Genomic DNA, 115,343 nt, shown 5'->3' on the forward strand with positions numbered 1-115,343 from the left:
AAATTCATCAAAGGAGAAAATGTTCCTGAGGTATTTTCCGGAACTTATATCAAAAACGAATACTACGATGAAGGAACTGCTCCTGAGAAATCATGGGATGTAGAACTTGCGATCCTGTTGAAAACAGAGAACAAGGCCTTCAAAGTAGAAAAATATGTCCACTCGTATCCACACTGCTGGAGAACAGACAAACCGGTATTGTATTATCCTTTGGATTCCTGGTTTGTGAAAATGACAGCTGTAAAAGACAGACTGGTTAATTTAAACAAAGAAATCAACTGGAAGCCAAAAGCTACCGGAGAAGGACGTTTTGCGAACTGGCTGGAAAATGTAAACGACTGGAACCTTTCCCGTTCTAGATATTGGGGAATTCCGTTACCGATCTGGAGAACAGATGATCTGAAAGAAGAAAAAATCATCGGTTCTGTAGAAGAATTATATAATGAGATCGAAAAATCAATTGCAGCAGGACTGATGACTGAAAACCCTTTCAAAGGTTTCATCATCGGGAATATGTCTGAGTCTAACTATGAACTTGTAGATCTTCACAAAAATGTAGTAGACAAAGTGGTATTGGTTTCTGATTCAGGAAAAGCAATGAAACGTGAAAGCGACCTGATTGACGTTTGGTTCGATTCAGGTTCTATGCCTTATGCACAGTTGCATTATCCTTTTGAAAACAAAGAGTTAATCGACAATAATAAAGCATTCCCAGCTGATTTCATCGCAGAAGGTGTTGACCAGACACGTGGATGGTTCTATACGCTTCACGCTATCGGAACTGCGGTATTTGATTCTGTTGCGTATAAAAATGTAATGAGTAATGGTCTTGTTCTGGACAAGAACGGACAGAAGATGTCAAAACGTTTAGGAAATGCAGTAGATCCGTTCGAAACACTTGCTGTGTACGGTCCGGATGCAACCCGTTGGTATATGATCTCCAATGCAAACCCATGGGAAAACCTGAAGTTTGATATTGAAGGAATTGACGAAGTAAGAAGAAAGTTCTTCGGAACACTTTACAATACCTATTCATTCTTTGCTTTATATGCAAATGTAGATGGCTTCAACTATTCAGAAAAAGAAGTGGAAAACCGTCCGGAAATCGACAGATGGATCCTTTCGGAACTTAATCTTCTCATCAAGGAAGTAAAAGCTTTCTATGAAGACTATGAGCCAACAAGAGTAGCAAGAGCAATCAGCAACTTTGTAAATGATAACTTAAGTAACTGGTATGTAAGACTGTGCAGAAGACGTTTCTGGAAAGGAGATTATTCTGATGATAAAATTTCTGCTTACCAGACTTTATACACTTGTCTTGAAACAGTGGCGAAACTTTCTGCTCCAATTGCACCATTCTTTATGGATCAGTTGTATCAGGATCTTAATAAAGTAACAGGTAAAGAAAACTGTGAATCTGTGCACCTTACAGACTTCCCGGTAGCTGATGAAAGCTTAATCGATCAGGATCTGGTTGAAAAAACACATTTGGCACAGAACATTACAAGTATGGTTTTCTCTTTGAGAAAGAAAGAAAATGTAAAAGTTCGTCAGCCATTACAAAAAGTATTGGTTCCTGTATTGGATTCTAAAGCAGAAGAGCAGATTCTTGCTGTAGCAGACCTGATCAAACAGGAAGTAAACGTGAAAGAATTACAGTTAATTAATGCTGAAGAAGCATCTCACTTAATTGTAAAACAGATAAAACCTAACTTCAAAGCTCTTGGTCCTAAATTAGGAAAAGACATGAAAGTGGTAGGTGGCGAGATTGCAAATCTTACTACAGAACAGATTGCCGGTCTTGAAAAAGAAGGAAGAATAGACGTTCAAGGATACGAGATTACTCTTGATGATGTGGAAATCTCTACAAAGGATATCCCTGGATGGACTGTTACTTCTGATGGAAAAACAACTGTGGCATTAGATTTGACGTTAACCGATGAGCTAAAATCTGAAGGTATCGCAAGAGAATTCATCAACAGAATTCAAAACCTGCGAAAAGATAAAGACTTTGATCTGACAGACAGAATTTCAATCACATTAGAAGAAAGTTCTCCTTTCTTGAATGAGATTAAGAAAAATGAGGAATATATTTCTTCCGAAGTCTTGTCAAATAAAATAGAAATTGTATCTTCACTTTCAAATTTTAACGAAATCGAAATAGATGAGGTTAATTTTAAGATAAATGTTGAAAAAAATTAACATGTAGTTATTATATTTCAAATTCCATTTCATAATTTTATTAAAAAAGAGAAAGAATATGTCAGACGAAAGAGTTAGATACAGCGATGCTGATTTACAGGAATTTAAAGCGATCATTAAAGAAAAAATAGAAAAAGCAGAAAAGGATCTTCAGCTTATCAGAGAAAGTTTTATCAATGACCAGAATAATGGTACTGATGATACGTCTCCTACTTTCAAAGCTTTTGAAGAAGGAGCAGAAACGTTAAGCAAAGAACAGAATTCTATTTTGGCAGGAAGACAGGAAAAATTCGTGCGTGACCTTAAAAATGCTTTGATCAGAATCGAAAATAAAACGTATGGTGTTTGCAGAGTAACAGGAAAGCTGATTCCTAAGGAAAGACTTTTAGCTGTTCCTCACGCTACGCTGAGCATCGAAGCGAAAAACATGCAAAAATAACCGAAAGGTTTGAAAAATAATATTGGGTTTATATCGTATTCACGGATACTTTATAAACCTAATTTTTAATGTATACCCATGAGCGAATTATTAATTTTGGGATTGATTGTCTCACTAGTGCTGCTGTTTTTCAACAGAGAATGGATCAAAAGCAGATTCTTTCCTGAACCGCAGAAAAACTATACCATTGATGATCAATTCAATTCTGATAAACGTGAAAGGGAGAAAGAGATCGACAGACTTTTGAGTAAGATGGGCAAAAATGGAGTCAATGATCTGTCTGAGAAAGACAGGAAAAGACTTGATGAACTGTCCAAAATGTAAAAATTAAATATAAGAAATGGAATCTATCATAGTACATCCTAAGAATTCTATGGAGCTGAGCGCACTGAAAAGCGTACTGAAAGAAATGGGCATTAAATTTGAAAAAGCTCATGTTAAGAGCTCTTTCAATGGACAGAAAGTGGTCAAGAAAGCAAGCGATAACAAAAATGTAAAGCCGGCTTCAAAGCCCTCAAAACCTAAAGGACAGTAATGAAAAAGATCTTAGCGATAACATTTTTGGTTTTGTTCATTGACCAGGCTTCAAAAATTTATATCAAAACTCATTTTGAACTGAATGAGAGTATTCCTGTCATCAATGGTTTCTTTAACAAGACTTTTGTTGAAAACCCGGGAATGGCCTATGGATTCCACTTCGGAGGAATTATCGGGAAATATTTTCTGGTCATCCTACGAGTTTTCCTGATCGGAGGGATGATCTACATGTTCAAAAAATGGTTGAAAGAAGGAGCTTCTAATTATCTTTTAGTTCCAATGGCGATCATTTTTGCGGGAGCTATCGGAAATCTTATTGACGGAATGTTCTATGGAATGATCTTCGACAGCGGAACTGTTTATGATGCCAGCACTGACCGATGGATTGGCTATGGCGGAATTTCTAAGCTTGTTCCTTTCGGGCATGGATATTCCACATTTATGAAAGGATGCGTAGTAGACATGCTTCATTTCCCTGTAGTAGACTGGTACGTTCCTGAAAGCTGGCCTTTAATAGGTGGAAAACATATTGAGTTCTTCAAATATATTTTCAATGTTGCCGATTCCGCAATCACGGTAGGAGCTGCATTCTTATTAATATTCAGAAAAAAAGCTTTCCCGAACGGTCTGGAGTTTTAAAAGATATATTTTCGGATGAAAAAAATAATCAAAAATATTTTTAAATTTTTCCTGCTTCTTTTCGTTGCAGGAATTATTTTTATTGCCTGGGCGAATTACAGCATTAAAAGTGACAGCGCACCATTTGTTTCCTACAATATTGCTGATGTACCGGAAGCAAAAGCTGCACTCTTATTGGGAACCGGAAAGCTTTTGAGCAACGGAACCCCAAATGCTTATTTCTACAACAGAATTAAGGCCGCAAGTAATTTATACAAAAGCGGGAAAATACAATACATCATCGTTAGTGGTGATAACAGTACCAAGGATTATAACGAACCTGAAGATATGCAGCTGGCACTGATGCAGGAAGGAATTCCACAGGATAAAATTATTTTAGACCATGCCGGATTCAGGACACTGGATTCTGTAGTGAGGGCAAAAGATATTTTCAGCCAGACAAAACTGGTTATTATCTCTCAGAAATTCCATAATGAGAGAGCGGTTTTCCTTGCAAGGAAAAATGGAATGGAAGCCTTTGGATATAATGCCGCGGATGTGAATAAGTATGCAGGTTTAAAGACCAATTTGAGAGAATATTTTGCGAAAGCTAAAGCCTATTGGGATCTTCTTTTTGGTGTGGAACCTAAATTTGGAGGAGAAAAAATTGTAATTCCTTAATATTTTTCCCACGGATTGCACAGATTTTCACAGATGATGCGTAAAGATATGTAAATTATTAAAGGTTGATATGTTTTGACTAAAGCCAATGGATGGATGTTGAATTTTAAGCTGGCTGGGCTAAAGCCCACCCCTATTGAATTTTAATAACAACATCTTTTATCTTTTATCTTTTATCTTTTATCTTTTATCTTTTATCTTTCGTTATTCCCGACAAACCTCGTAAATTTGCTATTCATTAATTTTTAAATATAAATTTTAAACAAATGTCAAGAATTCTTACCGGCATACAAGCCACCGGAACGCCCCATCTTGGAAATTTATTGGGAGCTATTATTCCTGCTATCGAACTATCCAAGCAGGAAGGAAATGAATCATTTTTATTTATTGCGAATCTTCACACGCTTACACAGATTAAGGATGCGAAGACTTTAAGACAAAATACCTACGAGATTGCTGCGGCTTGGCTTGCTTGTGGATTAGATACTGAAAAAACATATTTCTACAGACAAAGTGATATCGCTGAAACCTGTGAACTTTCTTGGCATTTATCATGTTTTTTCCCTTATCAAAGATTAACATTGGCCCATTCATTTAAGGATAAAGCAGACAGACTTCAGGATGTAAACGCCGGTTTGTTTACTTACCCTATTTTAATGGCTGCAGATATTTTACTGTATGATGCTGAAATTGTACCTGTAGGAAAAGATCAGCTTCAGCATCTGGAATTTGCAAGAGATGTCGCTTCAAGGTTCAATAACCAAATGGGTGAAATTCTTGTTCTTCCACAATCTGAACTTCAGGAAGACACAAAATATGTTCCTGGAACGGACGGTCAGAAAATGTCTAAATCAAGAGGAAATATCATCAATATTTTCTTACCTGAAAAGGAATTGAAAAAACAGGTGATGAGTATTGAATCGGATTCGAAATCTTTAGAAGAGCCTAAGGATCCTGAAACAGATAAAACATTCCAGATTTATCAGCTTATTGCTACGTCAGAACAGACTGAAGAATTAAGAGCAAAATACCTTGCAGGAAACTTCGGATACGGACATGCTAAGAAAGAATTATTGGATCTTATTCTGGTACGTTTTGAGAAAGAAAGAGAAACGTTCGCTTATTACATGAACAATCTTGATGAATTGGAAGCAAAACTTCAGCAAGGAGCTAAAAAAACCAGACCTATTGCACTGGAAACGCTGAAAAGAGTAAGAACAAGCTTAGGATTTTAATGCTGAGTTTTACACATAAGAAAGCCTTTCGTTTGAAAGGCTTTTTCTTTTGATATAAATACTACTAATGAGCATTATTCTTTGTCAGGATAAAGTAATGCATCTGATCTCCATATTCGTAATTAATATCCCAGCCCGGATATTGTTTGATAATAGTCTTAATAATAGACAATCCCAGTCCGGTAGACGTATGATCTGAACCTTGTTTATAAAAGCGGTTAAAGATCCTCGATTGATCTAAAGCCACAGGATTTCCACTGTTTTGAAATGCAATTCTGTTATTTTCAATAATAATGTTCAGCGTTCCTTCTTCGTTGTTATATTTTACTGCATTTTTAAGAAGATTAGACAAAAGAATATCTGCAAGATCCTGATTGAAATCAGCAACAAATTTTCCTTTCTCAATAATACTAACCTCTACTTTTTTGAATGCAATAAAATCTTCATAATTCTGAACAAGCTGGGTGATCATTCCATTAAAATCAACATCTGAAGTTTTATTAAACTGGCTGTTTTCAATCTTGGAAAGCATTAATAAAGATTTGTTTAAACCTACCATTCTTCTTAGGTCATTCTTCACTTCAGTAAGAAAAGTCAGATTCTTTTTATCAAGATCATCATTCTGGATCATCAGATCAATTTTATTAATCACGATAGCCAAAGGAGTTTGAAGTTCATGCGAGGCGTTTTCAATAAACTGTTTCTGCTGATAGAAAACCAGTTCATTACGTTCAATCATTTCATTGATTTCCACATTTAATTCTTCAAACTCGGTGATCTTATAGTTCTGTTTTTCCTGAGAAAAAGGAATTCCAAACTGATATTTTTTAAGTTTATCCAAAATCAGATAGAACGGCCTCATAGCTTTATTAAGCAGATATCCGTTAACAGCTACGATACTTATCACCAAAAGGATATAAAGCACAATTAAGGCCGTTGTAAGGTCGTATATCAGCTCATCTTCTTCTACCGTAGAGGTTCTGATGACAAGCCGCTGATGACCTTTGAACTGATCAATAAAGTCGGCCTCCAAAACCCTGTAGGGCTGGTCTTTGTCATCGTACTCCATATAGTACATCTTGTTGTACAGCCTGCTTTTATTTTGATAGTCTGCAGCTTTGATCGGGTTGATTTTAAATTCATTGAATCCAAATTCATTATTCTTCAAAAGCTGAGGATTAAGATAGACCGCTTTAATAATCTGTATTTTTCTATCTCTCAATCCATCATCTACATTATCATGTACTTCATCCAGGATATAGGCATAAAAAAGACCTGCCCACACTGCTATAATCAGCAGCAGAATCATGATCAGATATTTTATCGTGTAATATTTTAATGAAGTCTTCATCAGATGAATTTATATCCTATTCCGTATACAGCCTGAAAATCAGCTTCTGCATTGAGGGTTTTCAGTTTTTTACGAAGGTTTTTAATCTGGGAATAAATAAAATCCAGACTGTCTGCCTGATCGATATAATCTCCCCAGATTGCTTCGGCAAGTGTTGTTTTCTGTAAGGTTTTTTCCGGATGAATTACAAAATAATACAGAAGATCATATTCTTTTCGGTTAAGAACAAGCTCTTCATCGCCTACTTTCACCGTTCTGTTCTCCGGATCAATGATAATATTTTTGTATCGGATGATATTTTCACCATCCTGATTTTTTCTTCTGATGACAGATTTGATTCTCGCCATCAGTTCTGCAAGGTGGAAAGGTTTTGCAAGATAATCATCTGCTCCTATTTCCAGTCCGGCCACCTTATCGTCCACAGAGTCTTTGGCAGAAAGAATGATCACAGGATCTTTCTTATGCATTTTTTTGATCTCTTTCAGAAGGTCTATTCCGTTTCCGTCAGGCAGCATAATATCGAGCAAAATACAGTCGTATTCGTAAGAAATAATTTTCTCCAGCCCGCCACTGTAATTTTCCGCATATTCTACAATGAAATGCTCTGCTTCCAGAAACTTCTGTACGGTATCTTTCAGTTCGGGTTCATCTTCTACTATTAAAATCTTCATATTTCTGGATCTGTATATTCTGCTACTTCATTAATGTATATCAAATATATGAAATTAAAAGCGGGAAGAATTGAAGCGGGAAGCTGGAAATTATTCAGACTCCATCAATCTTTGAAATTTTCTATCATTTACCTCTTCCAGCCTCCTGCTTCTATCCTTACAATTAATTCGATTTGACATATCGGCCGTCTGCATCAAAAACGAGGCTGATACCATTCATGAGATTGATTTTATAGGCATTATATTTTTTCTCAATAGAATCAATCACGCTACCGGGATGGTGCTTTGTCATAAAAGACACCATACTTTTTCTAATCTTAGCAGAAGAACCCTTTCTTCCGTTGCTGTTTATTAAATTCCAATTGACCATAGTATTAATATTTAGTGTTTGTATTCGGTTAAGTGTTAATCATCGATTCTTTTAAAATTCCCATTCCTGTCAAATTCAAGCTCCAATCCATTGGAAAGTTCTGCTTTATAAGACCATCTTTTCTTTTCAATCTTAATGATGTAAGTATTAGGAAAATTCTTTGTACTGTAATTTCTGATGGATACAGGAATAAAACCGTAAGGAATTTTCTGATGTTTCCCATCCACTTCTTTCCAGTTTCCATTGCTGTCGAACTCCATTTTCATTCCATTGGTCAGATATACTTTATATTCATCTACACCATAGATTTCTCTGTCTTCTATTGCTGAGCTTACCGGTATTCCTTTAAAATGACCAGCCAGAAAGTTTTTAGCTGTTTTCGGTAACTGATTAGCATTGATTGCTCTGTCCTGTGCAGAAACAAAGCCTCCAATCAATAAAAATAAGACCATTAATACTCCCGTGATTTTCTTTACATTTTTCATACTATTACATTTTTCTGTTATTATTATGGAGCAAAGTTCTCAATCAATTTGGGAAAGAATTGGGAAAAATGATTTTGATAGAGAATATTTAATTCAACCACAGATTGACACAGATGATTACAGATGTTTGTATTGATTTCTGCAGTGTTTTGAAAACAGAAAAGCCACTAAGGTGGTCTTAGTGGCTTTTTATCAGATTTTATAGTCTAACATTCTATAAATATTCTTTAATCTGCTGAAGATGGGTAATGGCTTTTAAACCTTCTTTCTGTTTATCTTCTTTATAGACATCAAAGAAGATTGCATCCATTCCGAAATCCGTAGCACCCATGGCATCTGCAATCCAATCGTCTCCAATCAGTATACTTTCTTCTTTTCTGGCTTCAGAAAGTCCTAATGAATATTCAAAAATCCTTGGATTGGGTTTTCTTACTCCTACTGCATCTGCACTGGTAATTGTTTTAAAATATGGTGCAATTCCAGACAGGGTACACTTCCTTTCTGTGACCTCCTGAAAACCATTGGAAATAATGTGTAGTGTATAATTCTTAGCTTTCAGATATTCCAAAACATCTTCAGCGCCTTCTACCAATTCATTATGACTCACAATATTATCAAGGAAGTTTTCTTCAAAATAAAGGGCAAGCTCTTTATTATCTACTCCAAAATGTTTAAATGAATCATAAAAACGGTGCTCTCTCAAGTACTCTTTGCCAATAATTCCGTCTCTGATCTTTTCCCACAATTCTTCGTTGATATCGTGATATACAGAGTGAAACTCTTCAAAGTCAATAGAATACTTCGAAGTAATTTCCTGTTTTTCAAAAAGATCTTTGATGGTAAGATAGGCATTTCTGCGATGATCCCAGAGTGTATTATCCAGGTCAAAAAAAACGTGCTGCATTTTCATACAGCACAAAGTTAATAATTTTAATTTTTTGTAATAGGATAATTTTTGCTCTTGCTCTTCACAATCTCAAGGCTTTTGGAAAAATTCAGCAAAAAATCAATTGTTTGTTTCTTAGGTTTCAAAGTTTTCACTTTTAAAGAATCATTTTTTTTCATAGGCGAAGTATGTTTTCTTTAAAACGTGAATTTTCCGGAAATATTATCTATCTTGTTAATATTATATTATTTTCATCCATGATTTTTCTCAGGTTTATCAGTGCATATCTTACTCTTCCTAAGGTGGTATTAATGCTCATCTCTGTATGATCTGCAATTTCTTTGAAACTCAAACCATCAAAAAACCTCAGTTTGATTACCTCCTGCTGATTTTGTGGTAAAAACTGTAACATTCTCAGAAGATCCTCTTGGATTTGGTTGGTAACCAATTGATCTTCAATGTTTTCAGAAGGCTCTCTGATCAGATCAAAGATAGAATATTCATCTGTTTCAAAAGTAGTTTCCGAAACTTTGATATTCTTCGCTTTTGACCTGAAATGATCGATGATTAAATTGTGAGAAATTCTTTTCGCCCAAAGAATAAATTTGCCTTCTTCGTTATAGCGTCCTTCTTTCAGCATTACAATAATCTTCATGAATGTATCCTGGAAGATATCGTTGGCTAAATCTTCATCATTAATTTTGTAAAAAATGAATGTAAAAAGTTCTCTCTGATGACGGTGAATGAGGGTTGATAATGCGCTCTCATCACCTTTCTGGTAAAGGGAAATTAGTAAACTATCCGATTTTGATTTCATAACTCTTCTCAATATAAATATTTGCAGACAGGCATTCTACCAGATATTTCTTCTGGTCTTTGCTGTATAAACAAAACAGTTCTAGAGTAGAGTCTCTTCTATAGGCGGTAGTACAATTATTATGATGTAAATATAATAATTTTTTAATAACTGTTAACCTATTATTAAATTTTATAGAGAAAAATCTAAAAAAAATCATTTAAACATGTCATGAATAAAGACTGTGGGTATATTTAATGTTAAATTAATATTCAGTCCTTTCATCTCTTTACCGTTCAGTCGGGTATCTCCGATAGGAAAAGCATAGCCTCCCGTAAGATCAAGCATCCCAAATAAGGTAACTCCTATCTTAGGGGCAATGTATTTATTGGTACCTTCCACACCTGCTAAAAAGTAATACGAGTGATAGAAGTCTACATTCTTTTCAAAATTAAGAAGCACGTCAGCCTGCAGTTTTGGCATAATAGCAAATTTAGAACCCACAGATCCCATCATTGCAGATCCTCCCAATCTGTAAATCACATCATCATTTTTAAGAAAAAGTAATTTACCTCCTACTTCACCAAAACTTTGATTCTGATAAGTATACCCTACACTGATCATTTTATGCATGGTATATTGAGCTTTTACTAATGTACTTAGCAAAAACAGGGACAGGGCAGCAACTACAGTTCGAAAATTCATCATCTTTCTATATTATTAAGGTGTAAAATTAAAAAAAACTGCCTTATCCAAAGATAAAGCAGTTCATTTATTATTCTTTAAAAGAAATTAAATTCCAAAAGCGGCTTTAATTTCTTCAACTTTGTCTAGTTTCTCCCAAGTAAAAAACTCAAGTCCTTTCAATGTAAGCTCATTTTTATGTCCTTTATTGAATGTTTTATCAGCTACATAATGCTCTTTACCCATGTGCCCGTAAGAAGCTGTTTCCTGATAAATAGGGTTTCTTAATTTTAAGTTTTGCTCGATAGCATAAGGTCTTAAATCAAAAATAGCAGAAACTTTTTTAGCGATATCCCCATCATGAAGATCCACTTTTGCAGTTCCATAAGTGTTGATGTATAAACCACAAGGTTCAGCTACTCCAATTGCATAAGAAACCTGTACCAAAACTTCATCCGCTACGCCTGCAGCCACTAAGTTTTTAGCAATATGTCTTGTAGCATATGCAGCACTTCTGTCAACTTTAGAAGGATCTTTTCCAGAGAAAGCACCACCACCGTGAGCTCCTTTACCACCGTATGTATCAACGATGATTTTTCTACCTGTAAGACCTGTATCTCCGTGAGGTCCTCCGATTACAAATTTTCCTGTAGGATTGATGTGATATTTAATCTGATCGTTGAATAAAGCTTTGATTTCTTCAGTTTGCTGTGCAACCACTCTTGGAACCAGAATATTTTTGATATCCTCACGGATTTTATTCAACATTTCTTCTTCACTTCCGAAATCATCATGCTGAGTAGAAACTACGATAGAATCTATTCTGATTGGTTTATGATCATCAGAATATTCAATCGTTACCTGGCTTTTTGCATCAGGACGAAGGTAAGTGATTTCCTTATTTTCTCTTCTGATGGCAGAAAGTTCTTTCAGAATCGTGTGAGCAAGATCCAATGCTAGAGGCATATAATTAGCCGTTTCATTGGTAGCATACCCGAACATCATTCCCTGATCTCCAGCTCCCTGTGCATTTGCTTTAGCTTCGAAAGATTCATCATTTACCGCTCTGTCAACTCCCTGGTTGATATCAGGTGACTGCTCATGGATAGCAGAAATAACTCCGCAAGAGTCTCCGTTGAACATATATTCACCTTTCGTATACCCGATTCCATTGATTACTTCTCTGGCAATGGTCTGTACATCAAGGTAAGCATCTGATTTCACTTCTCCTGCCAATACTACCTGTCCGGTAGTTACAAGAGTTTCACATGCTACTTTTGAATCTTTATCATAGGCTAAGAAATGGTCGATTAATGCATCGGAAATTTGATCGGCAATTTTATCCGGATGTCCTTCTGAAACTGATTCAGATGTAAATAAATAAGACATATAATTCTTTTGTTTTTAAAGATTTAAAAAATAGTTTTGAAGAAAATATGAAATATAATTGCCCAGAAAAAAGAATACTGTTTTAGCATTTTTTTATAGAGGTTGCAATCAGGTCAAATTTTTCCTCGTAATAAACGTCAGCAAATTTAAGTACTATTTTCGTAATACTCAAAAATTTTGTTTATTAATTATTATTTTATTTAAATTGATGATTTCTATCACTTTAAAGCATTTCCATTACTGAGGCTTAATGCTTACAAATTCTTTCGGACTTTCGTGGTAATTCAACTTAAGTTCTAAAGAAGTTTTGATAGAATGTGATAATTCATCAATAATTTTTTGCTTAAAGGTTGGTTTATAATAAATAATACTGATTTCTCGATAAGGGAAAGGTTTTTTGAATCTGAAAACATTTTTCTTCTGCTCTTCTGAAAGCTGGCTCAGAGCTAATTCCGGCAGAATACTGATTCCTCCCACTTTATCTACCATATGCACCAAAGTCTGAATATTGGAAGCCAGGAAGTCTAAATTTTTAGGCTTAAGGGTATTTTCTTTCAGGTGACAGATATTTTCAAACTGATTTCTCAGACAGTTTCCTTCTTCAAGCAGCCATACTTTCTCTACATTCAGATCTTCCGGAATGATATAAGAATTCTTTTTGTTAGCTTCTGTATTGGAACTGTAAATCATCAGCTCCTCATTGAATAGGAAATCCTGATAAAACTCATCAGCAGTATCATAAGGTGTAGAGATAATTCCCGCATCCAGTTCTCCTGCTTTTAAAGCTTTAATAATATTATCTGTTGTCATTTCTTTCACATTCATCTGAATCTTCGGATTTTCCTCCAGGAATTTGAAAATCTCTGTTGGCAGAATGAAAGAAGACACTGTAGGAATAATCCCCAGATTGATGGTTCCTCCTAAAATATTATTCAAAAGATTGGCTTTGTTTTTCAGCTCATTGACAGACTCGATAATTACCTTTGCCTGATCAATAATCTGAAGACCTACATCCGTGGTACGAATCGGATGGGTAGTCCTGTCGAACACCTTTACATCCAGTTCATCCTCAAATTTCTGTATCATGGCACTTAACGTAGGTTGGGTAATAAAACACGCCTGAGCGGCTTTACCAAAATGTTTATACTTATCTACAGCGATAAGATACTCCAGTTGCTGAATGTTCATTTGATTAATATTATCTATTACAAAGATATAACGTTTTTGCTATTACCAATTAAAAATTCAAGTAAATTTGATATTCATTACCTTTACACTTGGATTTAGAAAAACAAAAAACATTTATACAAATCATTAATGATATGGATTCTAAAAAATTAACGTTAAGTAGCGGCGCACCTTATTTTGAACATCAGGATTCACAGACGGTAGGACCAAGAGGCCCGGTATTGCTGCAGGACTTTATTCTTCAGGAAAATCTTGCACATTTCGTTAGGGAAAGGATTCCTGAAAGGATTGTGCACGCCAAAGGAAGCGGAGCTTACGGAACTTTCACCGTAACGCATGATATCAGCCAGTACACAAAAGCAAAACTGTTTTCAAAAGTAGGAAACTCATGCAGAATGTTTGCCAGATTTTCTACTGTAGGAGGTGAAAAAGGAAGTGCAGATACGGCAAGAGACCCAAGAGGATTTGCATTAAAATTTTATACTGAAGACGGAAACTGGGATCTTGTAGGAAATAATACTCCCGTATTCTTTATTAAGGATGCAAAAAAATTCCCGGATTTTATTCATACTCAGAAAAGAGTACCAAAAACCAATTTAAAAAGTGCCACCATGATGTGGGATTTCTGGAGTTTAAACCCGGAATCACTTCATCAGGTTCTTATATTGATGTCAGACAGAGGAACTCCACATGGTTACAGACATATGCATGGTTTCGGATCTCATACTTTCTCAATGATTAATGATAAAAACGAAAGAGTATGGGTAAAATTCCATTTTAAAACAAAACAAGGCGTAAAAAACTTCACGGATGAAGAAGCAGTAAAAATGGCCGGAGAAAACCCGGACTTTGCGCAGGAAGATCTTTGCAACGCTATTGAAAATGGAGATTTCCCGAAATGGACCTTATTTATACAGGTAATGACTGAGGAACAGGCAAAAGATTTCAGATGGAATCCGTTTGATGTGACTAAAGTATGGTTCCATGATGATTTCCCATTGATTGAGGTAGGAGAAATGGAGCTGAACGAAGTTCCTGTTAATTATTTCGCCCATGTGGAACAATCTACTTTTTCACCCAGTAACCTGATTAACGGAATTAGCTTCTCTCCGGACAAAATGCTTCAGGGAAGATTATTCTCATATCCTGATGCTCACCGTTACAGAGTAGGGGTAAACTCTCATCAACTGGAAGTGAACAGATGTCCATTTGAAGTCAACAATTATCAAAGAGATGGTTATATGGCAGATTCAAGCCAGTATCAGGACAAACCTAATTATCACCCAAACAGTTTTGATGACATCAAAGCAGATTCATCTTATAAAAACTATGAATATGAGTTAGACAGCGCTCATGTTGCCACCTACAACAGAAATGACAACGACAGTGATCACTATACTCAACCTGGACTTTTGTATTCAAAAGCAATGAATGCAGAAGACAGAGATCATTTGATCAAAAATATTGTAGGCAGTATGAATGGTATTACCGGGCCTAAAAAAGATGAGATTATCAACAGACAACTATGTCACTTTTTCCGTGCTAATATTGAACTTGGCATGAAAGTGGCTTCTCAGCTAAATGTCAATATTGATGCAAATATGATGAATCATTCCAAATAATTATTTGGAAGGATAAATTAAAAAAAAGGAAAAAAAAATAATATTTTTTCCTTTTTTTTGTAAAAAATTCATAATTTGCAAAGGATGATATTTTAAAGTGGAAAAATGAGTTACGAGAACATATTATTAAAAAAAGAAGATAAATTATCTATTATTACCATAAACAGACCTGAGAGTTTAAATGCTTTAAATGCTAAAACAATTCAGGAAATCAGTACCGCAATGGATGAGCTTAACGCTGACACTTCATGTAGAGTAATTATCCTTACAGGAAGTGGAGAAAAATCTTTTGTAGCGGGAGCTGACATCAAGGAATTCAGTGATTTCGGACAGGAAAGAGCTGAAGAACTTGCAAGAAACGGACAAAATACATTGTTCAACAAAATTGAAAATATGTCTAAACCTGTCATTGCAGCCGTAAACGGTTTTGCATTAGGAGGAGGTTTAGAGCTTGCCATGGCATGCCACATCAGATACGCTTCGGAAAACGCCAGATTAGGGCTTCCTGAAGTAACTCTTGGATTAATCCCAGGATACGGAGGAACTCAGAGGCTTCCAAAGCTTGTAGGAAAAGGTATTGCCAATGAAATGATCTTCTCTGCCAAAATGATCCCAGCTCAAAAAGCAAAAGAGATCGGATTGGTTAATGAAGTATACCCTATTGAAGAATTATTAACCAAAACGAAAGAATTAGCAAACACGATTGCCTACAATTCACCAATGGCAATATCGAAGGCTATAAATGCCGTGAATTTATCTGATACGGAGAAAGGTTTTGAAACTGAAATCAAATATTTCGGAGAACTTTTTGAAATGGAAGATAAGAAAGAAGGAGTTACTGCGTTTCTAGAGAAGAGAAAGCCTAACTTCTAAATCTTTCTAAAAGATTTTAATCCAAATTATTTCGAAAAAAAACAATGCTGCGGTATGAATAAGTTTGATAAAGCTTATCTAAAAATGGCTCAGGAATGGGCAAAACTCTCCTACTGTAAGAGAAAACAGGTGGGAGCTCTTATCGTAAAAGATAGGATGATTATTTCAGATGGTTACAACGGGACTCCTTCGGGATTCGAAAACTGCTGTGAAGATGGAGAAGGAAAAACACACTGGTACGTATTGCATGCGGAAGCCAACGCTATATTAAAGCTGGCTGCCTCTACCCAATCTGCAAAAGGAGCAACGTTATATTTAACGCTGTCTCCCTGTAAAGAATGCAGCAAGCTGATTCTGCAGGCTGGGATTACGAGACTGGTGTACATTAATGAGTATTCGGATGACGATGGAATATCGTTCCTGAGAAACCATAACATTGAAATAGAACAAATATCGGACTGTGAACTAAAAAAATAAGCACAAATGACTTGGGATGAAAAGATCAAAGATTTTGAAATATTTCTTCGTTTCGAAAGAAATTTTTCAGAAAACACGCTCGACGCTTACGTTCGGGACATTAAGAAATTAAAAGATTACGCAGAAGAGGATCTGGAAAACGTCGGTCCAGACTCCATCGGTTACGAAAACCTGCAGGAATACATTTTCAATCTTTCCAAACAGAAATTCAGTGAGAGATCACAAGCAAGATGGATATCTTCCATTAAAGCTTTCTTCAAATTTCTGCTTGAGGATGAATATCGTGAAGACAATCCTGCGGCGTTACTTGAAGGCCCTAAACTGGGATTATATCTACCTGATACTTTAAGCCTGCCTGATATCAACAAAATTATAGCTGCTATTGAAGTCAATACAGATCTAGGAAAAAGAAACCACTGCATCATAGAGGTACTATATGGATGCGGACTTCGTGTTTCTGAACTGATCGATCTGAAGATTTCCAATATCAACTTCAAAGAACAGTACATCAAGGTACACGGAAAAGGAAATAAAACCCGTTTTGTTCCTTTAGCCGACTATACCGCTGATTTACTTGAAAGTTATATCAAAGAGGTACGTTCTAAAGGAAAAGTCAATAAGAAATATGAAGATACTCTGTTTTTAAACAGCCGAGGGACATCTATGTCCAGAGTAATCGTATTTCTTATTATCAAAGAACTTACAGATAAAGCAGGGGTTAACAAAAAAATATCTCCACACACATTCAGACATTCATTTGCGACCCATTTATTACAGAATGGAGCAGATTTGCGTTATATTCAGGAAATGTTGGGACATTCCAGTATTACAACAACTGAAATCTATACGCATCTGAAAACAGAAGAATTAAGGGATGTTATTTTGAGTTATCACCCGAGAAATATTAATATTGCTCAATGAAACTATTGAAATATTGCCCAAGCTGTGGCAAGGAGTCCTTACACTGGGATGGTGAAAAAAAATGGAGCTGCCCGGAATGTGGTTTTACTTTGTATAATAATGTGGCAGGTGCTGTAGCGGTTGTCATCAGATGTGGAGACGAAATTTATCTTACCAGAAGAAACAGAGATCCTAAAAAAGGGAAACTCGATCTTGCAGGAGGATTTGTTGATCCTAAAGAAAGTGCAGAGGAAACCTGTAAAAGAGAACTTTTTGAAGAACTTCAGCTTGATATCAATATTTCTAACCTGAAATACCTTACCAGTCTTCCCAACATCTATCAATACAAGGAAGTTGATTACAATACGATCGATCTCTTTTATGAATACAATGTTTCGGAAAAGTTTGAGGTAAATCTTGAGCTCTCTGAAATTTCGGAAGCAGTCTGGATTCCTTTACAGGATCTGGATCTTGAAGATCTTGCTTTTGATTCTCAGAAGAGATTTTTTGAGAGCTTTTTAAAGAAATAATTTTTGTAATATATGCTCCCGTAGATTTTAGAGACCGGACAGATATTTGTTTTAAACAATCTGCTCAGTTTGTAAAATCTGCGGGAGTTTTTTATGGTAGAAATTAATAGGTTTTAGACTTCAGCATTTCTTCAAAATACTGAATCAGCAATGCTCTTTCTGCTTCTGAAAGATTAGCCTCTTTATGGTACACAATATAGCCAGGCATCGGCATTGTCTTGTTCTGAATGGTCTGAATAGATTTAGTAAGCATATTCTCCTTCAGATCCTTATTATAAGTTTGCCAGGCAGAAAAATTAAGATGTTCCCTGCCTTCATTCACATGGCTTTTTACAGACCAGGAAACGGGCGCAATAAAAGCATATTTCGGGTAGACTGTTTCATTGGAATGACAGTCGTAACAAGCATTTTTAAGCAGTGTTCTGATCTTTTCCGGTGATTTCCTTGCATCAACAAAGTTTACCTTCGTATCCACAGGCTGATTGGTTCTATCGATAGGAAAGAACTGAATCAGGGCAAATGCCACCAATGTCCAGAATATTATTTTCTTAGCAATCTTCATCAGCTTACTTTACTGGCGTTAAAACAGCATTTTGAGACTTCAATTCTTTTTTAGCTTCCTGTTTCACTTCAGTAGGAGCAGGTGGTGTTTCCACTGCAGGAGCTGCTACAGCGGGTGTAGCTCCTTTAGGATTATCAAGTGTTTTAGTATCCTTCAGATCCCATTCTTCTCTTGTTTCCCACAGACCTCTAATGATCACTTTTTTATAGAAAATATAAGCATCTTCAGCAAAAACATCATTCGCAAAATCTGCTTCATCCCAATATTTATTCCCGTTATTATCCACCAGAATTCTCACAACATATTCTCCAGGTTTCAGGATATCAAATTTTATTTTATCTCCTTTTATATACCTCTGATAGGCTATTTTGTCTGAAGAATCCAGCAGCTGAATCCAATAATTTGTCGTAGGTGCATTAGAAATGGAGAATTCAACGCTTCCAAACTGGTCTATTTTGTCAACATCAAAATCGAAACGCTTAGACTGAGTATTTTTTGCATAGAATGAGGATACGGTTTCCTTAGGAACAGTAAGCTCATAACTTTTTCCCATCACAAAATCTGACTGTACCTGAATCTGATAAGGATTTGTTTCTGAAATTTTAGCAGTAAACGGTAACGTTGTTAAACTGTCTCCTTTTACTCTCAATGTCCATTTTGAAGGATCTATTTTATCAACGATATAATTGGAAGATATCTTAAAATCTGACTTTGGAGCTAATGATTCACCTCCATTATCACTATTGAGATCCATGACATTCTTTTTATTGTATCTGTAAAATAAAGATACACTGTAGGCACTATCTTTTTTCGGACCTTTATTATGAGTGAATATCAGTTTTTCATTGGCATCCTGTCCTACATTATCTTTTGCCGCATCAAACCAGATTCTTACAGAGTCCGATTTCGGAGTATGGGTTATTTTTACATCTTTCAGCTTCTCATTCAGAGACTGAACTTTTACTTCATCAGGATTTCCTTCAAAAGTCATCAGAACACCTCCTGAGATTTCTTTCATTTCTACATACTTTACAGCCTTTTTGGAAGGATATACTTTTAAGTTTAATCCTGAAATAGATTTCTCAAAATTGATTGGATCTTTCTGGAATCCTACTTTTTCTTTCCCCGGATCATACATAGAATTCCCGTTCTCATCTTCAAAAGCAATAATTTTATATTTTCCGGGAGTCAGATAGTTTAATTCGTAATATCCATCTTCATCTACCTTAGTGATATAGTAAGGCTTTTTCTTGTAATCCATTGTATCCTTTACCTGATACAATCCAACCACAAGTTTATTTTCAGCTGTTGTAGTTCCTGTTTTCTTTTTAGTATCCAGGGCATCTTTTATTTCACCACTGATATAAAGATCATCCAATTTATCTCCTGTAGAAAAAGCAAAATTGAAATACCTTAATATATTGGATTCATTATTATCAACAATTGAGTTACCAAAATTAAAGTTATAAGTAGTATTAGCCTGAAGAGTATCTGACCATTGAATCAGAACAAATTTGTTGGCAATATTGGAAGGAAGAATCCTCGTTATTCCTTTGATAGGAGGTGAAATAATCAGGTTTTTATTGATATCTTTCAACGTCACATATTCATCAAAATCCAGACGGAGCTGGTGAATATCTCTTTTGACATTAATCCTTGTAGTATCAATGTTTGAACTTAAAAACTTTGGTGCCAGAGTATCTTTAGGCCCTCCAACAGGAGATCCTACTCTTGCACATGAATGTACAAGAAAACAGATAACGAATAATAAAAGAAACCTTTTCATGAAAATGTTTAGGCAAAAGTAAACATTATTCTCCAAAAACTTCCTGTCCGGAATTTAAAGTATCTTTATTGTCATGCATCACTGTATGAAGCTTATCCTTCTGCAAAGGGAAATCCTCGAATAATCCGGATAATGCAAGAGCTGTATATACTTTGTTTGAATATTTGTTTCCAATAGCTACAATGGTAACCTTAGATTTTAAAAGATGGGCAAATACTGAGTTGGTACCATGCCACCATCCATTGTGATAAGTAAGCTTTTCACCGTTATCAAATATTTTCATTCTGAATCCTAGGCCATAATTATTCATTCCTGCTTTTTCATTGCTGTAAGGAGTGAATACCATCTGCATCAGTTCAGGCTTCAGGAAATTTTTCGAAAACATGGCTTTTGAGAAATTGTACAAATCTCTTGGCGTAGTGTACACATTTTTATCTCCATAAATCAGATCAAGCCTGTCTAAAGGATACAGCTTATTTCCTCCATAATAAAAAGACTGTGCTGCTGTTGGAATATCTTTTTCCTGAAAGATATAGGTATTATTCATTTTCAACGGTGTGAAAACCATTTCTTTCATCGCCTGAGGAAAAGGAGTTTTGGTCACTTTTTCAATTAATAAAGCCAATAAAGCAAAGTTTGTATTGCAATACATAAATCCTGTATCCGTATCTCTTGCCAGATCAGGTTTATATTTAATGATCATGTTCAATACATCTTCATTCGTAATAAATGGTTTGGAAAGTTCTGCCGGAGCTGGCTGTATCTTGGTAATAAAGTATTCATATTTCGGAAGCCCGCTTCTTTGATCCAATAAAGTCTGAACGGTAACATTCGGATAGGGAAATCCTGGGAAAAACTGAGTAAGGTGATCCGTAAATTTTATTTTGCCTGCCTCTATCAGTTTCATCATGGCCATTGCCGTTAAAGTTTTCGAAACTGAAGCAACGTGCAAAGGTGTATTTTTATCGATTGGCATTTGATTTCCTTCTCTTCCGAAACCTCTGTAATTTTCATACAGGATTTCATCACCTTTGGCAACAAGAATCCCACCGCTAAGGTCTCCTCCTTCCCATATCTTCTTGTAGTACTGATCGATATAACTTACGGTAGTCTGTCTGTTCAGCAGCTGTCCGTCCCCTTTTGTAAAAATATCACCCAGATCTACATTTCCATAGTTGGGCAGATTGGTTGTATTTTCAGCCGAAGCTTCTTTGGCTTCAGACTTTTTTTTACAGGAAAATATCGATAATAAAACAGTTAGGATAAGTACAAAATTACGCGTCTTCATGAGATTCAAAAATGAGCGGCAATTTAATAAAACTCAAAATAAATAATAAATATGAGGTGGATATTATGAATTATTTAACATAAATGAATAGAGAATTAAAAATGTGAAAAGGCAAAATTCGGAAAATGAGGAAGTAAAAAGCAGAGAAAATAAATTCTCTTCCTTAGAATCTAAACCTTATCAAATAGGAGGACCAGCTTGTCCTATTATTCTTCCGCCAAATGTAATAAGACTATATAGATTTAAAATTGCAATATTCAAATCATCCTGGTTACAATAATAATTATCAATGGTTCCATATGCTGAATACTCTGAAATATTAAACCCTTCTTCAATGTCGTTATAATAAATTACCCTTCTACCTATTAATCCTACTACCCAAAAACCTCCTCCTTCTTGTCCATATTCTTCTTCATACCATTTTTCAGGGTAAATTTTGATTAAATCCCAGAAGTTTAAAAGATTTCCATTTAAATCTTTTTCTGTCGAGTAAATCTTTTCAAAAATTTCTTCAATGGATATTGGTGTCCAGATCATGATTATATAAAAGTTATTATTCCGAAATTAATAAAAAAAGACGAATTCACTTTTTGTAAATTCGTCTTTTTATCTTTTTTATATTGCCTAGCTTAACAATGCGAAGCTACTATTTTATCTACAATAAACTGCGCCAGTTTTTCTTTGCTCTGATGCGTCCAGCCTGCAATATGGGGTGTGACAATCGCTTTTTCTGATTCCAGAAGGTATTTTAAATCTTCATTTTCGGATTCAATGTTCTCGAAAGAAGACTTTTCATATTCCAAAACATCCAGACAAGTCCCTTTTACCTTTCCTGATTTCAACCCTTCTACTAAACTTTTAGTTTCAACATTCTTTCCTCTTGCTGTATTCACGAAATAGAAATCATTTTTCATTTCCTGAATGAATGTTTGGTCAATAAGATAATGCGTTTCTGACGTCAGAGGAATGTGCAAACTTACAACCTCTGCAGATTGCTTCAATTCTTCTAAAGAAACCTGAGCTGCATATTCATCAGAAAGCCCCGGAAGTATATCATGAAAAATGACTTTACATCCAAATCCTGAAAGTCTTTTCGCAGTAGCTTTTCCCATATTTCCATATCCGATAAGCCCTACAGTTTTTCCTAATAGTTCATCTCCTCTGTTTTCTTCACGCTTCCAGATCCCGTTTTTCACTTCCTGAGAAGCAATAAAAAGTCTGTTCATGATCACCAATAGCATTCCCACTACATGCTCCGCCACAGAATCTCTGTTTCCTTCCGGAGAATTGATCAGCTGAATTCCCAGTTTTTCGGCAACAGGAATATCAATATTTTCCATTCCGGCTCCTACTCTTGCGATGAACTTCAGATTCTTCCCTCTTTCCAGAAAGTTTTTATCTAGTGGAATACGGCTTCTGATAATAATTCCGTCGTAGTTCTCAATTTTATCACAAACCTCATCATAAGACGATGTAAAATCCTCTTCCAAAATAAAATTCTGAGCCAAAAGCTGTTCAGTAATAAGAGGATGATTTTTATCTAAAAGAAGTATTTTCATAGTTTAAACACAAATGACACTAATTTATTTCACAAATAACACAAATCACAAGGTACCGTTAATAACTCTTTTTACTCCGTTTTTAAACTGGATGGTATTGAAGTTGATCAACATCCCAAGCTTGCAATTACTTAGACGAAGGTAAGTAAGTATTTGTGCTAAATGAATATCCTGTAATGATTCTACAGATTTTATTTCCAGCACAATTTTTTTTTCAATCAAAAAGTCAAGTCTATAGCCAACATCCATTTTAACCTCATCATATATTAATGGCATCGGTTTTTGTCTTTCTACAAGAATATCATGTTTATTCAATTCATAAAACAAGCATTCTTCATAAGCACTTTCCAAAAGTCCTGGCCCTAATGCTTTATGAACTATATACCCTGCTTCATAAACAATTTTTGATATATCATTTTCTGAAATATCCATTTTGATTATTTTTTTCATCTGACTGAGCACAAACCATTTGTGAAAACTTGTGCCAACCATTTGTGTTTTTGGTGTTTTATTTCTTGTCTTTCTTAGACTCCTGTGGTTCCTGGAATAGTTTTTTAAGCTCTACAGATTCCAGAGGTTTCATTCTTCCGGAAAGAATTAATGAAAGTTCTTTTCTACGGAATGCTGCTGCAAATCTTTCTTTTTCTTCCTCTGTTTCAGGAATCATTTCCGGAATAGGAATAGGACGGTTAAATTCATCCACCGCAACGAAGGTATAAATCCCTGCATTCGTATGAATTTTCTTCTGATTGATTGGATCATCCAACCATACATCTACATACACTTCCATAGAAGTAGAGAATGCTCTGGAAACTTTAGATTCCAATACCACTACTCCTCCTTCCGGAATCGGATGGTTGAAAGATACGTGGTTTACAGAAGCTGTTACTACTCTTCTTTCACAGTGTCTTGCTGCAGAAATAGACGCACAACGGTCCATTTTTGCCAGAAGTTCACCACCGAAAAGGTTTCTTAAAGAGTTGGTTTCGTTCGGAAGAACGATATTGGTCATAATGGTCAGAGATTCTGACGCTTTTTTTATTTTTGCCATCTAGTCTTAGTGTTGTTTGGGACAGCCGGAGCAGGTTTCATTCCTTTTCCGACAGGTTTTACTAATGAGTCTTTTTTCAAAGAATCTGAAACAGGTGTTTCCGGGGTATGTACCATTACTTTTACCGTATCTTTTACGATTCTATGGGTAGAGGTTTGTACAGAAACATTATTGAACGATTTTTTTCCAAAAAGAAGTTCCTGCTGGGTAAACGCCAGGTATAAAATTCCAAGAACCGGAATAACCAGAAGGAAAATCCAAAGAATTGTTTTTTTGAATTTAAAATCCTTTTCGCGATTCACTGTGGCATTTACTTTTTCCCCGTTATTGATATCTGAGAATCTGATTTCTTCCAATCCGTAAAAGTCCGGACGTCCGGATTCTATTCTTTTTCCCTTGAAATGAGTGTGCCCTTCTTCAATGAAGACTGTTCCAAGGTTTTGAATTTCAAGAACCTGTTCGGCCTGAAGTTTTTTCTTCCAAAAATCAGTCTGAATTTTAAGATCACTTTTGGAAGCTTCCAGAGACATCTGTTTTTGTTCTGCAATAAAAGCAGCAAGATCTTCAGTCTGTACTTCGTAATCTATTGTAAATTCAATCTGACTGGCCGGAGGCAGAATGCTTCCGTTTTCAGAATTAATAATTGCCTTAGAATTTTTCAGTGAAAACACCCCAAAGCCTGGAACTGTGGCAGTTCCAAATTGTTTTAAGTATTCTAAAATATATGCTGAAATATTCATTTGGCAGCAAATTTATAACTTTTTCGGGACTTTTTGTAATATTTAATGGATATAAAAAAGACTGCCGGAGCAGCCTTTTAATTATTCTGTATTAAAACAGGAATACCATTATTCAAATCCTTTTTTAAAAGCTTTACTATTATGGTTTTAAGAGAAAAAAGCTAAAAAATAAAAGAACAGATTTGTGATTCCATAGATCTATTTCTTAAACTTTTTTCCTGATTACTGAATCTTCCAGCTTACTCCAAACATAAAGTTCGTTCCTGCCTGTGAAAAATAATACGGTTGGCCTTCATATACAGATCCGTTGTTCACATATTTCTTGTTGAACAGATTATTCACCAATAGCTTTAATGCAATTTCATTATTAGCAATTTTAAACTGATACTGAGCATTGAAATCTGTCAGGAAATAATCTTTAAGCTGAAGATTTTCATCTTCAGTATTGTCCAGATATTGTTTTCCAACATACTGATTCATTAAAGCAAACTGGAAATTCTTTGTAGGATTGAATTTCAGGCTTACATTGGCAATTACATTCGGAGAGAATGAAATCTGGGTATTTCCAAGGCTCTTAGGCACATCTCCATTTTGAATATTGAAATCCTGATTTCTGTTCTGACTTAACGTTACGTTTCCTGAAACCTCCCATTGCTTGGATAATTTGGCTAAACCACCAACTTCGACACCTCTTCTGTAGCTCTTCCCTGAGTTTGTTCTGATAAATGCTCCTACGTTATTCAGTTCTCCATTCAACACCAGCTGGTTCACATAATACATATAGTAAACATTGGCTGTAAAAGACACAATCCCGAACTGTTTTTCAAAACCTGCTTCAATGTCGTGAAGTTTTTCTGCTTTCACATCATTGTTGGCCATCAGATCATCTCTGTTGGGTTCACGGTGAGCATGAGCGTATGAAAGGAATATTTTACCTCCGTCAATCCTGTAATTCACTCCGGCTTTAGGATTAAAGAACAGCCAGTTTTTACTTAAATCTGCTCCTTCACCATCACCAGCCATCAGGATCTTCGTATTATAATTAATTTTTCTAAGCTGTAAATCACCAAAGAATTCAAAATTATCCACTCTTAATAAAGCTTTTGCAAAACCAGACACTTCATTTTTTACAGAGCGGTTTCTGTAATATTCACTTTCATCAATCTGAGGAAAAAATACTCCCGTCACATTTCCATAATGCCTTCCATAATACTGATTCACAACGGCACCAAAGTTCAGATCCAGGTTTTCAAACTTCCCGTACAAGGTAGAAACCATTCCGTAGAAATCATTATTCAGCCATTTTTTTCTGATAAAATCTGAATATTTTATCGTTTGCCCACCTTCAATGATATTAGGCAGATTGTACCTTGAGAAAAGATTTCCCTGTTTATAGTTTTCGTAATACCCTTTTCCTTTTGTATAGTGGAATGTGGTTTCCAGATTCCAGCGATCACTGAATTTCTGTTCCCAAAGCAACTGATAATGGTTCTGTCTGTAATTATCCGTTTCATTATCATAGAAACTTACAATATTTTCCCAATTGGCATCGTAGATCGCTCCTGAAATATTGAATTTAGGATCAGTTTCCCAGGTTTTACGGTCAATACCATTCCATGCCTGATACGTTTTCTCTTTTCCACCAAAAGCCATTAAACGCAATTTCGTATTCCCTTCTTCAAATAAAGCAGTGAAATTATAAGAATGTAAATTGGATGAAGCTCTGTCAATATATCCGTCAGAATGAATATGGGTATATCTTCCCATCACGGAAAGACGGTTTTTCCAGAACTTTCCGGAGCCTATTTCTGCTGAATATTTATAGGTATTAAATGATCCGTAGCTATCATCTGTTTTAAAATAAAACTTCTCTTCCGGATCTTTAGATAGTACATTAATACTTGCTCCGAAGGCAGACACTCCATTATTGGAAGTTCCTACTCCTCTCTGAATGACAATCTGTGATGCAGAACTAGTTAAATCCGGAACGTTCACAAAAAATGTTCCCTGGCTTTCAGAATCGTTGTATGGAACACCATTCATCATGACATTGATAGCACTTCCTGAAACTCCACGGATTCTGAAGCCGGTATATCCTACTCCATTTCCGGCATCAGAAGTAGAAATAATGGAGGTTTGATTTTTCAAAAGAATAGGAAGATCCTGTCCCAGATTCTTACTGTCCAGATCTTTCTGTACATTGATAATTTCCTTTGCAACCGGCAGCCTTTTGGTAAAGTTGACTGCCTCAATTTCCCTGACCTTTAGGGAATCTTTATTCTGAGCCTGGATAAAAGCTACAGAGCCTACACTAAGCCCTAAAAAAAATAATCCTTTCATTCTATAAATCTTTAACATTTAATGAATAAAAGGGGTGATTATGAGATAATTGACAAATAGTAAATGATACGTGATGTTTATCGATCATTTATCGCTAATCATCCATCAATTATTTAAATGGTTCCCTAAACAGCATTACCTGTTCCAGGTTCATTGGGTATAATCTCAGCCTGTTAAAGCACCCCTTTATTTCAGCCGCAAAATTACAAAAAATATATGAATTGGAATTCGGGTTGCGAGATGCGGGATAGCGGGTTACGAAGTGCGGGATTCGGGGTGTTAGATTGCGGGTTACGCAAAGGAAAAAATACTACGAAAAATAGGAGTTATCAAATAAATCATTCATCATTTATAATTCTCTAGTAAGTTTTGTTGTTGTCGTCGATATAGTAGTAATTCGAGCCATCTTTTGTCACTTCAAACATCTTACCCAGTTTCCAGCTGAAGTTTCGCTTAATATTGGAATATTCAAACGGAATGATAATCTTATTATTAACATCGATGATTCCAAATTTATCATTATTGGAAGCAACAATCATCGGATTAGCCACATCATCCCCTTCAAGAATGAACAGATACTGGTATTGAGGATAGATCTGATATTGTCTGTAATCAGCTGCGTTCACAAATTTTGATTTTTCAATGATTCCGTAGAAACCATTGAGGATATAAGCCTGAAATAGCTGTTGTTTATATTCTTCGAATTTACATTTTCCAAAATCAGCTTCTTTGAACTGATATACTCTCTTACCAGACTGATCGACACGGTAAGAAATCATATTTTTCTCAACCGTAGCATAGTCTTTTGTTCCAAATTTTCTCACTTTTTCGTTAGGTGAATTCAGAAGGTTACAGTCTTCGTAAAAAAATACAGCAATATGATATTCCGGCTGAATAATAAATTTCCCGTTTTGATTGACATACCCGAACTGATCTCCCTTTTTCTTAGGAATCAAAACAGGAAGATCTTTGTTGATCACGACCAGATCAGCATTAGGTTTATGGGCTGCTTCCGCTTTTTTAACCGTGCTTTTTGTGCCTTTCTTCACAGGAATTTTCTTCACAGATTTTGTCTGTGAGAAAACGAAAATCGAAATAAAAACACATAAAACATTCAGGATATTTTTCATATTCTCCATTTGTTTACAAAAATACGACCAAAAATAGATATTATAAAATTCATATTTATAAAGAATCTAAATAATTTCACTCTCATAAAATAGTAAAATTTCGTAATTTTGGGAACATTTTGAATTGTTTGATAATTTTAAAAAACTTTTGAAAAAGTGTAGATTATGCTGACTTTATTCGGTTAATGTTGCATCAAAATGCGAGAACTCAAAATGTCATTAATTGTATTTATACACACCGGTAAAGAAAAAGCAGGCCTACCTTTAATTTTGAAAGACCTTCTATTATGAGTATTTATAAGGATTACATCAAAGAGATTGAAGAAAGAAAAACCCAAGGGCTTCATCCAAAGCCAATTGATGGGGCTGAATTACTAAGCGAAATCATTACACAAATTAAAGATTCAGGTAATGCTGACCGATCAGATTCTCTTAAATTTTTCATTTATAACACACTACCCGGAACAACAAGTGCAGCGGGAGTGAAAGCAAAATTTTTAAAAGAAATTATTCTAGGTGAATCCGTAGTAGAAGAAATTTCCCCTGCATATGCCTTTGAATTGTTATCTCACATGAAAGGTGGACCTTCTATTGAAGTATTGCTGGATCTTGCTCTAGGTAACGATCCTGCTACTGCTAAAGAAGCGGCTAACGTTCTTAAAACTCAGGTTTTCCTTTATGAAGCAGATACTAACCGTCTGAAGGAAGCATTCAACAGCGGAAACGAAATTGCAAAAGAAATTCTTGAAAGCTACGCAAAAGCTGAATTCTTCACTAAACTTCCTGAAGTTGCAGAAGAAATCAAAGTAGTAACATTTATCGCTGGTGAAGGAGATATCTCTACAGATTTACTTTCTCCGGGTAACCAGGCTCACTCAAGATCAGACCGTGAACTTCACGGTAAATGTATGATCACTCCTGAAGCTCAGGAAGAAATCAAAGCTTTACAGGCACAACATCCTGATGCAAGCGTGATGCTTATTGCTGAAAAAGGAACAATGGGTGTAGGTTCATCAAGAATGTCCGGAGTAAACAACGTTGCTCTTTGGACAGGAAAACAGGCTAGCCCTTATGTACCATTCGTAAACATTGCTCCTATTGTAGGAGGAACCAACGGTATTTCTCCGATCTTCCTTACCACAGTAGACGTTACCGGAGGTATTGGTATCGACCTTAAAAACTGGGTGAAGAAAGTAGACGAAAACGGAAACCCTGTTCGTAACGAAAATGGAGACATCGTTCTTGAAGAGGCCTATTCAGTAGCAACAGGAACTGTTTTAACAATCAATACAAAAGAAAAGAAATTATATAACGGAGATCAGGAATTGATCGACCTTACCAAATCTTTCACTCCTCAAAAGATGGAATTCATCAAAGCAGGAGGATCTTATGCTATCGTATTCGGTAAGAAGTTACAGACATTTGCCGCTCAGCTTTTAGGAGTTGAAGCTCCGGTTGTTTTTGCTCCATCAAAAGAAATTTCTCACGAAGGACAAGGACTTACAGCGGTAGAAAAGATTTTCAACAGAAATGCTGTGGGAACTACTCCAGGAAAAGTATTACACGCAGGCTCTGACGTTCGTGTACAGGTAAATATCGTTGGATCTCAGGATACGACAGGTCTTATGACTTCTCAGGAGCTTGAATCTATGGCAGCAACTGTGATTTCTCCAATTGTTGACGGTGCTTACCAGTCAGGATGTCACACTGCTTCCGTTTGGGATAAAAAAGCTCAGGCTAACATTCCGAAACTGATGAAGTTCATGAACGAGTTCGGTTTGATTACAGCCCGTGACCCGAAAGGTGAATACCACGCAATGACTGACGTTATCCATAAAGTTCTTAACGACATCACTGTAGACGAATGGGCCATCATCATTGGTGGTGACTCTCACACAAGAATGTCTAAAGGGGTAGCTTTCGGTGCTGACTCAGGAACTGTTGCTCTTGCATTAGCTACTGGTGAAGCTTCTATGCCAATTCCGGAATCTGTGAAAGTAACCTTCAAAGGAAACATGAAAGAACACATGGATTTCCGTGATGTGGTTCATGCAACGCAGGCTCAGATGCTGAAGCAGTTTGGAGGAGAAAACGTATTCCAGGGTAGAATCATTGAGGTTCACATCGGAACGCTTCCTGCTGACCAGGCATTTACATTTACAGACTGGACTGCTGAGATGAAGGCAAAAGCTTCTATCAACATTTCTGAAGATAATACTCTGATCGAATCACTGGAAATTGCAAAAGGCAGAATCCAGATCATGATCGACAAGGGTATGGATAACCACAATAAAGTTCTTCAAGGATTAATTGATAAAGCAAACAAGAGAATTGAAGAGATCAGATCAGGAGAAAAACCTGCTTTAACTCCGGATTCAAATGCTAAATATTACGCTGAAGTAGTTGTAGATCTTGACGTAATTGTTGAACCAATGATTGCTGACCCGGATGTAAACAACGATGATGTATCCAAAAGATATACTCACGATACCATTAGAGATCTTTCTTACTATGGAGGTGAGAAAAAAGTAGATCTTGGTTTCGTAGGATCTTGTATGGTTCACAAAGGAGACCTTAAGATCGTTTCTCAAATGCTTAGAAACATTGAAAAGCAACAAGGTAAGGTAGAATTCAGTGCTCCTCTTGTAGTAGCAGCCCCTACTTACAACATCATTGATGAGTTAAAAGCGGAAGGTGACTGGGAATTATTAGAAAAATATTCAGCTTTTGAATTTGATGATAACGCTCCAAAAGGAGAAGCCCGTGTGGAGTACAAAAACGTAATGTACCTTGAGCGTCCTGGATGTAACCTTTGTATGGGTAACCAGGAAAAAGCTGCTAAAGGAGATACTGTTTTAGCTACATCTACCCGTCTTTTCCAGGGAAGAGTAGTGGAAGATTCTGAACGTAAAAAAGGAGAATCTCTATTGGCTTCAACTCCGGTTGTTGTTCTTTCTGCAATTATCGGAAGAATCCCTAGCATTGATGAGTATAAAGCTGCTGTTGAGGGAATTGACCTTACTACTTTTGTTCCTTCTATTAAAGAATTAACAAGTACAAGCGCTCACTAAGAGATTATAAATACGTCGAAAGACCTATTAAAAACTATAGAAATGGAAGATTTTGGTCCTTTTAGGATTTAAAATCTTCCATTTTTTTGTTTAGAACGTTTCTATTTTAATATAGTTACGTTTTTTTTTCGATAAAATCAGGAAAATAAATTCTAATTTTTCTTAAATTGAAAGTTATAAAATCTATTGATTTTAAAGCCTAAAACAACCTATTTATGGATTATAGGAACGTTTTTTGATGTACAAAAGAGTAATTTTTCTTTTTCATCCAATAGAAAAAGAAGCTTTAACGGAAAAAAGAACAAAACTAAAATACGATATGACTTTTGATATTGATATGATCAAAAAGGTGTACGAGCGTTACCCGGAAAGAATTGCTGCGGCAAGACAAATCGTGGGAAAACCTCTTACCCTTTCAGAAAAAATTCTTTACACCCACCTTTGGGAAGGAAATGCTACACAATCATATGAACGAGGAAACTCTTATGTAGACTTCGCACCAGACAGAGTAGCAATGCAGGATGCCACAGCACAGATGGCTCTTTTACAATTCATGCAGGCAGGAAAAGCTAAAGTAGCGGTTCCTTCTACTGCTCATGCGGATCACCTGATCCAGGCGAAAGTAGGTGCAGACAAAGATTTACAGGAAGGTATCAACAAAAATTCCGAGGTATTCAACTTCCTGAGTTCTGTATGTGATAAATACGGAATCGGGTTCTGGAAACCGGGAGCAGGTATCATTCACCAGGTTGTATTGGAAAATTATGCCTTCCCTGGAGGAATGATGATCGGTACCGATTCTCACACAGTAAACGCAGGAGGATTAGGAATGGTAGCAATCGGTGTAGGTGGTGCTGATGCGGTAGACGTAATGGCAGGAATGGCCTGGGAGCTTAAAATGCCTAAACTTATCGGGGTAAAATTAACCGGTAAAATGAATGGATGGACCTCTGCAAAAGATGTGATCTTAAAAGTAGCAGGAATCCTTACTGTAAAAGGAGGTACAGGATGTATCGTAGAATATTTCGGTGAAGGTGCTGAATCTCTTTCCGCAACCGGTAAAGGGACTATCTGTAACATGGGTGCTGAAATCGGAGCTACAACTTCTACTTTCGGATATGATGATTCAATGAGAAGATATCTTTCCGCTACAGGAAGACAGGATGTAGTAAATGCTGCTGATACAATTGCAGAACACTTAACAGGTGATGCTGAGGTATATGCTAACCCTGAACAATATTTTGATCAATTAATAGAAATCAACCTTTCTGAGCTGACTCCTCACTTAAACGGACCTTTCACTCCAGATTTAGCGACTCCAGTTGCTGAATTCAGAGCTAAAGCTGAAGCTAACGGATGGCCTTTAGAAGTTGAATGGGCGCTTATCGGTTCTTGTACCAACTCTTCTTATGAAGATTTATCAAGAGCTGCTTCCATTGTAGAGGATGCGGTATCAAAAGGGGTAAAACCTAAAGCAATCCTTGGAATCAACCCTGGTTCTGAGCAAGTGAAGTTCACAGCAGAAAGAGATGGTTTCTTAGATTCTTTCAGAAAATTTGAAAATGCAAGAATCTTTACCAATGCTTGTGGACCATGTATCGGGCAATGGGACAGAGAAGGTGCGGAAAAAGGAGAGAAAAACTCTATCATCCACTCTTTCAACCGAAATTTCGCGAAAAGAGCAGATGGTAACCCGAATACCCACGCATTTGTAGCTTCTCCAGAAATGGTAGCTGCTGTAGCAATCTCTGGTAGACTGGACTTCAACCCAATTACGGATACTTTAACTAACGAATCAGGTGAACAGGTAAAACTTAACGAGCCTAAAGGTTTCGAACTTCCTGCAAAAGGATTTGCGGTAGACGATAACGGATACCAGGCCCCTTCAGAAGATGGTTCCAGTGTTGTTGTCAACGTAAGCCCTACTTCAGACAGACTTCAGTTATTAGAAGAATTCCCGGCTTGGGATGGTAAAAATATTGAAGGTGCTAAAGTATTGATCAAAGCTTTCGGAAAATGTACTACCGACCACATTTCAATGGCTGGACCATGGTTGAAATACAGAGGTCACTTAGACAATATTTCAAACAACATGTTGATTGGAGCTGTAAATGCTTACAACATGGAAACCAATAAAGTTAAAAACGAATTAACCGGTGAATACGGTGAAGTTCCGGCTGTACAAAGAGCTTACAAAGCAGCAGGCGTTCCAACCATCGTTGTAGGAGACCAGAACTATGGTGAAGGTTCTTCAAGAGAGCACGCTGCAATGGAGCCTAGACACCTTGGTGTAAAAGCGGTATTGGTAAAATCATTCGCGAGAATCCACGAAACGAACCTTAAAAAACAAGGGATGTTGGGAATCACTTTCGCTAATGAAGCTGACTATGATAAAATCCTGGAAGATGACACAGTTAACTTCTTAGATCTTGATCAGTTTGCTCCGGGAAAACAATTGACTTTAGAATTCGTTCATGCTGACGGAACTAAAGATATCATTATGGCCAACCATACTTACAACGATCAGCAAATTGATTGGTTTAAGGCTGGTTCAGCGCTAAACCTGATCAAACAACAGGAAAAATAAGATGAATTGTTAGATTAATTAATAGAAAGGCGGCTTCAATTGAAGTCGTCTTTTTTATTATCACACCAAAAATCACTGCTAATCAATTCAATAGGAGCGGACTTTAGTCCGCATTAAAATTATAAAATACATCTGGCTTTAGCCAAAACTTACAATTTTACTTTAATCTATCCAGAAGACCTGCTCTATAACTTTCTCCAATAGGAATTTCGTACCCGGGAAAGTTCACTTTTTTAGCACCAATACTTTTAATTTTATCCAAATTGACAATAAAGAACTTATGAATACGTACAAACCTCTCAGAAAGCTGAATTTCCATTGATTTAAGTGTATCCAGAACAATAAATTCCTCATTTTCCGTCCGGATATTGACATAGTCTTTGATACTTTCAACGTACAAAATCTCATTAAAATCAATACGATGTCTTTGCCCTGAGGATTTCACAAAGAAATATGTATTTTCCCCCTGAGGAAAAGAAAACCGTTAAGACTTTATGCTATTTGTCAACTACTGCACAATCTTCCCTCGAGAGACGGCTCCGCTTCCATCAAAGGCAGAGCAAGTTTTGATGCGGGTGTAAAAATGAGTTTTGCGGAAAAAGCCCTTCAGGTCAATCTTTCTGTAAGCGATATTTTCAGACAGTCCGGATTGAAGGCTGATATGTATTTTACCGATAATACACAATCTTTCGACAACTATTGGGATGCCAGAAGAATGACCCTCAGCATCACCTATAATTTTGGAAATCAGAAAGTAAAATCGAATAAAAGAGCTATCAATTTTGAAGAAAAAGATCGAGCACAATAACTGCAAAAAACTAAACTCAGGGAATTTTTCCTGAGAGACCATCAACATATATAAAAAAACAGAGCGTATAACTCTGTTTTTTTATTTAAGTAACTAATATTTAGAACCTGAATTCAATTCTTGCAAACAAGAATCTTCCTCCTATACCGTACTGGGACACCTGTCTGGAATACACAAATTGATTATCAGCGGTTAATGAGCTTATATTGGGACTCTTAGAAGGCAGAATATTCAGAATGTTATTGCTCCCGATGGTTGCTGAAATATTTTTATTAAAATCATATCCTACAGATAAATCTGTTATCAAACGGTTATTAAGGACGAAATGCTCTGTACTTCCCGTTACTCCATCAAAATTAGCATCTAAAACATCTGCATCTGTCACTTTACCAAAGAATGAATTACGCAGCAGGAAAGTAAAACCGGAAACTCTTAACGTATTGGATAAGGTAGCTTTTACACGCGGTACAGCTTCTTCAAAATATACTCTATTAGGCTCTGAGAAATAATTATCGATCTGACTTACCAATTTAGGTGATACATGGATATCTCCAATTCTTTTGGTCTGATTAAGGTTAAGTCCAAAATTATTTTCCAAAGAAACTCCTGATGAGATTTTTGAGTTCTGAGAAATGGTAATATCCAACCCTTTTGTCTGAGAGTCCACCGCATTGGCAAAAAAGTTGGCAGCGCTAGCTCTTGCCAGATCAAACGCATCCTGAAGAACTGCCTGATCCGAACCTGGAGTAAAATTACCATCAGGACGGAAAAACAGATCTGTCAGCACTACTCTATCCTTAATCTTTATTAAATAAGCATCTGCTGTGAAAGTCAGGCTTAATGCCGGAATCTTCCATGTAATTCCTGTACTGTAGGATTGTGAGGTTTCCTGTTTCAATTTTGGAATACCCAATGCCTGTGCTGCTTCAGAATTATTTCTAAAAGTACCAACCTGTGTAGTTTTTCCCTGCTGAATCAGTGTAGAAGTTGAACTATAATAAATTTGGGCTAAAGAAGGAGCTCTAAATCCTGTAGAAACAGCACCTCTCCAGTTCAGATTAGAAGCCAGCTTTACATTGGTTGCCAGTTTATAATTGAATGTAGATCCGAAGTCTGAATAATTCTCATATCGTAATGCCCCTTCCAGCAGCCAGCCGTCGGTAACTTCCAGCTCTGCATCAGCATAAGCAGCAATACTGTTTCTATTTCCTGAAACGGCATTTTCCGGACTAAAGCCTGGAAAAACCTGTGCTCCGGCTGGCCTTATAGATCCGAAGAAGTCGGTTACTTTTTCATTTTCAGGAGTTTTAGCAGTTACTAAACGCCCATAGATATCGTAAGAAGCGTAAGAATTTTCTTTTCCTGCATTCACTTTATAATTTTCGTGTCGGTATTCAGCTCCGAATGCAACATTTAATCCTTTCAGCACATCATACTTTTTGGAGAAATCAAGGTTGACAGTATTTTGTGAAAACTCAGATCCTCCGGCATCAAAAGTTCTTGGAGATCCGTCTGTAAGCGATGTATTAAATGTATTTACAACCCCAAAACCAAAGGTATTTTTCCCAAATGTATTACTGAAATCCACATTCCAGCCATTCCATTTTCCTTTAATTCCGGCAGCAAGAGAATAATCATTTACAGTTGCTTCAATCTGAGGGAGATATCCATTGGGAGTCACTGCATTGATATTTCTTTCAGTATTCGGCAGCCTGTAAAATCCTCCGGCATTTCCAAGACGGTAACTATAACCACCAAATGAGTAGAATTTCCAATCATCATTCACAGGAATTTCAGAGTTGAAAAATAGCTGCCCGGCTTGTAATTTAGACTGTCCGGCTCTCAAACTGAAATCTTTTCTCTCTAATCCTCTGTAATTAAGCTCCTGGGATGTAAAATCTTTACCTAATAATTTTTGAAGATCGGAAATGCTGTTGGCTCCTGAAATTTGAGATTGAAAATCAGTTCCGAAATAATTTACCTTGACTGCATATTGTTTAATGGTACTAATAATCTGTTGAGTGTTTGACGTATTCGTAATATTTTTATACAAACCATCGATATTAATACCATCCTGCAATGCTCTGTAATTAATTGCATTATAAGCATTGAAAATATCACCTTCTCTTACTCCGGCTCTGGAATAGGGATCACGATATTGTGTAGAACCTGTAATATTAATAAATCCTGTTTTTCCTATTTTAGCTCCATAATTGAGATCTACGGAAATAGTCTGTCCATCTACTCCACCGGAGAAATTATTGGCAACGGAGGAAGCGTATCCACCTAAAAATACCTGTCCCGAAAGTCCCAGCCTTTTTTTCAACCCAAGGTTAACGACTCCTGCAATGGCATCAGAACCATATTGAGCGGAAGCACCGTCTCTTAAAACCTCAATTTTTTCTAAAGCAAATGCCGGAATAGCATTTAGATCAGTTCCTACAGATCCTCTTCCCGGTGTAAGGGTAACATTAATCAATGAAGACTGATATCTTCTTTTTCCATTGAGTAAAACCAAAACCTGATCCGGGCCCAACCCTCTTAAAAGAGCAGGATCTACAAAATCAGTTCCATCATTAACGGTGTGTGAGGTGGATGAAAACGAAGGGACAATATAATTTAAAGCCTGACTGATATTGTTAGTGGGGCTTTGTTTTAAAATTTTTGATATGTTAATAATATCTACCGGAACAGGCGTATCTGTCAGTGATCTTCCTGAGCCTCTTGAACCAAGGATGACTACATCATCTATTTTTTTTGATTGTAAAGTATCCGTCTGGGCGTAGTAAAATGTAGAAATAAGCGCAATAGAAGGAACAAATATTTTTGTTTTGAAATTATGCATGTTGTTTGTTGTTACTTTTTGTTATTAAAAAATTGTTTTTGAGCAATACAAGTCCTGTAACCCTAAAATGTAAGGTTACCATTGATGTTCGGAATGTTTGTATTATTTTTTAGAAATAGAAAATGCTAGCAGCAACAACACATGCGCATATAGAAATGGCATGAAAACATATCAGAATAATGAAGACTCACTTCATGATCTGAAGAATAAAAAATTACTGATGGAATGTGATTTCCCTTGTCTTTAAACATTGATTTTAACTTTAAAACAAAAATTCAAGATGGGGATAATGATAGAATGATAAACATTTTTTCCGGAAGATCCGGCTTATCGATTGCAGCACCTTGCTTGTTTTTGCAGGTTGCTATCCCATCTAGAGATTCTTGATAATTACCTGGCAAAGATATAATTATTTCATAAATAAAAAAAAAATTCAGCCTAAATTTTCGATTTTCAACATTTTACCGTAACAAATTCTGTTTTTCAGCGTCTAACCGGATATCATTAAAACATTATGAAAAAAACGATTTTCGCTTTATCACTGGTAAGTTCTGTTTTTGTTTTCTCACAAGAAAAGAATACTACGGGTGCTAAAGAAAAACAAATAGAAGGTGTAGTCATCACCAAAACTAAAAAAGCCGTTGAGCAAAAGGCAGACCGTACCATTTTTGACTTTTCTGAACAACCTCAGCTGAATAACGGAAACGTTCTGGAAGGAATTAAAAAACTTCCTGGACTTGTTTCTACCGATATCGCGGGGATGATGTATCAGGGGAAAATGCTGGAAGTGTATCTTAACGGAAGACCCCTGAATATTACGTCCAATGAATTGAACTCTTTCCTTGAAGGAATGCCTGCCAATTCTGTAGAAAGAATTGAAGTAATTACCCAGCCCGGTGCTGAGTTTCCGGCTACTTCCGGAGGTGCCATCATGAACATCATCACTAATAAAAATGCCAACAAATATTTAACTGCTACGTATTCAGGAAATTATTCTTTCACGAATTATGATAAATACAGAAACAGGACAACCAATTCTGTTAATTTAAATGCAAGGAATAAATATTTCGGATGGCAGCTGAACGTAGGTCAAAACTACCGTGAAAGTATGCTGAATGGTCAACAAGATGAACTTTTGAGCAGCCATACCGATAGATATGCACGTGGATATTTTGCAAAATCCGGATTGACTTTTGATTTGGGGCAGGACAGATTATTATTAAACTACGATATTTATCACAATAATAATGACAACTATACTTTAAGTAATGGTCATGGTGATTTGCCTTTCCAGAATAATCCAAAAGATTTAAGGGAAGCTTTTTATACATCTTCAGATGTTGCCCATACCAATAGTCTCAGACAGGAAGCAGTTGTAACCTATCAGAAACGTTTTGCAGATAAATCTCAAAAATTAGACTTCCAGTTTGGCTATACAAGATCAGACAGTAAATTTTCTCAAGACAATTTCTTTCAGGATGGTACATTTGCAGCCGCTCCAAACCTACCAATCAACAGTCCTACCAATGGTTTAAAAGATATTCTGAACAATAAATCTGTAATGAATATTGCCAACTTCAAAGTAGATTATGCCCAACCTATCAAACTTCTTGATGGTGGAAAGGTAAGTTTTGGAGGATTATATGAAAGACAGGATTATGATACAGAAAGTTTTGGACTGACTAACTTAGAGTATCAAAGACAAACCGCTTCTACCTATTTGGAGTTTCAGGCTAAACTGAAAAAGTTTGACTTCACATTGGGTTCCCGTGCTGAAAACTATGATATTTCCGGGGTAACAAGATATTTTGATAAAGATGCGAAACTGGTGGAGGCTAATTTGATTCCTTTCAATAAGTTTAAATTTTTCCCGAATGCAAGCGTACAATATAATATGATGAACCAGGTTAATATTGCGGCAAATTACAACAGAAAAATCAGCTTACCGAGTATTTCTGCTTTGAACCCAAATAACGTAACTTTCTCCGGGCCAAGTACCGAAGTAAATGGTAATCCTAACCTACAGCCTACTATTTTTGATAATTATGAATTGAAAATTTCAGCTTTTGATTATGCATTTATCGGATATAGTGTAAGTTCGGCAAGCAACCAGGTGGCACAGATCATCCGAAAGGACGGAAGAAAGCTTTACAACGAGCAGGTGAATATTTCGAATATGAAAATTCACAATTTCAATGTGGGATTACCGATTCCTTTTATGATTTTCAGTAAGCCATTTAGTGAAATCATGAAATTTAATTTCAATCCTGATAAAATTAATTTCATGTACTTATATGCAGGATATCAGAAACATGAAATCGATAACCTGAATAATAAAGGCTTCTGGATTTTCAATATCATGACCCAGGTTATTTTACCTAAGGATATCAAACTGACAGCTAACTATAGCTATCTGACTCCAAAGGCGGGATATTTCTACTTTACAGCAGAGAAACCATTCAACAACTCTCTTGATATTACGTTGACGAAAAAGTTTATGAACAACCGCCTGACACTTTCTGTTTTTGCGAATGATATTTTCAACGGACAGATGATGCAGGTACGTTCTAATCCACCATCAGGAACGCCGGTGTTGATCAGCAGCAAATATGACACGAGAAATTTCGGATTTTCTATCAATTATAAAATTCCGACAAGAAATAAACTGGCAAAAGAGGATCCGAATATCCTAAACCAGACTAAAAAAGAAGATAACGGAGGAGTAATGCAACAGGCACAATAATTCTTCTTGACAATAAAATAAAAATAGGCGTAAAATGATTTGCGCCTATTTTTTATTTGTTGGTAAGTTTTGGCTGAAGCCAGTGGATGGTTTTATAAAAGTAAAACGGGCTTCCTTCGTCTACGCTCAGGATCAGAGCCTGTTCCTATTGATATTGAATTCGTGTTATTCGTGAAAATATGGGTGACATTTGTGTTTACATTTACATCAAAAATCAATCGTTTGAAATCTCCAATTCAGCGTATCTGCCAATGTCAGTTGATTAACAATAACCGGAAGATCTGTGATAATTTTTAATGCCTGAAGAGCCATCATGCTGCCTATGATTCCGGGAAGAGCTCCCAATACGCCAAGACTGTCACAATCCGGTACATCCTCATCGAAAGGTGGTTCAGGGAATAGATCTCTTAAGTTTTTGCTTCCGTTACGATTAAATACTGCAACCTGTCCTGAAAACCCTAAAATACTCCCGTAAACTAAAGTTTTATTCAGTTTTACACAGGTATCGTTCACCAGATATCTTGTGGAAAAGTTGTCTGAACCGTCAACAATAACATCGTAGTGGGAAATGATTTCTTCGGCATTGTTTTCATTGAGTCTTTCCTCAATTCCTGTCAATTTAACCTGATGATTGAGTTCTTCTACAAATATTTCAGCACTTTTCACTTTGGATAGTCCTACTCTGTTTTCAGTATGAATGATCTGCCGGTTCAGATTATGAATTTCTACATGATCAAAATCGATAACACCTAAAGTTCCTATTCCTGCTGCAGTCAGATATTGAATAACCGGACTTCCCAAACCTCCTGCCCCAATGACAAGAACTTTGGAAGACCTTATTTTCTTTTGTCCTTCCAATCCTATTTCTTCAATAAATATCTGCCGGCTGTACCGTGAAAAATGATCTTCTTTTTTCATATTTTATGATAATTAACCATTAAGATTCTTTTAAGTTTGTAAGGAAAGTTAAGTTGAGCTTCGCTTCAAAAAAGATAATGTCTTAAAAATCTTCAATTTTTCTTAAATAACCTTCACTTCTTCAAAATCCTTAATGGTTTAAAAATTTAAACTCCACTATATACAGAATCCCAGTCTTTCATTACAGGATCATAACCTGCTTTTTTGATCATGATTTTAATCTCTTCCATAGTTCGCTCGTCACTGGTTTCAAATTGTTCCAGAGATTCCTTATCCACCGCATATCCTCCGGGGTTTGTTTTTGAACCTGCACTCATGGCAGTTGCTCCCAGAGAGACAATATTATTTCTGAACACTTCATTTTCTCTTGTAGAAATGGAGATTTCAAGGTCTTCATTCCAGATTCTGTAGGCACAGATCAATTGAAGAAGGTCCTTGTCTTCCATAATAAAATTAGGTTCGATGATTCCTTCAGCAGGTCTGAGTCTTGGAAAGGAAACGGAAAATTTACTTTTCCAGTACTGCTTCTGAAGATAATCGATGTGTAATGCATTGAAAAAACTATCCACCCTCCAATCTTCAAGTCCAAGGAGAACTCCGAGTCCAATTTTATGAATGCCTGCTCTTCCTATCCTGTCGGGAGTTTCGAGACGGAAATGGAAATTAGATTTTTTACCCTTCGGGTGATATTCTCTGTATACATCCTGATGATAAGTTTCCTGATACACCAAAACAGAATGTACCCCTTCTTCATGAAGCAGTTTGTATTCTTCTTCCATCAATGGCTGAACTTCAATGGAAATATTGGAAAAATGAGGTTTTAGCTTACGCACAGCATTCTGAAAATAAGGCACACCTACTATTTTATTGGCTTCTCCACTTACCAGCAAGACATGATTCACTCCCATAGATTTCAGTACTGAGGCTTCAATCATCAGCTCCATATCAGAAAGGGTTTTCCTTTTCAGATTATTATCAAGACTGAATCCGCAATAAGTGCAGATATTCTGACATTCATTGCTGAGATACAGCGGTGCATACAGCTGAATGGTTTTTCCAAACCGTTTTTGAGTGAGCATTTGCGTCATTCCTGCCATCAGCTCCAGTTCCTGAGAAGCGGCTGGCGACAAGAGATTCAAAAAATCGTCAAGAGTTTTATTCTTTTTCTGAAGACTGTATCTTACATCGGCCAGACTTACTTTTTCAAGCTTATTCTTTACCTCATCCCACTGGTAGTTTTCAAAAACATCTTTAAAGCTTTTCATGAGTCTGACTTATTCAAATAAAAACGAAGTGAGTGGGCTTGAAGCTTCAGCATGGTTGGCAATAGCACCTAGCCCTGATTCAAAGGCTCTTCTTCCGGCAATCACCCCTTCTTTAAAAGCCAAAGCCATTTTCAGTGGATTTCCGGCAACAGCAATGGCAGTATTCACCAAAACGGCATCTGCTCCCATTTCCATTGCTTTTGCAGCATCTGACGGTGCACCGATTCCTGCATCTACCACTACAGGAACATTACTCTGGCTGATGATTATTTCCAGGAAATCCTGTGTTCTTAATCCTTTATTCGTTCCGATAGGTGCTCCCAAAGGCATTACTACAGCTGTTCCTGCATCTTCAAGACGTTTACATAAAACAGGATCGGCATGAATGTAAGGCATTACAATAAATCCTAATTTTGCCAATTCTTCAGTGGCATATAATGTTTCAATAGGATCCGGCAGTAAATATTTAGGATCCGGATGAATTTCGAGCTTTACCCAGTTTGTTTCCAATGCTTCTCTGGCTAATTGTGCAGCCAATACAGCTTCTTTGGCAGTTCGTGCTCCGGAAGTATTAGGCAGAAGATGAACATTGGTTTCCCTTAATGAATCAAGCAGATTATCTTCATGAGACCGGGCATCAATTCTTTTCAAAGCCATGGTCACCATGTTTGTTTCGGATGCGATGACAGATTGTACCATATCACTCATGCTTCCGAATTTTCCTGTTCCTAGGAACAATCTTGATTCAAAAGTTCTTCCTGCTATTTCTAATTTCTGATTGTTCATATCATTACTTTTTTTAGTTCGTTAATAATTGTCGGCTGTCTGGTAATAAGTCCGGATACAGCAACACCATAAATCCCGATCTCCTGTAACGGTAAAATATCTTCAAGCGTAACACTTCCTATGGCAAATATTCTAGGAATATCTATTGATTTCTCTTTTAATCCATCAATGATAGACTGATAGCCATCAAACCCAAGAATCGGGCTTAATTTTTCTTTGGTTATAGTAAATCTTAATGGTCCTAGACCGATATAATCACAAGATTCTTTGATTCTCTGAATAACATCTGAAAAGGTATTAGCAGTTCCACCAATCATCTTATTTTCACCTAAGATCAGTCTTGCTTCTTCAATAGCACTGTCGTTTAATCCTAAATGAACGCCATCTGCATCTATTTCTTTAGCTATTTGTACATGGTCATTGATGATACAAACCGCCTGATATTCTGAACAAAGTTGTTTTGAAATTTCACAGAGTTGGATCAATTCGTTTTCAGGAGCATTTTTCCATCGAACCTGTACCCATTTGATGCCGTTATCCAGTGCTTTCCGGATGTAAAGTTCCTGCTCTTGTCGGGTATTTCCCTGTGATATGTATTGTAATTTTTCCATGTTTTCTATGAATGCGTTCCCAGTAAAGAGGGATTGCTTTTTAAAAATTTTTCGATGTATCGTTTTCCAGTTCGGCAGGCATTTTCCATATTTTCTCCTTTTGCAAGCTCTGCCGTAATTGCTGAGGATAAAACACAGCCGGAACCGTGTTTGGGAAAATAGGTTGTACTACCTTCGACCGGAGCTAAAAGCGTTTCTTTTTCACTTTCAACTAAAACATCCGTTCCCAGATGATCTTTCCGATGTCCTCCTTTAATCAGTAAAGAGCATTGATTCGTATCCGGCAAAAGATGATTTTCTTTTAAAACACTGTATTCGTTATAATTAGGAGTTATTAAACTAAGTTTATCAACCATACTTTTTAATTGATGAAGTGTTTCAAGGTCAAAAAAACTGAATTCGGAAGTGCTTTTAAGAACGGGATCCCATACGATTTTCACTTCAGGATTTCCTTTTTGAACTGTTTCCACAATATTACCCAGAAATTCGGCATCCTTCACTATCCCGATTTTCACGGCTGAAACGGGATAACTTTCCATCATCACCTGAATGGCTTCAGTTACTTCGTTTATAGGACGCCATTCTAAACTCAGACATTTTGAAGCAGTTTGCAATGTTAATGCTGTACATACTCCAAGTCCCATTACTTTTGATTTTTCAAAGGTTTTACTATCTGATAATAAGCCTGCTCCGCCACTGGGATCGAAGCCTGCAATGCTTATAACATAAGGACGTTTCTGCATTTTTTGAATACTTTTAAAGGTTCTTCACTTTCCCAGATCGCACCCAGTAGTGCTGCTCCATCTGCTTCTGATTCGAAAACTTCATGAATATTATTCTGGTCAATTCCACCAAGAGCAATCAATTTTACATCCGGATTGTTCCGCTGTGCCATTTCGTGCTTAATAGTAGAATTCAGTCCATAGCCTTTTTTGGATATACTGGGAAAGAACGGGCTTATGAAAGCATATTCCCATTCTTTTTCCAAAGTATTGTATGTCTTAATATCATGTACCGATGTTGAAATGGTATTTTCTTTTGCAAAAGATTTATATACTTCTTCTTTCCTGTCAACTTCCCTGAAATGAAACCTTGAAATATTAAATTCTTTCCCAAGATCGTAATGCGTATGCAAAACCAGCTGTGTATAGAAAGTTTCATCAATCTGAGTGATGAATTCAATCATTTCATTCCGGCTGATCCACGGTTTACGGATATGAAGCAAATCAAGTCCTTCCTGAAACATCTGATGAATAGTATCTGTTTCATTCGGGACAATCAATTCAGGAGTGATGACAATGATCATATATAGATTTCTTTTCCTTTTTCAATAAACTCCTGTGATTTATCCAGCATTCCCTGTTCTGCAGATTCACGAATTTCCTGAGTAATTTTCATAGAACAGAATTTCGGACCGCACATAGAACAGAAATGAGCAATTTTTGCTCCTTCTGCCGGAAGTGTTTCATCGTGATAAGCTCTTGCTGTCTCTGGGTCTAATGAAAGATTGAACTGGTCTTCCCATCTGAATTCAAATCTTGCCTTACTTAATGCATTGTCTCTATATTGTGCTCCCGGATGCCCTTTTGCCAAATCTGCTGCGTGAGCTGCCAGTTTATAAGTAATTACCCCAACTTTTACATCATCTTTATTTGGAAGTCCTAAGTGTTCCTTTGGTGTTACATAGCAAAGCATCGCACAACCAAACCATCCGATCATTGCTGCACCGATTCCGGAAGTAATGTGATCATAACCTGGTGCAATATCTGTAGTTAAAGGACCTAAAGTATAGAATGGAGCTTCATGGCATTCTTCCAGTTGCTTTTCCATGTTTTCTTTGATCATATGCATCGGAACGTGCCCTGGCCCTTCAATCATCACTTGTACATTGTGCTTCCAGGCAATTTTGGTCAGTTCACCTAAAGTTTCCAGTTCTGCAAACTGAGCGGCATCATTGGCATCTGCAATAGATCCCGGACGAAGACCATCTCCCAGAGAGAAAGCAACGTCGTATTTCTTCATGATCTCACAAATCTCCTCAAAATGAGTATACAGGAAACTTTCTTTATGATGGAACAAACACCATTTTGCCATGATGGATCCTCCTCTGGAAACAATTCCAGTGACTCTTTTCGCTGTTAAATGAATGTATCTTAGTAAAACTCCTGCGTGAATAGTGAAATAGGAAACACCTTGTTCAGCCTGTTCAATCAGCGTATCTCTGAAAATTTCCCATGTAAGATCTTCAGGAACTCCTTTTACTTTTTCCAATGCCTGATAGATGGGAACAGTACCAATAGGAACCGGGCTGTTTCTGATGATCCATTCTCTTGTTTCATGAATATTTTTCCCGGTAGAAAGATCCATAATGGTATCGCCTCCCCATCGGCAAGCCCATACTGCTTTTTCTACTTCTTCTTCAATACTGGATGAAACAGCACTGTTTCCGATATTGGCATTGATTTTCACAAGGAAATTTCTTCCGATGATCATCGGCTCACTTTCCGGGTGGTTGATATTATTAGGGATGATAGCTCTTCCCGCTGCAATTTCGTCTCTTACAAATTCCGGAGTGATCTTGCTTTTTGGAGTATTAGCACCAAAACTATGTCCCGGATGTTGAAAAGCCATTTCTTTAGACACAGAATCAAGCTGTTCTATTCTTTGGTTTTCCCGGATCGCCACATATTCCATTTCCGGAGTAATGATTCCCTGCTTGGCATAGTAAAGCTGTGTAACTTCTTTTCCTTCCTGTGCAACTTTAGGTTTATGATCGTAAGAAAACCTCAATTCATCCAAACGTTGATCTGCCAGACGGGCTTTTCCGTATTCAGAAGTAATTCCGTCCAGAATATTCACATCATTTCTGTCCAGAATCCATTGTTCTCTGATTCTTGGAAGCCCTTTCTGAATGTCAATAACTGCATTTTCATCGGTATAAGGTCCTGAAGTATCGTAGATCGTTACCGGAGCATTATGTTCAAAGCCACCATTGCTAAGTTTGGTTGGGCTAAGCTGTATTTCACGCATTGCTACATTGATCAGATGTAATGTTCCTTCAACATAGATTTTCTTTGAGTTCGGAAATGGCGAACATGTAATGGAGTGAGCCATAAGTATTGGTATTAAATATGAGAATTAACCGCCCTGAGTGGCAGTAATGATTAAAACTGAATCGTTGTTGTTAAGGATGGTTTCCGCCCAGATTGACAGGGGAATAATGCGATTGTTAAGAGCTACAGCAATACCTTTCTTTTTTCCAGGTAACTCAATAGCCAGTAATGCTTCCAGATTTTCAGGAAGTACATCAAATGTTTTTCGGGTGTGGTTGATTATAAGTTCCATTCCTAATATTTTTAATATACTTTAGGAATGGCCATTATTGTACAATAGAATGTACAGCAAAAGTCATCTACTTTTCCCTACGCTGGTATGATCCAGATCAGGTTCAAAGGGTAAAGTCTCAGTCTGTTGGTACAGACACCCCTAAAGTTTGCAACGAAGTTAGACATTTTTTTAGAATGAGCAAAATCTTAAATGACATGAAAGAAAAAAGACCATCTCAATTTTGAGACAGTCTTCATTTTTATTCTAAATAGTTCTTTAGTAAAAAAGCTTCAGGCTTCCATCAGAATTATATTGATTAGTCCAATTTGATTGGCTCAGAAAAAATTCGGAGCTATAAGGCTGATACTCTTTTGAAATTCTTCTTTGAGGATTATTTTTTGATAATGAAAAGTAGAAATAATCTTCAAAAATACCCAAATTCTTAAATGGATTTTGTGCAGAATCAAAGTTATCAAATGTAATTTCATTCGTAATGTAAGCATCAATATTATTATGCTTTTCGGTTTTAACTGCCTTTTCTAAATTTCCTGAGCTATTATAAACAAACTTTTCTACGTAGGTCAAAATATAATCTTGCGGGTCAGTTGGATCGTATGGAACATTAGGATATTGAGTTAAAATCTCAATTAACTTTCCTGAAGCATCATAAGTATAGGTCAAATACTTATCCATATATGAATTATTAACCTGTGGAATAACTACTTTAATAACTCTACCTAGATTATCAAATTCAAATTTTCTTTCCTTCAACTGAACATTGAAACCAGGATCAGAGCTGTAATCTTTCATAGTTGCGGTATTTCCTGTATAGGTTACTGCTGTATAAACAGATTTTGAATAAGCATAAGGAAACCCGGTACTTCCGGAAAGTTCCAACTTTCCTCCTATTTTTTTACTAACTCTTCCCTGAGCATCATATTCGAAAATATAATTTTGCTCCAATCCATTAAAGACAGGTGACAAAACAGGATAATTCCACGATATTTTACTTGTATTTTCAGTAATCGTCTGTTGTGAATTATCAAGTGGCAATTCATCATTGTCTGAACAAGATGCCATAGCCAGCAATGTGGCTAATAATAGTGATTTGAATTTCATGGTATAGTTTTATGATATGTTATTCTTCACAAGCTCTCCAGATCGCATCATTCTGCGGAACAGGAGCTATGATTTCAATATTTTCTTTGGTTACCGGATGAATAAATTCCAGTTTTCTTGCATGAAGATTGATTCCTCCATCAGGGTTGGAACGTGATGCTCCATATTTCAGATCTCCTTTAATCGGAATTCCTGTTTTTGAGAGTTGTGCTCTGATCTGATGGTGCCTCCCGGTCTCAAGATCAATTTCAAGAAGGAGATAATTATCCAAGGTTTTTATCACCTGATAGGTAAGAATGGCTTCTTTTGCTCCTTCTGTAGCTTTGGGAAAAACGATGGCTTTATTATTCTTTTCGTTTTTCTTCAGATAATGGACCAGTCTCTGACTTTGTGGGATCATTTCTTTTCCTACAACCGCCCAGTATGTTTTTTTCACTTCACGGTTTTTCACCATCTGGGTAAGACGGGAAAGTGCTTTGGAAGTTTTTGCATAGATCACCAGCCCTGATGTAGGACGGTCTATACGATGAACCAAGCCGAGAAAAACATTTCCCGGCTTAGCATCTCTTATTTTTATAAAGTTCTTGATGGATTCTAATAGTGATTCATCTCCGGTTTTGTCACCCTGTACAAGCTGACCCACCTTTTTATTAATCACCAGAAGATGGTTGTCTTCATATATAATCTGCTCCTTCATACTTCTTCCGTCTATCTTCTTCTATTGGATAAAGACAGGATAATTCCTGCCAGAAGGCCTACCGTTTTAACAGCTGAAAGTTTTGACCCTTCCGGAATAAATGCTCCGAATACACAGATCGCAGCAGCAGCATACATTGCATACACAAAGTTTTTATTCGTAAGCAATGGAGCCTGAATAAAGAAGCTCGCTCCTATCAGAACATAAAAAACTTTTCTAGAAAGTAAATGATTGATTTCCGGAGAGAACAGATTAAACCATCCTACAGCAAGACAGATCAATGCAGCGATAGATAATATTCCCTGGATAGATTGTTGATTTTGCATAGATTAATAGCTTTCGTTTTCGTTAGGAAACTCTACACTTTTCACATCTTTTACGTATTGAGCAACAGCTCCTGTAATTTCTGTGTAAAGGTCAAGGTATCTTCTTAAGAATTTCGGACTGAAACCTTTGTTCATACCTACCATATCATGATACACCAAAACCTGTCCGTCACAATCTGCTCCGGCCCCGATTCCGATGGTAGGAATAGAAATACTTTCCGTTACTTTCTTTGCTAAATCTGCCGGAATTTTTTCCAATACAATAGAGAAACAGCCTAGTTCTTCCAGAAGTTGTGCATCCGCAATTAATTTTTCGGCTTCAGCTTCTTCTTTTGCTCTTACTTTATACGTTCCGAATTTATAGATAGACTGTGGTGTTAAACCCAAATGTCCCATTACCGGAATTCCGGCATTGATGATCTTTTTGATAGACTTGGAAATTTCTTTTCCACCTTCAATTTTCACAGCATGTGCTCCACCTTCCTTCATCATTCTTACCGCAGACTCCAATGCTTTTTCAGGATTACTCTGATAAGTTCCGAAAGGTAAATCTGCTACCACTAAAGCTCTGTCGGTTCCTCTTACCACACTTTGAGCATGATAGATCATTTGATCCAGCGTAATAGGCAATGTAGTTTCAAAACCAGCCATCACATTCGCTGCAGAGTCTCCAATCAAAATAGCATCTACTCCGCCTGCATCTACCATTTTTGCTGTGGTAAAATCATAAGCTGTAAGCATAGTTATTTTCTCCTTGTCGAATTTCATTTTACGCAAGGTTTCAGTTGTAACTTTTTTAATTTCAGAGTGAACAGACATAATTTATCTATTTTTAAAAGTTAAAAAGTCGGCCTTTAGCCGACTTAAGTTTTTGTATGATTTATAAAACTACGTGACCGAGTTTCATGAGTTTGTCGTGATTTAAAATCTTGATATTTCTTCCGTCTACTTCAATCAGACTATCCTGTTTGAATTCCGAGATCAGACGGATGGCACTTTCTGTAGCGGTACCGATAATATTGGCAATTTCTTCTCTCGTTAATGAGATCTTGATAAAGCCTTCAGGATCTACTCCCAGTTTCTGTTCCAGCAGCAAAAGAATTTCTGCCAGTCTTTCTCTTACCGTTTTCTGGGCAAGGAAAGTAATGGTGTTGGAAGATTCTCCTAATTCGTATGAGATTTTCTGAAGCATTACGAAAGACAGCTGCGGATCTACCTCCAAAAGATACATGAAAATATCTGCGGGTAAGAACACACATTCAATATCTGTCATTGCTTCTGCTTTGGCCTGGAAATTTTCCCCGCAAAGCAAAGAACGATAGCCGATGATATCTCCTTCTTTGATAAATCTTAAAATTTGATCTTTACCGAACGCTCCTGATTTTGAAAGTTTGGCAGCCCCTTTTTCCAGAACGAATACTCCTTTTGGAGTCTCACCATCCTCGAAAATGGTATCATGTTTCTGAAAACTCAGTTTCTTTTTGCCATTAATGTATTTTTCAAAATCTGCGCTAGAAAGTCTTTCTTTAAATGATTTATCATTAAAAACTCTGGCGAACCTCTCTTCAATTGCTATCTGTTGTTCCTGCGGCATTTTATATGATATTTATCACAAAAATAGAACTTTTTAACGCGATAAACAAAAAAATTTGTTATAATTTTGTAGTTCAATATTTTATGGGGTGAGCGAGAACTGTTTTCATTGTGGTCAAGGGATAGAAAAAGAGAGAATTTTATTTGACGAAAAGACTTTCTGTTGTAATGGATGTAAGTCTGTTTACGAGATTCTAAATTTAAATCATTTAGGCAATTTCTATGAGCTTAATAAAGGAGCCGGAATTCGTCCTAATGATGAAAATTCTTCTCAATTTGATTACTTAGATACACCGGAAATCTTTGAGAAAGTTACTGATTTCTCGGAAGGAAGCACCAGTCTTGTTACTTTCAAAATCCCTGTCATTCACTGTTCTTCCTGTATCTGGCTATTGGAAAGCCTTCATACATTAAATAAACACATTAAATATTCGCAGGTTAACTTCACAAGAAAGACCTTACAGATCTCCTTCAACCATAACGATCTGAAATTAAGCGAACTCGCCAAATTCTTAACCAATCTAGGATATAAACCGGTCATCAGCCTCGAAACCGCTGATAAAAATGAAGATCACCTTGACAAATCTTTACTGGTGAAATTTGCCATCGCTGCATTTGCTTTTGGAAACGGAATGTTCCTTGCCTTTCCTGAATATATTGGAGGGGAAGATTATTGGATGGAACATTACAGAGGTTTATTCAGAACTCTGATTTTCCTTCTGGCAACACCCGTTGTATTTTATTCAGCTTCAGACTATTATAAATCTGCATGGTACGGTTTAAAAAATAAGATTGTCAATATTGATGTTCCGATTGTCTTAGGAATTTTTGTCCTATACGGAAGAAGCATCTACGAAGTGGTAACAGATTATGGCCCAGGATATTTCGACACTCTTTGTGGACTTTTATTCTTTATGCTTCTCGGAAAAATTTTCCAGAAAAGAACGTACAGCGCTCTATCCTATGACAGAGATTACAAATCCTTCTACCCGATTGCTGTAACCAAGGTAGATTTCGAAGGAAAACAAGATAACATTTTACTGTCTGAAATAAAAGTGGGGGATAGAATTCTGGTTAGAAACCAGGAAATCATTCCGGTAGATGCTATTCTGATCAACGGAGAAGGAAACATAGACAACAGTTTCATTACCGGAGAAAGTGAAAACATCAGCAAACAGCCTGGTGATAAGATTTTTGCAGGAGGCAAGCAGATAGGATCGTCTCTGGAACTTGAAGTTATTAAAGATGTAGATCAAAGTTATCTTACGCAACTTTGGAATAAAGAAGCTTTCAAGAAACATGAGACCGGACTTGACACGTTAACAAACAATATCAGTAAATATTTCACATTCATCATTTTAGGCATTGCTCTTGTTGCCGGAACTTATTGGGCATTTATTGATCTTGAAAAAATGTTCCAGGTTATTTCAGCCATTCTGATCATTGCATGTCCTTGTGCACTTGCGTTATCCGCACCGTTCACTTTCGGTCATATTATGAGGATTTTAGGTCGAAATAAGTTCTATGTAAAGGATACTTTAACGATTGAAAAAATCGCTAAGCTAGATACGATTGTTTTTGATAAAACAGGGACCATTACCCACAGAAAAAAATCAAATATCAAATACAAAGGTTCTGAGATCAATGAATTTGACTCTCTGAATATTAAGACTTTATTAAAAAATTCCAACCACCCGCTTTCAAAATCATTGTACGAATTCATTGAAGTGAACGATGAGTATTTTCCTGTAGAGAAATTTGTTGAAATTTCAGGAAAAGGATATGAGGCCAGTGTAAGAGGAAATCTGTATAAAATTGGTTCTGCACGCTACAATAACCAGGAGCCTAAAAACCTTGAAACAGCAGTTCACATCAGCAAAAACGGAGAATACTTAGGAAAATTCATCTTTAAGAATGAATACCGTCCGAAGCTGAAAGAGCTTTTTACAAAACTTACCCACTACAAAATATTTATCCTGAGTGGAGACAATTCCTCAGAAGAAAATCAGCTTAAAGAGCTTATCCCTAATTACAAAGGAATGGCATTCAATCAAAGCCCGGAAGACAAGTTAAACTATATCAAATCCCTTCAGGATCAACATTTAAAAGTCGCAATGCTTGGAGACGGTCTTAATGATGCAGGTGCTTTAAAACAAAGCAATGTAGGAATTGCTATTGCTGACGATACTAATAGTTTTACCCCATCTTCTGATGTGATTATGAATGGAGATAAAGTAGTTACTCTGGACAATTACCTGAACGTTTGTAAGGGTTCTATTACCATTGTGAAAATGACATTTATAATCAGTTTTCTGTACAATATTGTTGGTTTAAGTTACGCTGTTACAGGGCATATGCATCCGCTCTTCGCTGCAATCATCATGCCAATCAGTTCGATTACGGTAGTTACCTTTACTACACTTTCAACCTGGATTTTAGGTCGTAAACATTTCAAAAAACAGGCGTAAAAGCCCTTATTTAGACTGATTTTAAATTAGCTGAAATCGGCATTTCGTGATGAATGTCATTATTTTTCACTAAATTTGAACCCCGAAAATAGGTTAATTTTGTTGTCCAATGGATATTCTATATTTAATGATCCTCTGCAGTGTTTCTTTAGCTGCGATTTTCTTGGTCGTATTTATAGTGTATGCCCGAAAAGGACAGTTTGAAGATGATGAATCTCCTGCTGTTAGAATTCTTTTCGATGACGAAAAAGTCAAAGAAAATGATGAAACTGGCGACAAAAATAAAGACGAGAAAGAAATAGGAGAAAATAATAAAAATTGAGAAAAATAGTGAATAGTTGATATGGAAACACAGAAGTTTAGTTATGACAATAGTATTGTCCGTGCGTTCCTTTATGCGACCTTAGTTTTCGGTCTCATTGGATTTACGTTCGGGCTTACGGCGGCATTAATGCTTTTCTACCCGGAATTACCTGAATTCTTTTTCGGGACGGATGACACAACCATTAAAAGTTTGGCATCTGGTAATATTGAAGGGTTAATAAACACTCATGGTGCATTTGGTTTTGGTAGAATCAGAATGTTGCACACCAATACCGTAATCTTTGCATTCGTTTGTAACATCGTTTACACGGGTATTTATTACTCATTACAGAGATTATTAAAAACAAGAATGTACAGTGACACATTGTCTTGGTTACATTTCTGGACTTGGCAGTTTATGATCGTTGCTACGTTCGTTACCTTCTTTATGGGGATCAATACCTCTAAGGAATATGCTGAACACGAGTGGCCGATCGACATATTGATCGCATTCTCATGGATCATTTTTGGTATCAATATGTTCCTGACTATTTCAAAGAGAAGAGTGAGACACCTTTATGTAGCAATTTGGTTCTACATTGGTACCTGGATTGCAGTAGCAATGCTTCACATCTTCAACAACCTTGAAGTACCTTTATCTTTCACAGGCTGGAAATCTTATTCAGCATACGCAGGGGTAAAAGATGCTATTGTACAGTGGTGGTATGGACACAATGCGGTTGCATTCGTATTGACAACTCCGGTTCTAGGTTTAATGTATTACTTCCTTCCGAAGGCTGCAGACAGACCGGTATTCTCTTATAAGCTGTCTATTATTCACTTCTGGTCATTAATTTTCGTATATATCTGGGCTGGTCCTCACCACCTTCAGTATACAGCTCTTCCAGCTTGGGCTCAGGCGGTAGGAACAGGGTTCTCTATCATGCTTATTGCACCATCTTGGGGAGGTATGTTAAATGGTCTTCTTACGCTGAGAGGAGCTTGGGATAAAGTAAGAGAAAATCCTATCCTTAAGTTCTTCGTAGTAGCTGTTACCTGTTATGGTATGGCAACATTTGAAGGACCGCTTTTAGCAACTAAAAACATCAACAAAATTGGTCACTTTACAGACTGGGTTATCGGTCACGTACACTTAGGAGCTCTTGGATGGAATGGTTTCATGGCATTCGGGGTTATCTATTATTTGGTACCAATCATGTGGAGAACAAAACTTTGGTCTGTAAAATTAGCTAACTGGCATTTCTGGTTAGGTACTTTAGGAATTATTTTCTATGCAGTTCCAATGTATATTTCAGGATTTACACAAGGATTAATGTGGAAGCAATTCAATCCGGATGGAACATTATTATGGAAAAACTGGTTGGATACGGTAACGGCAATTATTCCTTACTTCAAAATGAGATTCGTAGGAGGTTTATTCTATATCTCAGGATCTATCCTAATGATTGTAAACGTAATCGCTACAGTAAGAAAAGGATCATTCCAGAAAGAAGTTCCTGCTGAAGCTCCAGCGTTGGCAAACATCAGTAAAAACAGAAAAGAAGGAGAAGGTACTCACCTTTGGCTGGAAAGAACTCCGGTATTATTAGGTATTTTATCTTTCTTTACAATATCTATCGGTAGTTCAATTGAAATTATCCCTACACTATCTCTTAAGAAAAGTGTCCCTACAATTTCTGCAGTGAAGCCTTATTCACCACTAGAGCTTGAAGGTAGAGATATCTATATCCGTGAAGGATGTAACGCTTGTCACTCTCAGATGATCAGACCGTTCAGAGATGAGATTACAAGATTCAACGGTAAAAACGGACAGTACTCCAAAGCTGGAGAATTCGTATACGACAGACCATTCCTATGGGGTTCTAAGAGAACAGGACCGGATTTACATAGAGAAGGTGGTAAAAACCCAAGTTCTTGGCACTACAAACACATGTATAACCCAAGATCAACTTCTGCAGGTTCTATCATGCCTCGTTACCCTTGGTTAATTGCTACTGACTTAGACAGAACTAAGATGGTAGACAAGATGAAGCTGATGAAGAATGTATTCGATGTACCTTATACCAAGGCTGAAATCGATTCTGCAGACACATGGGCAAACAACCAATCGGCAAAAATTGTGAAAGATATCTTCTCTGAAGCAAATGACCTTAAGCAGGCTTATGCGAAGAGACCTCAGGGAGAATTAGAGAAAAAAGAAATTGTAGCTCTTATTTCTTATCTTCAGAGATTAGGAACTGATATCAAAACAACTGAAATCAAAACAGCAAGTAATAACTAAAAACATTAAAAGGTTCATACTATGATTCCTCAGAATTTTAAAGATATATTATCCAATACAGAAAATGCTGGTTTCTACCAGACGCTGGCTCTGATTTTCTTTATGCTGTTCTTCATCGCTTTGGTAATCTATGTTTTTAGCAGACCTAAAAAATATTACAAAGAAGAAGAAGAGGCTCCTCTTGGGGATGATGAAGATGACGATTTTAATTTAAAAAATTAAACTATTTTTTATGAAACAAAGAACACCTGTTGTTATAAACATCTTAATAATAATCGGACTTTTAATAGTTTTTTATTATTTATTTGTACAGAGCTACGCGTTCCTTTCTTCACCTTACTTCTGGGGAACTGTTGTGATCGCTGGTATCCTTGCTTACATTCATGGAGCAATCGGAGACCTTATCGAGAACAACAAATTCAAGAAATTATCTCCTGAAGAAAAGGCAGCTTATTTAGCTGAAAAGAAAGTTCCTTATTTCAAAAGATTGTACCAAAGTGCATTCAAAAAGCAATCAGCTTCTGAAGAAAAGGATATCCTTATCGACCACGGTTTCGACGGAATCATGGAGTTGGATAACCAATTACCGAAATGGTGGGTAGGTTTATTCTATTTTGGGACCGCTTTTTGTATTGTATATATTGCAGCATACTCTTTCACAGACTTCGCTCACCCGTTAAGCGAATATGAAAAAGAATATAAAGAACAGTTAGCAAGTATTGAAGAATACCAAAAAACTCAGCCTCCTGTAACGATTGAAACAGCTAAATATTCAGCTGATAACATTGCAGAAGGTAAAGAATTATTCAAAACAAACTGTGCATCTTGTCACAAAGAAGACGGTAGTGGAGGTATCGGACCAAACCTTACCGATAACTACTGGATCAACCAGCCTGAGAAAACGTTATTCAAAAACGTATTCCATATGGACTGGAATGGTTCTCCTACTAACCCTGCCATGAGAGCATTCGGTAAAAACGGAGAAGTTTCAGGTGCAGAGATTGAGAAGATTGCAGCGTATGTATATCACATCAACCAGGAACAACCACCAGTGACTCAGGCTCAGGGAGGAGCAGCTCCTCAAGGAACTGAAGCACATTGGGAAAAAGAATAATTTAAAAAATTAGAAACATATGAAAAAAACATAATTTGTTATTAGATTAAAATAGTAACGAATTATGTTTTTTCTTTTTTAAAACCTATTACATATGTCAGACATAGAAGAAATAGAAGTACGCGGCGGACAGGGACAGGTTCTGGACCCTGAGACTTACAGAGATTCTATAGGGACAATGGAGCAATCCGGAAAGAGAAGATGGGTATTTCCAAGAAAACCAAAAGGGAAATATACCAACTACAGAAACATTGTAAGTTACCTTTTATTAATTATTTACTTTGCATTACCATTCATCAAAATCAATGGCAACCCATTGTTGATGTTTAATGTAATAGACAGGGAGTTTTTCATCTTTGGACAGCCTTTCTATCCACAGGACTTCTTTATCCTTACCTTAGGTGCTATCGCCTCTTTAATCTTTATAATTGTTTTTACGATTGCATTCGGAAGAATTTTCTGCGGGTGGATTTGCCCTCAGACAATTTTTATGGAATCGATCTTCCGTAAAATAGAATACCTGATTGAAGGTGACCGAAACAAGCAAATGAAGCTGGACAGACAGGAGTGGAACAGTGAGAAGATCTGGAAGAGAAGTTTAAAATGGACTGTTTACATCATTATTTCATTAGTAATCACTCATTTCATGTTCATGTATATCGTAGGATATGAAGAAGTATTTAAAATTGTTGGCGAAGGACCATTTGCACATCCTACCAATTTTATTGTGATGATTCTCCTTACCGCTGCATTTTACTTTGTATTTGCATGGTTCAGAGAACAGGTTTGTACATTGGTTTGTCCGTATGGCAGACTTCAGGGAGTATTGATTGATAAAGATACGATTAACGTATTTTATGATTTCAAAAGAGGAGAAAACAGATCAAAATGGAGAAAAGGTGAAGACAGAAAAGCTGCTGGCAAGGGAGATTGTATCGACTGTCATCAATGTGTGGTAGTATGCCCAACAGGAATTGATATCAGAGACGGACAACAGCTTGAATGTATCAACTGTACCGCATGTATTGATGCCTGTGATGAAGTGATGGAAAAAGTAGGTCTTCCAAAAGGATTGATCCGCTATGCTTCTGAAAACGAAATTGAAAAAGAAACTCAATTCAAGTTTACAGGAAGAATGAAAGGTTTCTCAGTATTCCTGTTCCTTCTTGTAGGATTCCTGGGATATCTTCTTTACAGCCGTGGTGAAATGGAGGCTAAATTCATCAAACCGGCAGGTAGCACATTCTTTGTAAGAGACGGTAAAATTACCAATACTTATAACTATACCTTCCTTAATAAAACGAACGAGAAAAAAATCGTTACCATCAAAGTAATAGATCCGGCACATGGTGAAATTACTTACAGTGCATCAAGTAAAATTCAGGTAGACAGAGATAAAATTTCCAAAGGAACGATCAATATCAGCTTCCCGGAAAATGATATGAAACTCTCTAAACAGAATATTACCATTGGTGTTTACGATATGAAAGGTAAATTGGTAGACTCGTACCAGACCTATTTTGAAGGACCATTTAAACTGCAATTTTAATTAGAAAAAAATGAAGAACTTTAGTTGGGGACATGGTGTTGTAATTGCACTATTAGCATTCATAGTTTTTATATTATCCATGATGTTTCTTTTCCCGAACGGGCAGAAGAACTCTGAAATGGTAACCGATAATTATTACGAAGAAGAGTTGAAGTACCAGGATGTGATTGATGCTAAGAAAAAAGCAGATGATCTTCAGGAAAAACCTGTATACAGCCAGGATACTCAAGGAATAAAAATTACTTTTCCAAAAGAATATAATAACTCAAATACTACGGTAAAATTTGTTTTAAACAGAACCGACGACCAGAATTTAGACATTAAAAAATCTGTACAGCTTGATACCAGCCAATCTTTCACAATTCCTGCACAGGTATTGAAAGTGGGAAACTACACATTAAGATTAAGTTGGACAAAAGATAAAACAGACTACCGAATGGATTATGATGTGATATGGAAATAGGACTTATTGTATCGGCTATTGCTTTAGGCTTTGCTTCCGGTTTTCACTGTATCGGAATGTGCGGACCTATTGCTTTATCGATGGGATTAACCAAAAAACAGGCAGCCAATTTCTATCTTCAAAACCTTACTTATCAATTCGGAAGAATTTTCACCTACTCCTTATTGGGTGCACTTCTCGGAATTATCGGACAAGGATTTGAAATGGCCGGCTTTCAGAAATACCTCACTATTACAGCAGGAGTTCTTCTGATCATTATGGCTGTATTTTCATTTGGGGGAAAAGATTTTGCTTCAAAAATTCCTTTCTTATCCAAGTTTCTGTATAGCGTAAAAATGAATTTGGGAAAATTACTTCAGAAAGCAGATTACCGTTCAAGATTTACAACAGGTCTATTAAATGGCTTTCTACCGTGTGGAATGGTGTATATGGCACTTACCGCCAGCCTCGCAGGAGGAGGAATATGGCAGGGAGCTTTATATATGGCTTTATTTGGTCTTGGAACCCTTCCGTTCATGTTTGCCATAGTTCTGGCTGGAAATCTCATGAATCAGGCTTTCAGGGTAAAAGTTTTAAAAGCTGTTCCGGTAATCATGATTATTTTAGGAGGATTATTTATTCTGAGAGGTCTTGAGCTGGGAATACCGTATGTTTCTCCTAAGGCAGAAGCCATGACAATTATTAAAGATCCGAACGGAGCCGTTAACTGCCATTAATTTGTATTTAAATCTACCATGAAGAAAACCATCTTCTTATTTCTGATAAGTCTTTTTATACTGCAATCCTGCAGTATCACTTCTGAAATTGTCTATCATAAAGATGCTGCCTCCTCTTCTATCACAGATATCGATACAAGGGAGTTTATGACTGAGATGATGGCTATGACACCAGATTCCTTAAAGCAGAAAGAATTTGGAGAAATGGACAGACTTCCGACTACCTGGACAAGTATGTATGATCTTTCTAAAAAAGAAGGAAAATTAAAAACTGAAAATCCGGACTCCATCAGAATCATGAAAAAGGTTTTCATGAAATCCACAAAAGAAGACAACAAACTGGCAGGATTTTCTTTTAAAATGGAACATTTTACTCCAGAAGATTATTTGGTTTTGAAAAGTTTTACAAAGACTGAAAAAATCCCTTTAGATCAAAATATATACAATAGCTGGGATGGAAAAACTCTCACTATTGATACAGAAAATTTTAATCTAAAAAGTATTGAAGAGGCTGTCAAAACCAAAAGTTCAAAGGAAGAAGCTGAGAAAGTAGCCGGTATGATGATAATGTTTTTTAAAAAGATCGGTACAACCTTAAAATTTGAAAATAAAATAAAATCCATCTCAGGTAAACATGATTGGGTAAAACAGATTGACGACCATTCTATAAGAATAGATTATGATCTGAAAGCCATTTATGACCAGGATACAAAACTCAAAAACGCAGATAAAAAGATTATCATCGTTACGGAATAAAAGTAAAACCCACCGATATTCGGTGGGTTTTTATTATGGACTAAATTAACTTAATTTAGTTAATCATATCAAATCTTGCATATTCTGCAACCTTCTTAGGAAGCTTAATTCCTTCTGCTGTCTGATTGTTCTCCAGCAAAGCAGCCATAATTCTTGGTAATGCCATTGCTGATCCGTTTAAGGTGTGAACCAACTGAGATTTACCATCTCCTTTGTAACGGCATTTCAATCTGTTAGCCTGGAAGGTTTCAAAGTTAGACACAGAACTTACTTCTAACCACATTTCCTGAGCAGCACTCCATACCTCGAAATCATATGTCATTGCGGATGCAAAACCTGTATCACCTCCACAAAGTCTTAATACTCTGAACGGAAGTTCAAGATCGGTAAGGATTTCTTTGATGTGCTCTACCATTTCTTCCAAAACAGCATAAGAATTTTCAGGTTTTTCAATTCTTACGATTTCTACTTTTTCAAACTGATGAAGACGGTTCAATCCTCTTACATGAGCTCCGTAGCTTCCTGCTTCTCTTCTGTAACACTGAGAGAATGCTGTATTTTTGATTGGAAGATCTTTTTCCTCAAGCAATACATCACGGTAAAGGTTCGTTACAGGAACTTCTGCAGTAGGAATAAGATATAATCTATCTTCGTTGATATAATACATCTGTCCTTCTTTATCTGGCAGCTGCCCGGTACCAAAACCTGAAGCTTCATTCACAACGTGAGGAGGATTCACTTCTGTATATCCTTTTTCTACGTTTTTATCTAAGAAATACTGAACCAAAGCTCTCTGCAATCTTGCTCCTTTTCCTAAATAAACCGGGAAACCTGCTCCGGCAATTTTTACCCCTAATTCAAAATCAATCAGGTTGTATTTTTTTGCCAGTTCCCAGTGAGGAATAGCCCCTTCACCAAGACCTTCTACCGGATGAGACTGGAAAATGATTTCGTTATCATCCGCAGAAGCACCACTCTTTACCAATTCATTTGGAATGTTGGGAAGCTGATACAGAATATTCAGTAAGTCATTTTCTTTAACTTCTAGCTGGGATTTCAATTCTGAGCTCGACTCTTTGTATTGTGCTGTTTTAGATTTTGCTGATTCCGCTTCTTCTTTTTTCCCTTCTTTCATCAAAAGTCCGATTTCTTTCGAAATTTTGTTGATTTCGGAAAGTTGGGAATCTAGTTCAAACTGGATTCTTTTTCTTTCTTCGTCGGCAGCGATAGCCTCGTCTACCAACTCAAGATTTTTGAATTGTCTTTTCTTAAGACCTTCTAAAACGCGTTCTTTATTGTCGCGCAAAAAATTGACTTGTAACATTTTATTTAGATGTTAAATATTAGATGTTTAGCTCATAATAAGCTAACAATTGTACAAATTTAAAAATTATTTTGTGATCGTAACGGTATTTATTGAAGTAGGTGCATCAGCATCTTTTGAAAATACTTCATTTCCGTCATACAATACCTTTGAAACCTGAAATGCAGTAGGTGTATTACGATATTGAACTTCTAATGTCCCGGTAACATTATCATTAACATTGGTACTTTTTGTAAAGGTAATCAACATTTTGGAATGGTAAGAAGTTCCTGTACCTGGTTGATCCGGGCTGATAGAATCCAGTCTTCTTCTTTTTGCTCCTGCAAGATATTCCATATAGTATAATGACTCGGGTGATGTTTTTAACGAAATACTTACCGGAGCAATATCTTTCGTTCCAAAAATATCATTTACGGAATATCCCGTATAAGATCCTGCAAGTTTACTGTTCAGTAAATCCTGACCAGCACTGTTTTTCATATAGATATTAAGCACCTGATCTATTCTCTGCAAAGAATCATCATCATTTTTACAACTGATGAGTGCAAAAACCGCTACAAAAATGCCCCAAAAATATTTCATCATAAATACAAAGGTAAAATATTAATCTTTAGACTGCTTCTTTATTTTTCAAAATATTTCTGATACCACAGCTCAAAGGTAACCAGCTGCCATATTTTCACCCAATCATACTCATAATCCTGATGATTCCACCACTCATCAATCACTGCAGTATTGAAGAAATTTCTCTTTTTCAAACGTTCAAGATTTTCAGTAATAAAGTCTCTTACTCTTTGTTCATTTTTAATGAAATAATTAACAGGAAATGAAAATCCTTTCTTGGGCATATTCAAAACTTCCTGAGGAAGATATTTTTCAGCTGTTTTACGTAATAAGGGTTTATTCTGAACTCCATTAAATCTAATATTCTGCGGAAGTGCTGAAACATATTCTATCAGGCTGTTACTCAGATAAGGATAACGAAATTCCACGCTATACTTCATCGCACTCAGATCATCCCGGAAAACGTGATGGGAAGAGAGGGAATATTTAATATCATATTCAAAATACCCACTATAATTTTTTTCTTCTGAAAGATGATAATTTGAAAGGTCAGAATTAATTTTACTATAAATATCTGGGTTTATAAGACTTTTAACTTCCAACGGTCTCATACTGATCTGGCTTTGTCTGAAAAAATCAAACATATGATCCTGGGAAAAGTAGTTTTTAACTCGCTGTGAAAATTTATCCTTTGTAAAAATAAGAGGATTTACAAAATTGAAATTCCTCATCAGAAGCCATTTATTCAGCTTCAGCGTATGGGAATAGCCGGCAAAAAGTTCGTCAGCTCCATTTCCGCTTACTACAACTTTAAAGTTTTTATCATGGGCGTATTTTGCTGCATTGATTAAGACTTCAAAGCTGCTGTAAGGTTCTTCAAAATGCTGGATATTTTCTGTAAGATGTTCCAGTGCTTCTTCATCACTCACCTCTTTTATCTCATGCAAAACATCAAAATGCCTGGCGGCTATAGAGGCATTTGTAACTTCTTCTTCCGAAAACGGATAAGAGATTGTGTATGTATTAACACCAGCATTAAAAGATTTTGATTTCGAAGCAATTAACGTTGAATCTATTCCTCCACTCATCATAATAGCAACAGGAACATCGGCAAATAATTGCTCTGAAATACTTTGAGAAAGAAGTTCATCTATTTTTTTTACCGCTTCTTCTTCGGAAATATTTTTTCCAGACGGAGAAGGCAGCTTCCAGAATTTTTTTTTGGTGATTTTCTGATCTTTTAAATCAATAGTCATAAAAGAAGCAGGTTCTAGGGAAAAAATATGCTGAAAACAGGTTTGCGGTGCCAATGTTGTCTGAAAAAGAAAATTAGTATAGACTCCATTCCAGTTGATTTCTGGTTTTACCAATTCATTTTTCAGTAATGCTTTTATTTCTGAAGCCCAAACCAACCCTTCTTCATTTTGATGATAAAAAAGAGGCTTCATTCCTACTCTGTCTCTTGCCAGTATAAGCTTTTGGGAGATAAGATCCACGATACAAATCGCAAACATCCCATCCAGCTTTGCAAAGGTTGCATTTCCCCATTGCTGATACGCCTTGAGAATAACTTCTGTATCCGAGGTACTGTGGAAAGAGTACCCTAAAGATTCAAGTTCTTTCCTTAATTTTTTAAAATTATAAATCTCTCCATTAAACGTGATAATGATCTGCTCATCTTCTGAAAGCATTGGCTGGTGCCCTTTTTCAGACAAATCAATAATAGATAATCTACGGAAACCCAAAGCAATATCTGAATTCCTATCCTTTAAAACCGGAAAATCTTCTTTAATTTTTTGTGTGGAATCATTCCCTGAAAAAGAAATTCCCTCGCCGGCATTGTATAGCCAGAATCCTTCGTCATCCGGACCGCGATGTCTGATCGCCTGATTCATTTCCAGAATATTTGTAGAGGAAATACTTTTATGGAATGAATAATAACCGCTGATTCCGCACATAGTAAAGAATTAATAGATTTGTAAAAATAGGAAAATGACTTTGTTTTCTGTATGTGTCCGAAACAATTATTTCTTTAAAAATTTTTGCCTAAAAACCTGTATTTCTTCTTTTGTAACCATATAATCTTTCAAAATAAATGGAGTAGAAGCATAAAATTTTCTGAACAACAGGAAAGCTGAAACAAAATAGGATGATGTAGTGGCAATACAGGCTCCTAAAATTCCCCATCTTGGTATGGCAATAAAAGAAAGTATAACAGTAACCACCAGTCCTACAATAGATTTTATATTGAGAATTTTCAGCTCTCTCATTCCTGAAAAGTAATGCCCCACCATATCACTTACGGCTATGGCAAAAATTCCCGGTGATAAAAGGAGCATGATTTCTTTGGTGTCTCCGAACTCTTTTCCAAAGATCATCTCATAAACCTGAGCGGGTATAATAATGATTCCCAACACAAAACCTATCATCAGAAAAAAAGTCAACTTTAAAGATTCTTTAGTTTTTCCTATGGATTCTTCCCTACTTTTACTGTTAACCACATCTGAATATAAAATAACAGCAATACTGCGGGTAATAGTCCATATAGCTTCCGAGAAAGTAACCCCGATAGAGAATATTCCTACACTGGCAATGCCTTCAAAATATTCTAAGAAATAAAACGAAAGCCTGTAATTCAAAAACTGAACAAAAGCGCTTAGCTGAGTTTTCCAGCCATATTCAAACATATTTCTGCCCACCTCCTTACAAAATGATATTTCGGAAATATTGCATTTTTTGATAATCTGAAAAAAGCTGGTAAGGAAAAGAAGTGCCAGACATCCAATCTGGGCAAGAAAATACACTGAAACATCTTTCTTTCCGAACAGATACACCAATATTCCTATAAAGATAATATGAACCAACTGCTGTAAAACAGTGTAAACATTAAACTTCTTAATATTCTGTGTTCCAATAAACAAGCTGATATTGGTAGATAAAAGAGAAGAAAAAACAGATATTCCGATCAGATACACCAGATATTCGCTCTGAATAGAAGCTATACTGAATAAAAAGGGGATTAAAAGCCCTGTCAGGAGAGACCACAGATAGGCATATAACAAAACCTTTTCTATTTTAAATCTCGAGGCGAAATAAGAAGCACTGCTTCCGGAAAAGATACTACTGAAAAAACTTACTGCTGCTGCATTAGCCACCACAATGGAAATAGTTCCCTTACCCTCACTTCCCCACATATTCGTAGAATAGATCACCAGTCCGAAACTCAGGATCAGAATAAGGAAGCGTGAGACAAATGTTTTAATGATAGTAAGCTGCATGGTGATTATTTATCAATAGATTTTTTTACAAAATCAACGAAGGAATCTTTTATGAGTCCCCAATTATATTTTTCTTTAAATTCTTTTCGTGCATTGAGAGCATACAAATGGTACACCTCCGGATTCCTGATATAACTGATAATAATATCCGATATTGCTTCAGCATTATGAGGCTCTACCAGACTTCCAAATGAAAGTTTCTTCATATGCTTCCGGATGCCCTTCAGATTTGAATAAATCACAGGTTTTCCTGCTCCCATAAAGTAAAACAGTTTTATCGGCAGAGAATGGTTGTTTTCAAAGTTAATTTCCCTGAGATCAAAACATAGATCCGCATCAGCAAATGCTTCTGTAAATGTTTCAAAACTCGTTGGTTTTCTGATCTCAATATCTTCAAAAGAATAGGTCTTCAATAATGATGAAAAGTAGAGCTCATCGCTTTCCTGTACCGTTGAACCAATAATCAGAATCCTGATATGGAGTGCAGGCATTTTCTGACGAAGCCTATCTATTGCCTTGAAGAAATTTTCAATTCCCTTATCTTTAGAAATCTGACCTGTGTAACAGAGTGTAATAGCTTTCGGATCAAGCTGTTTTATACTTTCTTTGATGTAAAGAGAATCCGGATAATAAGGAACAATGATCTGTTTTTTAAATCCAAAAAAATAAGATAAAGGAAACTTTTTAGTGGTCTCACCAAAAATGAAATGGGTACTTAAAAATCCAGCATACAGCTGAATAAGAGAAAACTTTATGGCCTGAAAAATGGTAGCCGGAAACCTGTACTTTTGAAGCATTGACATGGAAGGATACCATTCTGTAACGTCATAGATACAACTTATCTTATGCTCTTTTACAAATTTCTTTACGGCTACAACAGCCAATGGTTCAGAGCAAATGATACATTCGGGGTGAAAAGCATTACAAACTTTTCTGAGAGTTTCCATTTTCGTTTCTATGCTTTCTTCAAGAACGGCAAAAGATTCTATTTCAATCCCATCAATACAACCTTTATACTCTGCATATAAACTGCATATTTTCACTTCATACCCATTATCTCTAAGAGCTTTCGCCTGATGATAAAAAATGCGGTCATCATTATAGCTGTGGGAAGTCGTTAAAAAAAGTACTTTAGGCATTAGTCACTGCTCGAATCTATACAAATATACATTAAAACAAAAAAGTGGAAATATATTTTCCACTTTATGATTATTCTTTTGTATCAGCTTAACAGCAATTATTTTATAGAAGCCGCCCAACTTTTCTCCAAAGGAAGAAGGAAGTGGCTTAAAAAGTCAAGATAAGTATTTTTAGAGAAGTCAAAAACCTGGATATCTTCTGCAAACTCTCCATTTCTCAACTTCGTTTTAAAATCAATTAATTTTAAAGTTTTTACTTCCCCGTTCTCAACAAAGCTTGCTTTCATTCTATCAAAAAGACCTAATTGATATTCTTCATCAATTTCTCTCATCACCTTTCCTAAAGCATCAATGCTGCATCCTGAAGCCATTTCTTTTTCTTCGTCTACACACACTATGATAAACTGATTCTTTTCAATTTTAAATGAAGAAGAAAGAGGTTTTCCATGAGCAGCCCATGTTGCAAGGAAATCAAATAGTTTCTCGGTAATGGCTTTTGCTTCTTTTGTTTCGAAAGGTCTTGAAGCCGGATATATAATGACTCTGTAGTCGTTGGTTTCTACAATATTAGATTCTTCGATTTTCATAATGTAAATATTTATTTTTCAAGGATTTATCAAGTAAAATAAATTCTGATCACTGACCAGAACATTAATTTAACAATGATTGAATATCCTTATCATCTTAAATACAAAATTACGCAATTTTCTCGAGTTTAAGATCATTGTATTTTTTGCTCAGTACATAGAGCATAATAATGAAAAGCGGAAAAATGAAGGGAAAGAAAAACCTTAATGCAGCCGACTGCGGAAAGAAGAAGAATTTGATATAAAGATTCACCACTAAAAGAACGGAAATCATTCTTACCCATACATCTTTGGAACGCCAGAAAATTACTCCAATCATAATAGCTACCGATAAAGTTACCTTTTTGAAATAAATAATCTTGATGTAAATGATACTCAGATAGTCCATTAAACTAACGTCTATCGGATGTGTGGAAATAATAGGTCTTCTATCAATAAAAGTGTCATAAAAGAGATCTTTCCATCCCGGATAATGATAAAACTTAATGATGGCCAGATACATAACCAGAAGAACTGTTCCCTGTACAATAAAAGAAACATCAATTTTCTTTTCCTGAAAATAATGGAAAAAGAAAACAGCAACAATATAAGTCAGGGTGAATGTAATATAATCCGGCCGTATAAAGGTAATTCCAAACAGAAGTACAAACATGGCCCATTTGTTCCATTTTTTAATTAAGCCAATCATAAAAATCAGCATAAACTGAAAGATAAACATATCCGGCGTAGAGACCCTTGACATGTAAGTCATTGGCGGTAAAAGCATTGCTGCAATGGTTAATACGATAGCAAGCCAGTATTTTTTCGGGAACAGGAGTTTTAGAATATAAAATAATAATATTCCTGAAAAAAAGTAAGAAATAAGACTTGTAAACAGTATAGCCATTGGCGATGACAGTCCAAGCTTATAAAAGAGAGTAATCACAAGAATATACCCTACTTTGATCTGAAAATAGGGTAATTGTTCTGTAAAAGATTGTGTATTTTTTACGAAATACTGCCTTGGAATATCCCACTGCTTTATTCCTATAATGTCTGTATAATGTTCTGCAGGAGCTTCTTTTTTTATTTCCTCATACGTAAGGATTCGAACTTTATCCGGAGAATCCGGAAATTCCGAAGTATACATACATCCCAGATACCCCGGCATGTCCCAATCATATACTCTGTTTTGATAATTCCAGAATGTAAGAAGAGCAAGTATCGAAATGATAAACAAAAAGGAGAGTCTCCATTTCAGCTTCATAAACCTGTATAAGATGTCAATTATAAGTCTTCTGCTTCAGCAAGAAGTTCAACGATATCTTTTACGGCAACTTCTGTATTTTTATTAAAGTGTTTTACCCCATCCGTCATCATGGTATTACAGAAAGGGCATCCTGTAGCAATTACCTTAGGTTCAAAGGATAAAGCTTCTTCAGTTCTTTCAATATTGATGTCTTTCTTTCCTTTTTCAGGTTCTTTAAACATCTGTGCACCACCTGCACCACAGCAAAGACCATTGGTTTTGCAACGTTTCATTTCTACAAGTTCAGCATCCAGCTTCTCAAGAAGCATTCTTGGTGCTTCATATTCGTCATTGGCACGTCCCAGATAACATGGATCATGAAAAGTAATTTTTTTCCCTCTGAATGCACCTCCTTCAATCTTCAGTCTTCCTTCTTCCATTAAGGTTTTAAGGAACTGTGTATGGTGTACTACATCAAAGTGCCCGCCAAGGCTTGGATATTCATTTTTAAGCGTATTAAAACAATGTGGACAAGCCGTTACGATTTTCTTTACTTCGTAAGCATTCAATACTTCAATATTGGTAAGAGCCATCATCTGGAATACAAATTCGTTTCCTGCTCTTTTCGCAGGATCTCCTGTACAGCTTTCTTCCTGTCCCAGAACTGCAAATTCTACCCCTATTTTATTTAATATCTTGCAAAATGCTTTTGTAATTTTTTTAGCACGGTCATCAAAACTTCCCGCACATCCAACCCAGAATAAAACTTCCGGAGCTTTTCCTTCGGCAGCATACTCTGCCATTGTTTTTATAGTGAAATCCATTTCTTTTTCAATTTGAAAATGTGAGAATTTGGAAATTTGAAAGTGATGTAGGCTGTAATCAATTTCAAATTTTCAAATTGATTAATTATCTAGTTTTCCGATGCCCAGTTCAGACGGTCAGCCTGATTATACTGCCAAGGGGCTGCATTGTTTTCCACATTCGTCATCATCAGGTTCAGTTCCTGTGGAGCAGCAGACTGTTCCATCACCAGGAATCTTCTCATTTCAAAGATAATGGAAAGCGGGTCAAGCAATACCGGACATGCGTCTGTACATGCATTACATGTGGTACAAGCCCAAAGTTCTTCTTTCGTGATATAATCGTTCAACAATTTTTTACCGTCATCAACAAATTTTCCGTTTTGATCAATATTTCTTCCTACTTCTTCCAATCTGTCTCTGGTTTTCATCAGGATTAATCTCGGAGAAAGTTTTTTACCGGTAATATTAGCAGGACAAACAGAAGTACAACGCCCGCATTCTGTACATGAATAAGCATTCAGCAATTGTACCTGATTCAGATCGAAGATATCTTCAGCACCGAATTTAGAAGGGACATCAGCTTCTGCACCTTCAGCCGGAGCAGCATATGGATCTGCATTAGGATCCATCATTAATTTGATCTCCTTTGTTACAGACTCAAGGTTATTGAACTTTCCTTTTTTATCAAGATTTGCATACCATGTACTTGGAAATGCAAGGATAATATGTAAATGTTTTGAGTAATAAAGATAGTTCATAAAGAAAAGAATACCTACAAAGTGGAACCACCACGCAGCTTTCTCTGTGAACATCAAAAATCCGCTATCAAAGCTGAAGATTTCTAAGAACGGAACAAATGTCATCTCACTGATGGGGAAGCTTCCATGCTCTGGTAAAACTCCTCTTGACTGTAAAACAAAATCTGAAGCATTCATCATAAAGAAAGCCATCATTAAGGCAAACTCAATAATCAAAATCCAGTTGGCATCATTTTTTGGCCAACCGAAAAGTTCTTTCATCGTCAATCTCTTCACTCCGTAAAAATTTCTACGAATAAAGAAAATGACAACCCCAACCACTACAAGAAGTGCTAAAACTTCTAATGTTGCTGTGAAGAAATTATAAAATGTATGCCCAAAAATGCTTGATAAAAAACGGTGTGTACCAAATATTCCATCAACAACAATTTCTATTAATTCAATATTAATAATCACGAAACCTACATATACAAAAAGGTGTAAAACTCCTGCAACAGGACGTGCTGTCATTTTACTCTGTCCCATGGCCACACGAGCCATCGTTTCCCAGCGTTCTCCTTTTCTGTCGTTTCTATTGATTTCGTGACCTAACCTGATATTTCTATAGATCTTCTGGAGGCTTTTGGCAAACAGCCCAAATCCCGCCACTAATAAAATCAGGAAAATAATGTTATCGATGTACTGCATAAGGCGTATTAGTCTTTGTTATTTTTACCGAAAACCGAGAAGTTAATATATCTCTTCGGATTCGCTTTCATATCTTCAATCAATGAATTCAAATTGGAAGATGCTGAATTCAGGTTGTTGTAAAGCTGTTCATCCTTCATCAGTTTACCTAAACTTCCTTCTCCTTTATCTATACCACCGATCACCTGATTTAATTTTCCTACTGTAGCATCCAAATTGGCAATCGTAGCATTCAATTGTTTAGTATCAATACTCTGGGCCAGATTTCCATATTTATCCAGGGTAACTTTTCCACTCTGCATCGTAAGACTTGCATCGTCCAGCACCTTTTGCAACTTTGGATCATTATGTCCTACCAGTGTATTTACACTTCCTGCTGTAGTCTGTAATGCTCCCACTGTTTTATTAAGGTTAGCTAGTAAAGCTTTTATTTCGGCTCTGTTCTGAGCATCAAAAACCTGATTTGCATTGGTCATTAGAGAGTCTACTCTATGTAAAACCACCTGTAGCTGATCTTTTACCGGACCAACCTGAGAAGAAAGGCTTCCCAACGTTCCCAGTTTGAAAGCTCCTTTTAAGGTATCTCCGTCTTTTGCAGTCGGTCCTCCATACATAAGGTTTACTCTCATTTCTTTACCAGACATTAATCCTGGTTCAAAAATCTCCAATGTTGAATTTTTTGAAAATTCGAATTTGTTGTCGACTGTAATTTTTACGACAAAATTTATTTTTCCATCTTTTGAGGTGATAGGAATAATCTTGTCTACCTGTCCTACCTTCAAACCATTAATAGAAACCGCTGAAGATTGCGCCAGGCCTTCTACATTGTCATATTTCGCGTAAAATATATTGTCGGTAGTAAAAAGGCTTTTCCCTTTCATAAACTGAAACAACACCACAAAGCCTACGATAGCTAGAAGTGCAATCACACCAGCTTTTAATTCTTTACTGAACTTCACTTGCTAATTTTTTTCTAATAAGCAAATATAATACATTTTAAATAAATCTTTTCCTTTATTGTTCTGCGTTAAATACAAAAAAAGCGACAAAAAAAATTGTCGCTTTTTATATCATTGAAATGATTTTCTTATTGTTGCTGATTTCCCAGCTTGTTCCAGATCTCGATTCTGTAATCTTCGATATCTGCGTTATCCTGAAGACTCTTCATCCAAGCCTGTCCGAACATTCCAGCACTTCTCTGAGTAAGAGATTCTGTAAACTGCTTAAGATCTCCGGGCTGTTTGTTTACAGTTTCTGATTTTTTGATCAAAACATAAACTCCTGTTCCACCTTCAACCGGGTTAGAAAGCTTACCTTTTGCAACACCGAATGCTGCACCGGCAACTTTAGGTTCCATAGCACCTGCTACTGAAGGATTCAATAGGTTCACCTGAGCAGATTGTTTTGGAGCGGCAAACAATTTAGCAACCTGATCTAAGCTGGAAGCTTTTGCTGCTGCAATTTTATCAGAGATTTGTTTTGCTGCCAATTTATTTTTAACGATAACTTCAATCTGATCTCTCACTGATTCAGGATCCGCAAGACCTGCTTCCTGTTTTCCGTTCAGATATACTACAATCTTATCACCCGTACCGTCTACAGTAAATAATTCAGTATCTCCTTTTTCTCTTTTCTTATCAAAAGCCCAAGTAAGGATTTCCCCATCTTTTTCAGTACCTAAGCCCTGAAGCTGACCTTCAAATCTTTTCGCTGCTTTTGGATTAGAGAACTGATAGTTTCCTTTTTTAGCAATGTTCACAAAATCGTTGAAAGATTTTCCTTGAACCTGCTGAATGAATTTTCTTGAGTTTTTGTCTGTTTCAGCCTCAGTAGCATCTGAAGGTTTGATAGCTTTCACAAGGTTAGCCACTTTATACCCCATTGATCCTGATTTCTTATCTTCAATATTGATGATATGATAACCGAACTGTGTTTCTACTACTCCTGTAGCTCCTTTAGGATTGCTTGCAAGATAAGCAAGGAATTCTGGAACGAAAGGTGTCTCTGGTGTCGTCCAACCAAGACTACCTCCCTGAGCTGCAGAATTTGGATCGCTTGAAAGCTTAAGGAATTCTGTAAATTTAGCAGGAGTTGCTTTTACAATTGCACCAATTGAGTCTGCCAATTTCTTAGCCTGCTCTTTAGTTCTTGTTACCCCTTCACCTGCAGGGCTTCCTTTGAATGCAATTAGGATATGTCTAGACAAAGTAGAATCTGAAGGTCTTTTACCTACCAATTTAGAGACTACATATACATCTTGTTCTTTATAAGGACCAAAAGTCTGACCTACTGCTGCTGCAGTAATCTGATCTTTGATTGTTGGAGGCAATTGAGCAGGATTCAAATACTGAGGGTTGAATGGTGCATCAGAATTTGCCGCTACAAACATAGAATCGTTTTTAGTATTCTGGAAGTTTTCAGTTCCTCCGCTTGCATCTGTACCTCCTGAATATAATTTTGTAATTTCTTTCAAGGCTGCTGCATCATCTGCTGCACTTGGTTTAGATGGGAAAAATACAATACCGATATTTCTGCTTGGCTCAGCTTTGAACATTACAGGGTGCTTCTTGATGTAATCAGCAAGATCCTGTGTTGTCACATTGATCTTTGTTTTTTGAAGATAAGCCGCATAATCTACTTTTACAAAGTCGATATCTGCAAGCTGATCTCTCTGCTTCATCAATTCTTCAGCTTCTTTCTTACCTGTAGTAATACCTGCAGAAAGATTAGTAAACACCTGTCTTGCCATTAGTCTGTACTCGATTGTCTTTCTTGTTTTCAACCATTGAGTATATCCTTGAGGATTGGTGTTTTGTAATGTTTCAATTTCTTTTTTAAGCTCTTGAGTTTTAAAGTTACCTTTCTCATCAAAGAACTGTTGATTCTGAGCAAACATCTGATCGTACTGGATTTGATTCCAGAAATAATCATCAGTCATTTCAAAGCCCAATTTCTCAAACTGTTGTTTGATAAGTTTAGATTGTACAAGTAACTGCCAAGCCTGCTCTTCAAGACCGTTTTTTGGACGACCTTGCTGTTCAGCCTGCTGCTGCAACACGAAAAGCTGATCATTAAACTCTTCGCGGGTGATTTTCTCACCGTTTACTTTTCCTAAAACATCAGGATTCTTACCAAAAACCTTGTCGATACTATCTGGGTTCACCAGGAACGCCAAAAGCGCTAAGGCTATTACTCCCATTAAAAGCCAAGGCTTACTCCTAATCTGTCCTAAAATTGCCATTTTATAAATTATAGTTTTTTATCAGTTTGCGAAAATACACATTTTTAAGAAATTACAGAAACAGAACTGCTTAATTTTGATTTTTAATGCAAAGATTATCTAAAAAAGGAAATTTTGACCGTATTTTTAAGTAAAAAACAAATGGCATAAGTATTGTGCATTTTTAAAACATTATAATATGCCGCACGTTTTCAGAGTATATTATATAAAAATCCCTTTAACGATAAAAAACGAAAATGACAATTTGTCATTCGATTGACTATGACAGAATTTGAAGATATTAGTTTAGAAGAAATGATCAGTGACGGATTTGATATCGTAACTGAAGAAATCAATCTTTCCGACTTCGCAGAGACTGATAAAAATTCCGAACAGAAAATATTCCCTATACTTCCCGTAAGAAATATGGTTATGTTCCCTAATGTGGTAATTCCTATTACTGCAGGGAGAAAAACCTCTATCCAGCTTCTTGAAGAGGCACAGAAGAACGGAGATTTTATTGGAATTGTAAGCCAGAAAAATTCGGATCTGGAACAACCTTCCGAAAAAGATATTTATTCTACCGGTACCCTGGCAAAAATCATTAAGATTATTAAGCTGCCTGAAGGTAATATTACTGCTATCACTAAAGGTTTCCACAGATTTAAGATTAAAAAAATCATAGATAATAAACCTTACTTCAAAGCAGAAATATCAAAATTAAAAGACAGCCGGCCTAAAGATCAGGAAGAGTATGAAGCATTATTGGAGAACATCAAAGATCTCGCTTTAAAGATCATTGAACTTGATCCCAATATTCCTAATGCTGCAAATTTCGCGATCAAAAATATTAACAATAATGATGATCTTCTGAATTTCATCTGCACGAATGCTAATTTCTCTTCCATTGCAAAACAAAAACTTCTTGAAGAGAAAAACCTGATGATCAGAGCCAATCAGTGCTATGAGATGATGCATGAAGATTTCAGAAAACTGGAACTGAGAAATCAGATTCATCAGAAAACCTCAAAAGATCTTGATAAGCAGCAGAGAGAATACTTCCTGAATCAACAAATCAGAACAATCCAGGAAGAACTGGGCGGCGGACCTGAAAGTGATGTGGAAGATCTTATTGCTAAGGCTAAAACAAAAAAATGGAGTCAGGAGGTAGAAGACCATTTCCAGAAAGAAATCAGCAGACTTCAGCGTCAGAATCCTAATTCTCCGGACTATAACGTACAGAGAAACTACCTGGATTTCTTTACAGATCTACCTTGGGAAACTTATACAAAAGATATTTTTGATATTGCAAAAGCTGAAAAAGTACTTGACAAAGCACACTTCGGACTGGAAGATATTAAAAAGAGAATTCTGGAGCACATGGCTGTTTTAAAATTAAAAAACAACATGAAGTCTCCTATTCTATTATTGGTAGGACCTCCAGGCGTGGGTAAAACCTCTTTAGGAAAATCTATTGCTGATGCCTTAGGAAGAAAATATGTAAGATTATCATTGGGAGGACTTCATGACGAGAGTGAAATCCGCGGACATAGAAAAACGTATATCGGTGCCATGGCTGGAAGAATTTTACAGTCGATCAAAAAATCAGGCACTTCAAATCCGGTAATTGTTCTGGATGAGATTGATAAAATCGGACAAGGTCTTCATGGAGACCCAAGCTCAGCACTCTTAGAAGTTCTTGATCCTGAACAAAATAAGTCTTTTTATGATAATTTCCTGGAGATGGGCTATGACCTTTCAAAAGTAATGTTCATTGCTACAGCCAATTCACTTTCAACCATACAGACACCTCTTTTAGACAGAACCGAAATCATTCAGATTGCCGGTTATACTTTGGAGGAAAAAATCGAGATTGCCAAAAGACATTTGATCAAAAAGCAACAGGAAGAAAATGGGCTGGATGCCAAATCATTCAAACTTGGGAATGCAGAACTTAAGCATATTGTAGAAGCACATACTTCAGAAAGTGGTGTAAGAACTCTGGAGAAAAGAATTGCAGCCATTGGAAGATGGGTAGCCCTACAGACTGCTTTGGTAAAAGAATATGATCCAAAAATTTCAGTGGAAAAAATAGATGAGATTCTTGGAGTTCCAAGACCTAAAAGCTTATCTGAAATCACTGGAGTTCCAGGTGTAGTAACCGGTCTTGCATGGACAAGTGTAGGAGGCGATATCCTTTATATTGAAAGTATTTTAAGCAATGGTAAAGGGGCATTAACGATGACGGGAAACCTGGGAACGGTAATGAAAGAATCTGCTACTATTGCACTGGAATACATAAAAGCGAAACATGATGAGCTGGGAATACCACAAGAAGACCTGGATAAGAAAAACATTCACGTACACGTTCCTGAAGGAGCAACACCTAAAGATGGACCTTCTGCTGGTATTGCGATGCTGACATCAATGGTTTCTTCATTTAAAAACAAGAAGGTAAAGCCTCACCTGGCAATGACAGGTGAAATTACATTAAGAGGGAAAGTACTACCTGTAGGGGGAATCAAAGAAAAGCTTCTTGCTGCAACAAGAGCAGGAATCAAAGATGTTATTCTTTGTGAGGCTAACAGAAAAGATGTGGAGGAAATCAAAAAAGATTATCTGAAAAATCTGAGAGTACATTACGTTAACAGAATGGAAGAAGTCATTGACATCGCCATTGAAGAATAAAACAACTTATAACATATTAACTTCTCAATAAAGAAACACGTTCTGATATTCAGGGCGTGTTTCTGTTTTAGATAAAAAAATCACAATCAACCTGGCTGGGTGGAATAAAATTTGATACAATCCAAGAAAATCCTGAAGGATTGAATAAAAAGTTTTTCAATTCAGAAGGGTTTTCTTATTTTTATTCCACACTGCATATTTTTAGATTATGAATTTCCTTAGACTTCCTTTCCTTGTCAAGCTTACCCTCGTGGTAGTTTCCATCATTGGACTTGGCTACCTTCTGGCATTAGGACAGAGTATTTTAGCTCCGTTTTTCCTGGCATTCCTTATGGCGATGCTGTTTTTGCCTGCAGCTACTTTTATGGAAAGAAAGCTAAGATTTCCAAGATCTATGTCTACCATGACTTCAGTATTTATTATGCTGATGATTTTAAGCGGTATTATTTATTTCTTTACCAATCAGCTGTCTGATTTCAGTAAGGATCTTCCGCACCTCAAGGAACAGTTTACCACTGTTTTTAATAGCCTCCAGCATTGGGTTTCCAAAACATTCAATGTGAAAGTGGATGAACAGGTGGATTACATTAACCAAGGATTAACTAAACTTCTGTCTTCTTCGGGAGTCATTTTAGGATTTACATTTGGGATTTTTTCAACAGGCTTCGGCTTCATTATATTTTTCACCCTGTTTTTTATCTTTATTTTAAATTACAGAAGACTTTTAAATAATTTTATCGTTACTGTTTTCAACGAAAGACATAAAGCCAGTGTACAGGAAGCTGTAAATGAGATTCGAATCATGACCAAGAAATATATCTTCGGACTCTTTCTTCAGGTAATTATCGTATCTGTTCTTACTTCCACTCTCCTTACGATTCTGGGAGTGAAATATGCGATTCTTTTAGGAGTTTTAACAGGATTACTAAACGTTATTCCGTATCTGGGAATCTTTATCTCACTTTTAATTTCCTGTTTTATAGCATTTGCCACTTCTACTCCTTCAACATGTATTTATGTTGCTTTAGGATATATTGCGATTCATGCTGTAGATGGTAATATTGTCCTTCCATTTGTTGTGGGTTCTAAAGTAAAGATCAATGCTTTATTTTCTTTTATCGGAATTCTTTTAGGGGAACATCTTTGGGGAATTGCAGGAATGTTCCTGTGTATTCCGGCCATTGCAATTATAAAAATCATCTGTGAAAGAGTAGATGATCTCAAACCTTGGGGAAGATTGCTCGGAGAAGAGCCCAAACCTCATAAGAAGAAAAAAAGCTACAAAATTTCCAAGAATATCACTTTGAAGGAAATGGACTAGAGTATGAGTAATAAGTAATAGGCAAAGGGTAATAATTGGCCTAATCCTAACTTTGAATGCTTACATATTAAACTTTAAATAAAAAAGACTGCCTTTTTCAAGACAGTCTTTTTTTATTGTTATGACACAGCACACCAAGGACTCATTCCATTTGGACAGGTATCTGTGCACAGAATATAAGTTTGGCTATCCGGACAGTATCCTTTATCCGGTTCCGGAGTTCCTCCTCCACCTCCAATACAAGGATGACCTGCAGGAATTTTACATGGACAATCTATTGGTCCTATATCACATTTCTCAATTCCTCCCTGGATTTCTCTCAAATTTGTACGGTTTAATTTTTTAAGATTTTTCAACATAATATTATTAGTTTAGTTTGAATCTCAAATATAAACAATGAAATTATTCAAAACTCAACATTAACCTATCATTAACATTAATTATATATTTTTCACAAAAACACAGTCAACGAATCCCATTTTTATTTTACATTTGATATAAAATCATCAATCATGAAAATAGTAAAATTTATCTTATGCTTACTTTTCGGGCTTATGTTTATTAATGCCGGGCTAAACAAGTTTTTTAACTATATGCCCATGGAAAAACCTACTCCTGAACAAATGAAACTTTTCGCTGCTTTTGGAGAAATCAGCTGGCTGATGCCTTTAGTGGGGATTGTAGAGGTCATTGGCGGGTTATTATTTATTTTCCCAAAAACAAGAGCGTTGGGTGCAATTGTTATTTTACCTGTCATGGTAGGAATTGTTACCCATGTTTTCACAATGGATAAATCTCCTATGGGAATGGGTATCGCCGGGGTGATGTTCCTGATCAACCTTTGGATGATTATTGACAACAAGGAAAAATATAAACACTTAGTTTCATAAGGTAGCAGGTAATAGATTGCAGGTAATAGGTTGCAGCGCCAGTAAACTTCAGATGAAGTCTATTGTTGCTTTTCACTACCTGTAACCTATTATCTGCTACCTGCTACCTACTTTCTACACAAAAGCACTGAAACCTGTAATCGATCGTCCCACGATGAGCGAGTTGATTTCTTTTGTTCCTTCGTAAGAATAAATGGCTTCTGCATCGGCAACAAATCTTGCAACATCATACTCGAGCAGAATTCCGTTCCCGCCCATCACTTCCCTTGCTCTGGAAACAATGTCTCTTGTTCTGAGGGTACAGAAAACTTTAGCTAAAGAAGCGTGTTCATCTTTTAAAATTCCTTCATCCTGCATTTCAGACAGTCTGAAAACCATCGTCTGCATAGCGGTAAGATTAGACAACATTTCAACCAGATGTCCCTGAATCATTTGGAATGAGGCAATGGGTCTTCCAAACTGTTCTCTTTTTCGGGTATAATCCAAAGCACTTTCATATGCTCCGCGTGCACAACCTGTGGCCATCCATGCTACTCCAGCTCTTGTCATTCTCAGTACTTTTCCTGTATCTTTAAAGGAATTGGCATTCTGTAAACGGTTTTCTTCGGTTACAAGACAGTCTTTTAACGTAATCAATCCGTTCTGAACAATCCTTAAAGCCATTTTTCCCTTGATCTTTTCTACAGAATATCCCGGATTATCTTTTTCTACAATAAATCCTTTCACCTCTCCGCTATCCAGATCCCTTGCCCAGATAATAATCAGATCAGCGAAAGTAGCATTCCCGATCCATTTTTTCTGACCATTAAGAACCCAGCCTTCCGGTGTCTTTTTACAGGTTACGGTAAGCCCTCCCGCTGCTCCGGATCCAACTTCCGGCTCTGTAAGTCCAAAGGCTCCTATTTTTTCAAATTTCTGCATCTGCGGAAGCCATTTCTGCTTTTGCTCTTCAGAACCACAGATATAAATAGAACCCATTGCCAACCCTGATTGTACCCCGAAAAAAGTGGCAATAGAAGCATCTACTCTTGCCATTTCCATAGCAATGACACCTTCCATCAGGAAAGGCATTCCCGGACAGCCATACCCTTCATAAGTAACGCCACAAATATTGAGTTTCTGGAATTTCGGGATCAATTCAAAAGGAAATTCATCTCTGAGCCAGTAGTGATTCACCAGAGGTTTTACTTCCTTTTCCATGAAAGCCCTTACTTTAAGCTGAATTTCACGCTGTTCCGGAGTAAGCGTATGGTAGATATCATAAAAATCTCCGTCAATGGGTGGAAGTTCTTTCTTTTTCTTTTCGGGATCAAGCATTTTCATAAGCCCGGAAAGCTGCTTATCATCCAGTTTTGAGAAATTCTGCATCAGTTTTGGCAGATCTACCTTTTGAGAAATGGTGCTCAACTGATCGAAATCTATGGATCTAAATAATTCTATTGCGTTTCTGATTTTGGAAAAAGTATTTGACATAGTGATAGATTGTAGTTTTGGTTTGTAAAAGATAAGCAAAAATTGCTCCGAAAGCAATGACTGAGGTTCAAGTATGTTTTACAAAACACTCAAATTCAACTTATTAAAACCGAAAATTCCGTTTACAAACTTTTTACTTTTGATTTTCAAGCGTTACAAAAGATCCTGCCTGAACTTTGACTCAAGGAAAACATTAAAAATCAACGCTATGAAAACTACTTACATTAAACTATCTCTATCCGCTGTTCTTTTATTAGGAATTTATTCATGTAAAAAAGGTGAAGTTTCTGAAACAGAGCTTAATGCTTATGCTACTACAGATTCAGCTGCTGCAGTTGTTTCAGACAGTATTTCATCTGTAGCCAATATGAAAGTAAAAGACAAGCAATTTATCAAGACTGCAGATGTCAATATGGAGGTAAAAGATGTGTATAATACAACTATTGCCATTGAAAAATCAGTACAAGAGCTTGGAGGATTTGTCACCAACAGTAATCTTCAAAGTAACGTTATTTCTGAAAACACTTACAATACGTCCAATGAAGAGGCTATGCTGGTCAAAAAATACCAGACGGAGAATAGAATGCAGGTACGTATTCCTACGGAAAAGCTTGGTGAACTATTAACAGCTATCAATACAAACAAATTATTTCTGAATTCGAGATCGATCAATGCAGAAGATGTAACAGCCAACATCAAGTATTCTGAACTGGAAGGAAAAAGAAATCAAAAAACTTCTGAGAACATCAGTAAGTTGAAAACAAATAAAGATAAAGTAACCCTTGATGACGAAAATATGTCTGAAGGAAATCTTCAAAAGCTCTCCAGCATGAATATGACAGATGATCTGAAATACAGCACGATTGACATTTACATCAAAGAACCTCAATTGCGCATTGCAGAAATTGCTGTCACCAACACTACAAGTATTGATAATAAGTATAAATACAATTTCATCTATGACGCAAAAGACGGATTTGTGTACGGATTCTACCTGATTCAGAGAATTATCGTTGCTCTTATCAATGTATGGCCTCTTGTATTAATTGCTGCTGCAATCCTCTATTTTTTAAGAAGAAGAAAAATTTCAAAACCTGAGTATTCAAAAAACCAGGAATAAAAAATCATCCTAACCAATTGGTTATCATCATAATTTTAGATTTTACAGCCTCCTGTTTTCAGGAGGTTTTTACTTTTTTTGAAAAAAAACTGTAACGATTGTAATGCCTGCTTTACCTACTGTTTAAAAGAACAGAAAATCAAAAAAAATTAATACTATGGAAAACTTAATAAAACTTGGAGTTGCAGTGTTACTATCACTGAATTCAATTACAGCAAATGCCCAAAATAAAAGTGATGAAAAAGAAAACAGCCTGCTTTGGGAAGTATCCGGAAACGGACTGGCCAGGCCTTCTTACATTACCGGAACTTTTCATATCTTATGCAGTAAAGATTTTGAAATAAAACCGAAAGTTTGGAATGCACTCAACAAGTCAGAAAGCTTTGTAATGGAAATCAATTATACAGATCAAAGTGAAATGGCTTCAATCCAAAAAATGATGGCTGCTGATAAAAAGATATCTGAACAGCTAACAGCCAGTGAAGCCAAAGATTTAGATAAAACATTAGCCAATTATGGAACCTCGCTGAAAAACATTGATTCCCATAGCTCAACAGCACTATATTCCCTCGTTGCCACAAAAGCAATCCCTTGCCCTCAGAATGAAGTGAAAATGTATGAAATAGAACTGCTGAAAACGGCCTTGCAGAATAAAAAAAGTGTAAGCGGTCTGGAGAAAGTTGACGATCAGACCAATGCAATAAGCCAGGCATATGATCTGAAAGAAACAATTTCACAATTAAAATTAGGTGATGAATATGCAGTTGCAGCCAAACAAATGACAGAAGCATTTAAAAATGAAAACCTTAAAGAGTTGGATTTGCTAATCAAAAATCCAAAATTCATGAACAATAAACAGGAAAAGCTCGTTCTTACCGACAGGAATAAAAAATGGGTAGAAAAAATGCCGGAAATGATGAAAAATCAGAGCTCTTTCTTTGCCGTAGGAAGTGGACACCTTTGGGGAGAAAACGGACTCATCAATCTCCTGAGAGCAAAAGGTTACACTGTAAAACCTGTATCGAGTTTATAACACTAACCCAACCATGAAACTATTGTGAGTAATCCAACTGAAACTGCTTTTTTAAAGCTCGTCAACCAGCACAAGGGCATTTTATACAAAGCCTCACGGATCTATGCAGATTCTGTAGAGGACCGGGAAGACCTGCAGCAGGAGATTCTCATCCAGCTTTGGAAATCTTATCAGAATTTCAAAGGAAACAGTGAGTTCTCCACCTGGATGTATCGGGTTGCAATCAATACTGCCATTACCTATTTAAAAAAGGAAAAGCAGAGATCTAATAACCATACGGATGCTCCTTCTCATTTTGAAGTGCAGCAGGAGGATTACAACCCTGCAAAGGACAGGCAGCTGGAAATTTTCTACAGTGCCGTCCAGGAGCTGAACTCTCTGGAAAAAGCCGTCATATTTTATTTCATGGAAGGAATGTCACACAAAGAAATAGGAAACAATTTAGGTCTCAGTGAAGGCAATGCTCGTGTGAAACTCAACAGAACAAAAGAAAAAATACAGCAAATCATAAAAAAATCAGGTTATGAATTTTGATCAATTAAAAGAACAGTGGAATAAAGAAGACAGTGATGTCCATATCCCTGATACAATACAGCAATTAAAGGAAAGCAAACATCCTATAGAAAAGATTCAGAAAAATATGAAGAAAGAATTTCCTATGCAGATTATTGCTATTATTCTCATGGCTTTTTTTCCACTTCAGTTTAAATTTCCATCTTCACAATACATTATTTATTATGTATCCTATATCGTGATGGTCGTTATATCTTCGTATTATCTGTTTGGGTTTTATAAATTCTACAAACAGACAGAACTTTATACAGGAAATACCAAAAACAGCCTTTGGAAAATATACCATGAGCTTCGCCTGAATATGGAACGATACCAGTCTTTCGGATTTTTATTACTTCCTCATTTACTTATAACTATTGGACTGGTTATCTACAATACGATGAAAGAGCAAGGAAAGTCTTTACCAGAGCTTTCTGCTTCTCACCAACAGGGATTAATCATTGCGGTACTGATAGGAACATTAGGGTTTATAACCAGCATTGTTCTATGGACAAAATACATCTATGGAGGCAGCGCAAAACAATTGGAAAACATTCTCAATGAAATGGATGAATAATATCCTGAAAACTATCGCAAAAACACATTTTATACAACCTCAGACCTATTCTGAGGTTGTGTTTTTTTTAAAAAATCGTTATTTATCCTCTTCAAATTTATCAGAGGTTTTATTTTTCCGTAAATTTGCAAATCAGAAATAAATCATTATGGATTATGACCTATTCTCATCCGATACATGATCTTCTGAGCGATAAAAATTCTGTAATATGCTATCAAAAATAAATCCAACACAAACTAGCAGCTGGAAAGCACTTGATGAACACTTCGGTGGAAATGACTTTGATCTTAGAACTCTTTTCCAGTATAACCCGAACCGTTTTAATGAGTTTTCTCTACAAAAGGACAACTATCTTTTTGATTATTCTAAAAACCTGATTGATTCAAGAACAAAGGATCTTTTATTGCAATTGGCTGAAGAAAGCCAGTTAAAAGATGCTATTTCCAGAATGTTCTCGGGAGATAAAATCAATGAAACAGAAGGAAGAGCAGTGCTGCACACGGCATTAAGAGATTTCTCAGACCGTGAAATTATTGTGGACGGAGAAAATATCAAACCACAAATCAAAAGAGTTCTTGAGCACATGAAATCTTTTTCTGAAAAAATTATTTCAGGAGAGCATAAAGGTTTCAGCGGAAAAGAGATTACAGACGTAGTCAATATCGGAATCGGAGGATCAGACTTAGGTCCTGTAATGGTTTGTTCAGCTTTAAAGCATTTTAAAACAAGATTAAACGCCCACTTTGTTTCCAACGTGGACGGAAATCATATTGCAGAAGTAGTTAAAGATTTAAATCCTGAAACCACTTTATTCATCATTGCTTCCAAGACTTTTACGACTCAGGAAACAATGACGAATGCAAATTCAGCAAAAGACTGGTTCCTGAAAGCTGGAAAACAGGAAGATGTAGCAAAACATTTCGTTGCTTTATCTACTAATATTGAAGAAGTTAAGAAGTTCGGAATCGCAGAAGAAAATATTTTTGAGTTCTGGGACTGGGTAGGTGGAAGATATTCTCTTTGGAGTGCTATCGGACTAAGTATTGTACTTTCTGTAGGATATGAAAACTTTGAGCAGCTTTTAAGAGGTGCTTTTGATACAGACCAACACTTCCAGACTGCAGACTTTTCTGAAAATGTTCCTGTATTAATGGGACTTTTGGGAATCTGGTATCGTAATTTCTATGCAGCAACTACTTATGCTATCTTACCTTATTCTCAATATCTGGACAGATTTGCAGCGTATCTTCAGCAGGGAGATATGGAAAGTAACGGAAAATGTGTAGACAGAAACGGTGAATTCGTAGAATATGAAACCGGACCTATCATCTGGGGAGAGCCGGGCACAAATGGTCAGCACGCATTTTATCAGCTAATCCATCAGGGAACAGAATTAATTCCGGCAGACTTTATTGCGTATGCAAAAAGCCCAAACAAAGTTTCGGATCATCAGGATAAATTATTAGCGAACTTTTTCGCTCAGACTGAAGCACTTGCCTTCGGAAAACTGGAAGAAGAAGTAGAAGAAGAATTGAGAAATGCAGGCAAATCTGATGAAGAAATAGACAGACTGATCAATTTCAAAGTCTTCCATGGAAATACTCCAACTAACTCAATACTATTCAACGAATTAACCCCTTTTTCACTAGGTCAGCTGATTGCTCTGTATGAACACAAAATTTTTGTTCAGGGTGTAATCTGGAATATTTTCAGCTTTGACCAGTTTGGAGTGGAATTAGGAAAAGTATTAGCCAATAAAATCCTTCCTGAGCTTGAGAACAATGAAGCAATAAGTTCTCATGATAGTTCTACCAACGGATTGATCAATTACTATAAGGAAAACAAATAGTAAATAAAAAGAAAGTAAAAGTAAATCTATAAAGTAAAAAAGTAAAAATGGCAGAAATTCTTGACGGACTTAAAGTATCCAAGGAAATTAAAGCAGAGATCAAGGTTGAAGTAGAAAAGATTCTCGCAAGCAAAAGAAGAGCTCCACACTTGGTGGCTATTCTTGTAGGAAATAATGGAGCTAGCAAGGCCTATGTAAACTCTAAAGTGAAAGACTGTGAGGAAGTAGGATTTCAATCCAGCTTAATCAAATTTCCAAGTACAGTTTCTGAATCTGAATTATTGGAAAAAATTGACGAGCTTAATAAATCTAAAGCAGTAGACGGATTTATCGTTCAGCTGCCTTTACCAGATCAGATTGACCAGGAAAAAATCATCAATGCTATTGACCCAAGAAAAGATGTGGATGGTTTCCACCCTGAAAACTTCGGAAAAATGGCTCTTGAAATGGATACTTTCTTACCGGCAACTCCTTTCGGAATTTTAACATTATTGGAAAGATATAATATTGAAACGAAAGGAAAAGACTGTGTAATTATCGGAAGAAGTAAAATTGTAGGAAGACCAATGAGTATTTTGATGGGAAGAAAAGATTTCCCTGGAAATTCCACTGTTACCCTTACACACTCATATACGAAAGACATCGAAGAGTATACAAGAAAAGCAGACATCGTTATTACTGCTTTGGGAGATCCACATTTCTTAAAAGGAGATATGATTAAAGAAGGAGCTGTAATCGTGGACGTAGGTATTACAAGAGTAGACAATGATTCTCCAAAAGGATATTACCTTGCAGGTGATGTAGATTTTGATAGTTGTGCTGCAAAAGCAAGCTGGATCACTCCGGTACCTGGAGGAGTAGGCCCAATGACAAGAGCGATGTTGATGAAAAACACCATCATTGCTTATAAAACTTCGGTCTATAACGACTAATTTTAAAATGAATAAAGAAGAAGATATTTTATTAAAAGAAGGTAAAATGCTCCCTGTGATGGAGCATTTTTACACTTTACAGGGAGAAGGTGCACACACCGGAAAAGCCGCATACTTTATCAGGCTGGGAGGCTGTGATGTAGGGTGTCACTGGTGTGATGTAAAAGAAAGCTGGGATCCGGAACTTCATCCCCTGATGAATGCAGAGGAAATTGCAGAAACTGCTGCTAAACACTGTAAAACAATAGTGTTGACTGGCGGTGAACCTTTAATGTGGAATTTAGATATTCTGACATCCAAACTAAAAGAACTAGGGTGTACTGTACATATCGAAACTTCCGGAGCTTATCCTATGAGCGGTCAACTGGACTGGATTACCCTTTCACCAAAGAAAACAGGGCTTCCTAAAGAAGAGATTTATCAAAAGGCCAATGAGCTTAAAGTCATTATTTTCAACCAGCATGATTTTACATTTGCTCAGGAACAGGCTGCAAAAGTTTCTGAAAACTGTAAGCTTTATCTTCAGAGTGAATGGAGCAAAAGAGATGATATGTATCCTAAGATTACAGATTTCATTCTGGAAAACCCTGAATGGCAGGCTTCTGTTCAGACGCACAAATATCTGAATATCCCGTAAAAAAGTGTAAATTAGCCGGGCTTATTCGCTATAATACCGATAGATGCAGAGAATTCGATACTCTAGATACCTGAAATCAATCATTATGTTGCTTGACCTCATGGTTATTGCATCTATCTTCATATTCTTTTTTATAAGCAGAAACGAAAGTTTAAAATACAATAAAGAAACCTGGTATCAGAATAGTTTTTCTCTGGTTCTGTTGTTTTTGTTCTGGGTACTATTAAGTGGTAGGACAAAAATATACAATATTCCGAGGAATCTTACTTATACCCTGTTCCTTGAACGCCTCTTAATCCATTTCCTCTTTTTTATACTGGGAGTACTGCTTATAGGAAAGGTAAGTAATAATGTATTTTTCAATTCGGATATTTACTGGCTTTCACTTTATCTCTTTATTGCCATTTTCCTGGCGAAATCATTAGTCTATTTCGCGATCAAGTACTTGCGATCTCTTGGAGCTAACTACAGAAATGTAATGTTTTTGGGAGACAGCCACTCTACAGAGATTCTTAAGAATATCTTTACAGAACGTAAAGATTATGGATACAGAATATTTGAATACGAGTATTCTGAGGTTAACATCAATGAACTGGTTTCTTTCTGGAAAAAGAACGGAATTCATACCTTGTTTTTATCTATGGAAAATTCTTATGATGAAACCATGGAAAATGAAATTTTCAGATTGGCTGAGGATAATAAGATTCATATTTCATTGATTCCAAGCATTACACAAAGTGATTTTTTCCTTTATGATCTTGGATATATACAAACCCAGCCGGTACTTAATCAGGCCAGATATCCGTTAGATTATTATTCTAATTTCCTGATGAAAAGGACATTAGATATTTTCTTTTCTGCTATTATATTGGTTTTCATTTGCTCATGGGTATTTCCAATTATTGCAATTTTAATCAAAACAACTTCTAAAGGTCCAGTATTTTTTATTCAGAAGAGATACGGTTTTCATGAGGAGGTTTTTAATTGTATTAAATTCAGAACAATGGTTGTCAATGATGAATCTACAACCAAAACCACCTCTGTAAATGATTCCAGAATTACCAGAGTGGGTAAATTTTTAAGGAAAACCAGTCTTGATGAACTTCCCCAATTCATTAATGTATTGAGAGGAGAAATGTCTGTAGTAGGTCCGCGCCCACATATGTTGGCTGTTGACAATTATTACAAACCCAAAATCGGAAGATATAGTCTGAGAAGTATGGTTAATCCGGGTATTACCGGATTAGCACAAGTAAATGGACTGCGTGGTGACTTCGGAGATGTAGAAGTAGAAATGAAAAAAAGAGTTCTGGCAGATGCATTCTATGTAAGAAACTGGAGTTTCGTACTCGATGTGGTTATTATTTTAAAAACCGTTTTATTGGTGATTGGAGGAGATAAAAACGCAAAATAAAGAGCGGAATAACATAAATATTGAAATAATTTTAACACAAAACCAAGCTTCGGTCTTATTCTTGACTGTAGTCCAATTAAATAAAAAAGTCTAATTTAGCAGTATGTTAAAAAAGTTTTTCACAGCGATAGGGGAATACATTATCCTCTTGGGAAAGTCCCTGCAGAAACCTCAGAAAATGAGAGTGTTCTGGAAGCTGTTCATGAGAGAAATTAATGATTTGGGAGTAAATTCTTTCGGGCTTGTCATCTTCACATCCATCTTCGTGGGAGCTGTAGTTGCTATTCAGATGTTCAATAACTTTGATGCTTCTTCCTTTCCTATTCCGCCATCATTTGTAGGATATGCTACAAAAGCGGTATTGGTATTGGAATTCGCACCTACCATTATCAGCCTTATTCTGGCGGGTAAGGTAGGATCATATATTGCTTCCAGTATCGGAACAATGAGGGTTTCAGAACAGATTGATGCCTTGGATATTATGGGAGTAAACTCACCCAATTTCCTGATATTTCCTAAAATCATTGCCTGTATGCTGTTTAATCCTCTCCTTATTGCCATCAGTATTGTATTTGGTATTGGTGGAGGTTATATTGCCGGGATTCTAACAGGAAACTGGACAGAGAACGATTATATTGTTGGTATTCAAATGTATATGCCAAATTTATTCATTTACTATGCATTTACCAAAACAATCGTTTTTGCTTTTATCATTGCAACAGTACCTTCTTATTTCGGATACAATGTAAAAGGAGGATCTTTGGAAGTAGGTAGAGCCAGTACACAGGCCGTAGTATGGACAATGGTGTTCATTATTATCTCTGAATTAATTTTAACCCAATTAATATTAAGCTGATGATTGAGGTAAAAGATCTTAAGAAAAGTTTTGATGATGTTGAAGTGCTTAAGGGAATTTCAACTTCATTTGATAAAGGAAAAGTAAACTTAATCATTGGGCAGAGTGGTTCCGGAAAAACCGTTTTTCTAAAAAGTTTATTGAATGTTTATATGCCTTCATCAGGAGAAATTCTGTTTGACGGAAAAGATATCAATACCATGACCAGAGATGAAAAACAGCATCTCCGTTCAGAAATCGGAACCGTTTTCCAGGGAAGTGCCTTATTTGACTCTCTAACAGTGGAAGAAAATATCATGTTCCCTCTTGACATGTTTACCAATCTTACCTACAGAGAAAAAAAGAAAAGAGTTTTTGAAGTAATAGGAAGAGTACATCTTGATAAAGCAGAAAAAAAATATCCTTCCGAAATTTCAGGAGGTATGCAGAAAAGGGTGGCTATTGCAAGAGCTATTGTCAACAATCCTAAGTATCTGTTTTGTGATGAGCCCAATTCCGGGCTGGATCCCTATACCTCCAAGATTATTGATGATCTTCTTTACGAAATCACAAAAGAATATAATACTACCACCATCATCAATACCCATGATATGAACTCTGTAATGACGATTGGCGAGAAAATTGTATACCTAAGATTGGGAATTAAAGAATGGGAAGGTAACAAAGACATTCTGATCACTGCAGGCAATAAAAATCTGATTGACTTCGTTTATTCTTCAGAACTGTTTAAAGAGCTGAGAGAATATTTACTTGAGAATAATAAAACGATTGAAACGACAAATACAAAAATAGACGATAATGAAAAAGGTACTTAGTATAGCGTTATTAGGGTTTTCAATGTGGGCTTCTGCACAGATTTCACTGGCAGGTAAAGCCAACTTAATTTTTCCAACAGGCTCACCTTCATGGTCCAATATTAAAGGAACAGTGAATGATGCTATTGCAGGAACAGGTAAAAATAATGTAGGTTTCAATGTTGGACTTTCATTAAAAGTGGGGCTTCCTACTTCATTGTTTGTAATGCCGGAAATTTATTATACTCATTTTAAAAATGAGTTTACCACAGAGAACACTACTTTTGACGTAAAAAGCAACCGTATTGATGTTCCGGTTCTTTTAGGATATAATCTTTTAGGGAATATGCTTGGAGTTTTTGTAGGACCTGTAGGAAGTTTTAACTTAAACAAAGACAATACTTACAACGATTTCAAAGAAAATGCTAAAAATGACTTTACCGTAGGATATCAGTTTGGTGCACAGCTTGAAATTAAAAAGCTTATTGTAAATGCAAGATATGAAGGTGCTTTCAGCAAAGACGAAAGAAACTTCATCAACAAAGTTTCTGGTTCAGAAATCAGATATGATAACAGACCTAACTTGTTTATGGTAGGTTTAGGATATAAATTCTAATGAATTATCGAAAATAACAACTTTAAACCCTCAAATTTAAATTTGAGGGTTTTTATTTTGATTTTCAAGCTCAGCCTGACGTTTTGCAATTTCTGCAGCCTGTTTTTCAAGATCTTCTTTGTCTTTTTGTAACTGCTTGAATTCTTTTTTCTTCTGTTCCGCTTTTATAGCGCTTCCTTTACTTACATATCCTACCATTCCTCCAATGATAAGCCCGATCCCGATTCCTGCCATAATTCCCATAATGTGAGAAATTTTTATTTGTTCTACGGCAAAATCGGTTGTTAAATAGAAAAGTAATGCAGAAACAGCCAAAAGTATAAGTCCGGTAATTGATAAACTCTTCATAATATTGTGTTTAGGTGATTACATAAAAAAGCCTTACCAAATTTACTAAAAATTTAATAAGGCAATATTCAAGATTAAAATTCTAATTATATTTTTCCTCCCGCAGCCTTATAGTATTCCAAAGCTTTTGGAAGATCTTTGTTGATATCTGAAATTCTTGTTTCCGGATTCGGGTGGGTAGATAAGAACTCAGGTTGTCTTGCTCCTGTAGATGCGGCTTCCATTCTGTTCCAGAAAGGGATGGCTGCTCTTGGATCATATCCTGCCATAGACATCAGGTAAAGTCCCATTTCATCTGCCTCAGATTCCTGACCTCTTCCGTATTTCAATAAAGCAACCTGTGAACCGATAGGGTAAACCTTCTGGAAAACACTTGCCCATTGTGAATTTGAGATTGTTCCTCCCAGGATTGCCCCTCCATACTGAGCTACCATTGCCTGAGAAATTCTTTCGTTTCCGTGGCCTGCCAATGCATGGGAAACTTCATGTCCCATTACTACTGCAAGTCCGTTATCGTCTTTTGTTACCGGTAATATTCCGGTATAGACAGCTACTTTTCCACCAGGCATACACCAGGCGTTCAGCTCATTGCTCTGCAAAAGATTAAATTCCCAGCTGTAACTTGCAAGATCTGCTGATCTTCCAATACTCTGATAATATCTTTCTGCTGCATTTTTAATTCTGTTTCCTACATTTACCACTCTCTTTGCATCTGCTGTACCGGTAATCACTTTACCTTTAGACAATGTCGTTCTATATTCCTGGGAAGACATTGTTAAAATTTCCGAATTGTTGGCCAGCTGTAAAGAAGACCTCCCCGTAATCGGGTTTGTAGTACAGGCAACAGCCGATAGAGCAATAGCCCCCATTCCAAATAGATGTGTAACTTTCATAGTTTGAGTGTTAATAATTCAACCTTAACAATTTTTATTCCAAAATATTTCAGAAAGAATATATTTGCATACATTTTGCTGTTTAAATTTAATAATTATATCATTATGAAAAAGTATATTTCTTTACTGATGATTTTTGGATTCCTGTTCTTATTTCAGAGCTGTGCTTCACAAGGTTCATTAGATCCGAAAACAGTGGACACTTTGGTGAATGCTCAGGAGTTTACGTTCTATGCACAAAGAGCCAATCCTACGAATTATGATGTTATCAATGTCATGAATTCAATGCCTAATACCACTGCAACAAGAATGTTGAATCTGAATGGAGAGTATACCATTGATGTCAGTAAAAATACACTGGATGTAGTGTTGCCTTATTTTGGAAGGATGTTCAATCCAACTTTTGGAAGTGCCAGTGATAACAGCTACCGATTTACTTCAAAAGATTTTACGGTAACTAAAACTCAGAATAAAAAAGGAACCTGGACTTTAAAGTTCAAACCTAAAGATGTAAGAAACGTAGACGAAGTTAATATTGAAGTATTTAAAAACGGTAAAGCTTTTGTTTCTATGAGAAGTAGTGACAGACAGCCTATTACTTATGATGGATACATTTCTAAAACTGAGGTAAAACAGGAAAAAGAGAAACTTTAATCCCTGTTTTCGTTCGATAAAAATTTTTCAACAAATAATTTTGCTTCAGTACTTGGATTGGAAACCATGGCTGAAGCATTTTTTTTGTGCATATGATAAGCTTCTTCTACAGTATTGCTCTTTTTCATCAGGGACAGAATATATTCCTGAACCCAATATTCAAATCGTTTTTCAGCCTGCTGAACACGAATTTCTTCAAACCGGCCGCTTTTCTTTTTCAGATCAATAAATTCGAATATTGCATCATAAACTTCCTGTAATCCTTGATTATGAAGCGCAGAACCTAGTAAAACAGGAATCTTCCATCCTTTTTCTTTAGGTGGAATAAAGTCTAGAGCTCTTTTTAATTCAAGCCTTGTATTTTTCGCTTTCTGAAGATTGTCCTGGTCTACTTTATTGATGAAAATAAGGTCTACCATTTCCATGATACCTCTTTTTATGCCCTGAAGCTCGTCTCCTCCCCCAATGATTTTAAGGAATAAAAAAACATCAGTAATATCAGCCACCAGAACTTCTGATTGCCCTACTCCTACGGTTTCTATTAAAATATAGTCATAGCCTGCAGCTTCGCAGATCATCATGGTTTCAAAAGTTGTATTGGCTACTCCTCCCAGAAATCCTGAGCTGGGAGAAGGACGAATGAATGCATTTTCTTCTTTAGCCAGTTCCTCCATTCTGGTTTTATCCCCCAAAATACTTCCTTTGTTGATAGCCGAGCTTGGGTCAATAGCCAAAACGGCAACTTTTTTCCCCTGAGCAATAACCAGGCGGCCAAAGTTTTCTATAAAAGTGGACTTACCTGCTCCGGGAACACCCGTTACTCCTACCCTTACAGAGTTTCCGGTAAGAGGCATAATTTTCTTCAACAATTCTTCTGCCTGTACTCTGTGCTCTGCTTTCTTACTTTCAACCAATGTAATAGCTTTCGCAATCAGGCGTTTGTTTCCTGACTGTATTCCCTCTATTAGTTCTTCTGTAGAAAATTTCATTAATTCAAAATTAATAATTAAAATGGGAATGGTCAATACCCGGATCATAATGATCACACAAAAGAAACAAATTGTCTTTATTTCAAATTATCAATTTTTCATGAATTTAGTTTTTATTTCTTCTAAATTAAAACTAGAACAGCCTGTATCAACGGCTTAAGGAATTTATTACATTTGTTATATATCAAAAGAAGGAACATGAAAAAACTCATCGTTGCGGCTTCGTTTACTGCTATTTTGCTGGTTTCCTGTACGCCGAAAGCTGCTACATCCACTGCTACTGCAGGAACTTCAACATCTACTGCAGAACAGATTGCTCAGGGAAAAACTATTTTTGAAAACTCTTGCGGAAGATGTCACAAATTACCAGATCCTGCTTCACACAATCCTGTACAATGGGTGGGAATTATGAATTCTATGGCTCCAAAAGCAAAACTGACGGATGAGCAGCATCAATGGGTTTATGATTATATTGTTTCTGTAAAGAAGTAATCATCAAATAAAAATAGGATATGAAAAAATTCATTTTAACGGGTATTGCAGCATCAGCATTTCTGGTATCCTGCGGGCCTAAAAGTGTGGCCGTTACAGGGCCAAAGTATACCTCATCTGAGCAGTTGGCACAAGGAAAAACCATTTTTGAAAATTCCTGTGCAAAATGCCATAAGCTTCCAGAGCCAACCAAGCATGACAACCAGGGATGGATCAATACCTTAAGCAGAATGGCTCCAAAGGCCAAACTTACTGATGACCAGCATCAAATGGTGTATGATTATCTGATCTCTGTCAATAAAAAATAAGCTTTCTAATGAAAGCTTATTTTTTTAATTCAAATACGGTCAAACAGATTATTCTGCCTTTTTTACGGTTCTTGTCCTGGTTACTTTTCCTTTAACCAGTTTCTCTCTGTCTTCAATAATTTCGAGTGCTGCACGATTGTAAGCAAATTTTTTAGCTTCTTTAAGCGTTGTCAAAGCTTGTTTGTATTCAAATTTTCTTTCCTGTAAAAGAGACAAACAGTTCAGAATTTCAGATTTATCAATTCCTTTTAGTTTCAGAGAGAACTCAATTAATTTTTCTGCTTCTTTGTAATCTTCATTACTCAATAGACATTCAATATAATATCTGGGAGTATTGATATTTCCGATATTACTCTGCATGGCTTCATCAAAGTATTTCTTGGCTGTTTCATAATCCTTCAATTCTTCTGAATATACTCTTCCCATGAGACAAAGACTGTCCGCATCTTCCGGTTCGTAAGATAAAGCATAATTCAGCGCATCCATACATTCAGAAAGATTGAATGGAAAGTAGTCTAATGCTTCAAAATAATATTTACTTTTAGTTAAGGTCATTTCTGTAATTTTTTAATTCATTTTTCAAGGCATTCCTTTGTTTTTTGAATGTCTTGTCTTCGTAATTCTTTTTAAAATCTGTCCCTGAGAATGTACGAACCGGATTTCCGCGTTCTACCTGCATCTGCATAGACCAGGTTGCTTTCAGTTTTCTTTCCAGTTGTTGGATATAAACCGCCATTACCTTTTCTTTGAGCCTGATAATGGATAGTTTTTTATTTTCCAGCTGTGAACGGGAATCCTGTACAAAAACAGTTTCGTTGGTAAGAATATGAGTGGCACGTACAGCAGTATTCACCTTGTTTACGTTTTGCCCTCCACTTCCCTGACTTCTCGCAGTCTGAAACCGGATGTCTTTTTCATGAAAGTCAATCATTTTGACATTTTCCAATTCGAAGATTCCGATAAACCAATTACTTCTTTTATGGAGCTTCCTGAATGTACTTTTTCCTATCCAGCAAACGCTTCCAAGCCAGCTTTTTAAAAACAAACTTAGATCTTTTCCTTTCAAAAGCAGAGTTACTGATTTTAGTGTCAGGTTCTCATCTCCATTTTCCCGATGAATAATTTCGTATTCTATTGTATTGTGTTTTGCCTCTTCAAGAAAGGTCTTCAGAACCTTGGCTACTACCCACTGGCATTCTAAAGGACCTCTTCCCGAAGTGATCTGTATTAATTTTTCCATTTTTTATGTTGGCATTTTGCTTAATAGAGGGTTTCCTACCGGATTTATTCCCTTTTGTAATAGTTCTTTTGCGGCCATCACTGCCCAGCATTTGTCACTGGAGTGAATATTTTTGTAAAAAGAAAGTAAAATATCAGGCCTCACAACGGTAAATCCATTGGTTTCCAATATCTCTAGATCATCTCTTTCAAAGAAGTCTATGGTAATTCTGTAGAATTTGTCATTTTCAAGCTTAACCGATTTTTCGTACCTGCGAAAGTTTTCTTCACTCGGCAGATGGTCATATCGGGTCCAGACTTTCTGGAATCCTTCCTGCTGAAGAATGATCACAACTTGTGCTACATTTTCTTTTTTTACAAAAACATCAATATCCTTATGATCATGAGCGTGTTTGTATTCTGTATGCCCTCTTTCAGACATAAAATGCCATGCCCAACCTCCTGATATAATGATTTTATCTTTTAATTTATCTAAAATTTCGAGCCCGAACCGGATTCTGAATTCAGGCCAGACTTCACCGTATCTTTTTATGTTATGTGGTGCTCCCATTTCTTTGTTTTTAAATATTTCCTGATTAAACCTTACAGGTTTTTGAAACCTGTAAGGTTATAAAATATTAGGCTAATTACTTATCCATTCTCACAATTCTCGGCTGGAATGTTCCCAGGATATCTACCAATTCACTCTGTGCATTCATCACTTCATTGATGTCTTTGTAGGCCATTGGTGCTTCTTCCGCATTCCCGCCCATTAATGTGACATTTTTTAGTTTCAGCTCTTTTTTGATATCATGCTGAGTGAAAAGACTTCTGCATTCTCCTCTTGAGTATGCTCTTCCGGCGCCATGAGATGCAGAATTCAGGGATTCCGGGTTTCCTTTTCCACGAACGATAAATCCTTTCGCTGTCATGGATCCGGGTATCATCCCCAATTCATTCTCATTGGCAGGTGTAGCGCCTTTTCGGTGAACAATCACTTCTTTTCCGTTATGAATTTCTTTCCACGCAAAATTGTGATGGTTTTCAATTCTCGCTTTTACTCTTCCACCGACTGCTTTTACAAGCCTTCTGTGAATATCATCGTGGCAGGCTGAAGCATAATCTCCGGCAAGGTTCATTGCAGTCCAGTATTCCAGTCCCAGATGAGTACTAAGGTCCAGCCATGCGAAGTTTTGGGCTTCTTTTGGTAACGGACACTGATCTGTCGCCATTCTTGAATAATATTGTGCGATTTCCGCTCCCAGACCTCTCGAGCCACTGTGAGAAAGTACTCCCAGATATTTTCCTTTTGGGAGGCCAATTTGTTTGTCCTCTTCAGTGATTTCCACTTCCCCGAATTCTACAAAGTGATTTCCTCCACCTGAGGATCCCATCTGTTTGATGGCTTTTCCCTTTAATCTTCTTAAGATCGGGATCATATCGAATGTATCTCTGTCAAAAATCTCATGATCTATGTGAGATTTATGAGTCTCATACATCCCGAATTTTGTATGTTCAGCAAGCGCTTTTTCATATTTATCTCTTGCCCCTTCAAGATATGAAACGGGTGTATCCAAAATACTAAGGCTCATTCTGCAGCCAATATCCATTCCTACTCCGTAAGGGATTACTGCATTTTCCACTGCCAGAACACCTCCTATGGGAAGTCCGTACCCGCTGTGGGCATCCGGCATTAATGCTCCCTGAGTAGAAACAGGCAGTTTCAAAGCTGTGTATAACTGATTTTTTGCCTCTTCTGAAATATTGTTTCCAAAAATCTGAAAGGAAGCACGCTGGGAATTCAGCATTCTTTTTTCGGTTTTTTTGGATGAAAGCAGGGTTTCTGCAATCTGTCCGAAAGTCAGATCTTTTTCAAATTCTTCCGGATTCAGCAGGATTTCCTTTAAAAGAGCTTTTACATGATGAATATTCTTCGTTGCAAAATTTCTTTTCATGACTTCCAATGCTACGTTTACGCTTTGGTTATTTGGATAGCCCAGTTTTAATATATCTTTTCCTTTTAGTTTTAAATTTCCCATTGTTTTTGTTTTAAATAACAGTTGGACTCATAAGTCCTCTAAGCTTTCTGCAATCTCTGTTGCAGACATTGTACAGGTAACATATTTCCTGCTTTTGATAAGTTTTCTTTGATACCTTTCTTTCCATGGATTCGACTTACATAGAATTGTCTTATTCATAATCCCTATTACCTTATACTGACCCAAATAGAAATCCAGCGCTGCATATTCTTTTTCCAGCTCCAAATCCAGGGGTTTGTAATGGGTAATCATATTGGGTTTTATCCTTAGAGCAAATCTCCATGGTTCAGTAAATTGGTAGTAGGTTCCGAATATCTTACGGACAGGGCAATAATCTTCTTTCTTTTCAAAGTATTGTCTTTCTCTGTCGGTAAGTTCCAATTTTGGATAATTCCAGGAAAAAGAAGTAATATACCTGAGCTTCTGTTCTCTTTCTACATATATCTTTCTTCCGAACTTTCTTTTCTTTTTTAGAAATTTTCGGTTGTCAGAATACATATAGGTATTTATCTTCTTTAAAATTCCTTCGAAAAAATCTCCATCTTTGGATTCTTTTACATCATTTCTTACAACAAAGAATCTTACAAATCCTTTTTGATAAGGTTTATCCAATGGTATCAACGGAAGATTTTTTCTTATTTTCCAGAGTGCTCTACTACGTTTGTATTTTGTTCTTATCTGCTTTTCTACATCTTTTCTAATTGTTCTTTTTCTGCTTCTCACGCTTCTCAGGCGGGAAAACAGGAGGTTATCATTTTCCATTGTGAACAGAAGTCTGATGTGAGATACCGGAAACTCAATTGTTTTTTATCTCACACAACTTTTAATCAACTAAAATACTAGTTGAATGGATTAATAATAGACTCAATAGTTCTGAGGAATGTACCTCATCCTATTTTGCCTTTAATGACACTTAAAAAATTTCGGGGAAACCTGGGAGTTTGAAATATTGCGCAATAAAAAACCCGAAATCTCTACGACTTCGGGTTTTGATATTTCATTGTACTGTTATTCTAAGAATGTACCAAACCGCGAAGCCTTACCACCATAAGTGGCAATCCAACTGTAGAATTCTGATTAGTTCTGAACATTGCTTCGTTGTTTTTTATTGGTTAAACTTGATTTTCAGGTGCAAATATATACATTTTTCTGAAAATCAAAATATTTTTTTTCACTTAAGGTGAATAATACTGAGAAAAATGGCATCAATAACTTTTGTCATTCTCTTTGTATCGAGAGTTTCCAGCGTATCCGTGGGTTCGTGATAATTTTTATTTCTGAAGAAAGAAGTATCGGTGATCATGAGGGCAGGGATTTCGAAATTCCAATAGTTCAAGTGGTCTGAATAGTCTATTCCGGCAACGAATTTGGGAGCAGAAAACGTCTCTGTTTTGATCTGCTTTGAGCCTTTAAAATTTTTAATGAAGTTTTTTACAAATGGGCCTGCTCCAGTCATCTTTTTAGCCAACATAATAAAATTTCCTTGATCACCATATATCCAGGAAAGAATACCTATAGGAAAACTCTGAGAACCCTTTTCGTCTCGGAAATAACCTATCATTTCTACGCTTGCCATTCCATAGACATCAATTTTGTTGTCTTTTAAATATTTTGCATGAATATAGCTTCCCATATTTTCGGTTCTGAAATAAGGCGGCTCTTCCAGCGTGTAAGCAACCAAATCTACTCTGTACTTCAGCTTCTGTCCTTTCAACATTCTTGCGAGCTCCAAAAGGGCAGTAACTCCGGTGGCATTATCGTCTGCTCCCTGCTGATCTCCACAAACGTCGTAATGTGCTCCAATAATGATCCGTTTGGCATTTTCCGGACCAAAAGAAGTAATTACATTTTTATACACTTTACCGTCAACTTTATATTCCTGAAAAGTGGTATTGTCAACATAAGTAGCAAAGGTCTGATGAATATAATCTGCCACTGCATTTAGCTGATCAATATTTTTATGATTTCTAAACTGTGGAGTTTGGGTAAGTGCCATCAAATGTTTTTTAACAAGACTGGCATCCGCAATTACTGTGGAACTGGGTACTGATCTGTTTTTCTTTATTGAACCTAGCAAAAAAACTCCTGTAATAACAAATAAGCCTACGAAAAGAAACAGTTTTTTCCTCGTAGGCTTTATATTTTTAAAATTCACGGGTATATTTTTAACCTCTGTCCTGAAATTAAAACTTTTCTATTTATTTTTCTAAAAATCTTTCCAGAATTTCTACTGCGCATTTCGGAAGGTTGGTTCCAGGTCCGAAAATAAAGTCAGCACCGTTGGCATAAAGGAATTCATAATCCTGTTGCGGAATCACTCCTCCTACGACGATGGTAATATCGTCTGCTCCCAGTTTGGACAGTTCTTCCACCACCTGCGGAACTAATGTTTTGTGCCCTGCTGCCAATGAAGAAACACCTAAAATGTGAATATCATTTTCTACGGCTTGTTTAGCGACTTCTTCCGGTGTCTGGAATAGTGGTGCTACATCCACATCAAATCCCATATCGGCAAATGCTGTTGCTACTACTTTCGCACCTCTGTCGTGCCCATCCTGGCCCATTTTAGCGACCATTAGCCTTGGGCGGCGCCCTTCTTCTTCTTCAAATTTCTGAGTCAGATTAAGGGCTTTTTCAAAGTATTCGTTTTTACCGGCATTCATAGCGTATACTCCAGAGATTGTTTTAATATTTGCTTTATATCTTCCAAAGGTTTCTTCCATAGCATCACTCATTTCGCCAAGGGTTACTCTTCTTCTTGCAGCTTCGATACATAGAGCCAGAAGATTTCCTTTTCCCGTTTGAGCACTTTCGCGGATTTCATTCAGGATCTGTTCAACTCCTGCTGTATTTCTTTCCGCTTTGATCGTATTCAGTCTCTCTATCTGCTTTCTGCGAACTTCGGTATTATCAATGTCTAAGATTTCTATTTGATCCTGTTTTAATGAGGATTTGAATGAATTGACCCCGATAATGAATTCTTCTCCACTATCGATCTTAGCCTGTTTTTTTGCTGCGGCTTCTTCAATTCTCATTTTTGGAATTCCGGCTTCGATCGCTTTGGTCATTCCACCTTCCTGCTCTACCTCATCAATATACCTCATTGCTTCCTCAATCATTTGCTGAGTAAGGCTTTCTACAAGGTTACTTCCTCCCATCGGATCTACCACATCACATATTCCGCTTTCCTGCTGAAGGATGATCTGTGTATTTCTTGCAATTTTTGCTGAATAATCTGTAGGAAGGGCAATGGCTTCATCCAGTGCGTTTGTATGGAGAGACTGCGTTCCTCCTAATGCTGAAGACAGCGCTTCTATTGCTGTTCTTGTGATATTATTGAAAGGTTCCTGCTCAGTTAAAGACCATCCTGAAGTTTGTGAATGGGTTCTTAAAGCCAGAGATTTTGGATTCTGAGGATTAAACTGTTTTAAAAGGGTTGCCCAGATATATCTTGCTGCACGCATTTTTGCAATTTCCATGAAATGATTCATTCCGATTGCCCAGAAGAAGGATAACCTTGGGGCGAAATCGTCTACGTTCATTCCTGCTTTTATTCCTGTTCTTACGTATTCAAGACCATCTGCCAGTGTGTAAGCCATTTCAAGTACAGGCGTTGCACCAGCTTCCTGCATATGGTATCCGGAAATGGAAATGGAATTGAATTTGGGAATATTTTGCGAAGTGTATTCAAAAATATCTGCGATAATCTTCATGGAAGGTGCTGGCGGATAGATATACGTATTTCTTACCATGAATTCTTTCAAAATATCATTCTGAATAGTTCCGGAAAGTAACTCCTGCTTTACTCCCTGTTCTTCTGCCGCTACGATGTAGAAAGACAAAATAGGAAGTACAGCTCCGTTCATTGTCATGGAAACTGAAATCTGATCTAATGGAATTTCATTGAAAAGGATTTTCATGTCTTCCACAGAGTCTATGGCAACTCCTGCTTTTCCTACATCGCCCACCACTCTTGAGTGGTCAGAATCATATCCTCTGTGCGTTGCAAGGTCAAATGCTACTGAAAGTCCTTTCTGACCTGCAGCAAGGTTTCTTCTGTAGAAAGCATTGGATTCTTCAGCGGTAGAAAATCCTGCGTACTGACGGATCGTCCATGGTTTCTGAACATACATGGTAGAGTACGGCCCTCTCAGATAGGGAGCAATTCCTGGAGAAGTCTGCGTTAATGATTCATCTTTTACATCTTTTTTTTCATAGGATGATTTGAGTTCAAGGCCGTCTTTTTCAAAATTGTAAATCTCTCTTTCCTGAGATGATACACTAAAATCCGGTTTTTTCACAGAAATTGTCTTTCGCATTCCAATTATTTTTGTCCCCGTAAAGTTAATTTTTTTGAGCGAAACATGAAACTTCTGTTAACGTTCTGTTTTTCTAAGTTTTAGTAAAAGAAAAAGGCCGGGCAAATGTCCGACCTTTCTTATTGGTATAAATTTAAATTATTTCTTTATTCCCATCTCAAATAAAGCAAATGATATAAGATCTGCATTTTCACTGATCACCTGATCTGTTGATCTTCCTGCTCCGTGACCTGCATTCTTCTCAATTCTTAAAAGAATAGGATTTTTGCATGCTTGTTTTTCCTGAAGCTCTGCTCCAAATTTGAATGAATGTGCCGGAACCACTCTGTCATCATGATCACTGGTAATGATCATTGTGGATGGATAGCAAGTTCCTGCTTTTACATTATGTACAGGAGAATAGGATTTCAGATATTCGAACATTTCTTTGCTGTCCTCGGCAGTCCCATAGTCGTAAGACCATCCTGCTCCGGCAGTAAATTTATTATACCTCAACATATCCAAAACTCCAACTCCAGGGAAGGCTACTCTCGCAAGATCCGGCCTCATGGTCATTGTTGCTCCTACTAATAATCCGCCATTTGATCTTCCTGACAGTGCCATGTATTCTTTTGAAGTATAGCCTTTACTTTGAAGGTATTCTCCGGCAGCGATAAAGTCTTCAAAAACATTTTTCTTTTGCTGTTTTGTTCCTGCATCATGCCATTTCTTACCATATTCTCCTCCTCCACGGATGTTTGGAACAGCGTAAATACCACCATTTTCCATCCAGATCGCATTGACTACAGAGAATGACGGCTGAAGGCTGATGTTGAAGCCTCCATAAGAGTAAAGAATAGTAGGATTTTTACCGTCCAGCTTTGTTCCTTTCTTATAGTTGATCATCATAGGAACTTTTGTCCCGTCTTTTGAAGTATAGAAAACCTGTTCCGAAACATAATCATCCGGATTAAACTTCACTTTAGGTTTTTGATAGACTTCAGATTTTCCAGAATCTACATTAAATTTATATGTAGTGCCCGGTGTAATATAGTTGCTGAAAGAGAAGTAAACATCTTTTTCTTTTTCTTTTCCTCCGAATCCAGAGATATTTCCTTTCCCCGGAAGAGTAATTTCTCTAACCAGTTTTCCGGTTTTATCAAACTGTTTTACCTGATCTATGGCATCAATCATATAGGTTGCAAAGAAATATCCTCCACCGGAAGAAATTCCCAATACGTTTTCAGTTTGTGGAATCACGTCTTTCCATGTTGCAGGATCCGGATTAGCAATGGTAGTTTTTACAAGACGCATATTCGGAGCATCTTTATCTGTAAAAATGAACAGATCATCACCTTGTGTATCTACGATGCTGGCATTGATATCAAATCCGCTCATAATTTGCACAAAGTCTCCTCCTTTTTTAAGGTCTTTTATATACAATTCATTACCATTGGTAGCATTAGCAGCAGAAATAATAAGGTATCTCTGATCTTCAGAAACTCCGGCACTAAGATATCTCCTTGGGGTTTTATCTCCTCCGAAAATCAATTTATCCTGAGATTGTTTTGTTCCCAGTTTGTGAAAATATACTTTGTGCTTATCCGTCATTCCGGAAAGTACTGTTCCTTCTTTTGGTTTGTCGTAGCTTGAATAATAAAATCCTTCATCTCCCTGCCATGAAATTCCGCTGAATTTTACATCCAGTAAAGTTTCATCAATCTGTTTTTTGGTAACAGCATCAATGATGATGATCTTGTTCCAGTCGCTTCCTCCTTCAGAAATAGAGTAAGCTGCAAGGTTTCCTTTTTTATTGAATGAAAGATTGGAAAGAGAAGTCGTTCCTTTTTCTGAAAATTTATTAGGATCTAAAAATACTTCTGTAGCATTGGTCTTATTGTTGGTTCTGTACAAAACAGATTGTGCCTGCAGACCATCATTTTTATAATAATAGGTATAATCTCCTTCTTTGAAAGGTGCTGAAATTTTCTCATAATTCCAGATATCTTTCAGCTGGCTTTTGATTTTATCCCTGAACGGAATTTTTGAAAGATAATTCTGGCTGTAAGCTACTTCTTCATCTACCCATTTTTTTGTAGGTTCAGAATCGTTTTCCAGATCTCTGAAAGGATCAGAAACAGCGTTTCCGAAATAGGTATCTGTCTGGCTTCCTTTTAATGCTTTAGGATAAATCATTTTCTGAGAGTAAAAAGATGCTGAAAATAATACTCCAGCGGTTAACAATATAGGTTTAAAATTCATACTGATCGGTTTTTCTCAAAAATACGCAAAGTATGTGAAATAAAAAAAGTCCCGTTATATTGGGACTTTTTTATTCTGTATGATTGTATTTTCCGCCTATTCATTGGCTCCGAAGCTTTCAAAATAGAAGTCGGTAAGGTTGGAAACAATTTCATCAGGGCTTCCATTCCAATAGTATATTTTATCTCCTTCTTTAAGTTCGTATAAACTAAAGTTTTGATCTGTTGTTACAATCTTATTGGCATTTTTAAAATCCTGAACTGCCTGAATTAAATATTTTTTAAGGTCTTCCGTTTTTATTTTGTTCAGATCTCCTTTTGGTCCGGAAGTCAGTTTTGATGGAACAAGAAAACTTACAGAATAACTTATTTCAGCAATTTTTTGTCCTTCCACATGCTCATTCGGCACTACTTTTACGTCTTTAACGGTAAGTTTTCCCGTTTTAAAGTTTCCAAACATAGCTTTGAAATAATCTTCAGCTTCTTTTTTGCATGCTGCTGCGGTAGCTTTAGGAAAAGCGGCAAGAAAATTCTCTACACTGCCATTGATCATTTCCTGTGACGTTTCCTTAAAATCCACCTGATAAGCAGTCTGTCCGTCTACTGTAGGTTTTAAATAATCATTGAGTTTATTCAATGCTGCGTCATCATTATTCACAAAAGTACCAAAGAAGAGTTCAAAAGCTTCTTTAGGTTTCTTTACTTCTGTTTGTGCCATCAGTTGCTGCCCCATTATGGTAAGCAACAGCAGGAAAATAATTTTGTAGTTTTTCATAGTTGATATTTTGTTTTGTTATTGGGAAAAACAAAGCCCCTGAACAGTCAGAGGCTTTGTTTTTATTTATTTTAATTTTAATAATTCTCTTCTTCCCCTTTCATCTTCTCTGCATTTTCTGCCATGATTACAGCGTCAATCATTTCAGAAATATCACCATTCATATAAGCATCAAGGTTGTACATAGACTTATTGATTCTGTGGTCTGTAACTCTACCTTGTGGATAGTTGTATGTTTTAATTTTTGCAGAACGGTCTCCTGTAGATACCATAGATTTACGTTGTGCAGCGATATCTCCCTGTACTTTCTGTAATTCAATATCGTATAGTTTTGTTCTTAGCATTTCCATTGCCAGCTCACGGTTAGCAAGCTGAGAACGAGCCTGTTGACAAACTACAACAAGTCCTGAAGGTTTGTGGGTAAGCTGAACTTTAGTTTCAACCTTGTTTACGTTCTGACCACCTGCACCTCCTGAACGGGAAGTCTGCATTTCAATATCTGCAGGATTCAGTTCGAAATCAACTTCTTCAGCTTCCGGAAGAACAGCAATTGTAATGGCAGATGTGTGTACTCTTCCCTGAGATTCTGTTTCAGGTACACGTTGTACACGGTGAACTCCGGATTCGAACTTCATGATTCCGTAAACACCTTCTCCTTCCACTTTCATGATCAATTCTTTGTATCCTTTTGCAGCTTCGTTAGAATCTGTCACTTCATGTCTCCATCCTTTTGTTTTGAAATACATGGTATACATTCTGTACACATCTTCCACAAAGATAGCAGCCTCATCACCACCTGTACCTGCACGTAATTCCACGATAACGTTTTTGTCATCTGCAGGATCTTTAGGGATCAGTAATACTTTCAGTTCTTCTTCAAGACCAGGAATTTTAGCCTGAGCTTCCAGTTTTTCTTCTTTAGCCAGATCTACCAGGTCTCTGTCTGAACCATCTGCAATGATTTCTTCAGATTCTGCAATACTATCCAAAGCGCCTTTGTACTGATCGTAAACTCTTACAATTTTTCCCAAATCACTATATTCTTTGTTCAAAGAAGAATATCTTTTTTGGTCTGAAATGACATCAGGCTGTATAATAAGGTCTGCAACCTCATTATATCTTTGTTTTATAGCTTCTAATTTTGGAATTAATGATTTAGACATTGTAGAAATTTTGTGGGTGCAAAGATAAGGATTATTAATTCAAAATTAAAATTCCGAATCATCATAAATTTTTGAGCATTAGGGATAAAGGATGCAAAACCACAAAAAGACAGATTTACCATTCTGTATATTCCCCTTTCTGCATCATTAAGATTTAGTCTGAGCTCCTTTAGAAAGCCTTCTGTCTATCACATATAAAATAATTCCTACGGCGATAATTCCCAATCCTATCAAGCTTTCTTTAGGATTATGAATGAATGTAAAATAGAGAATATAAAAGCTGAACAGTAAAAAAACTGCCGGAAAAATGTGGAACGCATTCGACTTAAAGATTTTCCTGTCTTTTTTCTTAAGGAAGAATACGGTAGAAATAGCCAGACTTGCAAAAAGCTGCAAAATAAAGGCTGTATAGACAAAAATTTCTTTAAAACTTCCTGTCAAAATAATAACAGCTGCAATGACAGCATGAGCGAAAATAGCTCTTACCGGAATTCCTTTTTCATTACCCACAGATAATGGCTTCCAAATATGTGTATGTTTTGCAAAAGCCTGCGTTAATCTTGATCCTACCCACAGATAACCACTAATTGTTGCAATAAGCTGCAGGGCGATAAAAACATTAACGATTTTTCCAAAAGCCGGTCCCAGCATATTTACTGCAGCTTCTCCCATTACATCTTCTTTTCCTGCCAACTGACTTACAGGAGCGTGTTTCAGCATAATATAATTTACCAGAATATAGCTTACCGTCACGAAAACGGTTCCGATGATGAGTGATTTGGGAAGGTTTTTCTGAACATCTTTTATTTCTCCTGCGATATAGGAAGCTGAATTCCAGCCTGTGTAGGAATAAGTTACAAATACCAGAGAGGTAGCAAATGCAGGAAGCATGATCTCATTCTGCCAGCTGTCACTGAAATTGAGACTGTTGCCTATCTGTGGTGAATCTGAAATTCCTACCCCAAGAATAACCAGTACAATAATAAAGGCTATCTTAATGAATGTAAAAAAGTTATGAAATCTGCTGGATGTTTTCAGGCTGAACGATAATGCAATCGCCACCAGGAAAATAGCTGCAATCGCAAAGCCATTTCCAAAAGAATAATCAAATACAGAAAGGTATTTTGACATGGCCAATGCAGCCAGCGCAACCGGAGAAGAAAATCCAATAATGAGTGAAATCCAGCTTATCAAGTATCCAAATATCGGATGATAGGTTTCTGTGAGATAAATAAAATCTCCTCCGTTTCCTTTAAAATGTGACCCCAATTCTGCATAACAGAAAGCCCCGAACAAAGCGAGAACCCCTCCTATACTCCATAGCAGGAAAATACTGTAGGTATTGGTAATATCGGATAACTGAAATCCCAGGGTTGTAAAAATCCCTGTTCCGATCATATTGGAAACTACGATGGCTGCTGCTGTTTTCCAGCCAATCTGATGTGAGGTAGTACTCATTTACTGATTAAAAATTAAAATTAAGCCTTCCGAAGAAATAATTCCCCAGTGTTCCCATCTGAACCGGTGCATATTTGAATACTCCATAATATGAATTTCTATAAATCTGGCGATCCGGGAAGACATCAAATACATTGTTGGCTCCTATTGTAAAGTTGATACTTTTTGTAATATCATATCCAACACTGATGTCGGTAACGACCTTTGGTGAGAACTCCTGCACGTCTCCAAACGGATAGCCATCTCTTATTACTTTACCAAAATAGGTATTTCTTACGAGAAAATTGAACTTCCCGATTCCATAATTTAATCCTAATGAAGCTTTTGTTTTGGGAGAAAGAGTTTCAATGATGTTGATCTGATCCGGACCAAAAAACTGGTTCTGCGGAGTTCCTAAATTTTCCGGAAAGTGGAAATCTGTAATTTTGGTTTCCGTATAGTTTCCGGCAAGATTGATATTTAATTTTCCATTGCCAAGAATCCAGTCATAGGTTACTACAACATCAACTCCTTTTGTTTCGGTATCAATAGCATTCGCAAAAAATCTTCCGCTTTCTACCTTAAACTGATCTAATCTTTCATCAGTAATATTGCTGGTGATCACAATTCTGTCTTTTACTTTAATCCAGTATCCATCTATGGTGATTGTCAAATTGTTTAAAGGCCTTAAAGTAAATCCTGCACTTGCATTAACAGAGGTTTCCTGTTTTAGTTTATCAAATCCAAGAATTTCAGCGGCTTTGCTATCATTGCTAAAGATTCCCTTTGTAACAATCTTCTCGCCTGAAGTAGAAATATCAGCATAAGAGTTATTAAAATACTGCTGTTGCAATGATGGTGCTCTGAATCCTGTTCCCACTGCTGCTCTTACCGCATAATTCTTTACAAATTCATATCGTACAGCAAGTTTTCCATTCAGTGTATTTCCGAAGTCTGAATAATTTTCAAATCTTGCTGCTGCATCAATATTCAATTTTTTATCTAAATCATAGGAAACATCTGCATACACTGCGGTGGAATGTCTGTCTTTCTTCAATGCATTATTTGGAGAAAACCCGATAAAGGATTGAGATCCTCCCGCACCAAGCACTGTTGATCCTTCAGTGGCTACGTTTCCATTGATGTCATATTGGGTATAGGAAGCTTCATCACCTGCCTTGATCTGGTATTGTTCAAATCTGAATTCTCCTCCAAATGCGATATTGAAACGGTTTATATTTTTGGAAATATCAAGATTAATGGTATTTTGAAGAAAGCTATGCGCTCCGGCATAAAAACGGGTTGGAGATTTTGCTCCCAAAGAAGCGTTATTCGTATTGTTTACATTATAATTGAAGGTATTGCTTCCAAAGGTATTACTAAGATCAAAAAACCAGTCATTGACATTATATTTTGCTCCTACAGCATAAGAAACATCGTATACCTGGGAGGCCAGAGTTGCCTGAAATCCGTTCGGGTAAATGGACGAAACTACATTAGATTTTTCGCTCGGAAGTCTTCTGAAACCAAAGCCATTTCCTTCTTTGATGCTGAAACCGCCAAAAGAATACAGTTTAAAGTTATCGTTAAAAGGATATTCTGAATTGAAAAACAGCTGTCCCTGTCTGATCTGGGCATCTCCGATCTGAAAATTAAAATCGTCACGTGTTAATCCTCTTTTTGCAATTTCTGCATCATCTGCGGCTCTGGCAGCTTTTATGGCTTCTGCGTCCCCAGCAAATTCATAGGCAAAATTATCTCCGAAAATATCCAGGTCATGATTTTGCGTTCTTGTGGTTTTTCCTCTGCGACTTAGCTGTAATGAAAGATTAATATAGCCTTCTTTCTTTCCTAATGAGGCTCCATAATTAACTCCTGCCTGGTAAGTATCACCATCATTTCTTCCGGTTAACCCATAGGTAAGACTTGCTGAAGCTCCGGTATTTTTCTTAAGAATTATATTGATAACTCCTGCAATGGCATCAGAACCATATTGTGCAGCAGCTCCATCTCTTAATACTTCTATTCTATCAATTGCAATTACGGGAATGGTACTCAAATCTGTTCCTACAGAGCCATTTCCTACCGTATTCTGATAATTGACTAATGATGTGGAATGTCTTCTTTTTCCGTTAAGCAAAACCAGAACCTGATCGGGTCCCATACCTCTCAAAGTAACAGGGTCAATATGTTCTGTCCCATCAGAAGCAGACTGCCTCACTGCATTGAACGATGGAATCACGTAGTTCAGGAGATCCTGAGCCGTCATTTGCGGAGTGCTTCTCTGGATTTTATCGATATTAATTACATCTACAGGAACCGGCGTCTCCAGTTTTGTTCTTTTGACGTTACGGTTTCCAACGATGATAATATCTTCGATCTGTTTTCCTTTTTCCTCACTTTCCTGAGCAGCGACCAGAATTGCTCCAAGCAATAATACAGCTGTGCTTAATTTTTTCATTTTGTTCTTGCCAATTAATAATACGAATCTGACGGATCTTTCCGCAGATACACAAGACTTCAAGAAATGGAATTCATATAGAGTATTGACTTCACTTATCTCCCCCAAAGGGTTGGAATTAGCACCTTTACACTTCTGGAAACGTGTAGGTTGCTAAGGTTTCACCGGGCCAAATCCCTCCACCTTTCTTGATAAATCTACTGCAAAAGTAGACTATTTTTTTAAATGTACAAAAAAGCAGATCTGCTGTACTGCAAATCTGCCTTTCATTATTTTATAGAAATTGTTTAAAGTTTTATTTTTGAAACATTAAGATGATATTAAGGTGATAAGAGTATTAAGATCAGCTCCGCTTTGAGCTTAAAAATCAGAATGATTCATCTTAACAATACTTTATTTCTTAAATAGCTCTTAATGGCTCAATATATTAAAAATCAACAACTTCATAAGTTATTTTATTTAATCATCATCTTTTGAATGGCTATTCCTGTATCTGATTTCAACTGTAACAGATAAGTTCCCGCCGGATAATTAACCTTCATATTATAATTTCCATTCTCTTTATCCAGTTTGAATGAATCCAATTTTTTACCCGTCATATCAAAAATCAGGATCTCTCCGTTTTTTGCTTTACTGAAAACGAGTTGAGCGATTCCGTTTCGAACCGGATTATCTGCAATCTGAAGGGATAATTTGTTGGCTGCATTGGTATCTTCGGTTGATAAAGCACCAGCATAATTTCCAAAGATCCTGAATTCTCCCGGTTGTAAAGTGATCGGAGTTGTTGTAGAAGCCACATTCGAAATACTATCATCCATCAGATTCTGCCATTGACCTGTGTAAGGGAAATAAGGGACGACATTCTGTGCTGAAGTCGTGTAATTGGCTAATACAACCACATTCTTTATTCCTGTTGTAATAGCTGCATCATATACATAAATTCTTGTGATCAGGCCGGTAGGATCGTTCGTAAGGTTATTGGATTCTATACTGTAGGTTTTAGATTTAAAAACCTGATGGATATTTCTGATGTTGATGATTTTAGCCCAAGTATCATATACTGCTTTTCTGTTCGCATTGGTATCATATCCTAATGTAAATGCAACAGGTTTCTCATCAGTTCTGCATCCATTGTCTATAGTACCATTCGCACATCTGTTGATACTGAATTCATATCCTAGTTCTCCAAATTGCCAGATCATTTTCGGACCAGGAATGGTAAAGAAGGTTGCCCCGAAAGTTTTCATTCTTTCAAGAGCGGTATTCAGATCTTTCACATTATAACTTCCGTTGATTGCTCCATATGCAAGGTTTTTAAACATCAGTCTTTCTTCGTCATGGCTTTCTCCATAGCCTACAGCACTCATATTGGTGAAGCCGTGAAGACTGTGATTCATACGGTCGTAGTTGCTGTTTTCCTGATACCCCATTGTATTCTGATTGTAAGGGTCTGTCTGTTTATTCCAAAGCATAACCCCTTTACCTTCTGCAATTCTGTAGTTGGCCCATTGCTGTTCTTCGGCATCGGTTCCAAGATGTTCGAAGATCATGTAAGAATTCGGATCAATAGCCCATTGTCTGTCGGCATAGTGTTTCATGATATCTACTCTGTCTTGCTGATAGGAATTGGTGCAGGCTTCGTCATTTTCAGAACAGTTTTGAGTAAATCCTTTGGTTAAATCCCAACGGAAACCGTCTATGCGATATTCTGTCAACCATTGTTGAAGGCATCTTTCAACGTAATATTGCGTTGAAGGACTTGTATGGTTAAAATCGTTGAATACATTGTATGAATGTTTCGGAACCTGGTTGAAGTAAGGGTTGTCTGGAGCAACATTTCCATAGCTGTCACCATCCGGATCTATATTCCACAGCCTTACCAAAGGAGAACGTCCTGTAGCATGATTAAACGCTACATCCAGAATGACTGCAATTCCGTTCTGGTGGCATAGATCTACAAATTCTTTGAATTTTTCCGGAGTTCCATAAGCTTTGTCTAATGCATAATGGAAAGAAGTATTATATCCCCATGAAAGATTTCCATCAAACTCCATGATGGGAAGCAATTCTATAGCATTGATTTTTAAGTTTTTCAAATAAGAAATTTTGTCGATCAGTGACTGCCAGTTTTTTTCCTGTGTAAAATCTCTCAATAGTAATTCATAGACCACCAGATCTTGTTTTGCGGGTCTTTGAAAATTGGCAACCTGCCAGTTATAAGCCGTTTGACCTGTTTTGAATGTTGAAACTTCAAACTCTTGTCCTGCTGGAAATGCTGGTAAATTCGGATAAGTGGAAGCTGAAATCCACAGGTCATCATAAGAAGATAAAATTTGTGGAGAATATGGATCTGCTACTTTTCTCAAATCATTGGTTCTGTATTGGAAAGTATTCAGCTGCTGAGGAGTAATTCCGTTGAGTTCAATCCAGTAGAGATCAGGATTTGTGGTATCTTTTTTCATTAAATAGGAGTCATTCACTGCCCAGTTATTGAAACTTCCGATAACATGCACAAAACTTTTCCCCGGAGCATATAGTGCCAATCCTACTTTGGTTGGATCTGTCGGGTGATAATTGATTCCCTGTCTGATCCAGTTTGGTATTGCTTCAGAAACTACATTTCTCGGAACCTGTAAGATAAATGTTGCTGTTTTAGAATTGGTTCCCTGAGTCGCTACAAGCTCCATGCTGGTATCTTGAGTAACTGTATAACTGTAGGAATAAGACTGTGAAGGAGTGGTTGTTGAATTGACAACAATTCCGTTTGCTTTTAACTGAAATGTTGCATTGGAATTGGTTGTAGCCGTAATAGTAATGGAATTCCCTACCGGAACCGAAGTGAGGCTGTTCGCTAACGGATTGGTAAGATTTAAACTTAATGTGCCTACATTTACAAAAATATCGGGAGAAGTCTGATGGGAACCTGTTTTATCTTTTAACAAAAATCCGAACCTTCCGATTCCTGTTCTTCCGAAGAATGTTGTTGGAGTAAAAGTAATTGAATAGCTGTCTGTTGCAGCATTATAAACCAACTTATTCAAATCATTGGAATTATTCCAGCTGCCATTGGTAGGACAATCCTGGCTGTTCTGATAATTAGTGTCAAACGACCAGGTCCACATATAAATGGCATTATTGGAAACTCCCCATGCAGATTCGTCTATCTGATCGCCGGGAACCGTAAGCGTAATAGCATCTGTTTCATTGAATGGATTGGGAGAAATCGTATAATTAATCTGCCCAAAAACGTGCATTGTAATCAGCAGAAAAACAACGGAATAAAATTTTCTCATGTCTTATTTTTTATCGAATATAGTGTTATTTTTTATTCATAACCTTTATTTTGAGCCAGTTTTTGCTAAATATTTCCATTTTTCGGGAAAAACAAAAAAAAGACTCATGAAATTTCATGAGCCTTCCAATAAAAGTAATTGTAATGAACTAATTCCTTTTGGCAAAAAATCTTTGGTATTGAATTTCGCTTAATTTTTTATAATCTTTTTAGAAATGGATTGTCCATTCTTTAATTTTAATTCTACAATATACAATCCTGAAGGAAGTTCAGTCATGTTGATCTGATTATCCGAGAACTGTACATTCATTCTTTGTCCTACTGCGTTCACAACATTTACTTTTTCAATTCCTGAATCAGCTTTAACCATAAGAATTCCTTTTGTAGGGTTAGGATACACTCCAATTACCGATTGATTCAGTTTGGTTTCTGAAGTACTCAAAGAAGAGGTAGGCTTGATGCATCTTACTGAAGCTCCCTGCCCTCTCATAGCACCAGCAGATGGATTGGCAATTGTGGATCCGATATACAGATATTTGCCTCCTAAACTTGATGTATCAGAGCTCCAGAAATACCCTCTTTGCCCTACAAAAGTAAAGTTCCCATCACTGGAGCTTCTATAACCTCCTGCAGGTAATTTAAGATGACTGTTATAAGCAGCTGTAGGGTTAGAAATACTTTCTGCTCCTATTAAAGTTGTCCAGTCTGCCTGAGAAGGCATTTTCCAGTCTGCACCTATTGCTTTACAAGGATCTATACCTACAGAAGCATTTACATCTGCAAGTGATGTCCCATTCCATGTATCTCCACTTGCAAAATTTGCCCACCATGCCGGAGATCCTGCAACATAACCTCCCACGGTGGTACTTGTTCCCTCCGGAGTGTTAGGGGATGGTGCCTGTACGATCTGAGAATTTCTAAGCTGATGTCCGTCATCCCATCTTCCCCATTGGAAAAGATCTCCATATGAATTGGCATCTGCCACTGATGAAGCCACCTGCGTACTTCCAAGGTTTTGCTGAAGCCAGATTTTTCCGTCTGCTCCTCTTACCGTAGTATAAGCAACCTGCTGCCCGCGATACATAAAACTTACACAACCAATATCACCTACATTTGCTCCAGGATCTGTATTGCTGCATGTTTGCGGATTAAGGTTCAGAGAAATTCTTTTCACCTTTGTTGTATTGTCGGAATAAGCCAGCACCAAATAATTCTGTGCCTTATCTATCGCTAAATCATTGTATTTTGCTTCTCCATCTGAAACAAAATCTCCTCCAAATGGAACCCAGTTTTGCGAATCATCTAATTTATAAACCGTATTTCTCAGGAAATTATCATTTTCAAAACGGCTGGCTACTACATAAGGTTTTCCGGATTCTGTTACGGCTAACGCAACATGTTGTACCCTTCCCTCTGAGAAATTGGCATTTCCAACCTGCACCCAGGAGTTTCCGTCAAATTTCTTGACATTCACTTTTTTTCCTCCGCCAGAGTTGGATACATACGCTACATAGATTCTATTCGCTCCATCTAAAGCAATATCAGCATTGTACTGTTCCCCTGACGAAGAAGCATCAGCTGCTGCTCCTCCTACCAAACTCCAGTTTTGTGCTGA

106 protein-coding genes and 4 riboswitches (2 of these 110 running past the window's edge) are annotated in these 115,343 nt (G+C 36.6%); of the genes, 42 read left to right on the forward strand and 64 right to left on the reverse strand.

What is annotated here, in order from left to right; genetic code table 11:
- From ileS to trpS, 7 genes are all read left to right on the forward strand, one after another.
- Positions 1 to 2,202, forward strand: the 3' portion of a protein-coding gene (gene ileS, locus BUE84_RS21590; protein ID WP_079243451.1) for an isoleucine--tRNA ligase. The gene continues 1,194 nt to the left of window position 1, outside the view; only the last 2,202 of its 3,396 coding nucleotides appear in the window; its start codon lies off the left edge, out of view; the stop codon is at positions 2,200 to 2,202.
- 58 nt (positions 2,203 to 2,260) lie between these two features.
- Entirely contained in the window at positions 2,261 to 2,641 is a 381-nt protein-coding gene (locus BUE84_RS21595) for a TraR/DksA family transcriptional regulator (RefSeq protein ID WP_002983772.1), read from the forward strand.
- A gap of 78 nt (positions 2,642 to 2,719) precedes the next feature.
- Entirely contained in the window at positions 2,720 to 2,965 is a 246-nt protein-coding gene (locus BUE84_RS21600; protein WP_079243452.1) for a DUF6576 domain-containing protein, read from the forward strand.
- A 16-nt stretch (positions 2,966 to 2,981) separates the two neighbouring features.
- On the forward strand, positions 2,982 to 3,176 hold the full coding sequence (locus tag BUE84_RS21605) for a DUF2683 family protein (RefSeq protein WP_062675973.1): 195 nt from the start codon (positions 2,982 to 2,984) through the stop codon (positions 3,174 to 3,176).
- Positions 3,176 to 3,817 (forward strand): lipoprotein signal peptidase, encoded by a 642-nt coding sequence (locus BUE84_RS21610; RefSeq protein ID WP_079243453.1) that lies wholly within the window; start codon positions 3,176 to 3,178, stop codon positions 3,815 to 3,817. The genes BUE84_RS21605 and BUE84_RS21610 overlap by 1 nt, the downstream gene beginning before the upstream one ends.
- 15 nt (positions 3,818 to 3,832) lie before the next feature.
- The gene (locus BUE84_RS21615) at positions 3,833 to 4,477 is read left to right on the forward strand and encodes a vancomycin high temperature exclusion protein (RefSeq protein WP_079243455.1); all 645 of its coding nucleotides are present in this window, start codon (positions 3,833 to 3,835) and stop codon (positions 4,475 to 4,477) included.
- Between the two features lie 266 nt (positions 4,478 to 4,743).
- Positions 4,744 to 5,712, forward strand: a complete 969-nt coding sequence (gene trpS / locus BUE84_RS21620; protein ID WP_079243456.1) for a tryptophan--tRNA ligase — start codon at positions 4,744 to 4,746, stop codon at positions 5,710 to 5,712.
- Between the two features lie 64 nt (positions 5,713 to 5,776).
- Here the strand turns inward: trpS and BUE84_RS21625 are convergent, their stop codons facing one another.
- The 9 genes from BUE84_RS21625 to BUE84_RS21665 all read right to left on the reverse strand — a co-directional run bounded on the left by BUE84_RS21625 (position 5,777) and on the right by BUE84_RS21665 (position 13,532).
- Positions 5,777 to 7,063 carry a sensor histidine kinase gene (locus BUE84_RS21625; RefSeq protein ID WP_079243457.1) on the reverse strand — a complete coding sequence of 429 codons (1,287 nt, stop codon included), beginning with the start codon at positions 7,061 to 7,063 and terminating at the stop codon, positions 5,777 to 5,779.
- On the reverse strand, positions 7,063 to 7,734 hold the full coding sequence (locus BUE84_RS21630) for a response regulator transcription factor (RefSeq protein ID WP_079243458.1): 672 nt from the start codon (positions 7,732 to 7,734) through the stop codon (positions 7,063 to 7,065). Before BUE84_RS21630 ends, BUE84_RS21625 begins: the two co-directional genes overlap by 1 nt.
- A gap of 163 nt (positions 7,735 to 7,897) precedes the next feature.
- Positions 7,898 to 8,104 (reverse strand): PepSY-like domain-containing protein, encoded by a 207-nt coding sequence (locus BUE84_RS21635; protein WP_079243459.1) that lies wholly within the window; start codon positions 8,102 to 8,104, stop codon positions 7,898 to 7,900.
- Positions 8,105 to 8,139: 35 nt separating this feature from the next.
- Complete coding sequence (locus BUE84_RS21640; RefSeq protein ID WP_079243460.1) at positions 8,140 to 8,589, reverse strand: PepSY-like domain-containing protein; 450 nt, start codon at positions 8,587 to 8,589, stop codon at positions 8,140 to 8,142.
- Positions 8,590 to 8,803: 214 nt separating this feature from the next.
- Positions 8,804 to 9,499 carry a YjjG family noncanonical pyrimidine nucleotidase gene (locus tag BUE84_RS21645; protein ID WP_034692509.1) on the reverse strand — a complete coding sequence of 232 codons (696 nt, stop codon included), beginning with the start codon at positions 9,497 to 9,499 and terminating at the stop codon, positions 8,804 to 8,806.
- Between the two features lie 202 nt (positions 9,500 to 9,701).
- Positions 9,702 to 10,292 (reverse strand): RNA polymerase sigma factor, encoded by a 591-nt coding sequence (locus tag BUE84_RS21650; protein WP_034692511.1) that lies wholly within the window; start codon positions 10,290 to 10,292, stop codon positions 9,702 to 9,704.
- A gap of 195 nt (positions 10,293 to 10,487) precedes the next feature.
- Positions 10,488 to 10,979: a hypothetical protein gene (locus BUE84_RS21655; protein ID WP_079243461.1), complete on the reverse strand. Its 492-nt coding sequence runs from the start codon at positions 10,977 to 10,979 to the stop codon at positions 10,488 to 10,490.
- 84 nt (positions 10,980 to 11,063) lie between these two features.
- A complete protein-coding gene (gene metK, locus BUE84_RS21660; protein WP_034692515.1) occupies positions 11,064 to 12,344 on the reverse strand; it encodes a methionine adenosyltransferase in 1,281 nt (426 codons plus the stop codon).
- A 237-nt stretch (positions 12,345 to 12,581) separates the two neighbouring features.
- Positions 12,582 to 13,532, reverse strand: coding sequence for a LysR substrate-binding domain-containing protein (locus BUE84_RS21665; RefSeq protein WP_034692517.1), 951 nt, complete (start codon positions 13,530 to 13,532; stop codon positions 12,582 to 12,584).
- A 134-nt stretch (positions 13,533 to 13,666) separates the two neighbouring features.
- On the opposite strand from BUE84_RS21665, the gene BUE84_RS21670 reads away from it, so the two are divergent.
- The 5 genes from BUE84_RS21670 to BUE84_RS21690 all read left to right on the forward strand — a co-directional run bounded on the left by BUE84_RS21670 (position 13,667) and on the right by BUE84_RS21690 (position 17,934).
- Positions 13,667 to 15,154: a catalase gene (locus BUE84_RS21670; protein WP_079244005.1), complete on the forward strand. Its 1,488-nt coding sequence runs from the start codon at positions 13,667 to 13,669 to the stop codon at positions 15,152 to 15,154.
- Between the two features lie 105 nt (positions 15,155 to 15,259).
- Positions 15,260 to 16,027 (forward strand): enoyl-CoA hydratase/isomerase family protein, encoded by a 768-nt coding sequence (locus BUE84_RS21675; protein ID WP_079243462.1) that lies wholly within the window; start codon positions 15,260 to 15,262, stop codon positions 16,025 to 16,027.
- A gap of 54 nt (positions 16,028 to 16,081) precedes the next feature.
- The gene (locus tag BUE84_RS21680; protein ID WP_034692520.1) at positions 16,082 to 16,504 is read left to right on the forward strand and encodes a deoxycytidylate deaminase; all 423 of its coding nucleotides are present in this window, start codon (positions 16,082 to 16,084) and stop codon (positions 16,502 to 16,504) included.
- 6 nt (positions 16,505 to 16,510) lie between these two features.
- A complete protein-coding gene (gene xerD / locus BUE84_RS21685; RefSeq protein WP_034692523.1) occupies positions 16,511 to 17,425 on the forward strand; it encodes a site-specific tyrosine recombinase XerD in 915 nt (304 codons plus the stop codon).
- Positions 17,422 to 17,934: an NUDIX hydrolase gene (locus tag BUE84_RS21690; protein WP_079243463.1), complete on the forward strand. Its 513-nt coding sequence runs from the start codon at positions 17,422 to 17,424 to the stop codon at positions 17,932 to 17,934. Before xerD ends, BUE84_RS21690 begins: the two co-directional genes overlap by 4 nt.
- A 103-nt stretch (positions 17,935 to 18,037) precedes the next feature.
- Here BUE84_RS21690 and BUE84_RS21695 read toward each other — a convergent pair whose 3' ends face one another.
- The 10 genes from BUE84_RS21695 to BUE84_RS21740 all read right to left on the reverse strand — a co-directional run bounded on the left by BUE84_RS21695 (position 18,038) and on the right by BUE84_RS21740 (position 28,390).
- On the reverse strand, positions 18,038 to 18,496 hold the full coding sequence (locus BUE84_RS21695; RefSeq protein WP_079243464.1) for a heme-binding domain-containing protein: 459 nt from the start codon (positions 18,494 to 18,496) through the stop codon (positions 18,038 to 18,040).
- A gap of 4 nt (positions 18,497 to 18,500) precedes the next feature.
- The gene (locus BUE84_RS21700) at positions 18,501 to 20,282 is read right to left on the reverse strand and encodes an Ig-like domain-containing protein (protein WP_079243465.1); all 1,782 of its coding nucleotides are present in this window, start codon (positions 20,280 to 20,282) and stop codon (positions 18,501 to 18,503) included.
- A gap of 25 nt (positions 20,283 to 20,307) precedes the next feature.
- A complete protein-coding gene (locus tag BUE84_RS21705) occupies positions 20,308 to 21,570 on the reverse strand; it encodes a serine hydrolase domain-containing protein (RefSeq protein ID WP_079243466.1) in 1,263 nt (420 codons plus the stop codon).
- Between the two features lie 180 nt (positions 21,571 to 21,750).
- Positions 21,751 to 22,107, reverse strand: coding sequence for a hypothetical protein (locus tag BUE84_RS21710; RefSeq protein ID WP_079243467.1), 357 nt, complete (start codon positions 22,105 to 22,107; stop codon positions 21,751 to 21,753).
- 92 nt (positions 22,108 to 22,199) lie between these two features.
- Complete coding sequence (locus tag BUE84_RS21715) at positions 22,200 to 23,129, reverse strand: 2-hydroxyacid dehydrogenase (protein WP_079243468.1); 930 nt, start codon at positions 23,127 to 23,129, stop codon at positions 22,200 to 22,202.
- 45 nt (positions 23,130 to 23,174) lie between these two features.
- The gene (locus tag BUE84_RS21720) at positions 23,175 to 23,561 is read right to left on the reverse strand and encodes a GxxExxY protein (RefSeq protein ID WP_079244006.1); all 387 of its coding nucleotides are present in this window, start codon (positions 23,559 to 23,561) and stop codon (positions 23,175 to 23,177) included.
- A 76-nt stretch (positions 23,562 to 23,637) separates the two neighbouring features.
- Positions 23,638 to 24,180, reverse strand: coding sequence for an acyl-CoA thioesterase (locus BUE84_RS21725; protein WP_034692538.1), 543 nt, complete (start codon positions 24,178 to 24,180; stop codon positions 23,638 to 23,640).
- A complete protein-coding gene (locus BUE84_RS21730; RefSeq protein ID WP_079243469.1) occupies positions 24,168 to 24,920 on the reverse strand; it encodes a hypothetical protein in 753 nt (250 codons plus the stop codon). Before BUE84_RS21730 ends, BUE84_RS21725 begins: the two co-directional genes overlap by 13 nt.
- A gap of 222 nt (positions 24,921 to 25,142) precedes the next feature.
- On the reverse strand, positions 25,143 to 27,260 hold the full coding sequence (locus BUE84_RS21735) for a TonB-dependent receptor (RefSeq protein ID WP_079244007.1): 2,118 nt from the start codon (positions 27,258 to 27,260) through the stop codon (positions 25,143 to 25,145).
- Between the two features lie 104 nt (positions 27,261 to 27,364).
- Positions 27,365 to 27,456, reverse strand: a riboswitch (TPP riboswitch).
- Between the two features lie 163 nt (positions 27,457 to 27,619).
- Positions 27,620 to 28,390, reverse strand: coding sequence for a WG repeat-containing protein (locus BUE84_RS21740; RefSeq protein WP_238594311.1), 771 nt, complete (start codon positions 28,388 to 28,390; stop codon positions 27,620 to 27,622).
- 287 nt (positions 28,391 to 28,677) lie between these two features.
- Between BUE84_RS21740 and BUE84_RS21745 the strand changes: the two genes are divergently transcribed.
- Complete coding sequence (locus BUE84_RS21745) at positions 28,678 to 31,461, forward strand: bifunctional aconitate hydratase 2/2-methylisocitrate dehydratase (RefSeq protein WP_079243471.1); 2,784 nt, start codon at positions 28,678 to 28,680, stop codon at positions 31,459 to 31,461.
- A 319-nt stretch (positions 31,462 to 31,780) separates the two neighbouring features.
- Complete coding sequence (locus BUE84_RS21750; protein WP_079244008.1) at positions 31,781 to 34,048, forward strand: aconitate hydratase; 2,268 nt, start codon at positions 31,781 to 31,783, stop codon at positions 34,046 to 34,048.
- 157 nt (positions 34,049 to 34,205) lie between these two features.
- On the opposite strand, the gene BUE84_RS21755 is transcribed toward BUE84_RS21750, so the two are convergent.
- Positions 34,206 to 34,493 (reverse strand): LytR/AlgR family response regulator transcription factor, encoded by a 288-nt coding sequence (locus BUE84_RS21755; RefSeq protein WP_238594312.1) that lies wholly within the window; start codon positions 34,491 to 34,493, stop codon positions 34,206 to 34,208.
- A gap of 102 nt (positions 34,494 to 34,595) precedes the next feature.
- On the opposite strand from BUE84_RS21755, the gene BUE84_RS21760 reads away from it, so the two are divergent.
- Complete coding sequence (locus tag BUE84_RS21760; RefSeq protein ID WP_238594431.1) at positions 34,596 to 34,856, forward strand: outer membrane beta-barrel protein; 261 nt, start codon at positions 34,596 to 34,598, stop codon at positions 34,854 to 34,856.
- 100 nt (positions 34,857 to 34,956) lie between these two features.
- On the opposite strand, the gene BUE84_RS21765 is transcribed toward BUE84_RS21760, so the two are convergent.
- Positions 34,957 to 37,701: a TonB-dependent receptor plug domain-containing protein gene (locus tag BUE84_RS21765; RefSeq protein WP_079243472.1), complete on the reverse strand. Its 2,745-nt coding sequence runs from the start codon at positions 37,699 to 37,701 to the stop codon at positions 34,957 to 34,959.
- A 297-nt stretch (positions 37,702 to 37,998) separates the two neighbouring features.
- Positions 37,999 to 38,096: riboswitch (SAM-I-IV-variant riboswitch) on the reverse strand.
- A 119-nt stretch (positions 38,097 to 38,215) separates the two neighbouring features.
- Between BUE84_RS21765 and BUE84_RS21770 the strand changes: the two genes are divergently transcribed.
- A complete protein-coding gene (locus BUE84_RS21770; protein WP_079243473.1) occupies positions 38,216 to 40,444 on the forward strand; it encodes a TonB-dependent receptor domain-containing protein in 2,229 nt (742 codons plus the stop codon).
- Positions 40,445 to 40,651: 207 nt separating this feature from the next.
- Here the strand turns inward: BUE84_RS21770 and BUE84_RS21775 are convergent, their stop codons facing one another.
- The 13 genes from BUE84_RS21775 to BUE84_RS21835 all read right to left on the reverse strand — a co-directional run bounded on the left by BUE84_RS21775 (position 40,652) and on the right by BUE84_RS21835 (position 51,087).
- The gene (locus tag BUE84_RS21775) at positions 40,652 to 41,362 is read right to left on the reverse strand and encodes a HesA/MoeB/ThiF family protein (RefSeq protein WP_079243474.1); all 711 of its coding nucleotides are present in this window, start codon (positions 41,360 to 41,362) and stop codon (positions 40,652 to 40,654) included.
- Positions 41,363 to 41,508: 146 nt separating this feature from the next.
- Positions 41,509 to 42,627 carry a 2-iminoacetate synthase ThiH gene (thiH, locus tag BUE84_RS21780; RefSeq protein ID WP_079243475.1) on the reverse strand — a complete coding sequence of 373 codons (1,119 nt, stop codon included), beginning with the start codon at positions 42,625 to 42,627 and terminating at the stop codon, positions 41,509 to 41,511.
- Positions 42,628 to 42,636: 9 nt separating this feature from the next.
- On the reverse strand, positions 42,637 to 43,413 hold the full coding sequence (locus BUE84_RS21785; RefSeq protein WP_079243476.1) for a thiazole synthase: 777 nt from the start codon (positions 43,411 to 43,413) through the stop codon (positions 42,637 to 42,639).
- Positions 43,410 to 44,024, reverse strand: a complete 615-nt coding sequence (locus tag BUE84_RS21790; RefSeq protein ID WP_079243477.1) for a thiamine phosphate synthase — start codon at positions 44,022 to 44,024, stop codon at positions 43,410 to 43,412. Before BUE84_RS21790 ends, BUE84_RS21785 begins: the two co-directional genes overlap by 4 nt.
- A gap of 5 nt (positions 44,025 to 44,029) precedes the next feature.
- A complete protein-coding gene (locus BUE84_RS21795; protein ID WP_079243478.1) occupies positions 44,030 to 44,767 on the reverse strand; it encodes a hydroxymethylpyrimidine/phosphomethylpyrimidine kinase in 738 nt (245 codons plus the stop codon).
- On the reverse strand, positions 44,743 to 45,330 hold the full coding sequence (locus BUE84_RS21800) for a thiamine phosphate synthase (protein WP_079243479.1): 588 nt from the start codon (positions 45,328 to 45,330) through the stop codon (positions 44,743 to 44,745). Before BUE84_RS21800 ends, BUE84_RS21795 begins: the two co-directional genes overlap by 25 nt.
- Entirely contained in the window at positions 45,327 to 47,138 is a 1,812-nt protein-coding gene (thiC, locus tag BUE84_RS21805; protein WP_079243480.1) for a phosphomethylpyrimidine synthase ThiC, read from the reverse strand. Before thiC ends, BUE84_RS21800 begins: the two co-directional genes overlap by 4 nt.
- A gap of 24 nt (positions 47,139 to 47,162) precedes the next feature.
- Positions 47,163 to 47,369 carry a sulfur carrier protein ThiS gene (gene thiS / locus BUE84_RS21810; protein ID WP_034692584.1) on the reverse strand — a complete coding sequence of 69 codons (207 nt, stop codon included), beginning with the start codon at positions 47,367 to 47,369 and terminating at the stop codon, positions 47,163 to 47,165.
- A gap of 57 nt (positions 47,370 to 47,426) precedes the next feature.
- Positions 47,427 to 47,522, reverse strand: a riboswitch (TPP riboswitch).
- 105 nt (positions 47,523 to 47,627) lie between these two features.
- Positions 47,628 to 48,470, reverse strand: coding sequence for a hypothetical protein (locus BUE84_RS21815; RefSeq protein ID WP_145953318.1), 843 nt, complete (start codon positions 48,468 to 48,470; stop codon positions 47,628 to 47,630).
- A 19-nt stretch (positions 48,471 to 48,489) separates the two neighbouring features.
- On the reverse strand, positions 48,490 to 49,167 hold the full coding sequence (locus BUE84_RS21820) for an RluA family pseudouridine synthase (RefSeq protein WP_079243482.1): 678 nt from the start codon (positions 49,165 to 49,167) through the stop codon (positions 48,490 to 48,492).
- Positions 49,168 to 49,178: 11 nt separating this feature from the next.
- The gene (locus BUE84_RS21825) at positions 49,179 to 49,493 is read right to left on the reverse strand and encodes a hypothetical protein (protein ID WP_047377337.1); all 315 of its coding nucleotides are present in this window, start codon (positions 49,491 to 49,493) and stop codon (positions 49,179 to 49,181) included.
- A gap of 3 nt (positions 49,494 to 49,496) precedes the next feature.
- Positions 49,497 to 50,312, reverse strand: coding sequence for a 3-methyl-2-oxobutanoate hydroxymethyltransferase (gene panB, locus BUE84_RS21830; RefSeq protein WP_079243483.1), 816 nt, complete (start codon positions 50,310 to 50,312; stop codon positions 49,497 to 49,499).
- A 61-nt stretch (positions 50,313 to 50,373) separates the two neighbouring features.
- Entirely contained in the window at positions 50,374 to 51,087 is a 714-nt protein-coding gene (locus BUE84_RS21835; RefSeq protein ID WP_034692595.1) for a Crp/Fnr family transcriptional regulator, read from the reverse strand.
- 88 nt (positions 51,088 to 51,175) lie between these two features.
- Between BUE84_RS21835 and BUE84_RS21840 the strand changes: the two genes are divergently transcribed.
- The 9 genes from BUE84_RS21840 (at position 51,176) to BUE84_RS21880 (ending at position 60,757) form a co-directional block, all read left to right on the forward strand.
- Positions 51,176 to 53,554 (forward strand): heavy metal translocating P-type ATPase, encoded by a 2,379-nt coding sequence (locus BUE84_RS21840; RefSeq protein ID WP_079243484.1) that lies wholly within the window; start codon positions 51,176 to 51,178, stop codon positions 53,552 to 53,554.
- Between the two features lie 109 nt (positions 53,555 to 53,663).
- Positions 53,664 to 53,876 (forward strand): cbb3-type cytochrome oxidase assembly protein CcoS, encoded by a 213-nt coding sequence (gene ccoS / locus BUE84_RS21845; protein ID WP_034692599.1) that lies wholly within the window; start codon positions 53,664 to 53,666, stop codon positions 53,874 to 53,876.
- Positions 53,877 to 53,897: 21 nt separating this feature from the next.
- Positions 53,898 to 56,159: a cytochrome-c oxidase, cbb3-type subunit I gene (gene ccoN / locus BUE84_RS21850; protein ID WP_034692602.1), complete on the forward strand. Its 2,262-nt coding sequence runs from the start codon at positions 53,898 to 53,900 to the stop codon at positions 56,157 to 56,159.
- 21 nt (positions 56,160 to 56,180) lie between these two features.
- Entirely contained in the window at positions 56,181 to 56,381 is a 201-nt protein-coding gene (locus BUE84_RS21855) for a cbb3-type cytochrome oxidase subunit 3 (RefSeq protein WP_002983870.1), read from the forward strand.
- 10 nt (positions 56,382 to 56,391) lie between these two features.
- Positions 56,392 to 57,273, forward strand: a complete 882-nt coding sequence (locus BUE84_RS21860; RefSeq protein ID WP_079243485.1) for a cbb3-type cytochrome c oxidase N-terminal domain-containing protein — start codon at positions 56,392 to 56,394, stop codon at positions 57,271 to 57,273.
- A 94-nt stretch (positions 57,274 to 57,367) separates the two neighbouring features.
- Positions 57,368 to 58,822: a cytochrome c oxidase accessory protein CcoG gene (ccoG, locus tag BUE84_RS21865; RefSeq protein ID WP_079243486.1), complete on the forward strand. Its 1,455-nt coding sequence runs from the start codon at positions 57,368 to 57,370 to the stop codon at positions 58,820 to 58,822.
- A 10-nt stretch (positions 58,823 to 58,832) separates the two neighbouring features.
- Positions 58,833 to 59,285, forward strand: a complete 453-nt coding sequence (locus BUE84_RS21870; protein WP_079243487.1) for a FixH family protein — start codon at positions 58,833 to 58,835, stop codon at positions 59,283 to 59,285.
- Positions 59,276 to 60,001: a sulfite exporter TauE/SafE family protein gene (locus BUE84_RS21875; RefSeq protein ID WP_034692613.1), complete on the forward strand. Its 726-nt coding sequence runs from the start codon at positions 59,276 to 59,278 to the stop codon at positions 59,999 to 60,001. The genes BUE84_RS21870 and BUE84_RS21875 overlap by 10 nt, the downstream gene beginning before the upstream one ends.
- An 18-nt stretch (positions 60,002 to 60,019) precedes the next feature.
- Entirely contained in the window at positions 60,020 to 60,757 is a 738-nt protein-coding gene (locus BUE84_RS21880; protein ID WP_079243488.1) for a hypothetical protein, read from the forward strand.
- A gap of 55 nt (positions 60,758 to 60,812) precedes the next feature.
- Here BUE84_RS21880 and serS read toward each other — a convergent pair whose 3' ends face one another.
- The 11 genes from serS to BUE84_RS21935 all read right to left on the reverse strand — a co-directional run bounded on the left by serS (position 60,813) and on the right by BUE84_RS21935 (position 74,369).
- Positions 60,813 to 62,081 (reverse strand): serine--tRNA ligase, encoded by a 1,269-nt coding sequence (gene serS, locus BUE84_RS21885; RefSeq protein WP_079243489.1) that lies wholly within the window; start codon positions 62,079 to 62,081, stop codon positions 60,813 to 60,815.
- Positions 62,082 to 62,147: 66 nt separating this feature from the next.
- A complete protein-coding gene (locus BUE84_RS21890; RefSeq protein WP_079243490.1) occupies positions 62,148 to 62,666 on the reverse strand; it encodes a hypothetical protein in 519 nt (172 codons plus the stop codon).
- 38 nt (positions 62,667 to 62,704) lie between these two features.
- Entirely contained in the window at positions 62,705 to 64,603 is a 1,899-nt protein-coding gene (gene asnB / locus BUE84_RS21895; protein WP_079243491.1) for an asparagine synthase (glutamine-hydrolyzing), read from the reverse strand.
- A gap of 66 nt (positions 64,604 to 64,669) precedes the next feature.
- Positions 64,670 to 65,923: a polysaccharide biosynthesis C-terminal domain-containing protein gene (locus BUE84_RS21900; RefSeq protein WP_079243492.1), complete on the reverse strand. Its 1,254-nt coding sequence runs from the start codon at positions 65,921 to 65,923 to the stop codon at positions 64,670 to 64,672.
- 5 nt (positions 65,924 to 65,928) lie between these two features.
- On the reverse strand, positions 65,929 to 67,062 hold the full coding sequence (locus BUE84_RS21905) for a glycosyltransferase (RefSeq protein ID WP_079243493.1): 1,134 nt from the start codon (positions 67,060 to 67,062) through the stop codon (positions 65,929 to 65,931).
- A gap of 98 nt (positions 67,063 to 67,160) precedes the next feature.
- Complete coding sequence (locus tag BUE84_RS21910) at positions 67,161 to 67,649, reverse strand: hypothetical protein (protein WP_079243494.1); 489 nt, start codon at positions 67,647 to 67,649, stop codon at positions 67,161 to 67,163.
- 109 nt (positions 67,650 to 67,758) lie between these two features.
- Positions 67,759 to 68,895: a hypothetical protein gene (locus tag BUE84_RS21915; RefSeq protein ID WP_079243495.1), complete on the reverse strand. Its 1,137-nt coding sequence runs from the start codon at positions 68,893 to 68,895 to the stop codon at positions 67,759 to 67,761.
- Between the two features lie 20 nt (positions 68,896 to 68,915).
- Positions 68,916 to 69,701 carry a (Fe-S)-binding protein gene (locus BUE84_RS21920; RefSeq protein ID WP_034692631.1) on the reverse strand — a complete coding sequence of 262 codons (786 nt, stop codon included), beginning with the start codon at positions 69,699 to 69,701 and terminating at the stop codon, positions 68,916 to 68,918.
- An 89-nt stretch (positions 69,702 to 69,790) separates the two neighbouring features.
- Positions 69,791 to 71,128, reverse strand: coding sequence for a (Fe-S)-binding protein (locus tag BUE84_RS21925; protein ID WP_079243496.1), 1,338 nt, complete (start codon positions 71,126 to 71,128; stop codon positions 69,791 to 69,793).
- 8 nt (positions 71,129 to 71,136) lie between these two features.
- Positions 71,137 to 72,087 carry an MlaD family protein gene (locus tag BUE84_RS21930; protein WP_079243497.1) on the reverse strand — a complete coding sequence of 317 codons (951 nt, stop codon included), beginning with the start codon at positions 72,085 to 72,087 and terminating at the stop codon, positions 71,137 to 71,139.
- 128 nt (positions 72,088 to 72,215) lie between these two features.
- Positions 72,216 to 74,369, reverse strand: a complete 2,154-nt coding sequence (locus tag BUE84_RS21935; RefSeq protein ID WP_079243498.1) for a SurA N-terminal domain-containing protein — start codon at positions 74,367 to 74,369, stop codon at positions 72,216 to 72,218.
- 261 nt (positions 74,370 to 74,630) lie between these two features.
- Between BUE84_RS21935 and lon the strand changes: the two genes are divergently transcribed.
- Positions 74,631 to 77,036 carry an endopeptidase La gene (gene lon / locus BUE84_RS21940; RefSeq protein ID WP_079243499.1) on the forward strand — a complete coding sequence of 802 codons (2,406 nt, stop codon included), beginning with the start codon at positions 74,631 to 74,633 and terminating at the stop codon, positions 77,034 to 77,036.
- Positions 77,037 to 77,244: 208 nt separating this feature from the next.
- On the forward strand, positions 77,245 to 78,357 hold the full coding sequence (locus BUE84_RS21945; RefSeq protein WP_034692644.1) for an AI-2E family transporter: 1,113 nt from the start codon (positions 77,245 to 77,247) through the stop codon (positions 78,355 to 78,357).
- A 119-nt stretch (positions 78,358 to 78,476) separates the two neighbouring features.
- Here BUE84_RS21945 and BUE84_RS21950 read toward each other — a convergent pair whose 3' ends face one another.
- On the reverse strand, positions 78,477 to 78,716 hold the full coding sequence (locus tag BUE84_RS21950; RefSeq protein ID WP_079243500.1) for a bacteriocin-like protein: 240 nt from the start codon (positions 78,714 to 78,716) through the stop codon (positions 78,477 to 78,479).
- Positions 78,717 to 78,869: 153 nt separating this feature from the next.
- Between BUE84_RS21950 and BUE84_RS21955 the strand changes: the two genes are divergently transcribed.
- The gene (locus BUE84_RS21955) at positions 78,870 to 79,247 is read left to right on the forward strand and encodes a DoxX family protein (protein WP_034692651.1); all 378 of its coding nucleotides are present in this window, start codon (positions 78,870 to 78,872) and stop codon (positions 79,245 to 79,247) included.
- 114 nt (positions 79,248 to 79,361) lie between these two features.
- Here the strand turns inward: BUE84_RS21955 and BUE84_RS21960 are convergent, their stop codons facing one another.
- On the reverse strand, positions 79,362 to 80,720 hold the full coding sequence (locus BUE84_RS21960; protein WP_079243501.1) for an acyl-CoA dehydrogenase family protein: 1,359 nt from the start codon (positions 80,718 to 80,720) through the stop codon (positions 79,362 to 79,364).
- A gap of 208 nt (positions 80,721 to 80,928) precedes the next feature.
- Here BUE84_RS21960 and BUE84_RS21965 point away from each other — a divergent pair, with 208 nt between their 5' ends.
- The 11 genes from BUE84_RS21965 (at position 80,929) to BUE84_RS22015 (ending at position 91,100) form a co-directional block, all read left to right on the forward strand.
- Entirely contained in the window at positions 80,929 to 81,840 is a 912-nt protein-coding gene (locus BUE84_RS21965) for a DUF4349 domain-containing protein (protein ID WP_079244009.1), read from the forward strand.
- A gap of 157 nt (positions 81,841 to 81,997) precedes the next feature.
- A complete protein-coding gene (locus BUE84_RS21970) occupies positions 81,998 to 82,873 on the forward strand; it encodes a TraB/GumN family protein (RefSeq protein WP_079243502.1) in 876 nt (291 codons plus the stop codon).
- A 99-nt stretch (positions 82,874 to 82,972) separates the two neighbouring features.
- The gene (locus tag BUE84_RS21975; RefSeq protein WP_409993852.1) at positions 82,973 to 83,407 is read left to right on the forward strand and encodes an RNA polymerase sigma factor; all 435 of its coding nucleotides are present in this window, start codon (positions 82,973 to 82,975) and stop codon (positions 83,405 to 83,407) included.
- Positions 83,397 to 84,002 carry a hypothetical protein gene (locus BUE84_RS21980; RefSeq protein WP_079243504.1) on the forward strand — a complete coding sequence of 202 codons (606 nt, stop codon included), beginning with the start codon at positions 83,397 to 83,399 and terminating at the stop codon, positions 84,000 to 84,002. Before BUE84_RS21975 ends, BUE84_RS21980 begins: the two co-directional genes overlap by 11 nt.
- A 208-nt stretch (positions 84,003 to 84,210) precedes the next feature.
- The gene (gene pgi / locus BUE84_RS21985; protein WP_079243505.1) at positions 84,211 to 85,851 is read left to right on the forward strand and encodes a glucose-6-phosphate isomerase; all 1,641 of its coding nucleotides are present in this window, start codon (positions 84,211 to 84,213) and stop codon (positions 85,849 to 85,851) included.
- A 47-nt stretch (positions 85,852 to 85,898) separates the two neighbouring features.
- Complete coding sequence (locus BUE84_RS21990) at positions 85,899 to 86,783, forward strand: bifunctional 5,10-methylenetetrahydrofolate dehydrogenase/5,10-methenyltetrahydrofolate cyclohydrolase (RefSeq protein ID WP_034692667.1); 885 nt, start codon at positions 85,899 to 85,901, stop codon at positions 86,781 to 86,783.
- Positions 86,784 to 86,790: 7 nt separating this feature from the next.
- Complete coding sequence (locus tag BUE84_RS21995) at positions 86,791 to 87,420, forward strand: 7-carboxy-7-deazaguanine synthase QueE (protein WP_034692670.1); 630 nt, start codon at positions 86,791 to 86,793, stop codon at positions 87,418 to 87,420.
- A 43-nt stretch (positions 87,421 to 87,463) separates the two neighbouring features.
- Entirely contained in the window at positions 87,464 to 88,834 is a 1,371-nt protein-coding gene (locus BUE84_RS22000) for an exopolysaccharide biosynthesis polyprenyl glycosylphosphotransferase (RefSeq protein ID WP_079243506.1), read from the forward strand.
- Between the two features lie 103 nt (positions 88,835 to 88,937).
- The gene (locus BUE84_RS22005; protein ID WP_034692676.1) at positions 88,938 to 89,690 is read left to right on the forward strand and encodes an MlaE family ABC transporter permease; all 753 of its coding nucleotides are present in this window, start codon (positions 88,938 to 88,940) and stop codon (positions 89,688 to 89,690) included.
- A complete protein-coding gene (locus BUE84_RS22010; protein WP_034692677.1) occupies positions 89,690 to 90,505 on the forward strand; it encodes an ABC transporter ATP-binding protein in 816 nt (271 codons plus the stop codon). The genes BUE84_RS22005 and BUE84_RS22010 overlap by 1 nt, the downstream gene beginning before the upstream one ends.
- Positions 90,489 to 91,100, forward strand: coding sequence for an outer membrane beta-barrel protein (locus BUE84_RS22015; protein WP_034692679.1), 612 nt, complete (start codon positions 90,489 to 90,491; stop codon positions 91,098 to 91,100). The genes BUE84_RS22010 and BUE84_RS22015 overlap by 17 nt, the downstream gene beginning before the upstream one ends.
- Positions 91,101 to 91,136: 36 nt before the next feature.
- Here BUE84_RS22015 and BUE84_RS22020 read toward each other — a convergent pair whose 3' ends face one another.
- Both BUE84_RS22020 and BUE84_RS22025 read right to left on the reverse strand, forming a co-directional pair.
- Entirely contained in the window at positions 91,137 to 91,448 is a 312-nt protein-coding gene (locus BUE84_RS22020) for a hypothetical protein (RefSeq protein ID WP_079243507.1), read from the reverse strand.
- Positions 91,449 to 91,534: 86 nt separating this feature from the next.
- On the reverse strand, positions 91,535 to 92,341 hold the full coding sequence (locus BUE84_RS22025; protein ID WP_079243508.1) for a M48 family metallopeptidase: 807 nt from the start codon (positions 92,339 to 92,341) through the stop codon (positions 91,535 to 91,537).
- Positions 92,342 to 92,446: 105 nt separating this feature from the next.
- Between BUE84_RS22025 and BUE84_RS22030 the strand changes: the two genes are divergently transcribed.
- A complete protein-coding gene (locus BUE84_RS22030; protein WP_079243509.1) occupies positions 92,447 to 92,995 on the forward strand; it encodes a DUF4251 domain-containing protein in 549 nt (182 codons plus the stop codon).
- On the opposite strand, the gene meaB is transcribed toward BUE84_RS22030, so the two are convergent.
- Entirely contained in the window at positions 92,992 to 93,984 is a 993-nt protein-coding gene (meaB, locus tag BUE84_RS22035; RefSeq protein ID WP_079244010.1) for a methylmalonyl Co-A mutase-associated GTPase MeaB, read from the reverse strand. The genes BUE84_RS22030 and meaB overlap by 4 nt on opposite strands.
- 198 nt (positions 93,985 to 94,182) lie before the next feature.
- On the opposite strand from meaB, the gene BUE84_RS22040 reads away from it, so the two are divergent.
- Together BUE84_RS22040 and BUE84_RS22045 are read left to right on the forward strand one after the other, a co-directional pair.
- Positions 94,183 to 94,476 carry a c-type cytochrome gene (locus tag BUE84_RS22040; RefSeq protein ID WP_079243510.1) on the forward strand — a complete coding sequence of 98 codons (294 nt, stop codon included), beginning with the start codon at positions 94,183 to 94,185 and terminating at the stop codon, positions 94,474 to 94,476.
- 20 nt (positions 94,477 to 94,496) lie between these two features.
- Complete coding sequence (locus BUE84_RS22045) at positions 94,497 to 94,784, forward strand: c-type cytochrome (protein ID WP_034692685.1); 288 nt, start codon at positions 94,497 to 94,499, stop codon at positions 94,782 to 94,784.
- A 48-nt stretch (positions 94,785 to 94,832) separates the two neighbouring features.
- Here BUE84_RS22045 and BUE84_RS22050 read toward each other — a convergent pair whose 3' ends face one another.
- The 14 genes from BUE84_RS22050 to BUE84_RS22120 all read right to left on the reverse strand — a co-directional run.
- The gene (locus tag BUE84_RS22050) at positions 94,833 to 95,339 is read right to left on the reverse strand and encodes a tetratricopeptide repeat protein (RefSeq protein WP_079243511.1); all 507 of its coding nucleotides are present in this window, start codon (positions 95,337 to 95,339) and stop codon (positions 94,833 to 94,835) included.
- On the reverse strand, positions 95,326 to 96,024 hold the full coding sequence (gene prfH / locus BUE84_RS22055; RefSeq protein WP_079243512.1) for a peptide chain release factor H: 699 nt from the start codon (positions 96,022 to 96,024) through the stop codon (positions 95,326 to 95,328). The genes BUE84_RS22050 and prfH overlap by 14 nt, the downstream gene beginning before the upstream one ends.
- Before the next feature lie 3 nt (positions 96,025 to 96,027).
- Positions 96,028 to 96,573 (reverse strand): hypothetical protein, encoded by a 546-nt coding sequence (locus tag BUE84_RS22060; protein ID WP_079243513.1) that lies wholly within the window; start codon positions 96,571 to 96,573, stop codon positions 96,028 to 96,030.
- 76 nt (positions 96,574 to 96,649) lie between these two features.
- Complete coding sequence (locus BUE84_RS22065) at positions 96,650 to 98,041, reverse strand: RtcB family protein (RefSeq protein WP_079243514.1); 1,392 nt, start codon at positions 98,039 to 98,041, stop codon at positions 96,650 to 96,652.
- 27 nt (positions 98,042 to 98,068) lie between these two features.
- The gene (locus BUE84_RS22070; protein WP_079243515.1) at positions 98,069 to 98,803 is read right to left on the reverse strand and encodes a hypothetical protein; all 735 of its coding nucleotides are present in this window, start codon (positions 98,801 to 98,803) and stop codon (positions 98,069 to 98,071) included.
- A 409-nt stretch (positions 98,804 to 99,212) separates the two neighbouring features.
- Positions 99,213 to 100,196 (reverse strand): M28 family peptidase, encoded by a 984-nt coding sequence (locus tag BUE84_RS22075; protein ID WP_099049866.1) that lies wholly within the window; start codon positions 100,194 to 100,196, stop codon positions 99,213 to 99,215.
- 43 nt (positions 100,197 to 100,239) lie between these two features.
- Positions 100,240 to 102,360 (reverse strand): methylmalonyl-CoA mutase, encoded by a 2,121-nt coding sequence (gene scpA / locus BUE84_RS22080; RefSeq protein ID WP_079243516.1) that lies wholly within the window; start codon positions 102,358 to 102,360, stop codon positions 100,240 to 100,242.
- Between the two features lie 138 nt (positions 102,361 to 102,498).
- Complete coding sequence (locus BUE84_RS22085) at positions 102,499 to 104,601, reverse strand: prolyl oligopeptidase family serine peptidase (protein ID WP_079243517.1); 2,103 nt, start codon at positions 104,599 to 104,601, stop codon at positions 102,499 to 102,501.
- Positions 104,602 to 104,697: 96 nt separating this feature from the next.
- Positions 104,698 to 105,375 (reverse strand): hypothetical protein, encoded by a 678-nt coding sequence (locus BUE84_RS22090; protein ID WP_079243518.1) that lies wholly within the window; start codon positions 105,373 to 105,375, stop codon positions 104,698 to 104,700.
- 77 nt (positions 105,376 to 105,452) lie between these two features.
- Positions 105,453 to 106,538, reverse strand: a complete 1,086-nt coding sequence (gene prfA, locus BUE84_RS22095; RefSeq protein WP_034692695.1) for a peptide chain release factor 1 — start codon at positions 106,536 to 106,538, stop codon at positions 105,453 to 105,455.
- Positions 106,539 to 106,685: 147 nt separating this feature from the next.
- Positions 106,686 to 107,996: an APC family permease gene (locus tag BUE84_RS22100; protein WP_079243519.1), complete on the reverse strand. Its 1,311-nt coding sequence runs from the start codon at positions 107,994 to 107,996 to the stop codon at positions 106,686 to 106,688.
- A gap of 7 nt (positions 107,997 to 108,003) precedes the next feature.
- Positions 108,004 to 110,436 carry a TonB-dependent receptor plug domain-containing protein gene (locus tag BUE84_RS22105; RefSeq protein WP_079243520.1) on the reverse strand — a complete coding sequence of 811 codons (2,433 nt, stop codon included), beginning with the start codon at positions 110,434 to 110,436 and terminating at the stop codon, positions 108,004 to 108,006.
- A gap of 92 nt (positions 110,437 to 110,528) precedes the next feature.
- Positions 110,529 to 110,634, reverse strand: a riboswitch (SAM riboswitch).
- 257 nt (positions 110,635 to 110,891) lie between these two features.
- Complete coding sequence (locus tag BUE84_RS22110) at positions 110,892 to 113,729, reverse strand: alpha-amylase family glycosyl hydrolase (protein ID WP_079243521.1); 2,838 nt, start codon at positions 113,727 to 113,729, stop codon at positions 110,892 to 110,894.
- A gap of 189 nt (positions 113,730 to 113,918) precedes the next feature.
- On the reverse strand, positions 113,919 to 115,343 hold the 3' portion of the coding sequence (locus BUE84_RS22120; RefSeq protein ID WP_079243523.1) for a T9SS type A sorting domain-containing protein. Its footprint extends 654 nt past the window's final position; 1,425 of the gene's 2,079 nt are visible here — the last part of the coding sequence; the start codon falls outside the window, past its right edge; the stop codon is at positions 113,919 to 113,921.

Source organism: Chryseobacterium indologenes (assembly GCF_002025665.1).
Classification (GTDB): domain Bacteria; phylum Bacteroidota; class Bacteroidia; order Flavobacteriales; family Weeksellaceae; genus Chryseobacterium; species Chryseobacterium metallicongregator.

Excerpts from the sequence above, each read along its gene's own strand:
- BUE84_RS22085 (WP_079243517.1), bottom strand. The coding sequence starts at position 104,601 with ATGAATTTTAAACCTATATTGTTAACCGCTGGAGTATTATTTTCAGCA.
- BUE84_RS21935 (WP_079243498.1), bottom strand. The coding sequence starts at position 74,369 with ATGGCAATTTTAGGACAGATTAGGAGTAAGCCTTGGCTTTTAATGGGA.
- BUE84_RS22050 (WP_079243511.1), bottom strand. The coding sequence starts at position 95,339 with ATGACCTTAACTAAAAGTAAATATTATTTTGAAGCATTAGACTACTTT.
- serS (WP_079243489.1), bottom strand. The coding sequence starts at position 62,081 with ATGTTACAAGTCAATTTTTTGCGCGACAATAAAGAACGCGTTTTAGAA.
- BUE84_RS22000 (WP_079243506.1), top strand. The coding sequence starts at position 87,464 with ATGCAGAGAATTCGATACTCTAGATACCTGAAATCAATCATTATGTTG.
- BUE84_RS21745 (WP_079243471.1), top strand. The coding sequence starts at position 28,678 with ATGAGTATTTATAAGGATTACATCAAAGAGATTGAAGAAAGAAAAACC.
- BUE84_RS21960 (WP_079243501.1), bottom strand. The coding sequence starts at position 80,720 with ATGTCAAATACTTTTTCCAAAATCAGAAACGCAATAGAATTATTTAGA.
- BUE84_RS21980 (WP_079243504.1), top strand. The coding sequence starts at position 83,397 with ATGAATTTTGATCAATTAAAAGAACAGTGGAATAAAGAAGACAGTGAT.
- BUE84_RS21870 (WP_079243487.1), top strand. The coding sequence starts at position 58,833 with ATGAAGAACTTTAGTTGGGGACATGGTGTTGTAATTGCACTATTAGCA.
- BUE84_RS22090 (WP_079243518.1), bottom strand. The coding sequence starts at position 105,375 with ATGAAAAACTACAAAATTATTTTCCTGCTGTTGCTTACCATAATGGGG.
- BUE84_RS21890 (WP_079243490.1), bottom strand. The coding sequence starts at position 62,666 with ATGATGAAATATTTTTGGGGCATTTTTGTAGCGGTTTTTGCACTCATC.
- BUE84_RS21680 (WP_034692520.1), top strand. The coding sequence starts at position 16,082 with ATGAATAAGTTTGATAAAGCTTATCTAAAAATGGCTCAGGAATGGGCA.
- BUE84_RS21785 (WP_079243476.1), bottom strand. The coding sequence starts at position 43,413 with ATGAACAATCAGAAATTAGAAATAGCAGGAAGAACTTTTGAATCAAGA.
- thiC (WP_079243480.1), bottom strand. The coding sequence starts at position 47,138 with ATGGCTCACTCCATTACATGTTCGCCATTTCCGAACTCAAAGAAAATC.
- BUE84_RS21945 (WP_034692644.1), top strand. The coding sequence starts at position 77,245 with ATGAATTTCCTTAGACTTCCTTTCCTTGTCAAGCTTACCCTCGTGGTA.
- BUE84_RS21720 (WP_079244006.1), bottom strand. The coding sequence starts at position 23,561 with ATGGATATTTCAGAAAATGATATATCAAAAATTGTTTATGAAGCAGGG.
- BUE84_RS21955 (WP_034692651.1), top strand. The coding sequence starts at position 78,870 with ATGAAAATAGTAAAATTTATCTTATGCTTACTTTTCGGGCTTATGTTT.
- BUE84_RS21770 (WP_079243473.1), top strand. The coding sequence starts at position 38,216 with ATGAAAAAAACGATTTTCGCTTTATCACTGGTAAGTTCTGTTTTTGTT.
- BUE84_RS21630 (WP_079243458.1), bottom strand. The coding sequence starts at position 7,734 with ATGAAGATTTTAATAGTAGAAGATGAACCCGAACTGAAAGATACCGTA.
- BUE84_RS21915 (WP_079243495.1), bottom strand. The coding sequence starts at position 68,895 with ATGAAGCTGAAATGGAGACTCTCCTTTTTGTTTATCATTTCGATACTT.
- BUE84_RS21800 (WP_079243479.1), bottom strand. The coding sequence starts at position 45,330 with ATGATCATTGTCATCACTCCTGAATTGATTGTCCCGAATGAAACAGAT.
- BUE84_RS21875 (WP_034692613.1), top strand. The coding sequence starts at position 59,276 with ATGGAAATAGGACTTATTGTATCGGCTATTGCTTTAGGCTTTGCTTCC.
- BUE84_RS22045 (WP_034692685.1), top strand. The coding sequence starts at position 94,497 with ATGAAAAAATTCATTTTAACGGGTATTGCAGCATCAGCATTTCTGGTA.
- BUE84_RS21910 (WP_079243494.1), bottom strand. The coding sequence starts at position 67,649 with ATGAAAATCGAAGAATCTAATATTGTAGAAACCAACGACTACAGAGTC.
- BUE84_RS21905 (WP_079243493.1), bottom strand. The coding sequence starts at position 67,062 with ATGCCTAAAGTACTTTTTTTAACGACTTCCCACAGCTATAATGATGAC.
- BUE84_RS22105 (WP_079243520.1), bottom strand. The coding sequence starts at position 110,436 with ATGAAAAAATTAAGCACAGCTGTATTATTGCTTGGAGCAATTCTGGTC.
- BUE84_RS21820 (WP_079243482.1), bottom strand. The coding sequence starts at position 49,167 with ATGAAGGAGCAGATTATATATGAAGACAACCATCTTCTGGTGATTAAT.
- xerD (WP_034692523.1), top strand. The coding sequence starts at position 16,511 with ATGACTTGGGATGAAAAGATCAAAGATTTTGAAATATTTCTTCGTTTC.
- ccoN (WP_034692602.1), top strand. The coding sequence starts at position 53,898 with ATGGAAACACAGAAGTTTAGTTATGACAATAGTATTGTCCGTGCGTTC.
- BUE84_RS21635 (WP_079243459.1), bottom strand. The coding sequence starts at position 8,104 with ATGGTCAATTGGAATTTAATAAACAGCAACGGAAGAAAGGGTTCTTCT.
- BUE84_RS21730 (WP_079243469.1), bottom strand. The coding sequence starts at position 24,920 with ATGAATATTTCAGCATATATTTTAGAATACTTAAAACAATTTGGAACT.
- BUE84_RS21965 (WP_079244009.1), top strand. The coding sequence starts at position 80,929 with ATGAAAACTACTTACATTAAACTATCTCTATCCGCTGTTCTTTTATTA.
- BUE84_RS21640 (WP_079243460.1), bottom strand. The coding sequence starts at position 8,589 with ATGAAAAATGTAAAGAAAATCACGGGAGTATTAATGGTCTTATTTTTA.
- BUE84_RS21655 (WP_079243461.1), bottom strand. The coding sequence starts at position 10,979 with ATGATGAATTTTCGAACTGTAGTTGCTGCCCTGTCCCTGTTTTTGCTA.
- pgi (WP_079243505.1), top strand. The coding sequence starts at position 84,211 with ATGCTATCAAAAATAAATCCAACACAAACTAGCAGCTGGAAAGCACTT.
- BUE84_RS21700 (WP_079243465.1), bottom strand. The coding sequence starts at position 20,282 with ATGAAAAGGTTTCTTTTATTATTCGTTATCTGTTTTCTTGTACATTCA.
- BUE84_RS22065 (WP_079243514.1), bottom strand. The coding sequence starts at position 98,041 with ATGGGAAATTTAAAACTAAAAGGAAAAGATATATTAAAACTGGGCTAT.
- BUE84_RS21990 (WP_034692667.1), top strand. The coding sequence starts at position 85,899 with ATGGCAGAAATTCTTGACGGACTTAAAGTATCCAAGGAAATTAAAGCA.
- BUE84_RS21610 (WP_079243453.1), top strand. The coding sequence starts at position 3,176 with ATGAAAAAGATCTTAGCGATAACATTTTTGGTTTTGTTCATTGACCAG.
- prfA (WP_034692695.1), bottom strand. The coding sequence starts at position 106,538 with ATGTCTAAATCATTAATTCCAAAATTAGAAGCTATAAAACAAAGATAT.
- BUE84_RS21600 (WP_079243452.1), top strand. The coding sequence starts at position 2,720 with ATGAGCGAATTATTAATTTTGGGATTGATTGTCTCACTAGTGCTGCTG.
- meaB (WP_079244010.1), bottom strand. The coding sequence starts at position 93,984 with ATGAAATTTTCTACAGAAGAACTAATAGAGGGAATACAGTCAGGAAAC.
- BUE84_RS21625 (WP_079243457.1), bottom strand. The coding sequence starts at position 7,063 with ATGAAGACTTCATTAAAATATTACACGATAAAATATCTGATCATGATT.
- BUE84_RS22020 (WP_079243507.1), bottom strand. The coding sequence starts at position 91,448 with ATGAAGAGTTTATCAATTACCGGACTTATACTTTTGGCTGTTTCTGCA.
- ccoG (WP_079243486.1), top strand. The coding sequence starts at position 57,368 with ATGTCAGACATAGAAGAAATAGAAGTACGCGGCGGACAGGGACAGGTT.
- BUE84_RS21595 (WP_002983772.1), top strand. The coding sequence starts at position 2,261 with ATGTCAGACGAAAGAGTTAGATACAGCGATGCTGATTTACAGGAATTT.
- BUE84_RS21695 (WP_079243464.1), bottom strand. The coding sequence starts at position 18,496 with ATGAAGATTGCTAAGAAAATAATATTCTGGACATTGGTGGCATTTGCC.
- BUE84_RS21925 (WP_079243496.1), bottom strand. The coding sequence starts at position 71,128 with ATGCAGTACATCGATAACATTATTTTCCTGATTTTATTAGTGGCGGGA.
- BUE84_RS22060 (WP_079243513.1), bottom strand. The coding sequence starts at position 96,573 with ATGGGAGCACCACATAACATAAAAAGATACGGTGAAGTCTGGCCTGAA.
- BUE84_RS22100 (WP_079243519.1), bottom strand. The coding sequence starts at position 107,996 with ATGAGTACTACCTCACATCAGATTGGCTGGAAAACAGCAGCAGCCATC.
- panB (WP_079243483.1), bottom strand. The coding sequence starts at position 50,312 with ATGTCTGTTCACTCTGAAATTAAAAAAGTTACAACTGAAACCTTGCGT.
- BUE84_RS21615 (WP_079243455.1), top strand. The coding sequence starts at position 3,833 with ATGAAAAAAATAATCAAAAATATTTTTAAATTTTTCCTGCTTCTTTTC.
- BUE84_RS21705 (WP_079243466.1), bottom strand. The coding sequence starts at position 21,570 with ATGAAGACGCGTAATTTTGTACTTATCCTAACTGTTTTATTATCGATA.
- BUE84_RS21675 (WP_079243462.1), top strand. The coding sequence starts at position 15,260 with ATGAGTTACGAGAACATATTATTAAAAAAAGAAGATAAATTATCTATT.
- BUE84_RS22025 (WP_079243508.1), bottom strand. The coding sequence starts at position 92,341 with ATGAAAGTTACACATCTATTTGGAATGGGGGCTATTGCTCTATCGGCT.
- BUE84_RS21825 (WP_047377337.1), bottom strand. The coding sequence starts at position 49,493 with ATGCAAAATCAACAATCTATCCAGGGAATATTATCTATCGCTGCATTG.
- BUE84_RS21715 (WP_079243468.1), bottom strand. The coding sequence starts at position 23,129 with ATGAAAATACTTCTTTTAGATAAAAATCATCCTCTTATTACTGAACAG.
- BUE84_RS21855 (WP_002983870.1), top strand. The coding sequence starts at position 56,181 with ATGATTCCTCAGAATTTTAAAGATATATTATCCAATACAGAAAATGCT.
- BUE84_RS21860 (WP_079243485.1), top strand. The coding sequence starts at position 56,392 with ATGAAACAAAGAACACCTGTTGTTATAAACATCTTAATAATAATCGGA.
- BUE84_RS21970 (WP_079243502.1), top strand. The coding sequence starts at position 81,998 with ATGGAAAACTTAATAAAACTTGGAGTTGCAGTGTTACTATCACTGAAT.
- BUE84_RS21880 (WP_079243488.1), top strand. The coding sequence starts at position 60,020 with ATGAAGAAAACCATCTTCTTATTTCTGATAAGTCTTTTTATACTGCAA.
- BUE84_RS21920 (WP_034692631.1), bottom strand. The coding sequence starts at position 69,701 with ATGGATTTCACTATAAAAACAATGGCAGAGTATGCTGCCGAAGGAAAA.
- BUE84_RS21690 (WP_079243463.1), top strand. The coding sequence starts at position 17,422 with ATGAAACTATTGAAATATTGCCCAAGCTGTGGCAAGGAGTCCTTACAC.
- thiS (WP_034692584.1), bottom strand. The coding sequence starts at position 47,369 with ATGGAACTTATAATCAACCACACCCGAAAAACATTTGATGTACTTCCT.
- BUE84_RS21645 (WP_034692509.1), bottom strand. The coding sequence starts at position 9,499 with ATGAAAATGCAGCACGTTTTTTTTGACCTGGATAATACACTCTGGGAT.
- BUE84_RS21815 (WP_145953318.1), bottom strand. The coding sequence starts at position 48,470 with ATGAAATTCAAATCACTATTATTAGCCACATTGCTGGCTATGGCATCT.
- BUE84_RS21900 (WP_079243492.1), bottom strand. The coding sequence starts at position 65,923 with ATGCAGCTTACTATCATTAAAACATTTGTCTCACGCTTCCTTATTCTG.
- prfH (WP_079243512.1), bottom strand. The coding sequence starts at position 96,024 with ATGGAAAAATTAATACAGATCACTTCGGGAAGAGGTCCTTTAGAATGC.
- BUE84_RS21795 (WP_079243478.1), bottom strand. The coding sequence starts at position 44,767 with ATGCAGAAACGTCCTTATGTTATAAGCATTGCAGGCTTCGATCCCAGT.
- BUE84_RS21740 (WP_238594311.1), bottom strand. The coding sequence starts at position 28,390 with ATGAAAAATATCCTGAATGTTTTATGTGTTTTTATTTCGATTTTCGTT.
- BUE84_RS21950 (WP_079243500.1), bottom strand. The coding sequence starts at position 78,716 with ATGTTGAAAAATCTTAAAAAATTAAACCGTACAAATTTGAGAGAAATC.
- asnB (WP_079243491.1), bottom strand. The coding sequence starts at position 64,603 with ATGTGCGGAATCAGCGGTTATTATTCATTCCATAAAAGTATTTCCTCT.
- BUE84_RS21765 (WP_079243472.1), bottom strand. The coding sequence starts at position 37,701 with ATGCATAATTTCAAAACAAAAATATTTGTTCCTTCTATTGCGCTTATT.
- BUE84_RS21725 (WP_034692538.1), bottom strand. The coding sequence starts at position 24,180 with ATGGCAAAAATAAAAAAAGCGTCAGAATCTCTGACCATTATGACCAAT.
- metK (WP_034692515.1), bottom strand. The coding sequence starts at position 12,344 with ATGTCTTATTTATTTACATCTGAATCAGTTTCAGAAGGACATCCGGAT.
- BUE84_RS21790 (WP_079243477.1), bottom strand. The coding sequence starts at position 44,024 with ATGGAAAAATTACAATACATATCACAGGGAAATACCCGACAAGAGCAG.
- trpS (WP_079243456.1), top strand. The coding sequence starts at position 4,744 with ATGTCAAGAATTCTTACCGGCATACAAGCCACCGGAACGCCCCATCTT.
- BUE84_RS22110 (WP_079243521.1), bottom strand. The coding sequence starts at position 113,729 with ATGAGAAAATTTTATTCCGTTGTTTTTCTGCTGATTACAATGCACGTT.
- BUE84_RS21995 (WP_034692670.1), top strand. The coding sequence starts at position 86,791 with ATGAATAAAGAAGAAGATATTTTATTAAAAGAAGGTAAAATGCTCCCT.
- ccoS (WP_034692599.1), top strand. The coding sequence starts at position 53,664 with ATGGATATTCTATATTTAATGATCCTCTGCAGTGTTTCTTTAGCTGCG.
- BUE84_RS21650 (WP_034692511.1), bottom strand. The coding sequence starts at position 10,292 with ATGAAATCAAAATCGGATAGTTTACTAATTTCCCTTTACCAGAAAGGT.
- lon (WP_079243499.1), top strand. The coding sequence starts at position 74,631 with ATGACAGAATTTGAAGATATTAGTTTAGAAGAAATGATCAGTGACGGA.
- thiH (WP_079243475.1), bottom strand. The coding sequence starts at position 42,627 with ATGAAAAGCTTTAAAGATGTTTTTGAAAACTACCAGTGGGATGAGGTA.
- BUE84_RS22005 (WP_034692676.1), top strand. The coding sequence starts at position 88,938 with ATGTTAAAAAAGTTTTTCACAGCGATAGGGGAATACATTATCCTCTTG.
- BUE84_RS22040 (WP_079243510.1), top strand. The coding sequence starts at position 94,183 with ATGAAAAAACTCATCGTTGCGGCTTCGTTTACTGCTATTTTGCTGGTT.
- BUE84_RS22030 (WP_079243509.1), top strand. The coding sequence starts at position 92,447 with ATGAAAAAGTATATTTCTTTACTGATGATTTTTGGATTCCTGTTCTTA.
- BUE84_RS22010 (WP_034692677.1), top strand. The coding sequence starts at position 89,690 with ATGATTGAGGTAAAAGATCTTAAGAAAAGTTTTGATGATGTTGAAGTG.
- BUE84_RS21750 (WP_079244008.1), top strand. The coding sequence starts at position 31,781 with ATGACTTTTGATATTGATATGATCAAAAAGGTGTACGAGCGTTACCCG.
- BUE84_RS22015 (WP_034692679.1), top strand. The coding sequence starts at position 90,489 with ATGAAAAAGGTACTTAGTATAGCGTTATTAGGGTTTTCAATGTGGGCT.
- BUE84_RS21665 (WP_034692517.1), bottom strand. The coding sequence starts at position 13,532 with ATGAACATTCAGCAACTGGAGTATCTTATCGCTGTAGATAAGTATAAA.
- scpA (WP_079243516.1), bottom strand. The coding sequence starts at position 102,360 with ATGCGAAAGACAATTTCTGTGAAAAAACCGGATTTTAGTGTATCATCT.
- BUE84_RS21710 (WP_079243467.1), bottom strand. The coding sequence starts at position 22,107 with ATGATCTGGACACCAATATCCATTGAAGAAATTTTTGAAAAGATTTAC.
- BUE84_RS21835 (WP_034692595.1), bottom strand. The coding sequence starts at position 51,087 with ATGCCGCAGGAACAACAGATAGCAATTGAAGAGAGGTTCGCCAGAGTT.
- BUE84_RS22070 (WP_079243515.1), bottom strand. The coding sequence starts at position 98,803 with ATGGAAAATGATAACCTCCTGTTTTCCCGCCTGAGAAGCGTGAGAAGC.
- BUE84_RS21670 (WP_079244005.1), top strand. The coding sequence starts at position 13,667 with ATGGATTCTAAAAAATTAACGTTAAGTAGCGGCGCACCTTATTTTGAA.
- BUE84_RS21775 (WP_079243474.1), bottom strand. The coding sequence starts at position 41,362 with ATGAAAAAAGAAGATCATTTTTCACGGTACAGCCGGCAGATATTTATT.
- BUE84_RS21735 (WP_079244007.1), bottom strand. The coding sequence starts at position 27,260 with ATGAAAGGATTATTTTTTTTAGGGCTTAGTGTAGGCTCTGTAGCTTTT.
- BUE84_RS21605 (WP_062675973.1), top strand. The coding sequence starts at position 2,982 with ATGGAATCTATCATAGTACATCCTAAGAATTCTATGGAGCTGAGCGCA.